This is a genomic window from Shewanella sp. 1CM18E (genome assembly GCF_023161665.1).
Lineage (GTDB): Bacteria > Pseudomonadota > Gammaproteobacteria > Enterobacterales > Shewanellaceae > Shewanella.
The window spans coordinates 1-115,343 of sequence record NZ_JALNTW010000015.1; the positions used below are offsets into that span (position 1 = coordinate 1).

Below are 115,343 nucleotides of genomic sequence, written 5' to 3' on the forward strand. Positions count from 1 at the left end.
GTTAACGCACGGTAGGAAAGCTCCCTTTTAGGGAGTTATATCAAAGCCACCTTCTTCAGAAGGTGGATCTTTTACTTGTAAGGGTGAAAAACCTGACTTTTAGGCGCTATTTAGTCCTCTATTGTGTTACATAGTGGCGACCACTAATTCTTTCGATGATTTGAGTGGCATTTAAGTCATGGATCACGTTGATTACTGTTGCAGGGGCATCGGTAACCGCGCCAATAATCACTAGAATAGGGATGACCTCTAGCGGTAAGCCTAAGGTGGTGACGATAAAGATCTCACCAAGAAAAGCGCCGCCGGGAACGCCGCCAATCACAAAGGCTGATAACACTGAAATCAATACCGTTAGCGTAAACACATCGGCAGTAAAATCTAAGCCCAAAATCGAATAGATAAACACAATCTTAAGCGCAGTCGTCATGGCGGCGCCTCCCTTATTAAGATTGACCAGCAAGGGGAGGCTAATATCGGCGATATCTTCACGTAGCCCCATTTTATTTGCGGCGCGAATATTGACCGGTAACGATGCTAATGAAGAACTGGTGCCTAAAGCGGTTGCTGAAGGTTCTACCGCGTTACGCCAAAACTGCTTAACGCCATTTATGCCGCCACCAAGCCAAGCATAAACAGTGCTGCCTAAAGTGTAATAGATGAATGCAGCGATAAGGAACAAGCCAATAGCGCGGGCAAAGGTACTTAATAATTCAGGATCTTGGCTCGCCATGGTTGAGGCAAAGTAAGCACCGAGACCAACTGGTGCGGCGACCATCAAAATCGACACGATTTTCATAATAACAGTATTCAAACTGTCGAGCATGGCTGAGACTTTTTCGCCGTCTTTACCTGATTGACCGATAGCGATACCGCTGATCACCGACATAATTATCAGCGCCAGAATATTAGATTTCGATAACAGGCCAACAAAGTCATTGGTGGTCAGTAAGCTCACAAAATCCATCTCACCAGAGCCAGTGCTGACTTGTTGCTGTAGGTCTAATGTCACGCCTTGGGCGGGGTCGTAAATTGATGCTAAGCCAATAATGCCGAGTGTAGGGATAATGGCCATGACTATTGAGACTGCAAAAATGGTGATAAGTATTGCACCTAGGCGTTTTAAATCTGTCATACGGGCAATGGACGAGGTTACGCTGATAGCCACTAATGGCACGATAATCATAAACAACAGGTTTAAAAATATCTGGCCTAATGGTTTTAGCTTTAGCGCAAAATCAGGGACTAAAATGCCAATTATTCCGCCTAGCATTAATGCTGAAAGTAAAATGATTGAGCTACGATAAGGCGCGAGTTTGTGCCACATGATTATGATTCCCTGAATGATGCCTGATGGTATTCAAGGCATGGGTTAAGCCATTTTTCTGCATGAATTAGGCCTGCTATGGCAGGCCTAATTCATGCGCATTTAAATGCAATGACAGTTAACGGCCGCGCCTTCCTTCACGCATTGCGCCATGCTGGCGGGCATTTCGGGCTCGGTTTAGGCCTTCACGATCAAAATTATGTTGCCGATTGATACTGTTACTGCGGTTTATTTGATTGTTGGGCCTTGTCACTTGAGGAGTAGACAGGGATTTGGGCTGGGATATTTCACGATTATTGATCCCAGTTTCAATTTTCTGCCGTGTTTCAGGTGCAGGTGTCCAGCTTCCTTTATCACGGCTTTGCCACTTGCCGTCTAAATCTCTAGCCACGTTGCCATTTTTATCAGCAAAAACATTGTTAGTGCGCGCCTTGTTATGATTGGCAGGTTTAAACTTATTATTTATCTTTGCCGGATCAGCATTGCGATTACGGGTTTCAGGGCGGTTATAAAGATTGTTTTTACCGACTCGATTACCAGTCAATTTATTGCCTGAAATACCAGTGTTTCTAGCCAGCTTATTAGAGATATTGGTGCGGTTGCCTATGCTGACACTGTTGCCAATATTGATATCACCTGTGTTGATCACCACAGGTCTGCGATAACCACCACCATAGTAGCCGCCACAGCAACGACCCGGATAATAATGATTGCCCCAACCGGCGCTCCAGCCTATGCCAGCGCTAAAGAATCCGTTACTCCAGCTAACGCCTACGTTCCAACCCGTCCAAGGGTTGTAGCCTACGTGTAAGCCCCAAGTTGGTGGGCGTGGATAGTAGTAGCGGCCCCAATAAGGTGGGTAATACCAACCAGTGCCGTATACAGGCACGCCAAAGTACGGATACGACCACATGTAACCTGGCGTATAACCCACATAAACGACTTCTGGAGTTGAGTCATAAATCTCAACATAGGTGGTGTTGTACACTGGCGAGCTGGGCGGGATTTTGGCGATTTCATCATTTGGAATATTGTCAGCGACTTGCCACGGGCCTTTAGCGTTAGAAGCGCTAAACCAAACACCATTATCAACGGCATAATATTGGTTGTTTATCTTTAATACTTGGGTGTTGGTATTTACTGCATAGGCGACTTTGGTGCCGGGGATAGCGTCAAACTTGGGCTCGCCATCATATTCTACGCTGAGTTTAGCTGCATCACGTTTAATCGCTGCAGTTTGCGGAATTTGTGCATCGAGTACTGCTTGGTCTGCTTCAGTGGTTCCTGCAACAGATACTCTGAGGCCGCCGATATCGGATTCGGGGGGGATTTCACTAAAACTTGTGGGTAATTTGTCTGGGCGAACAAAGCTCCACGGGCCAGCCTCTTTTTTAGATTTGAACCAACGGCCAGAAAGCAGTAGATACATATCTCCGCTGTATGTTTCGCGGATCCAAGCGGTTTCGGTATTGCTAACATACAGTAGTTTACCTTCAATTAAGCTTTGCCATTGTGGCTTGCCGTCAGTAGAGACTAGCTCTGTTGGCTTATCGACGGCGATGACAGCAGGAGCATCAGCGCTTTTAGCTGGTGTTTGGCTTGCTTCTGGCTGCATTTTTACGAGATCGGCTGGTGGATATTCGGTGACTTGCCATGGCCCTAAGGGATTATCGGCCGTATACCAATAAGTGCCATTGCTGAGATAGAGCTTTTGGGTTTGCTTGTTACGTGCCACGGCAAAAGGGGTATTGAGTGCGCGCTCATAGGGACTATTTTCAATATCTCTAAATTGCGGTGTGCCATCAAAGGTAAGCAGAACTGCTAGCTGCTGGCGAAATAGAATATCAGGTGCATCGCTTTTGATTTCCGCCAGACTTTGTTTTTCTTGTTCGGCGTTAGCCAGGCTTGCTGATAAACGCTCCATAGAGATCTCGAACTGACTATTCTCTAGCTCTTTTTCAACCACTTCGGTAAATCGTTGCTCATCGCTGGGCTGTGAGTCTGGCCAGCGTACTTGAGTGACCTCAACATTACGCACGGTTGCAACATCGTTGCTGGTATCGATGCGAGCGCTGAACCAAAAGGCCCCAAAAATAGGCTCGTCGCGGTCGATAAGCTCCAGCGACATTGCCGCGCGGCCCTGCAAGATATTGCCTTTTAACGATTCTGGTTGCGGCTGATACACCACAATCGTGCCCTCTTTGGCTGTGACATCTTGCGGCCATTCAATGGCGATTGCGGGCAAGCTGATTAGTGTTAATAGCAAGGTTACCCAAATAATCGCTTTGGCATAAATCGCTGTGAGTGTTGGCATAGTCGTTCCCTCGAAAGCAGTTGTATAAAGCATAGCTGCTTGATTTTGTGGGCGCTATTTTAGTTGTCTGGTTTTTAAACAACAAAAAAGCCCTAAACATAGCTGCTTAGGGCTTTAAGGCTAACCAAGTGCTTGGTTAGCGGCTCAACTCAAAGGATTACAAGCTGTAGTAAAGCTCGAATTCCACTGGGTGAGTTGTTTGGTTGATGCGCTCAACGTCTGCAGACTTAAGGGCGATGTAAGAATCGATAAAGTCGTTAGTGAATACGTCGCCACGAGTTAAGAACTCACGGTCAGCATCTAGGCACTCAAGTGCGTTTTCTAGTGAAGTTGCAACTGTTGGGATTTCAGCTGCTTCTTCAGCTGGAAGATCATATAGATCTTTATCCATTGCTTCACCTGGGTGGATCTTGTTTTGAATACCGTCAAGGCCCGCCATTAGCATTGCTGAGAACGCTAAGTATGGGTTAGCAACTGGGTCACCAAAACGAACTTCGATACGACGTGCTTTTGCACTTGGTACCACTGGGATACGGATAGAAGCAGAGCGGTTAGCTGCTGAGTAAGCTAGCATTACTGGCGCTTCAAAGTGTGGCACAAGACGCTTGTAAGAGTTAGTTGATGGGTTAGCAAATGCGTTGATTGCACGCGCATGCTTAATCACACCACCAATGTAGAATAGAGCTGTTTCGCTTAATCCGCCGTACTTGTCACCAGCAAATAGGTTAACGCCGTCTTTAGCTAGAGACTGATGCACGTGCATACCGCTACCATTGTCACCAACGATTGGTTTAGGCATAAATGTCGCAGTCTTGTTGTAAGCGTGAGCAACGTTATGAACAACATACTTAAGTACCTGAACTTCGTCAGCCTTAAGGGTTAGTGTGTTGAAACGTGTTGCGATTTCGTTTTGACCAGCTGTTGCTACTTCATGGTGATGCGCTTCAACAACTTGCCCCATCTCTTCTAGTACTAAACACATAGCACTACGGATGTCTTGTGAAGAATCAACTGGTGCTACTGGGAAGTAACCACCTTTAACGCCTGGACGGTGACCTTTGTTGCCATCTTCGTAGCTAGTGCCTGAGTTCCAAGCCGCTTCTTCAGCGTCAACTTTGTAGAAACAACCTGACATGTCAGCGCTGAACTTAACATCGTCAAATAGGAAGAACTCTGGCTCTGGACCAATTAGTACGGTGTCAGCGATACCTGTTGAGCGTAGGTAATCTTCAGCTTTCTTTGCAATAGAGCGTGGGTCACGGTTGTAACCTGTCATTGTGCCTGGGTTTAGAATGTCACAACGAATGTTAGCTGTGGTTTCAGCAGTGAAAGGGTCAAGTACGAAGCTGTCTGGATCTGGCATCAATACCATGTCTGATTCGTTAATGCCTTTCCAACCTTGGATTGAAGAACCATCGAACATTTTACCGTCTTCGAAGAAGTCAGCGTCAACTTGGTGAGTAGGAATTGAAACGTGTTGCTCTTTACCTATGGTATCGGTAAAACGCAAATCAACAAATTTAACTTCTAGTTCTTTTAGTTGTTGTAAAACTGATTCTGCAGACATTCTCAAATCTCCGAGTAGGGTAAAGGGTTGTCCCTTTGTTTTATCTTTAAATATTTAGCGCTTAACGCGAATCTGATATTCATATAGCGAGAGTCGTGCCAAACTTGTAACTTACTGAATAATAGCAGTTTGATGTTTTGTGGCTGCAATCGAGTAAAATATTTTGCACTATTTTGGTGCGTGGTGTGGATCTTTGTGGTGCGCCAATAAAGAGCCTAATGGTGCACGCGCCATAACAGTGCAGTTATTGATAAAGCGCAATTTTAGCCAGCTACATTTCTCTAAACTGCAGCGAGTACAATAACTAACAGATAGTGATTTTTATAGGGTGTAAATCAAGGAAATAGCATCTGTATTTAAATAAGTGTTATTGGCAATAAAGACAGTGTCGATTTAGCTAAAATTTAGCGTCTGATCTATAGGGAAATAGTCTGGATTTTGCTTAAAACTAGCTAAAAATGGAATTTAGCCAAGGGAGTGATAGTAATAGTGTCACACAGTGAAAGTATAAAAAAGTGTATAAAAAGCGGGCGTTAGAGCGAAAAAAATCAATGCGAAAGAGTTATTTTTAACGATTGGTTAAAAATAATCCTGTGAGATAGCGCCGAGCTAGAGTAGAATGTCACGCTTTTTATTGCAACTACTATACTAGATTGGTTTTAGTTGTTGTCAGTAACCCCCCTATATTTTATACCGATGGTAAGAGGTTTAGCCGTGTTAGAGAATTTACGTAACATCGCCATTATTGCACACGTTGACCATGGTAAGACTACCTTGGTTGATAAGATGCTGGCGCAGTCAGGAACCCTTGAGTCTCGAGGAGAAGCCACTGAGCGGGTGATGGATTCAAATGATCTTGAAAAGGAACGTGGTATCACGATTCTGGCCAAGAACACTGCCATCAAGTGGAACGATTACCGTATCAACATCGTTGACACCCCTGGCCACGCCGATTTCGGTGGTGAGGTTGAGCGTGTTCTATCTATGGTTGACTCAGTATTGCTACTAGTTGACGCAGTTGATGGTCCAATGCCACAAACTCGCTTCGTAACTAAGAAAGCTTTCGCTCAAGGCCTAAAGCCAATCGTTGTTATTAACAAGATTGACCGTCCAGGCGCGCGTCCAGATTGGGTTATTGACCAAGTATTTGACTTGTTCGACAACCTAGGCGCTACCGATGAGCAACTAGATTTCCCAATCGTTTATGCTTCTGCACTAAACGGTTTTGCTTCATTAGATCCAGACGAAGTTAGCGAAGATATGACTCCGCTATTCGAAACGATCGTTGAAAAAGTTTCTTCACCAGATGCTGATGCTGAAGGTGATTTCCAGATGCAGATTTCGCAGCTGGACTACAACTCATACGTTGGTGTTATTGGTGTTGGTCGTGTTAAGCGCGGTAGCGTTAAGACAAACCAGCAAGTAACTATCATCGATGCTGAAGGTAACAAGCGTAACGGTAAAGTAGGCCAAGTATTAGGTTACATGGGTCTAGAGCGTCACGAAGTTACTGAAGCTAACGCTGGTGACATCGTAGCTATTACTGGTCTTGGTCAGCTAAAGATTTCTGACACAGTTTGTGCAACTTCTACTGTTGAAGCGCTACCTCCATTGTCTGTTGATGAACCAACACTAACAATGACTTTCCAGGTAAACACTTCTCCATTCGCTGGTAAAGAAGGTAAGTACGTAACTTCACGTAACATCCTTGAGCGTCTAGAGCAGGAACTAGTACACAACGTAGCACTTCGCGTTGAAGAAACTGACAGCCCAGATCGTTTCCGCGTATCAGGCCGTGGTGAACTTCACCTATCTATCTTGATCGAAAACATGCGTCGTGAAGGTTACGAGCTAGCTGTTTCTCGTCCAGAAGTTATCATGAAAGAGATCGATGGCGAGATGTGTGAGCCGTTCGAAACTCTAACTGTTGACGTTCAAGAAGAACATCAAGGTGCAGTAATTGAGAAGCTTGGTACTCGTAAGGGTGACATGAAGGACATGCAGTTAGACGGTAAGGGTCGTGTACGTATCGACTTCGTTATCCCTAGCCGTGGTCTAATCGGTTTCCAAACTGAATTCATGACAGCGACTTCTGGTACTGGTCTAATTTACCATTCATTTGACCATTACGGTCCAGTGAAAGGCGGCGACATTGGTCAACGTGCACGTGGTGTATTGATCTCTAACGCAACGGGTAAGGCACTAACATTCGCACTATTCGGTCTGCAAGAGCGTGGTCGTCTGTTTATTACTCACGCTGCAGAAGTATACGAAGGTCAAGTAGTTGGTCTTCACGCACGTGCTAACGACCTTACAGTTAACTGTTTGAAAGGTAAGCAGCTAACTAACATGCGTGCATCTGGTACTGACGAAGCTCAAGTACTAACTCCGCATATCGAAATGACTCTAGAACAAGCTCTTGAGTTCATCGATGATGACGAATTAGTAGAAGTAACTCCGCTGAGCATTCGTGTTCGTAAGCGTTACTTGACTGAAAACGAGCGTAAGCGTCATAACCGTAAGTAATGACTGCGCTTAGCTTCAACCTGTAATCAGGTTAAGTATTTAAAAGCCCTTAACATGCAAATGTTGGGGGCTTTTTTGTGGCCTTAAAAAGCAGGAACTGATTAAAAATCCTATGCAATAGCTCACAGCTTGATTAAGTATGAGATTACTAATTTAGCCTAGTTGCTATAATCGTAAAGAGTCGCATTTAGCGGCATAAAGCACCCTCAATTAACATCGCTAATTAAAATTAAAGGTTATGATCATGAAGCGGATTTTATCCATTCAATCCCATGTGGTATTTGGCTGTGCCGGTAATAGCAGCGCAGTATTCCCTATGCGTCGTCTAGGAATGGAAGTTTGGCCAATTAATACTGTGCAGTTCTCAAACCATACGCAGTATGCACAAGGCTGGGCTGGAATGATCATGCCTGCGGGTCAAATCACTGAGTTGGTGCAAGGCTTAGATAATATCGGTGAGTTGCAACACTGCGATGCACTATTAAGTGGCTACTTAGGTAGTGCAGAGCAAGGCGCTGAAATTGCCGCAGCAGTGCAAAAAATGAAAGCGCTTAATCCGAATGCGATCTACTTTTGTGACCCTGTTATGGGCCATCCTGAAAAGGGCTGTATTGTGTCACCGGGTGTGCAAGAGTTTTTAAAGACTCAAGCTCTAGCGGTAGCAGACATTATTGCGCCAAATCTTTTAGAGTTAGAAACCCTAACAGACACTGAGCTACATAACCTAGATGAAGTGATTCAGGCTTGCCAAAGCTTACTCGCTAAAGGCTTAAAAATGGTTGTGGTTAAGCATCTTGCAAAAGCGGCTACCAATAAAGAGCAATTTGAAATGCTGTTAGTAATTGAAGGTGGTAGCTATTTAATCTCGCGTCCATTATACGAATTTGAAAAGCAGCCTGTGGGTGTGGGCGACTTAATCAGTGGCTTGATGTTAGCGAATCTGCAAGCAGGTTGTGAGCCTGTCGACGCCTTTGAGCGCACTAATGCGTCAGTTGATGCAGTATTGCTAGAAACTTTTAAGCAAGGCGCTTACGAGCTACAGCTTATTCGTGCTCAAGATGCGATTGCAACGCCTGTGATTAAAGAACGCGCTAAGCCAGTTGCTGCTATCTAAGTTAAGCTAAGTAGAGCAAAGTTTACTTAGCTTTAGATTGGTAACTGCATAGAAATTCTAACGCCAGCCGTTTTCATATGAATACGGTTGGCGTTTTATTTAGTGGCCAATTTTATCTAAGTGTTGAATCAAGTACATTCTTGCCTCTACAGGCGTTTCGCTGTGCCAGAAGCCTCCTAAGTAAGCGACCAGTGGCAATAAGAACATGATTGTTAGTAGCATAATGGTGAGCCCGCGAGCAGATAGCTTCCAGCCATTGCGAGTACTAAATTGCAGCGCTTCATTTTTAGGGCAGGCTGAGATACAGCGCATACATGCCTGACATTCATCTGAGCGGATATTGATCTGCTTATGCACTGAGATGCTGGCCGGGCAGGCGCGGGTGCATTTATCACAGCTCATTCCTTTAGCATCAATTAAGCAGTGCTGAGTATTACGGCGGATCTTAAACGGACTTAAAAAACTGAGTATCCCCAGTAGCGCACCATAAGGGCAGATGTAACGGCAAAAGCCTTGTCTACGCCATGCTGCTAAGCCAAGAATGATACTAAAGCAGATGATAGTCACGAGCCCAGGAGTTACGAAAAACAGCGCCATTTTTAGATCGGCAATCTTATGGTAGTTACTGTTTAAATAACCTGGAATGCTCATGGTTGGCATACCGATAATAATATAGAGCAATGCCAGCAGTAGCAGATACTTGAGCATACGCAGCGGCCAGTCTATCCACGCTGGTGGCAGTAATTCTTGCTTGATAAAGCGTCTGCGAAGTTTATAGAGGTACTCACCAGCAAGCCCAAGCGGGCAGGCCCAACCGCAAAATGCCCGCTTGCACAGTAAACCTGTCAGTAGCACGACTGTCAGCATCACAGCTGCCGCAGGATGGTTTTTATCCCATATGCCTAAGTTAATGATTGCCTTTAACTCAATGCCGCCTGCAATAGGTAAAAACGCATCACCGACATCGGGACGCATTAACCAAGGAGTGATCCCCGACTTTAGTAAGGCGGTGTTGACCGCAAACTGCACACCAACGATAAGCATCGACAAAGCAAGTAAGTGCTGTACGCCTTCACGCATATTGTTGGCTCGGCTCTCACCTTGGATCAGTTCAGGTTTGAACTTAGCTGCTAAGCCTGCGCCGATTGCTGCAATAGCTAATGCGACAATGAGTGGCCAATAGAGGCTCGATATTATGGCCGCAGAGACCGAGCCTGCCGAGACAAATGCTCCCCACTTTTTGCCGCTCCAATAGATCAGGCTTACGCTGTATGTCAGCGCGAGAACGAGAGTTAACGATTCAATAAAGCTCATAACAGTATCTGTTGGTAGTCGATTGATACTATTGTGAAACCTTTTCTAAGCAGAAGTTCTTAAATGCTGTTGAGGCTGTGCAGGAGATCAGAAAATTGACATTGTGATGGGTAAAATAGGGCGCTAGTTCACAAGTTTGGTTCCTAGGTGAAATGACCTAGGAACCACACTTTAGTAAGGACTTATTTGCCCTCTAATGAAGCAATAAACTTATTTGATTCATCAATAGATTTGTTCATCTCTTTAATCAGACCAGAGATATCCGTTTGTAAGCTAGCAAACTCACCTTTAATCGCGCCAATTGCTTGAGCATTAAGGTTATGCTTTAGATACAGCATATTGTCTTTCATTGCTGTTAGCACAGGCTCCATTTTACTTTCGGCGCGGCGCATGCTTTTAACTAGCTGAGTGTATGAACGACGAGTCTCTTTGAGTTTTGACTCACTGTTGCGACGTAGGCTTGCTTTGCTAATTTCACCAATTTCAGTTTGCCACTCGTCAAATAGTGCCTCGGCAACATCCTCAACTTTATCAATGCGATTAGTGACATCGTCAGCAGCATCTTGGGCTGACTCGTACTCATCTTTGGCTTTGTTGTAAGCGCTTTCAAGATCACCGCCGTCATGATTGAGCAGCGCCTGCATCTCTTCGAGCGCAGAGCTAAATTGCTCTTGGGCATCTTCTTGTGACTCTTTGGCGTCTTCAACGCGATCAACCATGATGTCGCGCTTGTGATAACCCACTTTTTCCATTGCACCGTAATAGGCACTTTGACAGCCGCCAAGTAGTAAGCTGGTGCCTAATACTGCGGTGGTGATCAATTTCTTCATCTTCTTTTATCCCTGAAAATTAGTGAGTTACTATGAGCGATACTTAGCGGCGTCGATAATGCTCCATAGGTGGGCAATACCGCCAATAATTGCTGGAACGATTAGCCACCAGAGTGCGTAACCAACCACAGCAATAATACAGAAAATGAGTGCGGCTAGAATACGCCCTTGAACTAATTGTCCAAGGCCTGGAAAGAAAAAGCTCGCAATAGCAGCAATAACATTGCCGGCAGATCCTTGTTGTGACATCAATTCAATCCTTATGCTTGTAAAGAGAAGGTTATAAGCTTTATTGTACCAAGATAGGCATTTATAAGACTAACTTTAACAGAATCAAGAGTAACAAGTGAAAAATAACATGGTGATAAATCAGCTTCGTTCTTTTTTGTTGAGCATTTGGGCATTTGCCTTACATCTACTCAGCCGCTTTAAAGAGGATCAAGTCAATATAAAGGCCGGGCATTTGGCATACGTGACCTTGTTGTCTTTGGTGCCTATTGTTGCCGTGATGTTTTCTATGCTGTCAGCTTTTCCGGTATTTTCTGGTATTCGCGAAAAGCTAGAAGCTTTTGTATATGACAACTTTCTACCTGCTGCAGGCGATACGGTACAGATTTACATTAATGAGTTTGTCGCTAATGCCTCCAAGGGCACCAGCGTAGGTATCGCTGCATTAATGGTGGTTGCATTAATGCTGATCTCGGCAATTGATAAAGCGCTCAATAGCATATGGCGCACTAAAGAAAAGCGCCAAGCCGCAGTGTCTTTTTCTATGTACTGGATGGTGTTAACCCTAGGGCCAGTATTAGTCGGTGCAAGCTTAGTGGCGACTTCATATCTTGTGTCGTTAAAGCTATTTAGTGATAGCGAGCTGTCAGGCGTAGTGCCGCTATTGATTGAACGTCTGCCAATGCTGTTTTCTGTGGCTGCTTTCTTACTGCTTTACATGGTTGTGCCAATTAAAAAGGTTAAGTTTTTACACGCCTTGCTTGGCGCTTTAGTGGCTGCAATGCTGTTTGAATTAGGCAAAAAAGGCTTTGCCTTTTATGTGACGCAGTTTCCGAGCTATGAAGCTATTTATGGCGCATTAGCCACTATCCCAATTTTATTTGTTTGGGTTTATGTGTCTTGGGTGATTGTATTAGTTGGCGCAGAAATTACTGCGGGCTTGCCAGAGTATTTGCATGAGTGTCAGTTAATGCGCGATAAACGCTTAGCCGCTGATGACGCCAATATTGATGTAGACGCAGTCACAGGAGCTGCTGAAAAATCTGAATCTGCCGCCGACCCCAAAGCAGAAGTAATAGAGCAAGCAGAAGCTGAAATAGAGGATGCACGTAAAGCAGAAACAAGCGAGGGTGCCAAAGGCTAGTGCCAGTTCATCAACGCAAAGCGATTCGCCGTACTTGGCTGAGTGTCGGGCAGGGACATCAAGTTTATGTCGCGCAATACGGTAACCCTGAGGGCATACCAATATTGTACTTACATGGTGGCCCAGGTGCGGGCTGCGCCGTTGAAGATTTAGCGTTATTTGATCTATCTGTCTATCAGGTTATTTTGTTAGATCAGCGTGGTGCTGGTAGATCGCGCCCACGTGGTGAGTTGCAACATAATACATTGCAGCATTTGCTAGGTGATATTGAGACGGTAAGAAATTGGCTCAATATTTCTCGTTGGATGCTTGCTGGAGGTTCATTTGGTGCAACGCTCGCCCTTATCTATGCAGCTTATTATCCTAGCCGAGTGATATCGCAAGTGCTGTGGGGCTTGTTTATTCCAAGTCCACAGGGCATTGCAGCCCTTTATGGCACTGCAGGTGCAGCGAGTGTTTTTAAAAAAGAGTACCAACAATTTGTTGCACGCTCTAAGCCTCAAGTTAGCTTAGCGGAATTGTTTGCAGATTATCGCACTGGGCTAACGCATCATAGCGAAGATGTAAGGCGAGATTTTACTATGCGTTGGCAAACCTGGGAGATGACGCTTGCCTACCCTAGCCAGATGCTGAATCGAGGAAATGTCCAGTTCAGTCAGTCTTTAGCAAGCATTGAGCTTTATTATGTAGCTAACAATTACTTTGGTGCATTTGAAAAGCTATCTCAGAAATTACCATTAATTCAATGCCAAACCTACATACTACAAGGTGAGTTTGATTGGGTTTGCCCTGCCGATGAGTTGCATCGTTTTTTACAAGGGCGGCAAAATCAGTTGCTAACAATGACTGAGATTAAAGGTGGGTATCATGCTTTAGCCGATGCTAAGATGGCAAAAGCAGTAATAAACGCCATACGGGAAATGGCCAAACAATAAACAAGGAAACATAGATTCTATGAAAAAACTTATTCTTGCTGGCTTAATAATGAGTCTAGGTGCTTGTGCTTCAACTGATAAAACTGAAACGACTGAAGCAGCTACGTTGGCACCCGATAGTGTTGATTTAGGTGGATTATCTAATGAAGATGCCACAAGTAAATTATTAGAGGCCCTTTTAAGTAAAAGCTATTTAGCCTCAAGGGCTGGCCCTAATGGCGTCGCGGTTAACTTTGATAACAATCAGTTTATCCTCCAGCCTAGTATCAATCCTGACGGTATAGATCGCATTATGATGAATCGTTTTTATGCGATTCACCCAAAGTATGTTGGCAGCAAAGAGATGTTGTTTATGATTGGCACGCTTAATCAAAAGCTGAACTTTGCCAAGTTTGTTATTCGTGACAATGGCGCGGTGATCCAAGTGCAAGGTGCTGCAACCTTTGTTGATACCATTACCATGGAAGAGCTACGCCGCTTTATTTTGTGGACAGACGAAGGTCTACGCCAAGTGGGGAAATCGTTACCTGAAGGCGCTGAAGATGTGATCAAGCCTATTCCTGTAATGCAGAATATTCAGTCTATTTAGTTTACTATTAGGCAAAAGCAGCGATAAAAAGCGAAGCGTTTAGCTTCGCTTTTTTTCATCTTTGCATGACATATTTTATCGGAGATAAGAGTACGTGATTGGCTTAATTCAGCGTGTGAGTGAGGCAAAGGTTGTTGTTGATGGCGAGACTATCGGCGAGATCGGCAAAGGCCTGTTAGTCCTGCTTGGTGTAGAGCAGGGTGATGATATCGAAAAAATGCAGAAGCTAGCGACTAAGGTGATGAGCTATCGAGTCTTTTCCGATGAGAATGGCAAGATGAACCTTAACCTTGAGCAAGCGGGTGGTAGTTTATTGGTGGTATCGCAATTTACTCTTGCAGCGGATACTAGCCGCGGTTTACGCCCAAGTTTTTCTGGTGCAGGTACACCAGATCAAGCGCGAGAATTGTATAACGCATTTGTCGATTTTTGTAAGTCAAAAGGCGTGAATACCCAAACAGGGCAGTTTGCTGCAGATATGAAAGTCTCTTTATTAAATGACGGCCCAGTAACCTTTAATCTACAGGTGTAGTGCGGGTTAATACCGTTGGTAGCGACATTAAAGCTGGTCACCAGTAAAAGGAAGTGAGCATGGCAGCATTGAATCAGCAAGACTTACTCGAGCAACTGCAACAGACATGGCATCAAACCATACCTGTTAGTGAGTTTATGCAGATCACGCCCTTGGCATTTGATGGTACGGAATTTAGCGTAACAGCGCCGCTTGCTCCTAACATCAATCTGCACCAGACCATGTTTGCCGGTAGCATCTATACGCTGATGACCTTAACTGGTTGGGGGATGCTTTGGCTACAGCAACAACTGGCAGACGTAGATGGTGACATAGTATTGGCCGATGCCAACGTGCGTTATCTTGCGCCTATTGATAGCAAGCCTGTAGCTAAGGTTTGCTGGCCGGAAACAGAGTTGGCTAAGCTAGCTCAAGGTCGTCGAGTGAAAGTAGGTTTAGAAGTAGAGCTTTATTGCCAAGATAAACTTTGTGCGAGCTTTTCTGGCTTGTATGTGAGTACGATAAATTCACATAGTTGAATGAAATGTTTACTTATCTGACTGACAATTCCGCTCTTAGACTTGTCTGTAGCGCTAGTCTAAAAATATAAGTGATATGATGGTTTATATATTTAGCACTAACAATAGTCGTTATTGATAGTGCTAAATAAAGCTTGTACTGTTTTAATTTAGCTACCCTTCTTTAGCATCTACTTTATTTAGTTATTTTTATATTTTATCTAGTAAGTATTATCTACAGCCCATTTAGCTGTATATATCAGGCCTGTATCGCAAAGTTGTTATGCGTGGTTTTGATTTAGTTAACAGTAAATTAGTCGTGAGGTGTGTAAGGTTAACGTCTTGTGATAATTGCTCGTTATTAAGCCTAAACTTTGGTGGTAATTTGATGGTAGATAAAATAGCTAAAGTTCCGATTATTGAATTTAGAGCACCACCTAGTCACAAAGAAGGCTTAGAGGTTTTAGACTTAGGCAATTTTTATAAGAAGTTGCCTCGCTGTAGCTTTGATCCAGGCAAACCACATCGAATAACATACTATTGCTTTATTTACATCACTGAAGGTGAAGGGCGTCATTTCATTGATTTTAAATATCACTCTTTTAAGAAAGGGAGTTTTATTTTTATCAATAAAAATCAGGTGCATGCATTTGATATTTCGAGTCAGGCAAAAGGGAAAATGATCAATGTGACTGATGAGTTTTTCGATATGATTTTGACTAATGTTCGATTGCCATTTTTTGCGCCTACTTACTTTTTAAATTCGTATACACCAGTGTTCGACTTATCGCCAGCACTGGCAGCTACTTGCAGTTCTCTCTTATATGAAATTGAAAAAACACAATTAAGGAAAAGTTGTGAGCCACTGTTTCCTCAACTAATTTTTTCATCTTTATTGGTGGCGCTTGGTGAGGAGCGTAAAAATAATATGGAACACTTAAGTGAAGCTCAAGTTGCCCGGTTTAATCATTTTCTTATATTGATTACTCAAGAATATAGGCAAACTCGACATGCCCAAGACTATGCTAACATGCTGGGGGTTACATATAAGTCTTTGAATCAATTGTGTAAGATTGCTTGTGATAAAACAGCTAAACAATTAATTGATAGCTACATTATTCTTGAGATTAAACGGCGTTTGGTGATAGATAGCTTGCAGGTTCAAGAGGTTGCATATCAACTTGGTTTTGATGACGTTACCTACTTTATGAGGTTTTTTAAACGGCATACAAAATTGACACCGTCGAAATTTAAAGCGTGTAGCTATTCTTAATGGTGCGCATTTAATTTTTTAGAAAAATACTAATCAACCTATCACTTATTTAACACTAAGCTGAATTTAAAGTAGATCTCATTATTGATAAAAGTGTGAATCTGTATTTGCAGTCAAGTTCACACTTTGTGTATCAGGTTCGAAAATGACCACTTTTAAATCCAATAAATCCATATTTATCCCTCCTTGCTTTGTTCTATTTTGGTTTCGTTAAATTCTAATTACTTAGTTGTTTTTTTAATAAGTTGAAAATTTGTGAATTAACGGCTTTGACAATAATTAGGTTTAACCGCGACACGCATGTTGTAGAAGATTTTGAACAGAGGAACAGCTTGATGCATCGGAATATGCTTACTGTTTGTTTCTTAAGTGCTTAAGCATGTGTAAGTCGAATAAGAAAAAACCAAATTATAATACTCCTAAAGGGGAAATGATGATGGATATTTTTGACATAAACCTTCCGTGCAAAAAGTTATTGCTTGCTAGCATGGTTTCTTTACTAGTTGCGTGTGGCAGTGATAATGATGAGTCTGTTCCGCCACCTAACGCAAATACTCCTCCGATTGCGAATCCTACAGAGGGAGCAACGACTCTAGGTAAAAGCGTTTTAATTGATGCGCTTGCAAATGACACTGATGCTGATGGTGATTCATTAGTTATCACTGAAGTGACAATTAAAGAGGGAACGGGTCAAGCGACAATTAGTGATAACCAAGTGCTATTTGAGCCCGTAGAAATAGGCACAACGATAATCGAGTATGCTATCGAAGATGGCAATGGCGGATCTGCTCAGTCAATTATCACCGTTATCGTGTCTGAAAATAAATTAGTTTATGTTGGGTCCAACACGTGTATTTCCTGTCATACCGATAAACAAAGTTTCTTTGAAACTGGGCATAATTTTAAGTTTACTAAAATTGAAAATGGTGAGGAGCCTATTTATCCCTTCACATCAATCTCTGGAATTTTAGACTTTATCGAGGGGGTTGATAACACTTTAGGTAAGCCAACGGGATGGGGAGATATCAGTTATGTGATTGGTGGCTATAAGAGTAGTGCCATGTTTGTTGATATGAATGGCTACATCTTTAGTGGGGATAAAGTTGGCGGAGCAGTCGTACCTAAAGGCCATCAAGTAACAGCCGAAATGATGTATGCGTATGCTCCTAATGATGCCCCTGATGCACACCCTTATGATTACTGTGGACGATGCCATACAACAGGTTGGAAAGATTACACTGAAGCGACCGGTGATTATCGTAACTTGAACAGGCAAGATGATATGCCAGGTATGGGCGGTACTTTCGCGTTAACTGGTGTGCAATGTGAGAGCTGTCATGGTGCAGGTGGTGAGCATATCCAACAACCGTCTGGGCAAAATATTGTTAAGCGCGCGACACCTCGTACTACTGCAGATTTTCTTCGTGACGATATGGGGTACGGCAAAGCTATAGCTTGTAGTGAATGCCATACTGTTGATGATTCTATAAAACGCTATCCTGACTATATTTCGCCTCAAAATGCAGTATTTGGTGGTGATACACAAGGAGGTCGTATTGATAAGAATGGCGGTGGCCTTAATGGCCGAGGCGGCAGACATGCAGCAACTACTATGATTGGTACTGATCCTGATTCAGGAGAAGCTATGGGCAAGAAGAAAGACTTTACTTGTTCAACTTGTCATAACCCGCATAAATCGGAACATTATCAAGATAAGCCAGGCCATGAGCAGGCGATTGTTAGAGAATGTACTGCTTGTCATGATAAGACTTTTAATCTTGGCAATGGAGGTGGTTTAGCGCATGTCTCGATTGAATGTATCGACTGTCATATGCCAAGTGAGTCGCACATGTTCAAAATTGATATTTCACGAGCATCAGACGATCCAAGTAATTTCTCTTTAGATGGTCAATATAATAAGCCTTGGTTACGGGCATCGGATAGCTGCAAGACCTGCCATGAGCAAGACTATGATCAAAGAGCGGCAGAGATCGGCAATATTCACTAATTTTAAGCACAAATGATAGGTGCTGATTATAAGTACTGATTATAAGTACTAGTCTAACGCCAAGGTTGCACTGCTTCCTTGGCGTTATTATTTAAGATACTGATTGGTATTAGCCCCTTAGAAAGGAGGGGGTTATTTCCATTTCTTGAAGATCAGCGAAGTATTAATGCCGCCAAAGGCGAAGTTATTACTCATCACGTAATCAGTTTCAAGCAGCCGAATATCATCTTTAATATAATCAAGCTCGCCACATTCGGAGTCAATTTCGCTCAGGTTCAGCGTTGGGGCAAACCAGCCTTCATTCATCATTTCTATGCTGACCCATGCCTCTAAAGCGCCGCAAGCACCTAAGGTGTGGCCAGTGTAGCTTTTCAATGAAGAGATAACTTGCTTGGCACCAAATACCGCATGAGTTGCATGAGTTTCTGCTATGTCACCGCGGTCGGTTGCTGTGCCGTGGGCATTCACATAACCAATTTTATCAGCATCTATGGCTGCATCTTTTAGGGCTAAACGAATCGCAGTTTCCATGGTTTCGCTGTTTGGCTGTGTCACATGCAGACCATCTGCATTAGTGCCAAAGCCAACGATTTCAGCATAGATTGTTGCGCCGCGAGCTTGAGCGTGTTCAAGCTCCTCAAGCACTAGTGTGCAAGCACCTTCACCTATTACGAGTCCGTCACGGTCTTTATCAAATGGGCGCGGCGTTTCACTCGGAGTCTCGTTTTTGGTGCTGGTGGCAAACAGGGTATCGAAAACTACAGCTTCGGTTGGGCAAAGCTCTTCGCCACCGCCAGCAAGCATCAAATCCTGTTGACCATATTTAATGGCTTCATAAGCATAGCCAATACCTTGGCTGCCCGAAGTACAAGCGCTGCTGGTGGTGTGTACGCGACCTTTAAGGCCAAAGAATACGCCAACATTAACTGCCGTTGTGTGCGCCATCATGCGGATATAGCTAGTGGCGGTTACGCCAGACATATCGCCGTCTTTGAGCATATCGCCAAAGGCGACAATCGGGTCGGTACTGCCAGTGGATGAGCCGTAAGCTATGCCCATTGCACCTGAAGTTACAACAGGATCATCAAGTAAATTTGCATCCATTAGTGCAAGCTCACTGGCACGTGTCGCCATAATTGATACTCGGCCCATGGAGCGAATTTTCTTACGCTTGTAGTGACTTGGAACCTCAAAGTCAGTCACTGGGGCTGCTAAACGAGTATGTAAGTCAGCAAATCTATCCCACTCATCCATGCGTACAACGCAGTTTTTCTTGGCTTTTAAATTGGCAGCAATAGTTGGCCAGTCATGGCCGAGGGCTGAAATGCCGCCAATACCAGTGATCACTACGCGGCGAGGGAAAGACGCCTGACTCATACCATGCCTCCGTTAACTGAGATCACTTGGCGAGTGATATAAGCTGCATCGTCAGACATTAAATAATTAGCCAAGCCAGCAATTTCAGCGGGCTTACCCATGCGACGCATAGGTACTAAGGTGTTGACCATATCTTTAGGTATATCGCTAACCATATCAGTTTCAATTAGCCCAGGAGCGATGCAGTTAACAGTGATCTTGCGTTTTGCCAGCTCTAAAGACAGCGCTTTAGTTGCGCCTATGATGCCAGCTTTTGAAGCGCTGTAGTTAACTTGTCCGCGGTTACCAGCAATGCCAGATACTGACGCAAGCGTAATAATACGGCCGCCTTGGCGAGACTGCACCATAGGCATTACCGTTGGGTGGATAACATTATAAAAGCCATCAAGATTGGTGTGTACTACGCTATCCCACTCAGTTTCTGTCATCGCTGGGAAAGCTGTGTCAGCATTAATACCTGCGTTTAATACCACGCCATAGTAAGCGCCATGTTGCTCGATATCTTGTTCGATGGCTTGTTTTACGGCAGCTCTATCGGCGATATCAAACTGTAAGCAGGTAACGTTAACCCCGAGTTGCTCTAGCTCTGCTCGAGTTGCGTTTGCAGCATCTTGGTTGCTATGAAAGTGCATGGCAATGTCATGGCCAGATGCGGCAAGCTTTAAAGCAATAGCCTTACCTATGCCGCGGCTTGAACCAGTAATTAATACTCTTTTAGTCATCTTGTTGCTCCCCGCGTAGTCGTTGGCTGCGGTTGTTATATTGGCCGGACTACGGTCGATATCTATATATTCAAATTATTGGTTTGCGCCAGCAATATAGGCTTGTGTGTCTTGCGGTTGAAACACGTTGACATTAGCTTCTGCAACAACGTCCTGATTATGCAGAATCTGGCAGTCAAATACCGCTAAGCCGCTGTCTTCTTGATATAAGCGTGTCACGCGAGTTTTATAACTTTGGCCTAAATCAAATTGTGAGATATGCATTTTAAGCTTGCGACTGCCGAGCAAAAAACCTACCCGAATAATGTCGTTACGCATGTGTGCTTCGACACCAGCTAATGCGGCAATACTTTGTGCCATATATTCAATGCCAACGTAATTAGGCACGCCATTTAGCTTGCTGTCGAAATAGGGGCTGCTGGCATTAATATCAGTTTGAGTAAGCAAGGTATCGGACTCATGGGCTAACAACTTACTGATTAAAATCATCGGATCGCGATGAGGGATAAAGTTAGCTACATCTTGCTCTGCAAGCTTTGTGGCATCAAACATCTTAAGCTCTCTCTTTTGAGTCACAATGGGCGGTTAACCGACTAAAGATCACGCTGGCATTACTGCCACCAAAGGCAAATGAATTGCTCATCACATGGTGAATTGCAGCCTGCATATTGGCGCTAACTAAGGGTAAGTCAGGATCATTCGGATCCGCTTGCTCGTCCCATACTTGTGGCGGCAAATATTGCGGCATATTGTAATCACTCAGTAGCAGATAGCAAAATGCTGCTTCAACGGCGCCCGCCGCGCCCAATGTGTGCCCGGTTAAAGGTTTGGTTGAGCTACAAGCGGGTAAGCTTGATTGAAAGACTTGTTGTACTGCACGACTTTCCATGGCGTCATTTTTTGGTGTCGCAGTGCCGTGCAAGTTTAGGTAATCAATTTGCTCTGGACGCAGTTTGGCCATGGCTAATGCCGCTTGCATGGCGGCTACAGCGCCTTGGCCCTCTGGGTGCGGAGCGGAAATATGATGGGCGTCGCTAGACTCGCCAATACCACTTAAAATGATATAGCTTGTTGGCTGTTGGGCTGGCTTATCTAGATTAACTTTCTCTAGTGTAAACAGTGCGCCACCTTCGCCAATATTAATACCGTCGCGATTAACGCTAAATGGTTGGCAGTGACCACTAGAAATCGATTCCAGAGAATAAAAGCCATTGAGAGTAAGCTTACATAGGGTATCAATGCCGCCAACAATGACCATGTCGCATACGCCTGCATCAATTAAGCGCTGACCACTGGCAAACACCTTAGCGCTAGATGAACATGCGGTTGATACGGTATAGCAAGGGCCATTTAAGCCAAAATAGGCTTGCAGAAATTGACTGGTATCGCCGAGTTCTTGCTTGGCGTAATCGTAATCTAGCGGGAACTGACCTTCAGTTTGTAACTGTGCCAGCGCACTTTCGCCAGTGGCGATCCCTGAGGTACTAGTGCCAAGAATAATACCAATGCGATGACTACCATATTGCGCTTTAGCGGCAATCACGGCTGACTCGATTTGTTTGGCTATTAACAAGGTTAATTGGTTATTGCGGGTATCAAAGCGTTTAAGCTCGCTCGCTATACTTGGCAATTTAGTATCGATTTGCCCTACAAGTACAGAGCGCTCAAATAGCAGGTCATCGCGCCATTTCATGCCGTCGATATTGCCTGCGATAAGGTTGTCGCGCACGGTTTGCGGTGTTTGCCCTAATGGGGTGCATAAACCAAGATGGGTTATTGCGATAGCTGTTGCTGGGTTCACTTTTAATACCACCAAATTAGGGTTAAAGAGGGCTAATATTTAGCTGGAAATCGGCTGCTGGGATCTTAAGCTCAACCTCAGCCTGCCACTGCGCTAAATTGCTATAGCGAATACTGATAAAAGGTTGCTGGCTAGTGGTTATTTCATTTAAGTCATTTTTAGCAAAAAATAACCCGCGGCACAAAGCAGCATCGCATGAGTAATTACTAATTGTAGCGCCCTCTAGATGCTGATTAATACTATTATCCGGCCAGTAAATTAATTGCATTATCGCAAGTAAGTACTCAGCTTTAAACTGCTCTCCGAGCAATTTACTCTGCTCGCTGATAAGGCTTTGGCCATCATAGCTAAGGGTGAACAAGGCTTGCCCAAGTGGTGCTAAGCCAACCAAGGTCAGTTGTTGCTGGCTAAGCTCTAGCTGACTGAGTAGCTCATGTTGGTTATTTTCAGTTTGAATGCTGGCCTTTTGCATCGCGCTAAGTGCTTGTTGACCATTACCTAATACTTGTTGGCTTATTGGCGCTAAACAATAGTTAACTTCAGCTGCAAGTGTGACACAGGTTTGACGCTCAAATGTTTGGCTGCAGCCTGATAACAGGGCTAGGAGCAAGACGGTCAGGTAACAGCTTAGCTTCGGCATAATTCTACAACCATATTCAAGCGGCGCTTGGACTCGCTAACAAAGGGATTATTCTCATCCCAAGCGTAACCGGCAAGGATAGAGCAAATCATCTGTTTTACTTTAGGGTCGGGATCGTCAAAGAAAATCGCATCTTGAAAGCGGCAGTCGTACCAAGCTTCAACGTAAGTTCTAAAAGTATCCACACCTTTCATGAGTGGCACTGAGTATTCTTTCTGCCAATCAATATGTTGACCATCTAGCTGTTTTACCAGTGCTTTAGTGGCCATAGAGGCTGACTGCATGGCAATGGTTACACCTGATGAAAATACAGGATCTAAAAATTCGCCGGCATTACCAAGCAGAGCAAATTTATTGGTGGCCAATGTTGTGACATTGGCAGAGTATCCTTTTAGTAAGCCTGACTCATTAATAAGCTCTGCGTTGGCTAAGAGTTTTTCCAATCCCGGTTCTTGATTAATCATGGTAGTAAGCACGTTATTTAGATCGCAGTTACCATCAGACGTTAAGCCTTGCAGTTGTTGCTCCTTACCAACAACGCCGACTGAGCAGCGACCGTCACTGAAAGGAATAAGCCAGTACCAGATATCTTGATTGTCTGGGTGTACGCTGATGAGGATCTTATCGCGATCGAAACTAGTATCTGAGATGTTATCTTTAATATGATTAAACACCGCACTGCGACTTGGTAGCGTTGAAGGTTTTTCCAGATCTAGCAATCTTGGCAGGACACGACCAAAGCCGCTGGCATCGAGAATAAATTTAGCGTTAACCTTCAGAGTTTGATTTTTTTCGTTAGTTACGGTTAAGCGTGGCTCAGCATCTAAATCGATAGATTCAACACTGTGACCGTAGCGAATATCTACACCTTGCTTTACCGCTTCATCGGCCAGTAGTTTATCAAATGTGGCGCGCTCAACCTGAAAGGTGGTGCCTGGGCCTGGAGTAAACTTATCGGTAAAGTCAAACTGGGTGTATTTGTCTTGATATTTAAACGCAGCGCCATTTTTAAATTGAAAACCCGCTTGTTCAACCGCGTTTTGCATATTGGCTTGTTCAATGACTGTCATGCAGCACGGTAATAAGCTTTCACCGATAGAAAAACGTGGAAAGTGTTGCTTTTCAAGTACCACTACCCGCTTACCTTGGGCATGTAATAAGCTAGCCGCAATGCTACCTGAAGGGCCCGCACCAATAATGGCAACGTCAACATTGAGGCTTGGGGCAGATTCGTACTGAACAGCATTATCAGTCGACATTAGCAGACTTCCTTGTAAAGTTTTGAATAAAAGGCGAAAGCAAAAAGGTAAAACTAATACCTAATAGCAAGGTTAAACCAAAGGCATTGATGGCGGGTGTTTGGCTAAACGCCAGCAAGCCAAAAGCTAATAGAGTAGAAATAGCTGACATAGATACCGCTAACATCACTCCACGAGTTTGCTGCTTAGATTCGGCAAAAAACAGACTGTAATCAACGCCAATTCCAAACACCAAAATTAGTGCTAATGCGTGGAACAAGGTTAATGGATTTTGCAATATGCCTAAACTCGCTAGGGTTAACAGTGCCGAAAGTGCAGGTACAGCAATGACTACCGCAGCGAGTTTGTTACCAAATCGCATCGTAAAAATAAGCCCCGCAACAATCAGTGCAATGGCAAGAAAGGCTAGCGTTAGCTGACGGTAATGGCCCATTACTTTAGAAATATCACCAACCTTATCAATCAGTTTGATATGCGCATTGCCATCAAAAAGAGCGGCAAAAGTATTGAGCTGCTTAATACCGCCAAGTAGCACGATTGCGCCATATTCTGTGTTTGCTTGAGCGCTTGAGTTATCAGTATTTATTGCTGGTAACCATAGCGGCTTAAAGCTTAAGCCAGCCTGATGGCTAAAAAAGCTTTCGGCGTTTATAAACTGCCTGTTACCAGCCTGATAATCGGCTACTAGCTTGGCCTTTATGCTGTCATCTAAGCCGAGTTGCGCCACAATCGAATCTAAGTGATGCAGGTAAATATCAGCTTGCAGATGATAGTTCATTTGCTGACTTGCTTGGCTTGGCAAGAAGCGAGTTAGGCTTAAATGATTACCTATTAGCTGGTCTTGCTCAGCTTGCTGCAGAACTGGCTCTAGTTTTTCCAATTGCTGCTTTACTTGCTCTTCAGTTGCGCCGCTGACCAATAGAAATTGGTTGTCAGTGCCGCCGCTTAATAAGCGTCGCAGTTGGTCTTCTTCTGTTTGAATCTCTATCGGAGTGTGCTGCAGCTGGCGAATATCATCATCGGCGCTAAGTAGCCATAATCCAGCTGCAATAAACAAGCTTGAACTTAGTGCGAGTAGCAATTTGGCCCGTAGGCTTGATGGGGTAAACCGTTTAAGCATAAAAGCTTGGTAATGCTGAGCAAGATTAAGTGCGCGGCTCGCATCTTTTAAAGGACTCGCAGCAATTACAGGGTAGGCAAGTAACAGGGTAAGGTACGCCCCGAGCAAGCCTGCGGCGCAAAATACAGCCACTTGCTGCATTCCAGGAAACGGTGCTAAACCTAGCGCGCTATAGGCGATAATGCTGGTTAATAACGCCAGACTTACTGCAGTGAAAATATGCTTAATGATGTTATCGCTGCTGTCTTGTGGGTTATTAAGCCGCTCACAATAATAGTGAAAACAATAGTCGATAGAGATCCCGATTAAACTCGTACCAAACACTAAGGTGAGTAAGTGCAACTCACCAAAAATAACACTTGTGGCAACTATGGCTAATAACATGCTGCTACTGACAGTGACTACCGCTATGGTCAGCGGCATTATCGAGCGAAACGCTAGCCACACTAAGCCAATGACACCAATTAGCGACAACAGGCCAATAGTCGACACCTCTTGTTTGGCGTTTTCGGTCGCAGCAGCGGCATGAAAGAGTGCACCAGCTTTAATTATTTCAATGCTGTTAGCTTGCGAACTCGTTGCAGTATGTTGGGAAGTCACTGCGGTAAAGGCGTTGTCGAGTACGGTTAATTGAGCATGTTGTGCATTAGGATTAAAGGCGCTGTCGCGACCTTTTGCCATAACGATTGCTGCATACTGTGGCTTTGGAGTCGCAGCAGATGGCGCAATATTGGCAATCAATATACCTTGTTTAACGTTCAGTTGCTGTGATGGCGCAAGGCTGAGTAATGAGTCAGGATACAGTAACAGAGGGTCGCGGCTAATTAGTTCGCTATTGGCATAGCTAAAGGCGTTATAGAGTTTCTCTAACGCAGATTGGGTGAGTTGCTGCCAATTACCTTGCTGTAATTGTTGGCGCTGCTCCTCAGTGAGAAGCTGAAATCTATGTTTAAAGTAATAACTATTTAGCGCATCAGCTTGAGCCATATCGGCGCTAGAGATGTCGATAAAAGGGCTAGAGTTAGATGCTGAGTCTGAGTCTGAGCATGAACTGGAATTGCTATTACCTTGTTGCAGCTTAGCCATAGCGAGTTTAGCTGCATCAATGGCCGCTTGCTCATTATCACTTATAAATCCAAGGTAAATACGGTTAGCGAGTTGCTGCTCAACCTGTGCCATAGCTCGTTGAGTTAGCGGGCTTTCGCTAACTTTGGGCAGCATCGCTAGAATGTCGCTTTGAATTCTTGCGCCGTTTTGCCATGAGAGCCAACCAGATAGGGCTGTCATCACCAGTAAGGCTAGCCAAATAGCAAACCTCAATTTGGCGGTTTTAGGACTTAACCAATAGCGCAAAGTGGGCAGCATGTGAGTTACTTGCCCTCAGGAGAGTAGCGAGCCTTATCTGCATCACTAAGTGGCGAATCATTAACTGCAGAAAATTCAATTTGGCTCCGATCGCCATTATCACTGAACAGCACTAAAGATTGGATCTGCTGTGCGCCTGTTAGCACTAATTTCGGCATAGCTTTTTGCACTATGGCATCAAGTGGCTTTAGCCCAAGTTGCCACTGGGTAGAAGCTGGCGACGAGCTAACGTTGTTAGTCTTGGCAGATGGCATAATAAGGCTAAGCTCAAAATGTTGCTTCAATGCGGTTATATCGCCGCTAAGCAAAGCATTCAGTAGCTTAGGCATGATATCACTCAACATATTAGCGCTAGTCTGCTCGGCGTGGTTAACGCTGATACGGCCTTGGCTGTCGACTTGAATGAGTTGTTTATCCTTAAGGATTAAGGTACTGGCAAAAGGCTTATTCTGCTGCCAAATAACCCCGATATTGTTAGCAAATACAAATTCACCATGACTGATTAATGGCTTTTTCAGTACTTTAAGATAGCGAGCCTGAGTGAAGTGTCCTTTTGCTTGCTCGCTTGGTGATAAGCTTTGGCTTAACTTAACCAACTCAGCGTTAGTTGCTGGCTTAGCAAATAGCGCTGAGTAGTCAGTAGCAGAAGTACTCATTGCAGCATCGCCGATGGCTGGCACCTGCGCTGCGTAGCTTTTATTTAGGCTACTATCTGTCAGCACTACAGCGGCGATAATGAAAAGACTGAATGCAGCCAGCTGCAAGAGCTTCATGCGAGTTACTCCATGCCTTGGGCGTTTTCTGGTAGCAGATGAGCTATTTTCTGTAAAAATACTTCAGGCGTAACAAAGCAGAGCTCTTGGGTTTGCATATCGACTGCGGCTTGAATTGTGTATCCTTTAGTTATGCGTTTACCTGTTTGAGCATCAAGTACTTGGTAGTTAATCTTTAGACGGTTTTCCCACTCAACTAACGCTGCCTTAACCAGCACCTTTTGTTCAAAGGTGCTTGATTGAACGTACTTTATCTGCACATCAACAATTGGCCAGCTAAAGCCAGAATCTTGCATAGCGCGGTAGCCATAGCCAATTTTATCCAGCAGTTTACAGCGGACTAACTCAAAATAGCGTAAGTAGTTACCATGCCAAGTGATGCCCATCGAATCGACATCGTGAAACGGAATTTCAACTTCCATCTCTGCGTGTAAAATGCCTTTCATTAGTAATGTCCTTATTATTTTCCGCACACTTCCCAATAACCGTGTTGGATCTTATCCACGGTTGAGCGTAGCGTTTGTTCTAGCGGTCTATCTTCAGTTAGCAGCTCAAAATCAGCTTCAACTTGCGCAAGGGTATTGGCTAAAGATGGCGTGATTGAGCTGGCAACTAGCTCTTGTTGGGCGATACGCAGACGAATACCTTGCGACATAGCTAATAGTGCCGCAGCTGCAACTTGCTCAGTAAGCTGTAATACGCGCATACAGTCTCGAGCAGAGATAGTGCCCATGCTGACTTTATCTTGGTTATGGCATTCGGTTGAGCGCGAGAACACGCTGGCCGGCATAGTGTTTTTTAATGCTTCTGCAGTCCAAGCTGAAACGCCAATTTGTACCGCTTTAAAGCCATGGTTAATTGCCTTGCGGTTGCCCGTTGCGCCAGATAGGTTTGCTGGTAAACCGTTATTGAATTTTTGATCCATTACCAACGCCATTTGGCGATCAATAAGATCGGCAATATTGGCTACTGCGTTTTTCATCGCGTCCATCGCAAAGGCAATATGGCCGCCATAGAAGTGGCCGCCATGCAGAATATGCTCGCCCTCACCATCAACAATTGGGTTGTCGTTAGCGCTGTTTAGTTCTGTTTCAATAAACTGGCGCATAAATGGTAGTGCATCTTGCAGCACGCCGATAACATGCGGCGCGCAGCGAATAGAATATCTGTCTTGCAGTCTGTCGGAGTTACGTGGATGGATATGATGATTTAAATCTTCACGGATCCACGCTGCAATTTGGTTTTGACCTGGATGAGGCTTAGCGGCAAATAGAATGTCGTCAAAATGGTTGGAGTTACCTTTTAAGGTTAGCGATGCCATAGCTGTTATACGGCTAGCAAGGCGCGCCATATATTGCGCTCTGTCATAGGCTAAGCAGGCTAGGGCGGTCATTACCGCGGTGCCGTTCATTAGGGCCAAACCTTCTTTTGGGCGCAGTTTAAGTGGCACGATATTAAGCTCTTTATACACATCACTCGTTGGGCGGCGCTCACCTTGATAAATCACATCGCGCTCGCCAACCAGTACTGCAGCTAGGTAAGACAGTGGCGTTAAGTCGCCGCTGGCACCAACTGAACCTTCTTCTGGGATCACCGGTGTGATATTTAGGTTTAGCAAGGTCTCAATACGCTGTAACAGCTCATAAGTCACCCCTGACTTGCCAATAGCTAAAGAGCTTAAACGGCATGCCATAACAGCACGGGCTTGCATTGGCGACAATATTTCGCCCATGCCACAGCCATGAAAACGGGTTAAATGCAGTGGTAATTCATGCACCAGATCTAGGCCAACAGTTACAGTACAAGAGTCGCCGTAACCAGTAGTAACGCCGTAGACCACACCTTCCTCTTTTAAGAGGCTATCAATAAACAGTGCGCCTTTTTGAATATAGGCGCGATACTCAGCTGTTTGATTGAGCTTAGCCTTTGCGCCTTTAGCAATGGCGACCACATCTTCAAGCGATAGGCTGTTATAGCCAAATTCTACCGACTGTGGCTGAGGTGTTGTGTCTTGGGTCATTTGCTTGCTTGTCCTTTACTATTGCAGTCATTACTGCAATCACTACTATTGGCGTGGGTTCGTTGTGCTTGCTCATCTTTACGCCAAAAATCATAAAAATTAAACCATTGCAGCGGTTCACTTAATGCATGACGCGCTAAGCGAGTACTAAATTCATCTACGGCTTGCTCGATACGTTCTGCACGGCCTGCTCTTGGGCCTTTTAAGGTGTCGGCAAAATGCTCTAAATGCACATGGTAGCGACCATTTTGGCGCAGGCAGAACATGGTATACACCGGGCAGTCTAGTAGGCCGGCTAAAATAAAAGGTCCTTGAGGAAACGGCGCTTGCTCGCCTAAAAAGTCTTGGTAAATTACCCGACCTGCTGTTTGCGATGAGGTGCGATCGCCGGCTATTACCACCAGTTCTCCATTCTCAATTTTTTGCTGCAGTAACATTGAGGTACTGGGCCCAAGTTCGGTCACTTGGATAAGGTTGAGTGCACTGTCTGGATTAAGTTGCTTTAGTACTCGGTTAAAGTTTTCAGCATTTTCAGTCAGCACCATCACGTTAACTTTTACTTTGCGCTGGTGGATTGAAATGGCGCGGCACAGCTCCAAATTACCTAAATGCGATACTAGCAACACTGCACCATTTCCTGCTGCAAGTTCATTGGCGAGCATCTCGCGATTAGGAAACTCCACCTGTTCGAGTTTGATACGGTCGCACCATGCGTCGATTCTATCGAGAGCGGCATTACCAAAGGCAAAAAAGTGTTTCAGGCTATCGCGCCAGCTAAGTGATTCACTCAATTGTGGATGATCAGGCTGCTGCTGTTTGACGTGCTCTAGAAACTGTTTTGATGCAGCTCTAGCAGTGCTGCCAGTAATAAAGAAATACACAATCACTGGGTACATGATCGCACGGCATAACCAATGACCACCAAAACGGTAGCTTTCGGCAATCAGTTTTATGCCCCAGTAGCTGCCGCGCTCGGTCATATTAGACCAATGCTTGTTTTTATTTGAGGCGGTGAATAGCTGCTTTATCGACTGTAAAAGCCGTTTAGGTTGACGCCACAACATGCCGAAAAATAACTTGCTGTGCATTAAAGAGATACGCACATTATCTTTAAGCCCTTGAAAATGACTGACACCATCTTCGGGGTAGATGACACGGGTGGGCAGGTGAATAATCAGCACCCCTTGCCAGTAAAGACGTACCAAGACTTCGATATCAAAATCCATGCGTTCGCCTAAGGCGTGGCTTAGAAATAGCTTTTCAGTGGCGGCAAGCGGATAAATGCGAAAGCCACACATGGAGTCTTTAATATCAAAGCTTAAGGTTTCTACCCACACCCAGAAATGGGTGATATAGCGGCCATATAAACGACCTTTAGGCACTGACTCATCGTATTGCGGTAAACCTGAAATCAAGGCTTCTGGCGCCGATTCTGCTCGCTCAATCATAGCCGGAATATCTGCTAAATCGTGTTGGCCGTCGGCGTCAACTTGCAGTGCATGGGTAAAACCATCGGCATAGGCAGTGCGCAGTCCTGTCATTACCGCAGCGCCTTTACCGCGATTGTATGGGTGATGCAGTAACGTCACCCAAGGGTATTTTTCTGTTAGCTCGATCAGTAAAAAGCGGGTTTCATCATCGCTACCATCGTTAATTAAGTAACAAGGTAAATCAAAGGCCGCAAGCGCCTCTAGCGTGCGCTCAATGGCGCCGCGATGATTATAGTTTGGTACGACTAAAGCTAAGCGCATTAGCTGCCTACCGCTACTGGAGAGTTAGTGGTATTGAGGGCGATGCGACCCGACGCAAAACGCTTTTCGCCATCACTATAAGCAAAGGTGAGTTTTTGTTTAGCGGCGCTATGGCTCACAATCAGATCAACCTGAGTGTTAGGTAGCATGAGTTGTTGAAACTTAAGCACTTCAAGTGTCGCTACATTAACGTTATAGCCAAAGTGAGCGCAGCCAAGCTTGATAGCCCAATCGAGTTGAGTAACCCCTGGCAACACGGGTTGCTCGGGAAAGTGACCATTGAAATAGTTAAGATTGGCAGCAATATCCAGTCGCCAAGTAGCGCTATCGGCTTCGCTGGTAAAGCTAATAATGGTGGGCAGATTTGATGTAATCATTTGCTTTTAAACTTATCAATATCAAATAGGGCTAACATATTTGTTTGCACCCGCTTACCTTGTTGGTCTAAAGGTAAAGCATCTGGGTAACGCCAACGTCTAGGTAATGTCACCCGTTCAAACTGGCTGAGCAAGTGACTTTTTAATTGATTATTCAGTGCGAGTTTACCGTTCGTTTCTAGCTGAGCAGCCCCCTCTTTAGAAAGCTCGATAGCTGCACCAAGCTGAACTCTTGGCTGTTCTAGCATGACTAATGCCGCTTTAGATACCCAAGGGTGGCTTTCTAATAAAGATTCCATTTGCACTAGTGACAGGCGTTTTTCTTCAACTTTAATAATGCGGTCTAAACGGCCTTGCAGGCTAAATTTTCCATCGCTGTGCAATTCAATTTTGTCATCACATTTAAGCCAAGCGTTATCTGGCAAATAAGGAGACTTGAGCATGAGTGCGCCATCGGATTCCGCTTGAGCGATCTCTATTGACGCAAAGGTTTGCCAGCTGGCATTGGCTTGGTGTTGGCGGCGATAGGCTATACCACCGGTTTCAGTGCTGCCAAAGACTTCGATAGGTGGTTGCCCGTAGCAATTGGCTACCGATTTTGAAGCGTCAAAGCTCAATGGGCCGCCAGAACTAAACACTAAACTTGGGGCTCGTAATTGCTTTTCGTTGTCCAGTGCATCCGGTAGTCGAGACAGCTGCGCCGGGCTACTGATCAGGCATAGATTTGGAAATAAATTAGCGTAATAACTTAAGGTTTCAGGGTATTCCACTAAGTCACTTAAAAACGGACGACTTGCCGCAAGTGGCCAAAGGATCTTAAACAATAGCCCATAGATGTGTTGGTGAGAGACGGTAGATATGACGCTGCAATGAGGTAAGTGTTGGGCAAAAGTATGCTCAAGCACGCTGACCTCTGCATCAAGCTGGTCAATGGTTTTGACTACACGCTTAGGCTTGCCGCTGCTACCTGAAGTAAACAACACTAACTTGCCGTAGCTTTGTACTTGTGGCCAGCTACCAGTAGGTGGGTTTTGGTCTTTATCGAGACGTAAAAAACTTTTGCCTTCGCAAATTGGCATATTGGCCATCACGCCATCGTACTCATGGGTGAGTTCGCTTAAAGTGCCAGCTTGAGTATTGGCAGGCAAGATCACCTCTTTACCCGCTAATAGACCGGCGCAAAGCCCTACAGCAAAGAGGTCACTGCTGTCACTGCTTAATAACCAGCGCTGCTCTTCAGATCCCATCAGCTGCTGATGCAACTGACTTACTTGTGAGCAAAAAACTGAGCCGGTAACAATATCGTGGTGATTAAAGCTAATCAGCTGCTGCGCAACAGGCCCTTGGCTTAACCAAGCTTTTAGTAAATTCGTCATGACTTTTTTAACCAAAATGTTCGATATAACCATTCGCCACCAAGTAGCGACCCAATGAGCAAGTAGGCGATTAAGCCGTTATAGAGTGTCCATGTTTCGATGCTGGTGTATAGAGCGGTATAAAGCGCCATTGCACCATTAAAAATGAACAGACCACACCATATTAATGTCACACGATTTAAGTAGCCTATAGCGGCGTCTGGTAGCTCTGGCTCTTTGAGTCGAGCTAATCTTTCTATCATGCTCGGCCCATGTTTGAGTGAATAGCCAAACAAGCTCAACATGGTCAGATTTATCACGACTGGGTAATACAATAGCCAGTCATTTTGTTTTGCGATAAAGCTGCCTGCAGTGAGGCCGATACCGACGATAATAGGCAATAATAATGCTTTTACCTGTTGCTGCTGCAGAAACAATCTAAGGATTAACACTGCACATAAGCCTAAGGCGATACTGCCTGCTGGCAAATAGTGCAGCCCAAAGTAGACCGCCAGTGGATAAGCGATAACGACTATGGATGTCACTATTTGCAAAAACAGTCGCATTAGTCTTGCACTAAACCTTCAATTGCGCTGACAACATCATTGACGGTTCTTACAGCTTTAAACTCTTCAGGCTTAATCTTTTTACCTGTCATTTGTTGCAGCTTAATCACTAAATCAACGGCATCAATGCTGTCTAAATCAAGCTCTTCATATAGAGAGGCTTCAAGGGTGATATCGTCTGCATCAATCTCAAACTCATCCACAAGGATTTGGGTTAGCATGTCTAGGATTTGTTCACGAGTTTGCATCATTCCTCCTAGGCTCGCTGTGACTCAATAAAGCTTACTAAGCTAGCCACACTATAAAAGTGCTGTTTTGTCGCTTCAGAGTTAGCTTCAATTTTGACATCAAACTGCTTTTTAATGGCTAAGCCTAGCTCGAGTGCGTCAATTGAGTCGAGGCCAAGACCGTCACCAAATAGTGGGGCTTCAGAGTCGATATCATCGATACTGACGTCTTCAAGGTCAAGGCAGTCGATGATCAGTTGTTTAATTTCGTTATCTAAGCTCATAAGTATCTATCTAATTGTTGTTTATAATAGTTTTCTAGGTCGCGGGTCATCTGTCTTGCCATTTTTGCATCGCCACCTGCCGCAGCATCATAGCGCAAATATGGCAATGTTTCGCCAATTTCAATATCAATTCCAATCGTGCGTCTTGGTAGCTGATACCACTTTTGCTGTTTACTAAAGCCAACCGTATTGGTTTTCAAAAATACCGGCAAAAGATCACTGCTAGTACGCAGGGTGATATTGGCTGCGCCACGGGCAAATGGATTAATTTTCTCACCAATAATGGTACGAGTCCCTTCAGGGAAAATAATCAGGTTAGTACCGCGCTCTAATACCGACTTACAGTCCTCGAGTAACAGTTCTGCGCCGCGATTAGGTATGTAACCAGCACAAGAAACGACGCCACGTAGAAACGGGTTACGCCATAGCCCTTGTTTGACAATACAGCCTGCATTAGGCATCAAACTTATCAGCACCACCACATCAATTAAGGTTGGGTGATTTGCGGTAACTATCATGCCTTTTGCATTACTTAGGCGGCTAATATCTTGGTATTTGACGCTGATTAGCCCAACCCAACTCATCATGCGGACAAAGCCTTTAAACATGATGTGTACCGCGCGTTGCACACGCTCAATACGTTGCTGGCGCGTGCCAGGCCAAAATCTTAAAATAGGCAATATGGTGAGCGAGCTTAGCAGGCCGCCTAAGCCAAATGACATATAGCAAAGAGTGCCGCCAACCCAGCGCGGAATATAGGCGATTCCGGTTAACTTTGGCGCTCGAGGTTGTCTGTATTCAGTGGCTTTTTCAACTGCAGCTTTAGTCACAATCAAGCTCCCAGTGCCAGCCTGAAAGTAGACCCGTCAGTCGTTTTTTAGCTGCAAGATTTGCCAGTAATTCACCATAGTTAAGCTGCTCTGCATTGTTATCAGCAAGCGCTGCGGGTGTTAGCTTGATCGTTGCTAAGGCATCTTGTTGATGATCCGCTGGCGCTAGCACAAACGCGATAGCAATTGGCCACTCAGGTTGTGAGGCAAATTGACTATAAACTTGTGGTACTGGTTCATCTGCATACACCAGTAACAAAGGTTCAGGATTGGCGTGAAGTTGAGCAAACGCTTCGATAAAGGCTTGAGAAAAAGTATTGCTGCCAGCAGCAATCGAAGTCGAGGCTGCACGGTTATGGCTGAAAATGCTAAAGATGCCACTCGCAGTATTGTGGACTGATTGGCTAAATCCAGTAGGGGATAGCGGTGCGCCATCAACAATGTCATTTAACAGGCTGATAGTGCGGTTAATCTCACCATGTTGCGAGGCAAAAATGCTACGACATTGCTCGCTAGGTGCGCATTGATGTACGGCTTCAAGAATGATCTTGGTGAGCTTGCTAAGGCGCCTGCGCTGCATTGCTGGTATATGAGCAAGTTTAGGCACAGCAGGCTTTAATGCTGCATCGTCAGAGGCTCTGTCTGGCCAATTTAGCCATTCAGAGGCTTGTTGGTAATGTGGCGACCAAGCGCCCCATGAAAGAATGCTGAACTTCAAATGCACTGCCCCAGATACGAATGTCCTTTCGTATTGCCCCTACTAGTAGAAAATTATTTGGCTTTGAAACGGCTTGTAGCTTGGCGTATCTAGGCACAATAACGTTAACAGTGACTATTCTACATCATATAGGCTGAGTGTAATAAGACCTTTTGCGATACGTTTGATACTCAGAAGTAGGGATTAGGTTAAATGCTGTTGATTTAACCTAGGCGCTTTAGATTAAGCGCCTAGGTTATTGGAGAAGGTTGAGCTTGGCTTTAGTTAAGCTGCTTTTGCAGGCGACGAAGCGCTGACTTAACTTTACGAGCGTTCTCTGGGCCCATGCGAACCATTAGCTTTTGCGCGTTTGGCAGTGCTTCAAGCTTTGGGTCCACAAATTGGTAGTTAACGCTAACACCATCTAGTTCGATTGGTTGCTCGATAATTGGTGCATCTAGCATCACTTCAATAGCTTGTTGCATGCGCTCGTCAAATGAAGTTCGGTTGTAACCTAGCTCGGCAAACGCCTCGTTTAGCAGTGGCGTGACTTTTTTGTATGTTTTCGCTAGTTCTTCATCGTTAAGGCTAGCTAAAAAGTCGGCATAAAGGTCGTATCTGTGGTAGCTATCTGGGTTGATATAAGTCTTATTAGCAATATCAGATGCGGTAAAACTGGTGCTTGGTGATTTTAGCGGGCTCACTTTACGTGCGAGTTCACCTTGAGCTAAGTTATCAACAAATACCACAAATTGACGAATAACATTGTCTTCAATTAAAAGTGGCTCAATGGCCATGCCGTCGGCAACGGCAGTCACTTGTTGCTGCACATAAGCGTCACTGTCGCCGAGTGCAGGTAGTGGTTCAGGCTCTGGCGTTGGCTCGACTTCTGGAAGCTGCACCGGCTCAGGAATAACTTCAACCACCTCAGGCTCTGGTACTGCTTCTGTTTCAAGCGGCTCTGCTGGAAGTGGATCAGGGATAACCACAGGTGCAATAATTTGTGGTTCTTCAGCTTTTTCATTGCCGCTGAGATAGTAGTAGCCGCCTGCCGATAGCGCCACAACCGCAATGATAGCGATAATCGCTAATCCATTGGTGCCTGAACTTTTCTCTTGTGGGGAAATTCTATCTTCTTGACTGAGTTGCATGTTAACTCCTCTGCGCCAGCGCAGTGATACGACTAATAATAAAAATACAGTTTCAATCCATTTTGCAAAAATCGAACAGATTGTCTATAGGCAGAAGCTGTATTAAGTATATTTAATTTCAAAAGCTTACAAAATTAGCACTTTACGCTTGTACAAATTGTTCTCTATCACCAAGCCAACGCTCAATAATAGCATCGGCACATTCAGGCGCTTGCTGCATAACGTGGGCTGCGAGTTTTTGCACATGCGGTATAAGTGCTTGATCGCGCATCAAGTCGGCAATTTTCATATCGGCAATACCGGTTTGTTTAGTACCTAGCACTTCACCTGGGCCGCGGATCTCTAAATCTTGCTGAGCGATAACAAAGCCATCATTACTTTGTCTGAGCACCCCAAGGCGTTTAGTGGCTGTTGCTGATAGCGGCGCTTTATAAAGTAGTACACAATGGCTGGCTACCGCCCCGCGGCCAACACGACCACGTAGCTGATGTAGCTGAGCTAGGCCGAGACGCTCAGGGTTTTCGATAATCATTAAGCTGGCATTTGGTACATCCACACCCACTTCAATTACAGTAGTGGCAACCAGTAAATTGAGTTCGCCGGCTTTAAAGTCAGCCATGATCTGCTGCTTTTCAGCTGGTTTCATCCGGCCATGCACTAAGCCAATCTTTAACTCAGGTAGTGCGCGTTTTAGCTCTTCAGCGGTATCTTCAGCTGCTTGGCATTCGAGTACTTCAGACTCTTCAATGAGCGTACATACCCAGTAAGTTTGGCGCTTGTCGTTAATGGCAGCTTGCCTAACGCGCTCAATCACATCATCACGGCGTTGATCCGCTATTGCCACCGTTGTTACTGGCGTTCTGCCGGGTGGCAGCTCATCGATAATCGAAGTGTCTAAGTCGGCATAAGCTGTCATTGCTAAGGTTCGCGGAATAGGCGTAGCCGTCATAATCAATTGATGCGGATGAAAGCCTTGGCTAATACCTTTTTCACGCAAGCCTAAACGCTGATGTACACCAAATCTATGTTGCTCATCGATAATGATCAAAGCGAGTTTATTGAATACCACCTGCTCTTGGAAAATGGCATGGGTGCCAATCACAATATGCGCGTCACCAGATTCAATATCAGCCAGTGATTGCGCTCTGGCTTTGCCTTTTAGTTTACCCGCAAGCCAACCGACTTTTAGCCCCAGTGGTTCAAACCATGCAGCGAAGTTAATAGCATGCTGTTCGGCAAGTAATTCAGTTGGCGCCATCATTGCCACTTGATAGCCGCTTTCAATGGCTTGCAGTGCAGCTAATGCGGCGACTAAGGTTTTACCTGAACCGACATCACCTTGAACTAGGCGCATCATTGGCTCGGCTTTTTCTAGGTCGCGGCCAATATCGGCAACCACTCGTTGCTGCGCGCCAGTAGGCTTAAATGGCAGCGATGCGAGAAACGGATTAAGCAATTGACCGGTGGCATTCATGCTCACTGCATGGTCGCGATTGCTACGCTGACGTAGGCGCAGCATACTTAGGTTATGTGCAAGCAGTTCTTCTTGAATTAATCGCTGCTGAGCAGGATGGGTGCCTTGCTCTAACTCAAATAGCGATACTTGATTATTAGGGCGATGCAAAATGTGCAAGGCTTGCTTTAAATCTAAATTGTTTGGTTGCAGATTAGGCGGTAATAACTCAGGTAAGCCACCATCATCTAACATTGCCAATGCTTGATCGGTGAGTTTTATCCAGCTGGCTTGCTTTAGGCCTTCAGTGGTTGGATAGACAGGCGTGAGTGTATCGCTTAACTGTAGATCTTCACCCGCAGCAATCAGTTTATATTCAGGGTGAATGATTTCAACGCCGTGATTACTGCGACGGATCTCACCATAGGCACGAATGGTCATACCTATCTCTAAGCCGTTACGCTGGGCAACAGAGAAATTAAAGAATCTTAGAGTCAGGCTGCCGCTATCATCGCGCACAGTGCAAGTGAGCATGCGCTTGCGGCCTTGAATAATTTGGCTTGATTGAATAACGGCTTCGATGGTGCCGTAACTGCCAGGGTAAAGCGAGGCAATAGGGTAGACTTGAGTGCGGTCCTCATAGCGCAGCGGCAGATGGAACAACAGATCTTGCACAGTTGTTATACTCAGCTTTGCTAATCTCTCGGCCATCTTTTTAGCGACGCCTTTGAGAGCTGTAATAGGGACAAGATCGAGTCTTTGCAAAAGGTTAGCACTCAAACACTGTAATTTTATACATATATTATCAGAGTTATTGGTTTACGCAAATTAGATGGCTAACGCTGATCATAACCAGCCTTTCTGTTTGGCGATTCTAGCGGCATCAATACGGTTCGTTGCATGTAATTTGCTCATCGCCTCACTAAGATAATTTCTTACTGTGCCTTCGGCAATAAAAAGTGTTGTAGCGATCTCCGCTGTTGCTTTTCCTTCTGCGGCTAGCCTGAGTGCGCGACGTTCCTTATCGTTAAGTGGATCTTGCTCACCAATTGCCATAATGGCAAGTTCCGGGTCGATAACGCGTTTGCCCGCCATGACCTGATTAATGGCTTCAATTAAGGTATCAGAGGGGGCGTCTTTTAATAAAAATCCACCGACACCAGACTCTATCGCCCGCTTAATGTAACCAGCACGGCCAAAGGTGGTGACGATGACTATCTTTAATTCAGGTTTATGGCTTTGGCACCAAGTGGCGAGTTCTAGCCCGGTTAACCCGGGCATTTCTATATCGCTAAGGAGTAAATCAAACTCTTGCTGTTGCAGTAACTTTAAAGCCACATCACCATCGGCAGCTTGCACCACTTCAAACTCACCACTCAAACTGAGTAATGCGCTAAGCGCTCCGCGTACCATGGCTTGATCTTCGGCTAAGAGAATTTTCATCGTTGTGGCATTCCTGACTGTGGCAGCGTAATGGTAAATTGGCATTGCTGGCTTAAATCCCATGACAGCGTGCCCTGAAACTGTTGCAAACGTTCGCGGATCCCTTTGAGACCGTTACCTTGCTCTAAATTGTCTAGCTGACCATTATCAGTGATCTGAATAATAATCTGTTGCTCATTCTGGCTAAAGCTTAAGCTGCACTCCTGTGCCTGGCTATGGCGAATAACGTTATTGCACAGCTCAGTTAAACAGAGAATTAAATGGGTCTCGAGATCGCTACTTAGATTAGGGATATCTCCCTCTAGTTGCACACTTAAGCCTTTATCACGCAAGGTTTGGCATAAGTTAGTTACGCTGGCGGCAAGACCTTTATGCTTATAACCCGATACGGTTTGGCGGATCTGGCTTAGGCTGTCTCGGGCAATACTATTGAGTTCGCTTAGTTGTTGCTGTGCTTGCTCAATATCGTCTTTAGCAAGGAGCTTTTCGGCAAGCTCGGCTTTGAGTGAAATGGACGACAAGCTGTGGCCCATAATATCGTGTAGATCGCGGGCAATCCGCTCACGCTCCAGCATAGTGGCTAACTGATGGATCTCTTGTTGGCTTTTTTGCTGCTTACATAAATTTTCAATACGTCTGCGCTCAATAACACCAAATAGGCCAACGCCGGCAATTAACCCTGCACCATAAATGACCCAATAATAATGATCAAAGTTAAGGCTTAGATTGAGTAATGCCAGCACGCCTATGAGGCTAATTAAAGCCAGCGCTGCTTTTTGAAGTGGGTAGAAAAAACCGATAAAAAAGGCGGCAAAGGTAAATAGCGATAACGAGCCGGTATTAATTGGGGTGACAGCTATCGCAATGGCGATCATCGCTAGTATGGGCAGGTGTGCACGGCTGCTGTTACTTCGATAAGCCCAGAAGTAGCAATAAATAAACGGCGCTAATGCAGCCAAACTAAGCAGAATTTGCCACTGCGGCATATCGATAATGAAATAGGGGATAAAGTAAAAAACTAAATTGATCAGATAGACCCATGCATACTTGTCTTCTGTCTTGCTTGCTGGGTTTGGTATGTCTTGCGTCATGGTTAATTCCTTTTAGTTGGAGAGAGCTTTAAGTGCAGCGCTCTCCATTTTCGAACTGTTTTTCTTTTTGACTCAACTGCATAGCTAGCTTTTGCTGTTTTGTTGACTGTTCTGTTGTAAAAGAAACTGCGCCCAAGCGTAGTCAGACTCTACTGTTAATGCTTGCTGCCAATCAGCAACTGCCCCCTCTAAATCCCCTAAGCTTTGCTTGGCTAGTCCTCGCCAAGTATAGGCTTCAGCGTATCCCCAACAGATGTTATCGCAAGGATTGGCGTAAAGTTCAATGGCTTGAGTCGCTAAGTCTGCTGCGCGCTGCATACTACCACCGTACATAGCGGGTGTATTAAATGCGCTAATGGCCTGTACTAGCGCGACTCTTGGGTTATCAGCCTCAAGTTGCTTGGCTTGTTGTATTGCCTTGCCAGCTTTCGGGCCATAAGTAACGGCTTTGCTGTTATCAAGGGCGATAAGCATGCCGTAGACAGATGATAGCAGTGCAAGGTTGTCGGCATTACTGCTTGCACTGGTTAGGGTTTCGAGCGTTTCTTTGGCATTTTCTAGTGCGCTAACGGCAAGTTGTGGTTGGCCTAAAATATTAGCACTGATTGCTAGACGATAATTAGCATAAGCTTGGTTATAGTCATTACCCTGTTGGCCGTAACCTGTCAGAGTTTTTACATCCATATGGTTAGCTGCAGCATCAATATTTTCAATGCTTTCCGCATTGGCGATTTGGCTACCTAAAGCAGATGAAATACCAAGTGATGTAACGAATAATAAAGTTTTCATATCAATCTCCATTTGAGTGTTATACCTACCTTTATTGCGGTAGGTATTGTTGGGTACGGCTCTAGTATTGGAGATTGTTGAGGATAAATGCAGACACAAACGTCACCAGTTTAGGGTGACATTTGTCATTTTGACGATTTACAGGATAAAAAAATGGCCTAAGGTGCGTTGCACATTAGGCCATTTCTATTTAACTGCTAGCCAGTGGCTTATTAATTAAACTTGAGCAACCAAGTAGCCGATGTAAGCAACATAGCCTAGTACTAGTAGCGCGGCTTCACGGCGACCAATGCGTAGACCTGTGTAAGCAAACGGCAGCAAGATAACAGCAAAGGCAATCATCGCGCTCCAGTCAAGGTTGCTAATTTCACTACCAATAATTGGGTGAATAAGTGCAGTCACACCTAAAATACCCAAAATATTAAATAGGTTTGAGCCGACAACGTTGCCAATTGCGATGTCGCTCTGGCCTTTTAGTGCGGCAACAATTGAAGTCACCAGCTCTGGCATACTGGTACCGATAGCAACGATGGTTAGGCCAATAATCACTTCGCTGATGCCAAATGACTGCGCCATAGCAACTGCGCCATCAACAAACAAAATACCGCCACCAACTAACATGCTGATACCGATAACGATAAATAGCACTGAAAGAATTGGGTTTTGCTTAGTATCTTCAACATCATCGTCAGTTTGTTTTTCTGCAGTGAAGTAGCTGAATGTTAAGTAAGCCACAAGTAGTGCAGACAGAATCGCACCATCCCAGAAGCTTAAACCACCATCAAGCAGCAGACTCCAAAATAGTAACGATGCACCAATCATGATTGGAATGTCACGACGCACCATTTGCGATTCAATTTTGATCGGACGGATAAGCGCGGTGATACCTAAAATTAGGCCGATGTTGGCAATGTTAGAGCCAATCACGTTACCTAAAGCGATACCGCTATTACCGGCAATCGCAGATTTTACGCTTACTGCAAGTTCTGGCGCACTGGTACCAAAGGCTACAATGGTTAAACCAATAATAAGTGGTGTAAGCCCTAATCTTAGGGCTATTTGGCTTGCTCCTCTTACTAAGGCTTCTGCGCCAACAGTAAGAATTAGAAAGCCGCCGAGTATCGACAATAAAATAAACATGGTTGACTCTATAAATTGGGTTTCTTTGAAAGGATGGCAAGAATAGTTTCTTTGCAAAATTGCGCAATAAAAAACTGCGTGTTACTCATTAAATTTAGTTAATTGGTGATTATTTGTCACAAAAACAAACGGCACACTTTGAAGTGTGCCGTAATAACAGTTTGGCTTTGATAGGCAAAGTCTAGATTTCGTCTTCCCAGCAAACTTTGCCGCCACGAGTGCCATCCACTTTTTCGCTAAACTTTTTCTCAAGCACATGGCGTTTAATTTTAAGCGTTGGCGTGAGGACATCGTTTTCAACGTCCCAAGGCTCACTGACAATAACAATCGCATCGACAGTTTCGTGTGACTCAAGATGTGGATTCACCGCATCAACAGTGTCTTTTAGTGAGGCTCGTACTTCTTCTCTTGGTTGCAGAGCCGCACCTTCTGACAGCTGTACTAACGCGATAGGGTGGGGTAAGCCAGAACCGATTACACAAATCATCTCTACATGGGGATCTTGTGCCAGCTTACGCTCAATTGGCACTGGCGCTACATACTTACCTTTGGCTGTTTTGAAATTGTCTTTAACGCGGCCAGTAATGCTGACATTACCCTCATCATCAATAGAGCAAAGATCGCCTGTATGGAAGAAGCCTTCTGCATCAAAGCACTTAGCGCTTTCTTCTTCCTGTTTGTAATAGCCTTGCATTAAGCCAGGGCTCTTAACCAGTAATTCACCTACGTCAGACTGCTTAGCCTCACAACCTTCAACCGCGCGGCCAACAGAACCAACTTTATTGGCGTCAAACGGATGGTTAATAATCGAGTAAGCGCAGTTTTCTGTCATGCCCCAGGCTTCTGAGATGTTTAAACCAATCTTGTGATACCACTCAACCAATGATGGCGGGATTGGTGCTGAGCCTGAACCCAGCAGATGACAATGCTCTAAACCTAGCCCTTGATGGATTTTACGCTTAACAATACCACTAACAATGGGTACTTTAAGCAGGAAGTTAAGCTTGCTGTAGCCAATTTTGTCGATAATATTTTTCTGGAATAGGCTCCACAGGCGCGGTACAGAGAAGAATACTGTTGGTCTGGCGCGCTGCACATCAGCGACAAAGCTATCTAGGCTTTCAACAAAAGCAACGCTACTGCCTGAATAGAATGATGAGCCTTGAATCGCCACACGTTCGGTAATATGTGCTAGTGGTAAGTATGAAAGTAATCTGTCTTCTACATCCGTTTTTAAATCGCGCACTACCGCAGTACAGGTCCATGCGTAGCTAGCGAAATTTTGAATTGCACCTTTTGGCTTACCAGTCGATCCAGAGGTGTAGATAATGGTCATGATCTGCTCGGCCGTTGGCAGCGGTGCATCAATTAAAGGCTGGCCCATATTGAGCATTTTATCCCAGTGATACTGTGACGGCATGGTGTCATACGGCATAGCAAGACGCAGAATATCACCACCGACACCAGCTTCTTGGTCGGCCCAGTAATCGAGTTTACCGATAAAAATGGCTTTAGCTTCGCTGTGCTCTAAGGTGTAGCGAATGGTGTCAGCGTTAGCCGTTGGGTAGATAGGTACACTAATATAGCCGCCATGCATTAGGGCTAAGTCGGTAATAAACCATTCGGCACAGTTTTTAGAAAGAACAGCAACTTTGTCGCCAGGGTTGAGGCCAAGGTGTCTTAATGCGCCAGCAATCTGCTGCATTTTTGTTTGCACATCGCGCCAAGTAAAAGTCTTATACTGACCATCAATTGGCTGCTTTAGATAAACTTGATCGCCTTGTTTTTCAACCCAATGTTCAAGCATCTCAATTGGTGTTTTCATAGAAGATTCCATCGCATTTCCATATTGATTTTGTTGATTCCAATTCAGCTTATATCTATATAGTTGTTTTAATCGTTCGTTTAATAAGCTGGTTTCATCTTGAGTATGGCGAAAAATGTGATCTAAGACAAACTTTTTCAAACGGGTGTTACAATTTTGTTTATATGGAAAAAGCAGATGTTTGAGCAGAGGGAGTGTTGGATATAAGTCGGTACGCTTGAAAATATTGAGAGCCCAGCGCTGCAGGAGCGAGTGCTGGGCGCAGAAGGAGTTATTCTTCTTCGTCTGATGGGGCGCGCATTTTTTGCCACCAGTCATCATCGGCAACAATTTGTCCGCTTTCATCAACGGCTGGGTAAGGTAGCTTTTTACGGCGACAAGCTTTGGCATAAATTGGATGGCCTTGCTCGAAGAGCTTGGTTTGGCAGTAAGCATCATCGAGCTTACGAGTACCATACATACCTGCCTCTGTGCGCTGACGCTGAGCTTCATACATGATTAGCGCGGATGCTACTGATACGTTTAGCGATTGCACCATGCCTATCATAGGGATAATGATGTGCTGGTCTGCTGCGGCGATGCCTTCAGGGCTCACGCCATCGCGCTCGTTACCCATAATAATCACTGTGGGCTTGGTGTAATCAATCTCTCTGAAATCGACCGCAGTATCTGAAAACGTCGTTGCTAGAATTTGCATGTCTTTAGCGCGAAACTCTTCAACGGCCTCAGCCATAGTGTGGTGCACACGGGTTTTAACCCATTGCTGGCTGCCAGACGCGGTGTTGCCCGACACGCGCATTTCAAGATCTGACCATACTGCGTGCACTTCATGAATGCCTGCGGCATCAGCTGTACGCAATACCGCAGCAATATTGTTGCCTTTGTGCACTGTGTCTAAGCAAACGGTAAGGTCGGGTTGGCGATTATCAAGCATCTGATTGATGCGGGCAAAACGTTCAGGACTCATGCTAGGCTTCTAAATTAGTGTGGTATTAAATAATGGGTTTAAAACAAAATGGGCGCCTAAGCGCCCAATTGATAAAGTGATGATAGATTAGATCTCCATCACTCCATCCATTTCAACAAGTGAGTCTTTCGGTAATTGTTTTACACCGATTGCTGCACGTGCAGGATAAGGCTGTTCAAAATAACGACCCATAATCTCGTTTACTGTAGCGAAGTTACTAAGGTCCGTCATAAAGATATTCAGTTTGACTATATCGCTTAGTGAACCACCTGCAGCTTCACATACCGCTGTTAGGTTTTCAAATACCTGTACAACTTGGGCTTCAAACTCATTGCTAACGATTTCCATTGTTTCTGGAACAAGGGGGATCTGACCTGATAAATAAACTGTGCTACCCACTTTAACTGCTTGAGAGTATGTGCCAATTGCTTGTGGCGCTTTAGCGGTCGCGATGATGATTTTTTCTGCCATGATCTGTCCTTGTTTTAACTGAGTACAATAGTGAGTTAGCGATTCCTAGATGTACGTAATACTTCAGGTAATACCCTAATACGGCGCATTACGTTAGCCAAATGGATACGGTCACGCACAGAAATTCGCAGATTGATGAGGAATACTCGTCCGTCGCGTTCTTCTGTGGTCAAGTTATGAATATTTGAGCCTTCTGCAGCGACAATCGAAGTGATTTTCGCAAGTGCGCCTTGGTGGTTAACAATCTCCACTCGCAGATTGGCTTGGTATTCAACGCCTTCAGCGCTGTCCCATTGCACAGGAATATACTTATCAGGCTCGCCTTGGTAACCACGTATATTGGCACAGCTTTCCATGTGTACCACTAGGCCTTTACCTGGGCTTACATGGGCAATAACTGCATCACCAGGAATTGGGCGACAACAATTAGCAAAGGTTACCAACATACCTTCAGCGCCACGAATTGGCATAGTATGGGTTTCTTTGTGCTCTTCAGTGTCAACTTGGTCGCCGCGCAGGCGCTGGGCAATCACAATACTCATAGCGTTGCCTAAACCAATATCGGCTAGCAGTGCATCAAGAGTTTCATGCTTGGTATCTTTGACTACTTTTTCAATCTGTTCTGGTGATAAGCTATCTAACTTAGTTTCACCTAAAGCATGATTAAGTAAACGCTTACCTAATAAAATGGCATCGTCTTCTTTCAGGCTCTTCAGTAACTGACGGATTTTAGCGCGAGCTTTACCTGTTACCACAAAGTTTAGCCATGCTGCATTTGGACGGGCGCCGTTTGCGGTAATAATCTCTACGGTTTGGCCGGAGATAAGAGGCTGACTTAATGGATAAGCTTGGCGATTTACTTTAGCACCAACACAGGTATTACCTACGTCTGTATGCACTTCGTAAGCAAAATCGACAGGCGTTGCACCTACTGGTAGCTCTAAAATACGGCCTTCAGGGGTGAACACATAAATCTCTTCAGGAAAGAGTTCAGTCTTAAAGTTTTCAACGAACTCAAAAGAGGTGCTAGCGCTTTGCTGAAGTTCGAGCAAGCTTTGCATCCACTTACGGGCACGCACTTGAGTTGTGGTGCCTTGCTCTGCTGAGCTGCCTTTTTTATACAGCCAGTGAGCCGCGACCCCTTTATCTGCCATTTGGTCCATATCTTCGGTACGGATTTGGATCTCAACCGGCACACCGTGAGGACCAAAAAGCGAAGTATGTAATGACTGATAGCCGTTGGCTTTAGGGATCGCGATATAATCTTTAAAGCGGCCTGGATGCGGCTTATAAAGGCCATGCATGGCACCCATTACGCGATAGCAAGTATCGATAGAGTCAACGATGACTCTGAAGGCATAGATATCCATGACTTCTTGGAATTGCAGCTCTTTATTGCGCATCTTGTTGTAGATGGAATAAAGGTTTTTCTCACGACCTTTGACAGCACCTTGTAGGCCAGTGTCTTCGAGGCGAGTTTCAATTGCAGCTTCGATACTTTGAATCAGTTCTTTGCGATTACCACGAGCGGCCTTAACTACTTCTTTAAGAACACGATATCGCATTGGATAATAGGCATGGAAACCTAAATCTTCTAACTCACTCTTAATATTATGAATACCAAGACGGTTGGCGATAGGGGCGTAGATCTCGAGCGTTTCTCGGGCAATACGGCGGCGTTTGTCAGGGCGCAAGGCACCTAATGTACGCATATTGTGGGTTCTATCGGCAAGCTTGATTAAGATGACGCGAATATCTTGGGTCATCGCCATCATCATTTTACGAAAGTTTTCAGCCTGAGCTTCTTTCTTGTCGCGAAATTTAAGCTTATCTAGCTTAGATACACCTTCTACCAACTCAGCAATAGACTCGCCAAATAGCTCAGCTAATTCTTCTTTGGTAACAGGGGTGTCTTCGATAGTGTCGTGCAAGAGTGCGGCCATAAGCGTCTCATGATCGAGACGCATATCGGCCAGGATGCGGGCAACCGCAACCGGATGGGTAATATAAGGTTCGCCACTCGTGCGCATCTGACCTTCATGGGCATCACGCGCCACCTGATAGGCCTGCTTGAGTAATTCTACCTGTTCAGATTCTAAATAACCTGAAGCAGACTCCTTGAGACCTTCAAACAGATACAAGTGACTACACTCCTTATATAGCGTTGCGGCCTTCAGCGATGGCAGCAACAGCAGCGATTTCAGCTGCTTCACGTTCACGAACTGTTTGGCGCTCATCGGCATCCAAAGTATCAGCTGTGACTAAACCTAATTCGATTTCGCGAAGAGCGATAACCGTTGGCTTGTCGTTCTCTTCTTCAACCATAGGGTCTTTACCCTGAACAGCGATTTGGCGAGCACGACGCGCTGCAACCAGAATCATATCAAAACGGTTGCCGATTTGGTTTACGGCATCTTCTACAGTTACGCGAGCCATGTTTGGAAACTCCAGTGTTTTATCGATTGAAAAAATGACGCAAAATTGTACATGAAGACAGTTAGCCTGCCAACAGATCTTTAATCATACCATTCTGCGTATGAATTTGGCTAGCAGAGGTTAATCTTTGGCTGCGAATGATCGCTAATAAATCAGCCAATGCTTTGTCGAAATCATCATTGACGATAACGAAATCATATTCATTGTAGTGTGACATCTCTGAAACTGCTTGTGCCATGCGGCCTGCAATCACTTCAGCGCTGTCTTGTCCGCGGCCAGTTAGGCGGCGTTCTAATTCTGTTTTTGATGGCGGTAAAATGAAAACGCCAATAGATTCAGGCATTAGCTCTTTAACTTGCTGCGCACCTTGCCAGTCGATATCTAAAAATACGTCGATACCTTTTGCTAGCGTTTGCTCAATCGTGACACGTGAAGTGCCATAATAGTTACCGAATACTTCAGCCCATTCAAAAAATGCGTTATCGGCGATTAAGCTCTTGAACTCATCTTGAGAAACGAAATGGTAATGTTGACCGTTTTCTTCACCCGGACGTGGTTGTCTTGTGGTGTGCGAAACTGAAACTTGCATATCTACAGGTTGATCCCTTAATAGGGCTGAAATAAGCGATGATTTACCTGCGCCACTTGGCGCCGAGACGATAAATAGGTTTCCGCGAGCGGTCATTAGCTGCTGTATCCGATGTGTGCACAATTTTAAGTACTGTGAACTTAAAATTGTGCGGGTAAAAGATTAAGCGAGCCATTATACAGCCTAGGGTGATATTTGTGCTAGTCACAGATGAATTTATTACAAAGCTTAGTTTGGTGTACCTGAGCCATAGCGGGGTTTCGCTTATTGAGCATCTTTGAGCTTTATTGCCCGAAAACACTGACATTAAGCGCTAAATTCGGTAGGCTAACCCATTCGATTTTGTGCTTTCGCCTGAGCATAAAAAGGCTGCGTTACCACTTATGGAGTTGTAGTGCAGATTTATTATAGGAATTTTTAGGGTGGTAGTTGTATGCAAATAAAGTCGCTTTTTTGTGTTGTAGGTTTAGATAATAGCAAGCGTTTCTCTGCAATCAGTAGTTTGATTTATTTAGCTTTATTTATCTCAGTGGCGCTGTTAGGTCCAAGTGGTTTGTTATATGTTCCGGCGTTGCTCCTTGCTCCTATTCTGGCGTTAACTAGCTTACGCCGATTGCGAGATAGCGGTAAACCTGCACTGTTTACTTTAGTGACTTTATTACCTTTTATTTTAGTCATCATCACCTTAGTGCACATCCAAAGCATGATGCTGTTATTAACCTTTTTATTATTAGCTGTGCTAACCATAGGTTATTTGGCAATTCAGCCAGCTGTAAGCAATGCTGATTATATACAAGGTTATTCAGGCCCTGTTGAGATGAATGAAGCAGCTCGCCCTATGCGTAAAGACAATCACCGCAGCCGAGTTGAGCCAACATTAGGTGGCGGGGAACCAAGTTTCTCTGCAGATATTGACGGCAGGGGGGAAAACGCTGATGTCGTTGATTATTCTGCAGACCTTCAGAAAAGTAGAGCTGATAACGCAGCAGCTAGCGCTGAAGTAGAGAACAAAGCTCAGTTTGATACACAGCCTCGCTCGAATGTTGAGCCAACAAATAATACTTATCAGCAGGATAGGCTTGCTCAGCACCGCCGTCACCGTAACAGCAGACAAGCACAACCAGCTTTAGACCAATTGCAGCTGTTTATTGAAGCAAACAAGAAAGGCGTATTAATCGGCGCAGGCGCCATTGTCGGCAGTATGCTGTTGATTAGTCTTTGGACATTAATACCAAGTTCAGAGCAAGAAGATGTCAATGTCGGCGTAGCTAATGAAGAAGTGATAACCGAGCCAAAAGTTGTGCGAGTATCAACTGCTATGCCTGATGATTTTAGTTTAGCACTGGAAGATGATGTACTGATCATGCGCTGGCTAGGGGATAGCGGTGCACCAGCAAACCTATGGTCATTAGCTACAGCTAAAGGTGATAGAACCTGTTCGCGTTTGCGCTTTAACAATGGCACAGAATATCGACCAATAGTTGTTGATTTACTTGCAGACACAGGCACTGAAGCACGCTTTTCTCCGCTAGATACCGAAGCGATTGTTATTGATATGGCGCGCAGAGGCAATGTCAGTCTGTGCGGTTATAACTTTAGCCTTAAAGGCAGCCAAGCAGCATTAGCTAAAGTTGCTGCCTTTAGAGATTATCTATAAGAAAAAGCGATAGAACAAAAGGTTCGTTTAGCCAATAAGGCTGGATATTGCGAAATAGAGTCTTTAAACTTCTTCGCCTTATTGTGATGCTGCTTAGCATCTGTTAGAGAGACAATTAATTTGATGAGTAACAGCGAACAATCATTAACCTTAGTGATTTTAGCGGCGGGGTTAGGAAGCCGATTTGGCGGTGATAAGCAGCTTGCAGAGCTTGGTCCTAATGGTGAGACCATGTTGGAGCTTTCATTAAAAAGTGCTTATAAGGCTGGTTTTTCCAAAGCGGTATTGATAATTCGCCCAGAGCTAGCGCCGATGTTAGACCAAGCGTTAATGGGCAAGTTCGCTGATAACTTTAGCGTTGAATACTGTGTGCAGTCGATGGACGACTTACCGACAGCTGTTGAAGATTTTGTTGATTTATCCCAGCGTCAAAAGCCTTGGGGTACAGCCCATGCACTTTGGAGTGCAAGAGATCATGTGCATGGGCCAATGGCTGTTATCAACGCTGATGATTTCTACGGTGACAGTGCTTTTAGTTTGTTAGCTGAAGGTTTGTCTACGGCGAATGATGACTGGATGATGGTTGGCTATCCAATCAATCTAACCTTATCTGAAAACGGTGGGGTTAACCGAGGTTTATGCAAAGTTGTCGACGGTAAACTTGTTGATGTGGCTGAGTGGCTTGAGATCCGTCAAGACGCATCTGGTTTAACTGGTATGCTTAGTGAAGAACGACAAGTTATTGCTGACAATGCTGTGGTCTCTATGACTTGCTGGGGCTTTAAGCCCGATATCTTTGCGGTTATTGAGCAAGAGTTAAGTGAGTTTATTAAGATCCATGGTAAGCAGCCTAAAACAGAGTGTTATTTACCGAGTGTTGTACAAGCCCACATAGATAATAACTCCCATGCGACATCTAAATGGGGGGTAAAGGTTAGTGTGGCGCAAGAGTCTTGGTACGGGGTGACTTACCCTGAAGATGCAGAGTGGGTTAAAGTAAAGTTACAACAAACTCTCACGACTAAATAGTCTTTAACGTAGCTAAACTAAAGATAAATAAACTTTTAATTAAACCTTTGCAGGGAAATTCTAGAGCGACTCTAGATAGCAAAAGTGATACAAAAATAACTGGAGTGTTGGGTGATTGATTTTATAAGACAACATGTTTTGTCTCATTTTGGTGTTGATGCTAATGACGCCAAAGTAACCCCTTTGGGGAATGGCCATATTAACTATACCTTTTTAGTTCGTGGATTGAACCGCGATTTTGTGCTGCAAAAAATAAATACCGATGTTTTTAAAACACCTACAGCGTTGGTGAATAATGCGCATAAAATTAGCCAGCATTTGCATAAAAAGGTCGCAGCCGCAGGCTATGGTTTACAAGTCGTCTCGCCAGAGGTTTTGGCAAATGGTGACTTGTATATTGATCTAGGCGAACTTGGCTTTTGGCGTGGTATGAATTACCTACCTTATAGTCACAGTATCGATGTTGTGGGTTGCGAAGCTGATGCTGAAATGGCTGCCAAAGCTTTTGGTCATTTCTCAAGTGCACTTACAGAGCTTGATGCTGAGCAGATTGAAGATGTAATCCCTAATTTTCATCATCTGCCAGGGCGGATTGAGCTGCTTCAGCAGGCTATCAGCGCAGATAGTCAAAATCGAGTTGCGCAATGCCGTGACTGGATTGATTTTGTGTTGTCTCAACAAGGTTTATTGCAGGAACTCGCACAAGTTGAAACTAAGCTCCCGCACCGCATTTGCCATAACGACACCAAGATCAACAACATGCTTTTTGATAAGCGTGATATGTCTAGCTTAGCTATTATTGATTTAGATACCTGTATGAAAGGTTATCTAATGTATGACTTTGGCGACATGGTACGTACTTTCTGTAGCCCTGAAGAGGAAGACTCTACCGCGCTAGATAAAGTGCAGGTACGCGAGTCTATTTTTGGCGCTATCTGTAAAGGCTACTTAAGTGAGTTGGGTGATGTGCTTTCTGATGAAGAGCGCAAGAGCTTGTGGCTAGGCGCCAGAGTGATGTGTTTGATGATAGGTGTGAGGTTCTTAACTGATCACTTAAATGGCGATGTGTACTTCCAAATTCACCATGAAGGTCATAATTTAGAGCGTGCCGCCAATCAGTTCACTATGTACCAAAGTCTGCTGAATCAGCAAGACACGTTAAGCGCTTACCTAAACTAAGCGTTTTATTTAATAAGACCTAGACAAGACCGTTGTTAGGAATTAGACAAGATCGTCGTTAGGATAATAGTCGTTAGGAATAAGCCGAGCAGTTTGACCAATAGGTTGATACTGGCTCGGCTTATTTATTTGCTGCACCGTAAAGTCATGCCTCAGCGCTGGTTTGAGCAAATCTCCAAATATCTCCACTTGCTGATTAGCTGGGTTTAACCAAGCATCAAGCACTTCACTATTTTGTGGCAGAATCAACGGGCTGGCTTTACTGTGATATGGCATTAAGTCAGGATGTGGTGGATTAGTGATGATAGAGCAAGATGTGATTGTTTCACCGGTTTTTGGGTGTTGCCAGTCTCGAAATAATCCGCCAAAAGCTATCGCTGAGTTCTCGGCGATAAAGTCGTGGTAATAGCTATCTTTGCCTTGCTTTTCTGTTTCGCCAAAGCCACTGGCTAGCACTAAGCAACGGCTCTCTCTAAATGGCTGAAAGCCAGCGCTATTGGGCGTATTTAGTTTATCAAATCGGCTATTAAATGAAGTGTAACGGCTGGGTTTAAAGCCTTCGTAAGCTGTTTCAAGCAGTAACCACCAGGTGGCGGTCTGTAAGCGGCGCTCGCCATCAATCTCGCGCACAATACTGATGTCATTAGTCGGCATTTTAAAGCGGCCAAACAGCATCTCTTGCTGGTTTTTAATCCGCAAGTCTTCCATCAATGCTTGTACAAACATGTCATCAATAATGTTGAGTCGACCGCACATGGAAATGTCTCTAATTACCTAAGGTGTTGCTAAGAGTATGGCTGTGGTTGAAGCTAAACACTAGTAAGATAAGGCTTCTTGCTGAGCAGCTGAAGCTCGAATTGCAGACGTAAAAAATGCCAGTAAGCAAGCTTACTGGCATTTTCTATTTAGTCACTCAATTAAACCAGCACTGGGCGAATCGTTCACTCGATGCTGATTTTCTCAGTGCTAGGTTACGCGATGCTAGTTCACACGGTACTTGGCAATCAACTCTTCGTCTAGCTCGATACCTAAACCTGGCTTGTCGCATACGGCTACATAGCCGTTGTCGAACTGTAGCTGGTTTTTCACTAAGCTAGTGAACAGTGGGCTGCTGCTCTGTGAGAACTCCATTAGCGTGCCTTGTTCGCAAGCCGCTAAGAAATGCACTGAAGCATGCAACAAAATACCTGTGCTGAAACCATGAGGGATCAGCTGAGTACCGTTCATTTGCGCGATATCGTAAATCTTCTTCATTTCAGTGATACCACCACAACGGGTGATGTCTGGCTGAACGATATCGGCATTAGACTTAGTGATGAACTCTTGGAACTCGTAACGCGTAGTCAAAGACTCACCGCCAGCAATCTTTTGCGACACTTGGCGTGATAGCTTTTCATAACTGATCAAGCTGTCAGCTAATACCGGCTCTTCAATCCAGTTGAGGTTAAACTCTTCTAGACGCTTTGCCATCATGGCTGAATGACCACAAGTGTGCCACTTAGACGCTAAGTCGATCTGCACTTCCATCTCAGGACCTGCCGCTTCACGTACCGCTTTAACAATGGCGTAGTCAGTGTCTGGGTCATCGCCCATCACGCCGCCGCCAAACTTAATGCTGGTAAAGCCTTGGTCTTTCAAGCCTTGTACAACGGCTACGTTGTCTTCTGGCTTGTCAGCTGGAATGAAAGTACCGTAACAACGGATTTTTTCACGGTACTTACCGCCTAGTAACGTATGTACTGGCACACCGTAGAACTGACCGGCGATATCCCACAGGGCGATGTCTATAGCGCTAATGGCGTGAATGCCTGCACCGCGACGACCCATGTAGTTAGAACCCCAGTACATCTTGTTCCACAGACGCTCGATTTCTAGCGCGTTTTCACCAATCAACAGACGCTTAAGACCGTTGCAGTAGAAGTTAGTTTGTGGCGCCTCGATACAAGCTTGAACCACTAGCGGGCTAGAGTCAGCTTCGCCAACACCCACGATACCTTTATCAGTGTGCACCTTAACGATGACGGCGTCTTCACCCCATTCACAATCGGCATCCATTGCTGGAACGCGTAGGTGGATAACTTCAATATCGGTAATTTTCAACATGATTTATTTCTCTGCAACGTCATCAAACTTGTGGTTTGATAGGAATTTCTTTAGACCGAACATACATAGCATTAGTACGATTACAAATGGTGCCGCAGTTAGGGTTACCGCTGTTTTCAAGGTGTCTAGGGATGCATTGATATATAGCATTGCTAGCGGTAATAGACTTAGCATCACACACCAGAACACGCGTAGCTCACGGCTTGGATCTTGACCTTGCTTTAGGTTCTTAGTGCTTACCGCCGCTACAGTAAACGCAGTCGCATCTAAGTGAGAAGCTAGGAACAACATCATTAGTACGAAGTAGAATACTGACAAGATGGTACCAAATGGCAGGTTAGCAATTAGCTGAGCCACTGCGATGTCGCCACTTGCACTGTTTAGTAGTGCCGGTGCATTCACCACACCGTCAACCATAGCGTCAACAGAGTAACCTGTTAGGGCGCCGAAGAAGAACCAACAACCCGCACAGCCACCGGCAATCAGACCTAATACTACCTGACGGATAGTACGACCCTTAGAAATACGGGTAACGAAGATTGCTACTGCTGGAGTGTAAGTGAACCAGTACAACCAGTAGAACACAGTCCAGTCTTTGTTGAAGGTGCCGCCATTTGTTGCGTCAGTAAACAGGCTCATCTCAACGAAGTTAGTCAGAGTCAGACCTAGTGAGTTAACAAAGAAGTCAACGATGAAGCCGGTGTCACCTAGAACCAATACAACCACAGCGAACACAAAACACATACCACATGCAGCGTGAGCGATTTTTTGTAGACCTTCAGCAATACCGATGTAAGAGCTTAGGGTAAAGGTTAGAGTAATAAGTGCTAATAGAATCGTCTTCATCGCGAAGGTGTTTTCCATGCCAAACAGCTCAGCAAAACCAGTTGATACTGTGTTTACCGTAACTGTAGTGGTTAGGATAAGACCACCAAACGTCGCGAATAGGAAGATAAGATCCAGCGTGCGACCCATAACACGGCTAGCCGTGCTGTCTTCTTTCATGCCAAGGATAGAAACCATTAACGATGATAGGTTAAGACCTTTAGCGCGGTTTACGTGGAAGTGGTACGCCATTGCGATAGACGCAAGACCGTAGATAGCCCAAGGGGTAATACCCCAGTGGAACATCACGTAAGACAAACTAGTACGCAGCGCTTCGTTGCTCTGGCCTTCAATGTTTAGACCAATACCATTGTAGTAGTAAGCCCATTCCATAAACGCCCAGTACATAGTAGCCGAACCTAAACCAGCACAGATAAACATGAACAACCAGCTCATGTTGCTGTATTCAGGCGCGCCATCGCCAAGCTTAATGGTGCCGTAACGGCTGGTTGCGATGTACAACATGGTACAAACAGATGCAAAGGCAAACAGCTGAATGAAAGAACCAAAAGTATTGGTTAATGCTGCGAACGCAGTTTTACCGGCTGCTTGCACTTGATCTGGGTTAAATACCAGCATCATTACAACTGCAAATACCACGGCCAAGCTTACTGAGATCAGCAGCTTGTCGTTTTGCACTTTATCGTTTTGAACTGGGGAAGCAGTTTGTTCTGCTGCCGGTGTCGCTGTTGTATCAGTCACGACTACATCCTTACAAAAGGTAGAAGTGCGGCTTACGTATATTAGGTAAACCGCACAGGGAATTTTAATCGGGCGGATTTTGAGCGAGTTTGGCGCAGAGTGACAACAATAAAAGCTTATTTAGCTATTATCAAATGTAATAGTAAGAGCTAGGTCACGTAGGCGGTTTTACCATTGTGATGGCTTAAACAATAAACTTTCTGTAGTGATTTATCAGTCGAGGTAGAGTCTGTGTGGTAGCTGTTAATAGCTTGTGTTGCTAACTTGGCAATTGTGTAGTCTACATCGCCTTTTTCAAGCCGCAAAAGCTGATTGACAGAAATACGGCACCACAAACAAAGTCGCCAAGCTGGTTGCATTAGCTGCTGTTATTAGCAAAAGAGATAGCACTCAAAATGGATGCTGCATCACATTTCATATAAACCAAGCCTATTTGAGGGCGCAAGATGGCAATTTGTGGATTGAAAAATAGCAAAAAACAATTAAATTGTAGGATTGTCTGACAATTTTCGCTAGTAGAATGAAAAAAGCCATCCAGCTCGACCCTAACGACAACGTAGCCACGCTACTTGTTGATGCCGTTAAAGGCGATGAGATAGAAATTATCTCCGCCAACAATCAAGTCATTGATCTAGTGACCTGCCTTCAAGCCATTACTTTTGGTAATAAAGTGGCGTTAACTGATATTGCCGACCAGCAACTAATTACTAAAGCGGGTTACCCAGTAGGTGTGGCGATTATGACTATCCCTCGCGGTGAATTAGCCCATGTACAAAATGTGCGTAGCCAACGATTAGATATTCCTGACAACATCATTGAAGAAATTATTAAACAGATGGGCATTGAGCAAGCATGATGAACACATTTATGGGTTTTGGCCGCGCCGACGGCACAGTAGGTATTCGTAATCATGTATTGATTATGGCGGTAGATGAATGTTGCGACGGCATCGCTCGCGCCATCGCCGACAGTATCGATAACGGTATCGTCGTCACCAACTACAACACCTGTATGTATGGTGGTAACGAAGAGATGATCAACACCATGGTGCATACGGGCAATAACCCCAATGTCGCCGGTGTACTGGTGCTGGCGATGGGCTGCGGCAGTATTGATCCTGAAATCGTTGCCGCGCCTATCCGCGCAACAGGGCGCGAAGCGTTTTCGTTAGTGTGTATCAAGCAGCAAGGCACGCGCGCCACCATCAATCAAGGTAAAGCATTCGCACAAGAGTTACAGCAAGCCGCTAATGCCGCGCCGCGAATAGAAACGCCGATTTCTAAGTTAGTGATTGGGGTAAAATGTGGCGGTTCAGATACCAGCTCTGGCATTGCTTCTAACCCGAGTGTTGGCCGCGCGGTTGATACCTTAGTGGATTTAGGCGCAACCGCGATTGCCGGTGAGTTAATTGAGCTTGTGGGCTGTGAAACCATTTTGCGTCAGCGCGCGGTGTCGCCTGAGGTAGCTGACAAACTAGAGCGCTTAATTCATGAAGAAGAAGCGCGCTGGCACGTAGACGGTGCTGAAGTCGAGACAATGAGCATTGGTAACAGTGTTGGTGGCCTTACTACACTGGAAGAGAAGTCTTTTGGCGCGCTGAGTAAAACCGGTACTCGTCCAATTCAAGGCGTGTTGCAGATAAACCATCTGGTGCATGAAAAGCCGACTACCGCAGGTTTTTACCTATCAGAAGCCACACATCTGTGCGGTAGTGCAGGCATGCACTTTGCGGCACTGGGCGCACAGCTAATCTTATGGACAACCGGCGGCGCAGGCTTTAATAACCCCATCGTGCCAGTGATCCGTGTGAGCGGTAACCAATATTTGCTAAATGAAGATATAGATATTGACGCTTCTGGTATCATGCGCGCCGAAGAAGGTGTAGAAAGTGTTGCTGAGCGCATTGTCGCCAAAGTTGCCTGTGTAGCCCAAGGCCAGCAGACCAATATTGAAGAGATTGGTTACAGCTATTGCAGCTTGTACCAAAAAGACCAACGCTTAGAAACGGTATTACGTTTTAAGCCAGGCTGCTAATCAGTTTTAACGTATTAGCAGTTAATAATTGTTAGCTGTTAATCGTTAATAGTGCAATGCCCTTATCCTACAACGTTGCGGTAGGGGCTTACCATCGCAGGATGTTATGAATACAACTCAAGTTAGTTCAGCAAGTGCCCGCTTACCGCAGTTATCTTGGTTTATGGCATTTAAAGCGGTGGCAGATAAGCAAAGCTTTACCGAGGCTAGCCGCGAACTGTGTCTGACCCAGTCAGCCATTAGCCAACAAGTGGCTAAACTTGAGGCCGTGCTGCGGACAAAGTTGTTTTATCGTGGTGGCAGACAAATTCAATTAACCGAAGATGGTAAGCGATTACTGTTACAGATCAATCAGCCGATCCAAGAGTTAATGGGCGTGGTTGACGGTTTCCATAATGATGCCGAGCACTACACGCTGCACATTGAGATGGAGCCTGTGTTTAGCCGCCAAGTGATCAGTAAATTACTGCCTAAGTTCTTGGCTCAGTACCCTAAGTTATTAGTCGGGCAGATGCTGACCACCAATCACTTTGACTTTTTACCGCAAACCGAACTCGCCATTAAGTGGGGCGACGGTGAATGGGAAGGGTTTGATTCGCAGTTTTTGTGTAGTCTAGATTATGTGCCGGTGTGCTCGCCAGAGTACCTCAAGCGCAAACCGCTCACCAAGCCAGCAGACTTAGCCGATGCCAGTATTATTCATGACCGAGACAACTTCGACTGGCGCTATTGGCTAAATTATTATCCAGTGGCCAAGCTAGAGCTGCAAAAGTGCCATTACGCCAGTGAAAGCCAAGTGGTGATGTCGCTGGCCATGAGTGGCTTAGGTGTGGCAGTGTGTGCCCATCAGCAGATCCAAGAAGAGCTTGCCGATGGTCGTTTGGTGATGCCGTTTCCTGAGTTAAAAGTGCGCCATCAGCGGGCATATTATATTTTGACTCGTAAAAATAAGCCGTTATCGCCACAAGCCCATAGCTTTATTCAGTTTGTTCACCAAGCCATGCTGGAGTAGCTCCGACATTAGTCGAGTTTATTTCACTTGTTTGGTTACTTAACATGATACCTACGCACTATTTGAGCCATCAGTAAACGATATGAAAATCATTAAAGAAAGTTTGGAGTCGCAGGCCATTCGTTATCTGCGCACGCATATATTGGAAGGCCATATCAAACTCGGCGAAAAGCTGGTGGAGAGTGCGTTAGCCAAGCAGCTAGAGCTGTCGCGCAGCACGGTGCGTATGGCGCTAAACTCGCTAGTCAATGAGGGGCTAGTGATTCAAAAGCCCTATTCGGGCTGGCAAGTGGTTGAGATAAATGAGCAAGATTTATGGGAGCTGTATCATTTACGTGTTGCGCTAGAAAGTGAAGCCGCCGCGATGGCTGCTAAGTGGGCCAGCAGCGATGATAAGCGCCGCTTAGCGGACTTCTTTCAAGAGTATCAACTGTTGTGTTTACAGCATGGTGATGACACCCGCCGCATCAGTGAAATGGACTGGCAATTACATCAGCTGATCATTGAGATCTGCGGCAGTGAACGCATGCTCAATCAATATAAGCAGATCTTATATCCACTGCAGGCTTACATTGCCATTACTCACCAAGATTACGACTTGTCTGACAGCGCCTCAAGCCATCAGGCCTTAGTGCAAGCTATCTGTGCAGGCAACCCTGAAACCGCCGCCGAGCAAGCAAGAGCTAACATCACCCCGATGTTCCGTACTGATTTAGCGAAAAGTGATTTAGTGAAGACGGATTAATTACTCTCGTTTTTTAACGTCATGAACGTTACACGCTATAGCGTGTAAAACAAAACAGGCCCATATGACGTTACGCCATATGGGCCTGTTTGCTAACTAGCCGCTAAAAATGGGCTACTTAAACAAGGCTCATAAACAAACCGGCAATGGTTGCTGCCATTAGGTTCGACAAGATACCAGCGAATAATGCTTTTAAACCTAGTGATGCAATTTCAGAGCGGCGCTCTGGCACTAAACCACCAATACCAGCAATCGCAATCGCTACCGTACCTAAGTTAGCAAAGCCACACAGTGCGAATGATAAAATCACTTGAGTGCGCTCAGACATCGGCAAGCCTGTAGATTCAACAATCATGTCGCCGCTTAGATAAGGTGCTAGGTTGATATAAGCAAAGAACTCGTTGATGACAATCTTCTGGCCGATGAACGAACCCGCAAGTAGCGCTTCATCCCACGCCACACCCATCAACCATGCAACAGGGGCGAACAGATAGCCAAGGATTAACTGTAAGCTTAGGCCATCAAAACCAAACCAATTACCAATGCCACCTAACATGCCGTTCATTAGCGCCACTAAGCTGACAAAGGCAAATAGCATGGCGCCTACAGCCATGGCGAGTGATAAACCGTTCATGGTACCGGTTGTTGCCGCATCAATAATGTTAGCTGGTGGATTTTCTTCAACTACCGCTAAGCTCTCATCCTCTACTTTTTCAGTTTGTGGGATCAACAACTTAGCAAACAGTAGACCACCTGGCGCCGCCATAAACGAGGCTGCTAACAGGTACTCCATCTTAATGCCGAGCTGAGCGTAACCCGCTAGCATAGTGCCGGCAATCGATGCCAAGCCACCACACATTACCGCAAACAATTCAGCACGAGTCATTTTCGGCATATAAGGCTTAATTAGTAGTGGCGCTTCAGTCACACCTAAGAAGATGTTAGCACTGGCAGACATAGATTCTGCTTTGCTGGTATTCAGGATTTTTTGCAGTGCGCCACCCACAATGCGAACCACCCACTGCATGATGCCTAGGTAGTACAGCACCGCCGAAATTGCTGAGAAAAACACAATAATTGGTAGCACTTTAAAGGCAAGCACAAAGCCGCCAGCGCCAAATAGCTCATACATTTTGTCGCTAACTAGGCCGCCGAACATGAACGACATACCTTGGTTGCTATAACCAATCACGGTTGAAACCGCTTCAGCCATATTAAAGATAACGGCTTGGCCAAACGATGAATAGATGACAAACGCACCCATAATTAACTGCAGTAAAAACGCCAAACCAACCGTGCGGTAGTTAATGGCTTTACGGTTTTCTGAAGCTAGAAAAGCCACTGCAAGTAGGGTGATGATGCCAACAATACTGATTAAAATTTGCATTTGTTTTGTCTATTACTATCTAAGTTGATGTAAAGGGGAGGCTAATGTTCTCCCCGATGTTTAGGGCAATGTTTAAAGCATTCTTTAAAGCATTTTTTATAACAATGAAGCGTTAAATTAGCGTTTTTAAAGCGAGCGAAAGCGGGCGGGAATACGCTAGTTTTTCCCGTCGCAGATTCGTTTTAACTGGCTTTAAAAGGTCTTAATTAATGCCTTGATGACATCAAGCACATAAACCTGACAATCAATCGCCGTTTGCGGCTCAAAGTCTTGCTTATGTTGGTCGGTATTAGACAGTACGCGAATGCTCACAAAAGGTAGTTTGTAAGCTTCGGCAACTTGCGCAGCCGCTGAGGTTTCCATCTCTTCAACTGAAGTGCCCATGGTTTCGTGGAACCAGTTAATGCGGTCAACTTCGCGGTTCCATTCGTCACAGCTACCAATTCGACCCACAACCACTTTGCCGTGGTTGTAGCTGCTTGCTTGCGATAGGGCGACTTCAACAAGTTTTGGGTCAGCTTTAAAGTGATTGTGTTCAACTACAACACCGTTTTCGCGCAGGTACATTGGCATATCGAAGTTTTGCCAAGTAGTAGGGTGTATACCTTGGCCTTTTTCCACGAACTCAATCTTGTAAGCGCCCATGTTAAAGCTGGTTTCACCAATCACGATATCTGAGCGGTAAAGCTTAGGATCGTGGCCACCAGAAGTGCCCTGATTGATGATAGCTCTTGGCTGGAAGTGCGCAATACCAAGGGTGGTAGATGCGGCGGCGTTAGCCAAACCAATCTCGGTACGCGACACCACAACTGGGTAGCCATCTAATAGGCCTTGCCAGAACGTCCACGAACCAAATGTTTGTTGTTGTACATCATTAAGGGCGGCAACAAGCGTTTCAACTTCAACGTCCATCGCGCCTTGAACTAAGATAGGATTTAGCATTTTTGAGGGTAACTTTTCATTGTGTGACTGTTCAGAGTTTACGTGTTCAGGGTCTAACTTTTCAGCTGTTGGCTACTCGCAAGTTGGCATGACAAATAACTTCAAATGGAAAGTGCGCGGATGGTAGCAACGAGATTTAGGCTAAACAACGAAATGAAAAGTAAAATACTTGTTGCGGTTTCGGTGGCCTATAAAACGCACAATTACTGGCTTGAGTAGTTGATTTTTTGCTGTTGTAACCACTTATTTTGTAAGGGAATTTCAAAAGGTGTTCATTTGTTGAGCTCACGATGTCGGGCAATGATTTTAAATTAGAAAACAGTGTTTAAAAAAACAGGTTAGTTAGTGGGGCGAATTAAAGCTGAGTAGGACAGAGTTGACTGTGGAAAGTGAGGAATCCGCGGCTTGAAGGGGCTCTGAAATTGTCAAAAAAGGAGGCTTTTCGCTTGCTAAGATGAGCGAGTGGCGCACTTCTACTTTGAGAAAGGGCCACTCATTTTATCATTGGGAATAGGCTGGTGGTGTGTTTAGCAAAGCTACCTATCAGCCAACAGCTAGTTTAGCGGTGTCATGCCACATATATGCAGGCATAGCTTGTTTTAGCTTCCATGTAATATTCATTGGTTGAGAGCCTTCATACTTAACAAAGTCTACTGGACCAAAATTGACAAATCCCATGGTTTTCCCATATTCATCTTTAGCTTGTTCTCTAACAAATAAGATGAACGTCTTGTTGTTTTCTTGCTGCGTTATATAACCTAACCCTCTACCAGAGGTTGGCTTGGCACTATTCTGGGTTTGCCAATGAAATAGCGTGGGACTGATCGCGTAGTCATGGTACATGGTTGTTGCTGAAAACTGCTTTTCGCATTTATCTAAGGTAACAAACAGCAGTTCAGTATTGGCACCTGCAATATTAAGTACACCTTCTCTACTGGATGATTTCTTATCAAATGTACTATCACCAAACGCCACCAATATATGTTCCTTAGGGTAACGTACATGCATCTTTAACGGAGAGCCATCCACCACAATATTACCTACGGCAGGCATCTTAAATTCTTGTGTGGCTAAGCGTTCAATAAGCAGTGAAATAACGTCATTAAGCTCGTCTTGTAGTTTGTTATGTTTTAGCGCAAGTAAACTTTGCTCAATGGTATCAAATCCGGCTTGCTTACCCGTTTTATCCCAAAAATCATAATGACACATGGTCGAAAAAACTGGACGGTGTTGTTCTGCATCAGACCCAATAAAAGCTTGAGTTGGCAATGAGAAGTTACTGCCACATAATGCTTTGATGAACAGCAAATAAGAGATAGAAGTGCAGCTTAATAAGCGATTGTTGATTGCACGATAGTAAGCGGCATAAATGTCTAACTGGTTCTGCTGTATTTCTTTACTGCGGCTTGTTTCTACAAGTGCTCGCCAACCACCAAACTTACCTACTTTTACTTTATAGATATCCTCTAATGACAAGTCAGGATAGATATGCAGAAAGTTTGCTAGCGTAAGAGGTAAATCTGTCACGTTAGAGTAATTTGAAATTAAGCCCAGCAGTCTGTTTTTGTTTAAGGTTGCTAGCGATATGTTCCTTAAAATCATTTGTTGCGTTTTTTCTTGCAGCTCTATTCGGCAGCCCAAAGGTAAATGTGGAAACCCTTGTTTGATCTCCTTTGAAATAGATTGGTTGGTTTTGCCGATAAGCGCTCTAAACTTATGCGAAAAGTCATACTCAGGACGAGAGTTACCAACGAAATCAATGACGGTACAGCACTCTTTATCTTTAGTCAGTCGTAAACCGCGACCTAATTGTTGAAGAAAGATAGTCAGACTTTCTGTTGGTCTTAAAAACAGTAATGTGTCTAGCTCCGGAATATCGACACCTTCGTTGAATATATCAACCACAAACAGCACGTTAATTTCTTTTGATTTCAAACGTTGCAGCTGAATGTCTCGTTCTTTTGAATTGTCACTGGTGAGTACGCCGCAAGGGATATTGCTTAAAGTGAACTTTTGCGCCATGAATTTAGCGTGATCTTTACTTACGCAAAACGCCAATGCGCGCATCTGCGATATGTCTGTAATGATCTCTTCTAAGCTTTGCAGTATTCGCAAGACTCTTTGGTCATTGTGTGTGTAGAGTTTAGTTAGTTCGGCGACATCATAACGGCCTTTTGCCCATGAAACCTTTTTGAGATCGGTGTCATCATCAATTGCGAAGTATTGGAACGGTGATAAATGACGTTGATTAATAGCTTCTGGTAACCTGATTTCAGCTGCAATGACATTACAAAAGTCTTTAAGAATATCAGCGCCATCATGGCGTTCTGGTGTGGCTGTTAAACCGAGTAAAACTTGTGGCGTAAAGTGTTTTAGAATAGCTCGATAACTGTTTGCTGCAACGTGATGGACTTCATCGATAACAATGTAATCAAAGTACCCTTCGGTTAATTGAATGGTCGCTAGCTGATTGTTTAAGCTTTGGATAGATGCAAACAACTGATTAAACCTTTGTGGTTTATTTTGTCCTACGAGCAATTCGCCAAATTGGTTGTTTTTTAACACACCGCGATATGCACTTCTCGCTTGTTTTAAGATTTCCTCTCTATGCGCTAAAAATAAAAACTTAGCCTCAGGATTCTCTGCATAAAATTCAGCGAAATCAAATGCTGAGATAATCGTTTTGCCTGTACCTGTCGCTGCAACGACAAGGTTTCGATACCTACCGTGTAGCTCACGTTCTACTTTTAGTTTTTCTAAAATAGCTCGCTGATGTGAGTGAGGTTTTATATCAAAATAAAAGCTTTGTGCGGATGTATCGTAAGTGCCTCTGGCTTCTTGCAAGGCGTTAACTAAGCGCTCTTTGCTTTGGGTTTTACCATCAAAATATTCAAAATCTGGTGACTCCCAGTAGGTTTCAAATGTACTGAGAGACTTTTCAATAATATGCGGGATCTCTTGCGATGTGATCTTTAAGTTCCACTCTAGCCCACTAGTTAAGGCAGAATGTGACAGGTTAGATGAACCGATATAACCAGTATGAAAGCTCGAGTTACGCATAAATAAATAGGATTTTGCGTGTAAGCGTTCTCTATTGGTGTTGTAGCTCAGCTTCACTTGCGTATTTGGCAAAGCTGCCAAAAACTCAACAGCTTTAGCATCTGTCGCGCCCATATAGGAGGTGGTGATAATCTTTAGCTGTTTACCGCTGCGAGTAAATTCTTCAAGTTCTTTTTTAAAGATCCTGATCCCAGCCCATTTGATAAATGAGACTAGCCAATAGATCTTATCAGATGACTGGATTTCACGTTTAATCTCAGTTTCAAGAGATACGCCTGCATTACTTCCACAAAATAACTCGCTCTGAGTGAGTCCTGTTAGCGGCATAACGCCTTCAATATACTTTGGCAAATCTGAGGATATTGGGTTTTGCTTGTCGAGCAATGCAGTCAGGATCTTGCCTTGGCTATCAATCAGATTTTCGGTGATGAGCTCACTATCACCAATGTTAGCACTAAGCCATTCAATGACTTTATTGGCTAAACTTATTTGCTCAAAAACGCGATCATTACCATTAGGAACAGAGTCTATCGCTATTTCGATTATTCTTGTCAAAAAGCGAGAAAGCCAAGAGGCGGCTTCACCATTTTCCAATGAACGTTCGCCAACATAGAAAGCTTTTCGATCTAATTTCTGTTCGACTAACTGAGTTATCAGTTGCTCGTATATGCCGGTTTGATTCATTAAAAGTGCTTTGATTATTTGAAGTTAGCTAAGAATAACTGAATTGATTAATAGAAATAAGTAGTGACGTTAAAACTAATCACCTGAACTTAAAATACTGAATCACAGCCAACAAAAAGCCCAGCATTTAGCTGGGCTTCCTTATATTTTGCTGCTTGTCTTTTACAGCGACTTCTATAAACGCAAAAAGCTACTCTACGTTCTGAATTTGCTCACGCATTTGCTCAATCAATACTTTTAGTTCTACCGCTGCAGCAGTGACTTCGGCGCTGATTGACTTAGACGCTAGGGTGTTTGACTCACGGTTAAACTCTTGCATCATAAAGTCTAGACGGCGACCTTGTGCGCCACCTTTCTTAAGAATGCGGCGGGTTTCAGCTACGTGGGCGTCAAGACGATCCATCTCTTCGGCAACGTCCATCTTCTGCGCTAGCAACACCATCTCTTGCTCCATACGAGCAGGGTCAAGTTCACCGGTAATTTCGGCTAAACGGTTGGTTAGCTTGTCACGCTGCCACTGCATCACTTGTGGCATGTGCTCACGCACGATAGCCACTTGCTCAACGATTTGGTCCAGAGTGTGAAAATTAGAACCACTCATTGCTGTCCCCTAAGTTGTTTTCGCTATTAGGAGTATCGACGGTCAGCTTTATACCAAGGCCACTGAGGATTTTGATGATAGTTGAAAAGTATACATCTTCACCTTTTTCGACTCTGATCAAGGTCTTCTTGGTAACACCACAGAATGATGCGGCGACTTCCTGAGTCATGTTAGCGGCCTTTCGGCGGTCTTTGATTAGTTTGCCTAAGGTGCTTGGATCGAGTTGAGTGACCATGGTACCGCCATTAAAAGTGTACTTATGGTTACTTTAGTGCTTTGTATGTCATGAATCAAGGTGAAAGTGTAACAACCTACACTATTGGCGCGGGTGGCAGCTGTTTTACCTAAAAGTGCATGATCGTACACATTTAGCGAAAGTGTACGGTTACGCTCTTTAAAAGGGTAGCAAGGTGCACTTTTTGAAAAGCAGAATTTGAAAAATTAAGCATCTAATAAATATATGGTTTTACTAGCTTGTCACTTATTGGAGAGTTACTTTGTATTATGAAGATCCATTTTAGTTTTATCCACCGATACCGTCCCCACTAGGTTTATCTGTGAAGGATCACTTGCTTCATTTCATAATTGACCTAGTCAAAGTTTATGAGCTCTGACTATCGATCCTTTAAGCCCGTTTACAACTATTAAGTTGTATTTTCGGCTTGATACATCAGATAAGTTGTTTATAGCTGGTTTTACAACTAATATGTTGTTTATAGGTTTGTGTACAACTTTTCTATTGTTTGAGGTTGGGTGTGATGACGATTGAGCAAATTTCCAAACTACTTTCATCTCGACGTAAACAGCTCCAGATGGAACAAAAAGATATGTATATGCGTATCGGTATGAAGCAGCAGCAATATCAGCGTATCGAAGCAGGTAGCGATATGAAGTTGTCTACTCTATTACGTGTTCTAGATGGCTTAAATATGGAATTATCTATTACCTCTAAGGGAAGCAATATTGATCAACCTAGCTTAGAAGTCGCTTCAAGTGATGCCTGTGTTGAATCGCTAGAAGATGATTCGGATGATTTAGGGTTTTGGTTTGGATCAGAGGATCAGAAATGAGCAAACAAATAGAGCAAGTAGAAGGATTGAATATTCAGCTACACGGTATCGATATTGGCGTTGTTGCTCATTATGCTGGCGGGAAGAACATACTTAGTTTTAACCCTGAATATATTGCAATGCCCAAGCATGAAAGACCTGTGCTTACACTTAGACAGCTTCAAGATCCTAGTTATTTCTCTAAGCCTCAAATCCGCAGTGACAAAATACCCCCTGTATTATCTAATTTATTACCAGAAGGGATCTTAAGGGATATTGTGGCGAAAGCGCTTCAATGTCACGTAAATAACGAGTTCTCAATTTTGGCCTATTTGGGGACTAATTTGCCTGGTGCATTGGTGGCGACGCCTATCAGAGCAGGTAATATGCCAGTTTGGGCGTTAGAACAACGTTTAGTGACCGAACCACAGCAGATTAACGTTAAACATGCAGATACTAAATTTTCGCTTGCTGGTGTACAGATGAAATTCTCATCTTCTCATGTAGATGGTCGCTATCACATTGATCAGGAAATTTCTGAAGATATGTGGATTATTAAAACGCCTTCAACAGTGCATAAAGGTGTGTCTGTCAATGAATATACCTGTATGAAGTTGGCCGAAGCGGCAGGCGCAAAAATCCCAGATATACGCTTAATCAAACTCAATGAGTTGGAGGGATTACCAAATATCAGACTCCCCGATGAAACCTATGCTTATGGTATAAAACGTTTTGATCGTACTCATGAAGGCCGAGTGCATACTGAAGACTTTGCTCAAATCTTTGGCCTATATCCTACAGATAAATATCAGAAAGTTAACTATGAACAATTAGGGCAGGTACTATTCCGTACAAGTTATGATCGCTTGGGTGATGTACAGCAAATGGCGAGAAGATTACTGATTAATATACTGTTAGGTAATGGTGATGCTCACCTTAAGAATTGGACCATCATCTACCAAGATCAGCGCACTCCTCGTTTGTCACCGCTTTATGATGTGGTGTTCACTGCTCCTTACATACAAGATGACAGCCTTGCTTTGAATATGGCCAAGTCTAAACAGTGGTATGAAATAACGTTGCAGCATTTTGAGAAGTGGTCAAATACGGTAGGTGTTCCATGGGTGGCAATTAAACCACATCTTCTCGATACGATAGTGAAGGCTCGCTCTATGTGGCCAGAGATGCTCGAAGCACTGCCTATGCTAGATGAGCATAAAGAAGCTTTGCAAAGTCATTGGCAAACGTTATCACCAGAGTTTCAGGTTCGTTAGCTTTATGTCGATAAAATCAGGTTTTATCGACATAAACTACGAGTGCTGAGTGCATATGTAAATAGTATCGACATATGTTGAGCTTACATCCATAACGACATACTAAAGGCAAACAAAAGCCCAGCGATAAACTGGGCTTAAAACACTAATTCAAATCGATAGAGACTTACTCCACGTTCTGGATCTGTTCACGCATCTGCTCAATCAATACTTTTAGTTCAACCGCTGCAGCGGTAACTTCTGCGCTGATTGACTTAGACGCTAGGGTGTTTGACTCACGGTTAAACTCTTGCATCATAAAGTCTAGACGGCGACCTTGTGCGCCACCTTTCTTAAGAATACGGCGCGTTTCTGCTACGTGGGCGTCAAGACGGTCCATCTCTTCGGCAACGTCCATCTTTTGCGCTAGCAATACCATCTCTTGCTCCATGCGAGCAGGGTCAAGTTCACCGGTTATTTCAGCTAAACGGTTAGTTAGCTTGTCACGCTGCCATTGCATAACGGTTGGCATGTGGCCACGTACAACCGCGACTTGCTCAACGATTTGGTCTAAGCGAGTTTGTAGCATGGTATTGATTGCATCACCTTCACGGCCACGGGCTTCGATAAACTGATCGATTGCCGCATCAAAAGCCACTAACAACTCTTTGCCTAGTGCGTCCATGTCTTGCTCTGAGCCTGACATCACACCTGGCCAGCGCAGTACGTCAACTACGTTTAGCTCGCCTTGGCCTGCTTCGTTCTTCACCCAGTTAGCGGCATTGATAATTTGCTTAGCTAGATCTTGGTTTAACTGTAACTCGCTGTCGCTCTTCTCGTTTAGGTCATAGCGAAGGTTTACTTCAACTTTACCGCGGTTTAAGCGTTTACGTAGACGATCTCTAAGAACAGGCTCCAAGCTGCGGAAATGTTCTGGTAGGCGCAGGTAAGTTTCTAGGTAGCGCTGGTTAACTGAACGGATTTCCCAAGAGGCTGTGCCCCAATCTGCTTTGTGCTCAATGCGAGCGTAGGCTGTCATGCTTTGGATCATTGATGATTTCCAGTGTGATTCGTCTAAGTGAATTGTGATTATATACCCAAACAAATTTAAGGTGCAGGCTTTAGTGCTAATTTTGCTCATGCAGGCGTGATGACAAGGCGCTGTTGTAGGCTTTTATTCATCGATTGCGGTTATTGCGAGCTTATGCGCAAAATCAGAAGGCAGTTTTCTGCTGAGTTTACGGATTCAGATAGCATAGTGGCGCACATATCCCTATAATATGCAGCCAAATTACCCCATGCCCTTAATTACAGGAATTCATCATGCGCCCAAGCAACAGAACTCCAGCACAGTCTCGCCCTGTGACTATTACTCGCCAGTTTACTGCTCATGCCGAAGGTTCGGTTTTAGTAGAATTTGGTGACACCAAAGTACTGTGTACCGCTAGTTTTGAAGAAGGCGTACCGCGTTTCCTTAAAGGCCAAGGCCAAGGTTGGGTAACTGCTGAATATGGCATGCTGCCACGTTCTACTCATAGCCGTATGCAGCGTGAAGCCGCTCGCGGTAAGCAGTCTGGTCGTACGCAAGAGATTCAGCGTCTAATCGGCCGTTCACTACGCGCTGCTGTAGACATGAAGCTACTAGGCGAAAACACTATCGTTATCGACTGTGACGTGATTCAAGCTGACGGTGGCACCCGTACTGCTGCGATTACTGGCGCCTGTGTTGCGTTAGTTGACGCGCTAAACTGGGCTCGTGGTAAAGGTATTTTAAAGACTAACCCACTTAAGTTCCTGATTGCTGCGGTAAGTGTTGGTATTTATAAAGGCGAGCCTATCTGCGATTTAGAATATATCGAAGATAGCGCTGCAGAAACTGACATGAACGTGGTAATGACTGAGACCGGTAAGATCATCGAAATCCAAGGTACTGCAGAAGGTGAGCCATTTAGCCATGAAGAGCTATTGAGCCTACTTGATTTGGCTAAGCACGGTATTCGCGAAATCGTTGATACGCAGAAAGCTGCTTTAAGCTAATTATTGTTTTTGTTATTAGGGCCCTACGGGGTCCTTTTTGTAAGTAAAGAAAACCTAATAGTACTAAATAATACACAAAGTATTACCCCTACATTTTTAAGGAGAGATTGTGAAAGCCTATCAACGTGAGTTTATTGAATTTGCCCTAGAACGTCAGGTACTTCGATTTGGCGAATTTACGTTAAAGTCAGGCCGCACTAGCCCTTATTTCTTTAACGCTGGCCTGTTTAATACTGGCCGTGATTTAGCGCGTCTAGGTCGTTTTTATGCTGCGGCGCTGGTTGACTCTGGTATTGAGTATGACTTGCTATTTGGCCCTGCATACAAGGGTATTCCAATCGCAACCACTACTGCGGTAGCACTGTGCGATCACCACGATATCGATATGCCTTACTGCTTTAACCGTAAAGAGAAGAAAGATCACGGAGAAGGTGGCAGCCTAGTGGGTAGCGAGCTGCAAGGCCGCGTAATGCTAGTTGATGACGTGATCACCGCAGGTACTGCGATTCGTGAGTCAATGGAGATCATTGAAGCACATAAAGCAGCTTTGGCTGGTGTATTGATTGCATTGGACCGCCAAGAGAAGGGCAAGGGCGAGCTTTCTGCGATTCAAGAAGTTGAACGCGATTTTGGCTGTGACATCGTGTCTATCATCAAGCTTGAAGACTTGATTAACTACTTGTCTGAAAAGTCAGGTATGGAAGCAGAGCTTGCAACGGTAAGCGCTTACCGCGACCAATACGGGATTTAAGGTTTTTAGGATGACGGAACGCTACGCTCACGGATAACGGAACGCTGCGCTCACGGAAAACGGAGCGCTATGCTTTCGGATAGCGGAAAAGATAAATGCCGCGATTACAGTTAAATGTAATCGCGGCATTTTTTATGATTTTTACCGTAAGGCCTAAGGCCGTTCCGTTATCAGTGAACGAGCCTGCGAGTGTTCCGTTTTCGGTTTTTTACCTTAGTTACTTAACTTTTAGTTACTGAGGAATTCAGCTCTGGTCGCTGGGTTCGACTTAAAGATGCCGCCCAGTGCTGTGGTGGTGGTTGAACTGGTTGAGTCCATCACGCCACGTGATTTTACGCAGTAATGTACAGCGTCCATCTTAACTGCAACATCTTTAGTGCCTAATAACGCTTGCAGCGCGACTAGCACTTGCTGAGTCAAGCGCTCTTGCACCTGTGGGCGCTGGGCAAAAAAACGCACAATACGGTTAATCTTGGATAGGCCAATAATGTTTTTACGTGGCAGGTAAGCCACGGTAGCTACACCATCGATAGTCACTAAGTGATGCTCACAGGTACTGGTTAAGCTAATATCGTTAACCTTAACCATTTCATCAAAGCCCATCTTGTTCTCGATAACGGTGATCTTGGGAAAGTTAGCGTAGTCTAGGCCTGAGAATATTTCATCGACATACATTTTGGCGATACGGCGTGGAGTATCCGCTAGGCTGTCGTCGCTTAAGTCTAGTGACATTAAGGTCAAGATTTCACGCATATGGTGTTCAATCTTGTCTTTACGCACTTCTGGGCTTAGCTCATTAGGTAGCATTGGCGTTTCAAGGCCGCGCTCGATAAGTGCAGACTTTACGATTTGAGCAGATTCACTGAGGATTGCTTCTTTTGATGTCATAAGTTCCTCCTTCACCATAAAGAATGAGTGGTGATATTCGTATCCTGTGTACTAGGGCCGTCAGTCTCATTGGGAGACTCAGTAATCTCGTAAATATAAAAAGTTAGATTGGTAACTATTAGCATTGTATTTAGAGAGGACGGGAGGATACCGCTATTTGCTGTAAATATACACCGAAAAGCGCATTGAAGATAAGAAAAACCGACTAAACTAGTCGGTTTTTCTGTTTTTGGGATTACAGCTTAAGGTTGGTTTCTAGGAAACTGAGCATTTCATTGTAGTACTTAGCTCTATGGGCATCGTCGTAAAAGCCGTGACCTTCATCGTCCATTACCAGCTTTTTAAACGGGTACTTATGCTTTTCTAGTGCTTCTTCAAGTGCTTCAAATTGTTCGATAGGGGCACGTTCATCCTCTCCACCATGAACCAACATAATGTTTGCTTTGAGCTTGTCGATATTATGAGTTGGCGACATGGCTTTAAGTACAGCTTCATCTTCTCCTAGTACTTCTTGAAGATAGCGTTTACCTGCTCTACGGCCTTGTACATCGCCCTCATCAAACATGAGTTTCAGGTCGTAAACGCCAGCAAAGCCCAGGGCACATTTAAACAAATCAGGCTCGATTGTGGCGCTTTGAATTGCAGAGTAGCCACCAAAGCTACCGCCTACAATGCATATGCGGTCTTTGTCAGCAATGCCTTGGTCGATAACGTATTTAGTGGCATCAATAATGTCGTACTGGATTTCAGTGCCCCATTTTTGGTGCCCTGCGTTTTCAAATGCAGTGCCATAGCCGCCAGATCCTCTAAAGTTAACTTGCAGCACGGCAGCGCCTTGGCTAGCAATCATCTGATTTTGTGGATCAAACCCCCACCAATCTCTCGGACCATGTGGGCCTCCATGTGGGTTAACCACTAAAGGTAAGTCTTTTGCTTCTTTACCATGGGGTAGGGTTAAATAGCCATGGATCTCCAGCCCGTCTCGGCTGGTAAAGCTAATGGGCTTAATCTCAGCCATCTTATTTGAGTCGATCCAGCTCTTTTGAGATACAAGAAACTCTAGGTTTAATTTTTCTGTATCGAAAAGGTAATACTTGCCAGGAGTTCTATCGTTAAAGGCCTTAATGATCATTTTGTTGGCATCGACTGTTTGGCTTACCAAGTGAATTTGGTACCCGGGCAGTGCGCCTAATAACTGTTTTACATATATTGCGGATGGATCTTTAGGCGCCACGAACTCATATTCTGGGTAACCATTTTCATATTCAACGGCATAAAGCTTTTTGGTGGTTTGGTTAATCCAAACATTGCTTGGATTAACAACTTTATCTTGGCTTACAAGTTTTTTATCGCCAGTTTTGATGTTGATTAGATAAACACCTGACGGCTTACCAGACTCGTTAGCGGTGACGTAAACACTGTTTTTATCGTCACTAAATGCTATTGGGGTCATTGCATTTAGATTGAGGTTTAGTTTGTCAGTATTTACCCATTCGCGGTCTTCTCGGTAGAAAAGCTCAGTATTTACGTAGTCACGGGTACCACTTACAAAGCGCACATTACCATCATGGTCAGTGAGAAAGTTGGCGTAAGGGATAGGCGCGCCAGCAACTTTTCTACGTTTACCTTTATAAACATCAACGCGATAAACTTTTTGGGTGTTTTCTGCCATGTTACTTCCGCCATTACCCCATGGTAGTGCTTGTACTAGCATAAAACGATCGTTTTCAGGCATAGGATCTAAAATATAGGCGGTTGCTCTAATTGCGGTGTTTCTTTTGATACTTGAGCCTACTTGTTGCCCACCTTGATAACCAAATAGGTATGTTTCTTTAGAGCCATCAGCGTTTACCGCCATCAGTTCTCCATAGTAAAGCGGGTGGTCGCTCCAGCCTTTTAGGTATTCTTTTTGTAGCACGACTCGTTCGTCATTGACCCATTCATAGTGGCCCACTTGGGCATTGCCATCGAAAAAAACCACATGAACAGCTTTTTTAGTGGCAGCATCTAAAATTAGCAGCATGTTTTTGCCATCTTTACTGGTGATTGCGCTTAAATAGTCACCTGCAGGAGATATTTTTACTTGGGAGAATTCCGCGGAGCGGCTGAATAGATGTGCAGCGCTATCTGTTGTTGCAGATGCAGTGCTGCTTAGCCAAGCAAGCAATACTAGGCCAATAGCTTTGATGAGTTTCATACAACTTCCTTGTGGAAACAATTGTTAGAGTATTGTGACGCTAGGAATGTAAGTTAAAAGTTGCAGTGAGGCAATAGCAGAAGAGCAAAATGGCAGCATGTTTAATTTGCTGCCATTTTTAAAGAGGTTTTAGCTTTGTAGCAGTTGTTGCTGGATGAAAGTCCATTGCTCGTTAAAGTGCTTAGTCGGCTTTAGCTTAAATTCGCTACGGACAAACTGGGCGATTCGACCTTCTGCAACAGCTAGTAGTAGGTTGGCTAATACCGCTTCATCGAGATTGAACGCTTTACCTTCACGTAGGCTTTTTTCGCGTAAAATTTGCTTTAGATGAGTTTCAATCTTGGCAAATAACTGACTAATGCGGCTGCGTAGGCGCTCGTTTTCACCCAGCAGTGCATCACCGTTTAGTACGCGTGAAATCCCTGGATTACGCTCGGCAAATACTAACAATAATTGCAGTAATTGCTGGCAGCGCTTCATGGTGTCTTTTTCTTCGTCCATGATTAAATTGATACGCGATAATAGCGACTCTTCGATAAACTCGATAAGCCCTTCAAACATTCGTGCTTTGCTCGGAAAGTGGCGATAAAGCGCCGCTTCTGATACGCCGACTTCAGCGGCAAGTTTGGCGGTGGTGATCCTTTGTCCTGGACTGGTTTCTAGCATTGTCGCTAAGCATTGAAGAATGTGCTCACGACGATTTATTTTTGGGCTTGCAGCCATTTATCTGTCCTTCACTCGATTACTACTGAGCGAGACGGCAAGGAAACGTTGCTCCGTGCTATCCATTTAAAATGATTACGCGATAGTCGCTAAAATCGGTTATTTGGTTCCTGAGTGGCCAAATCCACCTTGACCGCGATCTGACTGGTTAAACTCATCGACTAGTTTAAATTCAGCTTGAACCACAGGCACAAAAACCAGTTGTGCGAGTCTGTCACCAATTTCGATTGTAAAAGGCTCTGTACCACGGTTCCAGCAAGATACCATCAGTGGTCCTTGATAGTCAGAATCGATTAGACCAACGAGGTTACCCAGTACAATACCGTGCTTATGACCAAGGCCTGAACGCGGTAAAATAACAGCAGCCAAACTTGGGTCGGCAACGTGAATAGCAATCCCTGTTGGGATCAGTACTGTTTCGCCTGGTTGAATCGTTAGCTGAGTATCGGTAATGGCGCGCAAGTCCATACCTGCACTACCTGTTGTTGCATAAGCAGGTAGCGGAAATTCAGTACCGATCCGTGAATCGAGGATTTTTAGTTCGATTGGTGTTTTCATCAGTTTTTTATTTTATTCGCGATTAAAGTAAGCAATTGCTTAGCTAATGTGTCTTTATCAACAGCGGGTAAGTCGGTGCTACCATCGCTCCAAAACACGCTTAATGCATTTGTGTCGCTGTTAAAGCCAATATCGGTATTTGATACGTCGTTAGCGGCGATCATATCGAGCTTTTTACGGCTCAACTTACCGCGAGCATATTGCTCTACGTCATTGGTTTCAGCTGCAAATCCGACGGTAAATGGTCGGTGCGCATGGCTGGCAACGCTGGCTAAGATATCAGGATTTCGAACCAGCGCAAGTTGCATCTGCTCGGCTGATTTTTTAATTTTGCTTTCTGCGACTTCGGCAATGCGATAATCGGCCACGGCGGCGCAGCCAATAAAAATTTGGTGTTGCTCAACTTGCGGCATTACTGCATCAAGCATTTGCTGAGCTGACTCAACGTTGATGCGGGTAACACCATTTGGGGTTGCTAGGTTTACAGGCCCGGCAACCAGAGTCACTTCGGCGCCCATTTCTGCTGCGGCTTTGGCCAAGGCAAAGCCCATTTTGCCTGAACTGTGGTTCGAGATATAACGCACTGGGTCAATTGCTTCACGAGTTGGCCCTGCGGTTAACAACACCGACATACCTTGCAGCAGTTTAGGGCCAAAAAACTCAACCGCTTTTTCTGCAATAGCGACAGGCTCAAGCATTCTACCTGGGCCTACTTCACCACAAGCCTGTGAGCCTAAATCTGGACCCCAAATATGTAGGCCGCGCTCGCTAACTTGCTTTAAGTTGGCTTGAGTCGCTGCATTACGGTACATCTGTTGGTTCATTGCAGGGCAGAGTACTACAGGTGCTTCAGTGGCTAAGCAGGTAGTCGTAATGAGTTCATCTGCCATGCCAGCGTTGACGCGAGCAATAAGATTAGCGGTAGCTGGAGCGATAATGACTAAATCGGCCCAGCGAGCAAGCTCGATATGCCCCATCGACGCTTCGGCCGTTGGATCAAGTAGGTCTGTGGCAACTGGGTAGCCAGATAGTGCTTGCAGAGTGAGTGGCGTAATAAATTCTTGCGCACTTTGACTCATTACAACGCGCACATCAGCGCCGCGCTCTTTTAATTTACGCACTAAATCAGCAGATTTATAAGCGGCAATGCCGCCACCAATTCCCAAAAGTACTTTTTTGTTAGTGAGACCCATACTTAAACTCTATGTTGATAATCACGTTGCTAGCAAACCATAGGTCGCACAGCAGAAGTTGGCCTAAGATATCACAAACCATTTAATGGTGATGAACAACTTCAGAAAATCTAGACCATACTCAAAACAACAAGGAGGTTGTGATGGCAATTAAGGATTGGCCCGAAGGCGAAGCGCCGCGAGAAAAATTATTGAGTCAGGGCGTAAAACAATTATCTGACGCAGAATTATTGGCTGTGTTACTTAGAGTGGGTTTAAAAGGCTTAAGTGCTGTTGAGCTGGCAAAGGTTATGATTAATGAATTTGGTGGCCTTAGAAGCTTGCTTAGCGCGTCTCAAAGGCAAGTTTGTCGGTTGGATGGCATTGGTCCGGTAAAATTTGCGCAAATGCAGGCTGCAGTGGAGTTAGGGGCAAGAATTTCGAGAGAAAACCTACAAAGAGGAAAAATTTTATCTGATCCTGATTTAACTCGGGACTATTTAATGAGACAATTGTCTGATCGTGCCTATGAAGTGTTCGCTATTTTACTTTTAGATAGTCAACACAGAGTGATTCAATTCGTTGAATTATTTAGAGGTACTATAAATTCAGCGTCAGTTTATCCACGTGAAGTGGTGAGTCTGGTGCTTGAAAAAAAGGCTGCGGCTGTGATCGTGTGTCACAATCATCCATCTGGAATTGCAGAACCAAGTTCAGCCGATAGACGAATTACTGAGCGATTGAAACAAGCCCTACAAACTATTGATGTTTCCTTACTGGATCACATGGTTGTGGGCGATCGAGAGATAGTTTCTTTCGCTGAAAGGGGATGGATTGATTAATCTATTCCTTGATCTTTGATTTTAGATCCTGTATAAAATGCGCCCTCTGTTGTGTGCCTCAGGCGACGGCCGTGTTCGAGGTGCATTAATGCTCGAGCGTTAAATATTGTTTTGGAGAGATTGACATGTCAAGAGTATGCCAAGTAACTGGCAAGCGACCAATGGTTGGTAACAACCGTTCGCACGCGAAGAATGCTACGCGTCGTCGTTTTTTACCTAACCTACAGAACCACCGTTTCTGGTTAGAAGACGAGAAGCGTTTCGTACAGCTACGTGTATCTACTAAAGGTATGCGTATCATCGATAAGAAAGGTATTGAAGTTGTTATTGCTGAACTTCGTGCCCGCGGCGAGAAGGTGTAATAAACCATGGCTAAAGCTAAAGGTAATCGTGAGAAGATCAAGCTAGTTTCTAGCGCTAACACTGGTCACTTCTACACGACTGAAAAAAACAAACGTAACATGCCTGAAAAAATGGAAATCAAGAAATTTGATCCAGTAGTACGTCAGCACGTTATGTACAAAGAAGCTAAAATCAAGTAATTACTTGTTTAAGCATCTTGGAAAAAGCCTCTATTTATAGAGGCTTTTTTTTGCCTGTTTTTTAGCAAAACCGCTAATTCCCCTTTCAACTTAACTATTTAATTAAGCCCCTTACTTTAATACCGCTAAGTACTCGTCGAGCAGCCACTACCTATTTTGATCATATATTTTAAGTTTATTTGCATATCTACCAGTGCGAGGTTACTTTTTATTTGTTGATGAATTTAATTGTTGTTAGCTATAAACGACATTTTTATTCTGATTTTAAATGGTTTTCCTTTAGGTTTATGCTGAATGTTATGCAGTGTAAAATAAAACGCTAAAATGACAATTAATGCTTTTTAAATGAATTTAAATTCAGTAGTATTTGGGGCTTACAGGATCGTTAGATCAAAATGAGTCTCTAACTATTGTTAAGGTGATTTTAGCGTGCGCACAACTGAACTTGTTGATGGATTTCGTCATTCGGCCTCCTATGTTAATGCCCACCGGGGCAAAACCTTTGTCGTTATGTTGGGCGGTGAAGCACTCGCGCAGCAACAGTTTCGCGCCATCATCAACGACATCGCACTGCTGCATAGCCTTGGGATTAAAATCGTTCTCGTACACGGCGCTAGGCCGCAAATTGATGAAGCCTTAACTCAACACAGTCTGCCTGCCGAATATTACAATGGTGTGAGGATCACTGAAGAAGATGCTTTGAAAGTGATTAAGCAAGTGGTGGGCGCCTTGCAGTTAGATATTACTGCACGTTTATCGATGAGCCTCAGCAATACGCCCATGCAAGGCACCCAAATCAATGTAATAAGCGGTAACTTTGTGATTGCTCAGCCATTGGGAGTCGAAGACGGTGTTGATTTCTGTTTAAGTGGCAAAGTTCGCCGAGTCGATAGCCAAGGACTCAAGCGTCAGTTAGATAGCGGCGGTATAGTGTTATTAGGACCTGTTGCTGCTTCTGTGACAGGCGAGAGTTTTAACTTAACTGCTGAAGAAGTCGCGACTCAAATTGCCGTTAAACTTAAAGCCGACAAGATGATTGGCTTTAGCTCGCAAAAAGGTATTTTGGATGAGACTGGTCAGGTGATTGCTGAGTTGATGCCTACTGATGCGCAAAAGATCCTTAATGCACTTCCAGAAGACACCCCTGTTTGTGTTGGCACTAAAGCATTTTTGCAGGCAAGTATTGATGCCTGCCGCAATGGAGTGAGTCGTTGTCACTTTGTCAGCTATCTGGATGACGGTGCCTTGCTGCAAGAGCTGTTCTCTCGTGATGGTATTGGTACTCAAATCGTAACTGAAAGCGCAGAGCGTTTGCGCCGTGCATCCATTCGCGATATCGGCGGCATTTTAGATTTGATCCGTCCATTAGAGCAAAAAGGGATTTTGGTCAGACGTTCTCGCGAGCAGCTTGAGATGGAGATTGAGCAGTTTATGCTGATTGAACGTGACACCCTAGTGATTGGTTGCGCCGCTTTTTACCCATTTGAAGAAGATAACGCCGGCGAGTTTGCTTGTTTGGTGGTGCATCCTGAATACCGTGATGCAGACAGAGGTAGCTTGCTACTGCAAAACATTATTGGTCAGGCACGCGTGCGCGGTTATACCCGTTTATTTGCCTTAACAACTCGCAGCATTCATTGGTTCCTTGAGCATGGTTTCAACATGGTTGAGGTGGATGAGTTACCGGAAAAGAAAAAGCAGCTGTACAACTACCAACGTAAATCTAAGATTTTAGCTTTAGATCTATAGAGATAGTTTTAAAGGCGCTTATTGACACATTATGTCGTCATGCAACAATAGCCGTTAATTTCCAGCATTAAAGGCGCTGCTATGACTCAGGTTTATCAGCTTGCTCCACTGAGCTCTACAGGGCATTGGAGCTTTATCGTTTTACTCGTAATTCTTATTGGCTTAGGTGTTTTCATTTATTTAAAGAACATGCCCAAAGTGAGTAAAGCGGTGGCAATAGGTGTGTTGTTGCCTATGGTGCTGGCGTTTAGCTGGATGTTTTATAAGGTGAATGACGCCGAACTGATTATCAGCGGCGACACTGTAACCTTAGACGTGCCATTTTATGGTTTTAGTTTGCCACGAACTGAGGTGGAGTTGGCTAAGGTTGAGCGAGTGGATTGGAGTCAGACTCCTGAGCTAAAACCCGATCTAAGAGTCAATGGGGTGGGTATGCCAGGGTTTCAGTTAGGTTGGTTTCGACTCGCCAATGAGCAAAAGGCCTTTGTGGCAACCACAAGTAATGACAACTTAGTATTGCTGCCAACCACGCGTAATTATCCGTTGATTTTGAGTTTAGAAAATCCTGAAACATTAATAAAAATTGCACCTTAATCATAAACAAAAAAAGCGAACCCTCTGGTTCGCTTTTTAGTTATATCAACCCACTACTTTTTAGCTTTGCGCTTATAAAGCATATCTAAAGTAAAAAGCACCAGCGCCGCCCAAATAAACGCAAAGGTGATTCCTTTTTCTGCGTCAAATGGTTCGTTAAATAAGGCGACAGCCAAGATAAACATGATACTTGGGCCAATATATTGGAAGAAACCTAGCATCGAAAACGGAATGCGTACCGCGGCAGATGCAAAGCACAATAGCGGCACAGTAGTAATGATACCGGCAGCCACCAAGAGTAAGTTATGGTGCAGATCATTAGCCAATAAGTGAGTTAGTGAGTCACCTGTGTTGCTAAACAGGTAAACCAACGCAACTGGCAATAAAATAGCGGTTTCAACTAATAGGCCTGTTTTGGCGTCAACATTGACCTTTTTACGCAGTAAACCGTAAAAAGCAAAAGAACAAGCGAGTCCTAGCGACACTAATGGGATTGAGCCAAATGAGATCAGCTGGATCATCACGCCAGTAGCTGCCAGCGCTACCGCCGCCCATTGCAGCTTACGTAGGCGCTCGCCTAGAAATATCATTGCTAAACTTACATTCACCAAAGGGTTAATAAAATAACCTAAGCTAGCATCTAGCATGTGATCGTTATTCACCGCCCAAATAAATAGTAACCAGTTACCTGCAATAAGTACTGAAGTCAGGCATAAAACGGCAAGTTGCTTTGGCTGTTTCAGTAAGTGGCGTAGGCGCGCAAAGCCACCAAATAGGGCGATCAGTATAGTGACAAACACGAATGACCAAATTACTCGGTGTAGCAAGATCTCTGCTGCGGGTACATTTTCTAGCAGTTTGAAATAAAGCGGGGCAAATCCCCAAAGGGTATAGGCGCAAACGGCATAGACTATGCCTTTACGGTATTCAGTTTCTTGCATCGGAATTGTGCTAAATAGGAAAGTAGGCGCAGATTGTAGTCGTGCAGCGAGTGAGACTCAAGCCGGACCAGAGCATTAGTTAGCGCCGTGGCTGTTATTTGAAAGTGACACTAAGGCAACTTTTACTGCCACTATCTTGGTGAAAAATAGCGTAGTCGTTGGCTTATCTAGCCAACCATATAAGTGCCTGTACCAAAAGCAATATGATCACCTTTTTCGTTATGTAGCTCCATGCGCGACACAGATACTCGGTTGCCGGCTCGGATCACGGTTCCTGTGCCTGTAAATATTTCGCCACGCCCTGGCCTTAAATAATCGATTCTGAGATCGATTGTGCCTAAGGTTTTTATTCGCTGCTCTAGTTCCTCTAAAGTCCAGTCGTCACGGCTGGCAACAAGACCTGAAAACGCAGTGAGACCACCGACAACATCAAGTACCGTAGCCGTTACGCCGCCATGGAGAATTTGTTGATGGATATTACCTATAAGCTCAGGTTTCATCTTTACTTCTATCTCAACGCCTTGCATATCGTAACGCTTGATATCCATACCAAGTAGATTGTGAAACGGAATATATTGGTCAAAAATCTCTGCCACTCTGCGCAGTGTTTGTTGTTGAATGTGCTGACTCATTTGGCGTCCCTATGTCGGTTAGCATCTTATTAGAGTATTTAATCTATCGCTAATAGATAGAAGCATGCAAGCTTAAAATTTGGCCAACAGCAATAATCGATAGCGACAACAGCGTCAGCCTCAATTAGAATAGTCGGCCTTATTTTTAACACAGGTTCACTATGGATCAGGCGGCGCTCGAGACTCCAGTCGATCAGTTATCTTCTACCCTGCAGTCGGTATTTGGTTACCGTACCTTTAGAGAAGGGCAGCGTGAGGTTATTGAGCAGATCTGCGCGGGACAAGATTGCTTAGTTATCATGCCAACTGGCGGTGGTAAGAGCCTGTGTTATCAATTACCAGCCTTAGTATTGCCCGGTCTTACTGTGGTTGTATCGCCTTTGATCTCTTTGATGAAAGATCAAGTTGATAGTCTTATTCAAACCGGTGTGTCAGCCGCATACTTAAACTCGTCGCAACCGCGGGAAGAAAGCCTGCAAGTGCTGCAAAAGATGCGCTATGGCGAGCTTAAACTATTGTATGTATCGCCTGAGCGTTTGTTGCAAGCAAGCTTTATCGACCGTTTGCATGAGCTTAATGTTTCGTTATTTGCCATTGATGAAGCTCACTGCATCTCACAGTGGGGTCACGATTTTAGACCTGAATATGCGGCGCTAGGGCGATTACGCCAACAGTTCCCTTATGTGCCGATTATGGCGTTAACCGCAACGGCTGACAAAGCCACTCGTGCTGATATTTGCGAGCGTTTAACCATCACGCCGCATTCATTACTTACCAGTTTTGATAGGCCGAATATTCGTTATACTGTAGCTGAAAAGCTTAATGCAGCTAATCAGTTACGACAGTTTATTACTGCTCAAAACGGCGCTAGTGGTATTGTGTATTGCAGTAGTCGCCGCCGCGTGGATGAAGTTGCTGAGCGTCTTCGTTTGCAAGGGCATCAGGCGGAAGCTTATCATGCGGGTAAAACCCAAGAAGAACGAGCAGATGTTCAAGACAGGTTCCTAAAAGATCAGCTTGATATCGTTGTTGCCACTGTGGCGTTTGGTATGGGGATTAATAAGTCAAACGTACGTTATGTGGTGCACTACGATATTCCAAAGAGTGTTGAAGCTTATTATCAGGAGACGGGCCGTGCTGGACGTGATGGTTTAGACTCTGAAGCATTAATGCTATTTGATCCGGCTGATATTGGTCGAGTTCGCCATCTTATCGAGCAGTCTGAGCCAGGCCCACAACAACAGGTTGAGTTTCATAAGCTTAATACCATGGCGGCCTTTGCCGAGGCGCAAACTTGCCGCCGCCAAGTATTGCTACATTATTTTGATGAACCAGCCCATCAAGCATGTGGTAACTGTGATATTTGCTTAGATCCACCAAAGAAATATAACGGTATCCAAGACGCGCAAAAGGTACTGTCTTGCATCTACCGTATTGGTCAGCGTTTTGGTATCAATCATTTGATTGAAGTGCTGCGTGGCTCAAAGTCAGCCAGCGTTATTGAGCGTGGCCATGACAAGTTATCTACTTGGGGTATTGGTAAAGAGAAAAGCCATGAGCATTGGTTAAGTGTTATCCGCCAATTAATCCATTTAGGCCTAGCGAATCAAGATATCACTCGCGGATCGTCAGTAACACTTAATCCATCAGCACGAGCTGTGCTCAAGGGAGAGGTGGAGCTGTTATTGGCAGAACCTAGAATTGTCATTCAAACCACCAAACGCCGCAATACTAACTCTCGTGCGCCACTTAATTACGACCGTAAGTTGTTTGCGCAGCTTAAATTACTGCGTCGCACCTTAGCAGAAGAACTAGATGTACCACCATATTTGGTATTTAACGATGCCACGCTTGCTGAAATGGCGGCGATACTGCCCACAAGCCCAGGTGAAATGCTGGCGGTGAATGGTGTTGGTGAGCGCAAGCTTGAGCGCTTTGGCGGTGAATTCTTAGATGAGATCTCAGATTATCTAGCTAAGGGCTAACTGTTGCTTTCATGGCTTGAGCTAGTAGGTTTAGCTTTTCTTAGCTGACTGACATTTGCACGCTTTATCATTGACTGCAAATTATCAAATTGCTGCATACAAGCAAGGCCAATATTGACCTTGCTGTCGTTTTGCCACAAGGCAACGGTTTCCGACAACTGTTTGATAACGTTGACAGCTCCCGACTCAGAGGTATGTGGCAACATAATTAATAGCTGTTGCTCAGACTGTAAAAATAATAAATCTTGTTCTCTCAACTTAGTTTTTAATTGCTCAAGCATAATGGGCATATCGCTAGCTTGGATCTCACTAGGGTTGAGCACTAACAGCGACAGTTGATAATTGGCATGCTTACTCATTGCCAGCATATCTTCCAATCTTTGCTTGCCTGTGGCGTTGGGCTTGATAGGAGCAGGCTCTTTGCTCACAGCGTGTTTGTTGGGTGTTTGTCTGTGATACCAGGCGATAAAAATAATTAAGCTAAATAAGATAAACAAGATTGGAATAAACGGGCTTGGGATCAACTGGCTCGGCATGATAGCGGCATTACTGGTCAGCTGCTCAGTTGAAACTTGTTGTTGTCTACTTAAATCCGACTTCAAGTGAGACAGCCAAATGTTTTGCACAAATGATGTGTTGTTCTCCGCAGCTTGAAATTGCTTTAGTTGGTACTTATAGGCAAGTTCAAAGTCTTTTTTACCTGCAAAGTATTCCGCCAGTATTGCATAGCTTAGCTTTAAGTCAGTGTAACGCTTTTGCTCCTTTGCTATAGCAATCGCTTGCTCTAACTTTTCAAGTCCTAATTCCTGTTGTCCTTGCGCCAGTTTTACTTGGCCAAGTAAGCGCAATGCGCTCATCATCTCTCGCGTATTTGATTGCTTCGTAAAAGTGTTCAAGCTTAAGTGTAATAGCTGCTCTGCACTGCTGTATTTGCCGCTGGCAAAGTCAATAAAGGCTATCTCTTTATAAGCTATTGCCAACTCGGCAGGGGTCCCTAGTTCGGCTAACTTACTTCTCGCTTGCTGAATATACTCATCTCTTAACTTCGGCTGTTGGTTTAACTGTGCCAAATTGGCAGCATCGATTAATAAGCTTAATGCCACTTTACCTGCGGTATCCGGGTGATTTAGTGCTTTGTTTAGGTATATAAATGCTTCTTGTTGCTCACCTTCCTCAAGCAACAGTTTAGCCATCGAGATTTTTAGGTAAGCGCTAGGTGTTAATAGCCATTGTCTTGCCTGACTACCAGCTAAAGGATAAAGGTCAAGTGCCAGTCGAAGATCTTCAATTGCGGTGTTGTTACGCAGCACATTTGCATCGAGCTGACTTCTTAACCATAAACCATTAATCAATGCTTGAGGTTGCTCTAATGAACGCGATAACGAAATTGATGAATGTATTAGCGGTAAAGCGCGTTGGTAGTTACCAAAATTCACATAGGCTTGAGCCATACAATTAATGAAGTAAGGTCTGGCTTCATCTACTTGTAACTGTTTGGCTTTAGCCTCGTTTAATCTGGCTAAGTTGATTGCTGCGGCATTTTCACCAAGTTGTAAATAGGTTTCACACTTTAGGGCGTTTAGCCGCAGTTGCAGCATTCTTGGATTGGCATGGCCTTTGATATTTTTTTCGATAAGGTGAATGTTATTAAGCGCTTTGCTGGGGTATTGGAAAGTAGCGCTGTTTAATTGATCAAATTGTTCTAGCGTTAACGAATGGGCAGGCGAAAGCCACAGTAAAAAACTGGCGACTATAAGACGAAAATCCATTTTAAAACGCTCCAGAGGAGGATCCTTATCCGCTATCTTTAAAACTAAAGCCGCATTATAGCGAATATAAATAAAATATGCATAAAAAAGCTAGGGGCGCGAGAATATTGCGGTAGGTTAATGATTTGTACGAGTTGAAACAATGTTAACTCGTTAATGATTTAATTTACGCCATAAAATATCTCTATTTCGGTTTTTATGAGCGATAATCCACCTGAAAATAACTGAAGCAAGCGAATTCATGGTTGACACTGATGCCTTGGCAAGTTAAAAATTAACCGTCCTCACAGTGTTGTGTGGAATAATTATTTACTTGAGTTGAATAAAAAGTGATGAAATATAGCTATGCATTATTAAGACTCCTTATTCTCATTCTCGCAGAACCTGCGCGGAGGACTTAGTGCTATACGCTTTTAAACAGCCAGCATAAATAGACCCCGCAACCAACGCGGGGTTTTTTGTATCTAAATTGCCAATAGCAACGTGAACGCATAACTGAACAATGATGTTCGATGGAGAAAATAGATGTCTAACCGAGTGATTATATTTGACACCACCCTACGTGATGGTGAGCAAGCATTAGCAGCAAGTTTAACGGTTAAAGAAAAACTTCAAATTGCACTCGCGCTAGAGCGTTTAGGTGTTGATGTAATGGAAGTGGGTTTTCCTGTGTCGTCTCCAGGAGACTTTGAGTCAGTACAAACTATTGCTCGTACGATCAAAAACAGCAGGGTATGTGCTTTATCGCGCGCACTTGAAAAAGATATTGATGCTGCAGCCCAAGCTATGTCAGTAGCGGATCAGTTCCGTATCCATACTTTTATTTCGACATCGACAATTCACGTTGAAAGTAAGCTAAAACGCTCGTTTGACCAAGTATTGGAAATGGCTGTTGGCGCGGTGAAATACGCTCGCAGGTTTACCGATGATGTGGAGTTCTCTTGTGAAGATGCGGGTCGTACACCGATTGATAATCTTTGCCGCATGGTGGAAGAGGCGATCAAAGCGGGCGCTCGAACTATTAATATTCCTGATACTGTGGGCTACACAGTGCCAAGTGAATTTGGCGGCATTATTCAAACCTTGTTTAACCGTGTGCCGAATATCGACCAAGCGGTGATCTCCGTCCATTGTCATGACGACTTGGGCTTATCGGTCGCTAACTCAATTACTGCAGTACAACATGGTGCACGACAAATTGAGTGTACCGTTAACGGTATTGGTGAGCGTGCGGGTAACTGCTCGTTAGAAGAAATTGCCATGATCTTATCGACACGCAAAGGCGAGTTAGGCTTAGAAACAGGCATTAACGCTAAAGAGATCCACCGAACCTCTAGTTTGGTGAGCCAGCTTTGCAATATGCCAGTGCAAGCTAACAAGGCGATTGTCGGTGCCAACGCCTTTACTCACTCCTCGGGCATTCATCAAGACGGCATGTTAAAGGCGCAAAATACATACGAAATTATGACGCCAGAGAGTATTGGCCTTAACCGCAACAACCTGAATATGACTTCTCGTTCTGGCCGCCACGTGATTAAGCACCGCATGACAGAGTTAGGGTATGGCGAGCATGATTACGATATGGATATCTTGTACGAAGAGTTTTTGGCGTTAGCAGACAAAAAAGGTCAAGTGTTCGATTATGACCTAGAAGCGCTTGCCTTTATGGAGGCGCAAGCTGAAGCCGATGATCACTATAAATTGCAGCAACTAGTTGTGCACTCAGACTCCACTGAAGGTAGCGCGACTGCCACAGTCAAAGTCGTGGTTAATGGCGATATCGTTACTGAAGCTGCAACGGGCAACGGCCCTGTGGATGCTGCTTATAAAGCGGTTGCGCGGGCAACAGGTTGTGAAATCAATATCACTAGTTATCAGTTGAGCGCTAAAGGTGAAGGGCAAAATGCATTAGGCCAAGTGGATATTACCGCTAAATACCGCGAGCAGAACTTCCATGGTTTGGGGTTAGCTACCGATGTTGTAGAAGCCTCGGCTAAGGCACTTATTCATGTGATGAATTTGACTTGGCGTGCTGACATGGTTGCCGATTGCAAAGAGCGCATTCAACAAACTAAGCAAGCACTTGGCAGTGTGTAAATTCATCGATAAAGACAAAATTTAAGTTTAAAAAATACAGGAGTTAGCTGAAGTATGAGTTATCAGATTGCAGTACTGGCTGGAGATGGTATTGGGCCGGAAGTGATGGCTGAAGCGCGCAAAGTGCTTAAAGCAACCGAAGAGCGATTCGCATTGTCGATTGAGTATAGCGAATATGACGTGGGTGGCGCGGCGATTGATAATCATGGCTGCCCGTTACCAGAAGTAACACTGAAAGGTTGTGAAGCATCAGACGCGATTTTGTTTGGTTCTGTAGGTGGGCCCAAATGGGAGCATTTAGCGCCAAACGATCAGCCTGAGCGCGGTGCACTACTGCCGCTTAGAGGTCATTTCGAGCTGTTCTGTAATATGCGTCCGGCAAAATTACATGCTGGACTTGAGCATATGTCGCCACTGCGCAGCGATATCTCATCTCGCGGTTTTGATGTGCTTTGTGTGCGTGAGCTAACCAGTGGTATTTACTTTGGTAAGCCAAAGGGTCGTCAAGGTGAGGGCGAAAATGAAGAAGCTTTCGATACCATGCGCTATAGCCGTAAAGAGATCCGCCGTATTGCCAAAATAGCTTTTGAAACCGCGCAAGGTCGTCGTAAAAAGGTTACCTCAGTTGATAAAGCAAATGTATTAGCTTGTTCTGTGCTTTGGCGTGAAGTGGTTGAAGACGTCGCCAAAGACTTCCCTGATGTTGAGCTTGAACATATCTATATCGATAACGCTACTATGCAGTTGCTACGCCGCCCTGATGAATTTGACGTCATGCTGTGCTCTAACTTATTTGGTGACATTATTTCAGATGAAATTGCCATGCTAACGGGCTCAATGGGTTTATTGTCTTCGATTAGTATGAATAGCTCAGGCTTTGGTTTATACGAGCCTGCAGGCGGCAGTGCGCCAGATATTGCTGGCCAAGGTATTGCTAACCCAGTGGCGCAAATCTTGTCGGCAGCACTTTTATTACGCCATAGCCTAAAGCAGGAAGAAGCGGCAACTGCCATTGAGGCGGCTGTGGGTAAAGCTTTGAGTGATGGTTACCTAACTGGCGAATTACTTGCGAGTGAGCAGCGCCATAACGCTAAATCAACCAGTGAAATGGGTGATTACATTGCGCAACTAATCCGCGAGGGGGCTTAAGTCATGGCTAAGACATTGTATGAAAAAGTCTGGGACAGCCATGTAGTAGTGGCACCAGAAGGCGAAGCACCAATCATTTATGTAGACAGACATTTAGTGCATGAGGTGACTTCACCGCAAGCTTTTAGTGGTTTAGAAGTTGCTGGGCGCAGATTGCGCGCGGCAGGAAAGACCTTTGCCACCATGGACCATAATACTTCAACTACCAGTGCGAGCTTAGAGGCACTTAGCCCTATGGCACGCACTCAGGTAGAAACCCTTGAGCGTAACTGTAAAGAGTTTGGTGTGCGACTTTATGATATTCATCATAAAAACCAAGGGATTGTACACGTTATGGGCCCAGAGCTTGGTATCACTTTACCGGGCACGGTTATTGTTTGTGGTGACTCACACACTGCGACACATGGTGCATTTGGCGCTTTAGCGTTTGGTATTGGCACTTCTGAGGTTGAGCATGTCATGGCGACGCAGACTTTGCGTCAGTTAAAAGCTAAAACCATGAAAATTGAGGTACGTGGTCATGTCGCTAGCGGAATAACGGCTAAAGATATTGTGCTAGCCATTATCGGTAAGATTGGTATGGATGGCGGCACTGGTTATGTTGTTGAGTTTTGTGGCGAGGCGATTGAGGCGCTGACGATGGAAGGCCGTATGACAGTCTGTAATATGGCTATCGAAATGGGCGCAAAAGCGGGCATGATTGCCCCAGACTCTACCACAGCTGCATATTTAAAAGGCCGCGAGTTTGCGCCCAAAGGTGCCAACTGGGAGCAAGCGTTAGCTGCTTGGCAGGAGCTTAAAACAGATGCTGATGCTGTATTTGATGCATCTGTGGTGTTGGATGCTAAAGATATTGCACCGCAACTAACATGGGGAACTAATCCCGGCCAAGTGGTTGCGATTGACCAATTGGTGCCTAATCCCGCTGATGAAACTAACTCTACAGTTAAAACCAGTATTGAAAGTGCGCTGCAATATGTTGACCTTACAGCTGGCACCTTGATGACTGACGTTAGCATTAATAAGGTGTTTATTGGTTCTTGTACTAATTCACGTATTGAAGATCTGCGCGCTGCAGCGGTACACGCGAAAGGGCGTAAAGTTGCTGCTGGCGTTAAGGCGATTGTAGTACCGGGCTCTGGCTTAGTTAAAGAGCAAGCAGAAGCTGAAGGGTTAGATAAAATCTTTTTGGAGGCGGGTTTTGAGTGGCGCTTACCCGGCTGCTCAATGTGTTTAGCGATGAATGATGACAAGCTAGAAGCTGGCGATCGTTGTGCATCGACAAGTAACCGTAACTTTGAAGGTCGACAAGGACGCGGTAGTCGCACTCACTTAGTCAGTCCTGCTATGGCGGCTGCCGCTGCGGTTGCTGGCCACTTTGTTGATATTCGTAAGCCTTATTAGGAGTCATTAGATGCAACCATTTACTAAACATACCGGGCTTGCGGTTATTTTAGATAGTGCCAATGTCGATACCGATCAAATTATCCCTAAACAGTTTCTATCTAAAGTGACACGCGATGGTTTTGGCGTGCACCTTTTCCATGATTGGCGTTACTTAGATGATGCAGGTGAGCAGCCTAATCCAAGCTTTAACCTGAATAAGCCACGCTATCAAGGTGCTTCGATTTTAGTGTCTCAAGAAAATTTCGGATGTGGATCTAGTCGAGAGCATGCTCCTTGGGCGCTGGCAGACTTTGGGTTTAAGGTCATCATTGCGCCAAGCTTTGCAGATATCTTTTACGGTAACTCAATTAATAATGGCTTATTACCGGTTAAGCTTGCCGATGCTGAAGTTAAACAGCTTATGTTAGAAGTTGATACTAATGAGGGAGCGGAGATTCAAGTGGATCTGGAGTCGTTAACTGTGACCTCACCTTCTGGTGCAGTGTTTAACTTTGAAATTGCTGGTTCAGCAAGGCATAACCTGTTGAATGGCCTAGATGCTATCGGGTTAACATTGTCACATGCCGATACAATTGCTAAATATGAGGCTCAAATCCCTGGGTGGAGAGCATGATTTAGGCTTAATTAGGTCTAAAATATAGCGTACACCTGTACCAATGCAGGGTTTTTGATAAGCCGCTTAGAATTTCTCTAAGCGGTTTTTTGTTTTTATGGTGTTTTTGAGGTTGTTAACTTGCTGTATTTTATGGGTTTTAATTTGTTGCCCTGTAAGGGGGAACAGTCTTGTTAAAATGGCTAGTGATTAATGCTGTAATTAATCAAATTAAAAGAGGTACAAGTGTTTTTTGCTTTTAGTTGGTGTAAGTTTTTGTATTTAAGTTGCTTTTCCTGTTTGCTCTTGTGTTTTCTTAATGGTTTCAGCGACGAAAGCTTTGAGTTTGTACCTCGTATTTCTGTAGGTAAATGTGATCTCGTCCTGTTTTGAGCTGCTTTTAATTAATTTGACTAGTGTTTTATGCTGTTTTTAATAAAGTACTTGAAAAGATATTCTGCAATTGTAAAATCGCCGCCATTAAAAACTGGAGTTATTACTCTACTCCTCGTTAACATAATTGAGATTACAGATGAATAAGCGTTTAATTACTCTTGCTGTGAGTACAGCAATGTTGGGAGCTGCTACACAAGTTCAAGCAGCAGGTTTTCAATTAGCTGAATACTCGGCAACGGGTTTAGGCCGTGCCTACGCTGGTGAAGCGGCTATTGCCGATAATGCAGCGGTGCAGTTCCGTAATCCAGCTATGCTAACTTATCTTCAAGGCACTCAGATGACCACCGGTGGTATTCTTGTTATGCCAAACATCGATGTAGAAGGTGAACGTACTATCGTCATTCCTACTGAGGATGGCTCACTTTTCCCGATTCCTGGCTCAACGACTCCTACGGAAGCAAATGATATTGCTGGTATTGCATTCGTACCTAATTTTTATGTTTCGCACCAAATTAATGACCAAGTGTTTTTGGGTTTAGCGCTAGGAACGAATTTCGGTATGGCCACTGAGCTAGACGATAGCTTCCTTGGAACTCAGTTTGGTAATGAAGCTGCGATTACGACAATGGAAATTAACCCTAATATTGCCTACCGCATTAATGATGCGTTCAGTATTGGTGCCGGTGTGCGTTTCGTTTTAGGAGAAGGTAGTTTTGGTGCAACTAGTGCCGAGGGGAGTTTAATTCAAGTACCAGCAGGTACAACTCTTAAGTACATGGAAGGTGATGATACTGCATGGGGTTGGCAGTTAGGCGGTGCTTGGCAGATCAATGCTGATAACCGTATTGGTGTGAACTATCGCTCTGAAGTTGATTTAGATCTACAAGGTGAAGCTAATGGTTTAGGTTTTGACGATACTAACCCGAATAAGGTTTATGATGGTTCTATGGCATTGGCATTACCTGCAACAGCTGAAATCGCCTCATTCCACCAATTAAATGATCAATGGGCTATTCACACTAGCTTTAATTGGACAGATTGGAGTTCATTTGAAAAGCTAGAAGCAATGATCCCAGAGATCTCTGCTAACCCAATCTTAGTTAAGCAAGAAAACTGGAAAGACAACTACCGTTTAGCAGTCGGTACCACTTACCAATTAAATGAGAAGTCTACACTGCGCGCTGGTATTGCCTATGATACTGCCGCAGTTGATGATGAATACCGTACAGCCACTATTCCTGAAGTCGATCGTCTGTGGTTGAGCGCTGGCTATGGTTATCAGTTTACTGAAAACTTTGATATGGATTTCGGTGTGACTTACATTTTTGCTGATGAATCGCCTTTACATGAAGATGAGATGCCGTCAGCAGCATTGGGCGGTACTTTTGAAGGCCAAGTAAGCGGTAACATCATCCTAGTGGGTGTGCAAGCGACGTACCGTTTCTAATCTGTCTGTGCTACTGGGTAGTTAAATACCCGATTGATTTTAAAGCCTCGCATTGCGGGGCTTTTTTGTACAGGAAGTACTTATCCTCGAATGCCATGGATGGCATAGGAGAGGATTTGTACAGGAAGTACTTATCCTCGAATGCCATGGATGGCATAGGAGAGGATTTGTACAGGAAGTACTTATCTATAAATCTTCGAATGCTATGGATGGCATAGGAGAGGGTTTGTACAGGAAGTCACTCTCTATTTATGAATCCTCGAATGCCAAGGATGGCAGTAGGAAAGGATTTGTACAGGAAGTATCTATCTATGAATCCTCGAATGCCATGGATGGCATAGGAGAGGATTTGTTGCTGTTAATAATTAGGTGATTACGATTAGTCTGTTTTCATGGTAAAAAAGGTAACGCTAGCCACAATGTGTGTTGGCTTGAGCGTGTAGAATATTAATGGTTGTAAATAGCAGAATATAAAAGAGGTTCACCATGAAACCCCAAATTTGGTTATTTGCGCTTAGCGCAGCGTGTTTTAGCTTTACAACATTGGCAAACAGCAGTGCTGAGTCTGCAGTGGCGACTAAGCCTGTGGCAGCCAATGAGCCTGAACCTGTAAAGGTGGTGAGGCAGTTTATTCAAGCTTTTAATAATCATAGTGTTGAGCAGTTACTTAAGCACACAACGCCAAACATACATTGGTCTAATGTCTCTACGATGAAGATGGATATTCAAACCTCCAGTCAAAATGAGCTAGGTGCGGCAATGACTGATTACTTTGCTAGCCTTAATAATGCTAAAGCGACATTAAGACGCGTTACGGTTACTGGGAATTACGTTAGCACTGTAGAAGAAGTGCAATGGAGCCATGAGGGTGAGCAAAGCAGCCAGTGTAGCCTAGGCGTTTATCAGCTAAATGGCGATAAGATTAATGCGGTATGGTATTACCCAGCTCACGCCTGTGGTGAGCAAGTATGGCAAGATGTTGCTAAGCCAGAGATTGTTCAGCCAGAAATCGGCCTGCTAAAAGAAACGCGCCAATAAGGAAAATTTCAGTGTCAAAGAAGTACATCATCGCATTAGATCAAGGGACAACCAGTTCACGCGCAATCGTATTTGATCAAAATACCAATATGGTAGCGAGCTCTCAGCGCGAATTTAGTCAGATGTATCCAAAACCAGGTTGGGTTGAGCATGATGCGATGGAGATCTGGGCGTCTCAAAGTTCAACGCTAATCGAGGTGCTTGCCCGTGCTGATATTCATAGTGAAGATGTAGCGGCAATCGGGATCACTAACCAACGTGAAACAACGGTCATTTGGGATAAAGTCACTGGCAAGCCGGTTTACAACGCGATTGTTTGGCAGTGCCGCCGTAGCACGGATATTTGTGAACAGCTAAAAGCACAAGGCCTTGAAGACTATGTAAAGCAAGCTACGGGATTATTACTCGACCCATACTTCTCTGGCACTAAAATTAAATGGGTTTTAGACAATGTTGAAGGGGTAAGGGAGCGAGCTGAAAAAGGTGAGCTGCTATTTGGCACTATTGATACTTGGCTAGTCTGGAAGCTCACTGAAGGTAAGGTGCATGTTACAGATCCTACTAATGCTTCTCGTACCTTGTTGTTTAATATCCACAGCCAGAAATGGGATGAAACATTACTTAAAGCATTAAATATCCCTGCATCACTGCTGCCAGAAGTTAAACCATCATCTGCTGTATATGGCCATACACGAATAGCCGGGGAAGGGAGCAATATTGCGATTGCTGGTATGGCGGGTGATCAACAAGCTGCGCTGTTTGGCCAACTGTGTATTGAACCGGGAATGGCGAAGAACACCTATGGTACAGGGTGTTTTTTATTGATGAATACGGGCTTAGAGGCGGTGCAATCAAAGCATGGCTTATTAACAACCATTGCCATTGGCGCCAATGGTGAAGTCAACTATGCACTTGAAGGCTCGGTGTTTATGGGCGGTGCGACCGTGCAGTGGCTTAGGGACGAATTGGGGCTGATTCGCGATGCGCAAGATACTGAGTATTTTGCCTCCAAAGTAGCCGACACCAATGGAGTATATTTAATCCCAGCATTTGTTGGCTTAGGCGCACCATATTGGGACCCTGATGCACGCGGTGCATTAGTTGGCTTAACCCGTGGTGCTAATCGTAATCATATTATTCGTGCCGCATTAGAAGCTATTGCTTATCAAAGCCGCGATCTATTAGATGCGATGGCTAAAGACAGTGATGTAGAGCTTAAACAGATTAAAGTTGATGGTGGCGCCGTTGCCAATGACTTTTTGATGCAATTTCAAGCCGATATCACCAACGTTGAAGTACAGCGTCCAGAGCTAACAGAAACCACTGCAATGGGCGCGGCGTTTTTAGCGGGCTTAGCTGTAGGGTTTTGGCAATCAACCGATGAGTTAAAGCTTAAAGCTGGGGTAGAACGCAGTTTTATGCCGCAAATTAGTGCTGAAAAACGTGACAGCCTATACCGTGGTTGGCAGCAAGCGGTAATGCGCACTCGATAGTTGTAACTATGTGATAATTAGCTACTAGCAGCGCTCTTTTCCACTCACACATTGATATCAATCTTAGTGTGAGTGGATTCTAATTGCTCTGACTCAGTTTTATCCTCATTTTCTTGTAAAGCTCCTGCTTGGCGTCTGTCGGTTGTCGGTCCTTTTCTTCTCTCAAGGCTGGGATCGAGTGGGTAAGCTAAATCTTGCTGTTTACGCCGATCTTCTTTATTGGCTCGTCGTTCTAAATGCTCAGGCAATTGAGGTTGTTGTGGCGCGTGATTATCGGCCGTGATTTCTGCGCTTGCTGTAAGTTGTTTTACCTTGCGTTTCGCCTTCACCTTTGCAATTACCGGTTTAGCGAGCATGGCGTATATGCTATCGAGACTCATAGTTCAGCCCTTTTATTAAAGAGGTTACTTATATTATCGGCTGCTGGTGGTTAATATTTAGCCTTGCTTGAGTGTCTGCAAATAATTTGCTGCATAGTCATATGAGCTTTGGGTTAATTATGATTAATTTTTTGAGTAAGAAAATGGCTATTTGGCAGAGACAAGCTGCTAATTAAATCGCCTTTGGCTGGTATTTGCTGGCTGTAAATTGGGTGCAATATCCACATTAAAACCCCAGAGGTGGAGTTTTGCGCCCGTTTTGTGACTGTTTTTACTGCTTTTTAGTCGAGAATTGCTTGGCAATCCCCACATAAATCCACGTTAACCTCTTTCATTAAAATTTACCCCTAATTAGCTGCTAACCCGCTTGGTTGCTGGATTTTAAATAAGCGCCTTTCCTTGACAAGTCTTGCATTCTATCCCTAAACTTAGCTGTTGTGGGGAAATGTGGATATTTGTGGATAATTTATAGAACGGCAGGGACGACAATACGGTGTTTTCTGGGGCAAGCGCTATTAATCTTGATACCAAAGGACGGATCGCCATACCAAAGCGATACCGTGAGCTGCTGAGCGCCTGCCATAATAGTCAACTTGTTGTTACTGTTGATATCCAATCTGCTTGTTTACTCCTGTATCCCATTCAGGAATGGCAGCAGATAGCCGCTAAACTAGCATTACTTTCCGATACACAACCTACCGAACGAGCAATAAAACGCTTATTGCTTGGTTATGCCCATGAATGCGAATTAGATGGCAATGGCCGTATGCTGTTGCCACCGCCATTACGTCAATATGCCGACTTAGACAAACGAGTCATGTTAGTTGGACAGCTCAACAAGTTTGAGTTGTGGGACGAAGCGGCATGGCAACAACAGATTGAGCAGAGTCGAACAGCGATTCTTAATGAAGATTTGGCTGCTAACGAACGCTTGGCAGATTTTTCACTGTAGCCAGTGATACTTAAAAATAGAAGACAACCATGACACAAGAATTTGAACATCTATCAGTACTGCTAACAGAAACGGTAGCTGGCTTAAAGATTAAACCAGATGGTATCTACATTGATGGCACATTTGGTCGTGGTGGTCACTCTCGAAAAGTGCTTGAGCAGCTGGGCCCTAATGGCCGACTCATCGCCATTGATCGTGATCCACAAGCTATTGCTGCTGCTGAGCAGTTTAAAGATGATAGCCGTTTCCAAATTGTCCATGGCGGTTTTGGTCAGTTAGCTGATTACGTTGAAGATCTCGGTCTTAAAGGTCAAATCGATGGCGTGTTATTAGATTTTGGTGTGTCATCGCCACAATTAGACGATGCTGAGCGTGGCTTTAGCTTTTTACGTGACGGCCCATTAGATATGCGTATGGACAACTCGCAAGGTCAAACTGCAGCGCAGTGGATTGCTCGCGCAGAAATCGAAGATATGGCATGGGTATTTAAAACCTACGGCGAAGAGAAAAACGCACGCCACATTGCCCGTTGTATTGCAGCGGATCGTGAAAAAACACCTTTCTTGCGCACTACAGAACTTGCTGAGCTGATAGCCCGCATAACCAAGAACAAAGAGCGTAATAAGCATCCTGCAACGCGAGTTTTTCAGGCTATCCGAATTTACATCAATAGCGAGCTTGAGCAAATTGACCAAGCACTAGAAGGTGCACTAACGGTATTAGCACCAGAAGGTCGTTTATCGGTTATTAGTTTCCACTCGCTTGAAGACCGTATGGTTAAGCGCTTTATTCGCCGTAATAGCCAAGGTGAAAGCGTGCCACACGGTTTACCAATTACTGAAGCTGAGATTAATAAGTCGCGCAAATTAAAAGGTGTGGGCAAAGCAATTAAGCCTTCAGCAGAAGAGATTGAACGCAATGCTAGAGCACGTAGCTCAGTACTGCGTGTTGCAGAGCGTTTACCTTACGACGCCGAAGCGATTTAGAGGTCTACGTGAGTAAGTCGCAATTGAATCTAACTCGCATTGTGCTGCAAGACCTTTGGCAGAACAAGTGGGTGATGATCCTCGCGTTGTTAGTGATGCTAAACGCAATTGCGGTGGTATATACCAGCCATGAAGGGCGCAAATATACCAGTCAGTGGGATCAGTTATTACAAGAAAGAGATCGGCTTGATATTGAATGGCGCAACTTGTTACTTGAAGAGCAATCCCGTTCAGAACATAGCCGAATAACCCGGATAGCGACGAAAGAGCTCAATATGAACCGTCCGCTACCGAAAAATGAGATTGTTGTAAGGGTGCCATGAGTAAACAGGCCAAGCGTAAACAAAAACCACAGCTGATCCAATGGCGTTTATACGTTGTTGTGGGATTTGTTTGCCTAATGTTTACCAGTTTGATTGGCCGCGCAGCTTATATTCAAATTATTGAGCCTGAAAAGCTACGCCACGAAAGTGATATGCGCACATTGCGTACCACGAGCCGTGAGGTGCAGCGTGGCTTGATCACCGACCGTAACGGTGAAATGCTTGCTGTGAGTGTGCCGGTTAAGGCGGTGTATGCCGATCCTAAAGTTGTGCACGATAAAAATGGCTTTGCAGATATGCGCCGCTGGCAAGCGTTAGCAGATGTATTGCACGAGCCTAAAGAAGATATTCTTAAGCGGGTACAATCTAACCCTCGTAAACGTTTTACCTACCTTAAGCGCCAAGTTACGCCAGCCGTTGCTGATTATATTAAACAGCTTAAATTGCCTGGTGTTTACTTAAAACCTGAATCGCGTCGTTATTATCCAACAGGTGAGATCTCAGCTCAGTTAGTCGGTATCACCAATATCGATGACAAAGGTATTGAAGGGATTGAAAACACCTACAATGATTGGCTAACCGGCACGCCAAGTAAGCAAAAAGTACGTAAGTCGCGCGACGGGCACGTAGTTGAGCGTCTTGATATGGTGCAAGAAGGCGAAAGCCCGAATGACCTAGTGCTAAGTATCGACCAACGTATTCAGCAGTTAGCTTATCGTGAGCTTAAAAAAGCCACCGAGGTGAATCAGGCCACATCAGGCTCAATTGTGGTGCTTGATGTGCATACTGGCGAAGTGTTAGCTATGGCTAATACGCCATCTTACAACCCTAATTCACGCGAAAATTTGCAAAGTTACCGCATGCGTAACCGAGCGCTGACTGACTCTTATGAGCCAGGCTCAACCATTAAGCCATTTGTAGTGGCTGCAGCCCTTGAGGCTGGCACCATTAAAGTCGACGACATTATTAAGACCAACCCAGGGCGTATGCGCATTGGCGGCAAGATTGTTCGCGATGGTCGTAACTATGGCGATTTATCCCTAAGTGGCATTTTGGTGCACTCAAGTAACGTAGGTATGACCAAAATAGCGCTGTCGATGCCAGTGCAAGAGTTATTGGGTGCCTATCAAACTATGGGCTTAGGTAATTATTCAGGAATTAATTTAGAAGGTGAAAGTGCGGGTCTTATTCATGATCGTCGTCGTTGGTCTGAGTTTGAACGTGCCACCTTATCTTTTGGTTACGGTTTAATGGCAACGCCATTACAACTAGCCAGAATGTATTCAATTTTAGGCAATAAAGGCGTTCTTTATCCGGTTTCGATTTTAAAGCTTAAGCAAGAGCCTGAAGGCACTCAGGTATTATCGCCAGAAGTCGCCCAAAGCGTCATGGAGATGCTAGTCGGTGTCACCGAAAAAGGCGGCACAGCCCTAAAAGCCCACATTGAAGGCTATCCAGTTGCAGGTAAAACAGGTACAGCGCGTAAAGCGGTAGCGGGTGGCTATGGTGAAGACTACGTTGCGCTATTTGCCGGCGTGGCTCCTGTACATAATCCAAAGCTTGCTATTGCCGTGGTTGTTAACGAGCCGAAAGGTGATCGCTATTATGGTGGTGATATTGCCGCACCAGTATTTGCTGCTGTTATGTCGGGTGCCTTGCAAATGCTTAACGTAGAGCCGATTTCAAATCGCGAAAAAGTACGCCTAGCTGCAAATTCTAGGAGTGTTGAATGATGCTAATACGAGATTTATTGGCGCCATGGTTTCATTATTCGGGAGTCGAGAGCTTCCAAAATTTAACGCTTGATAGTCGAGCTGTTGAGAAGGGCGATATTTTTGTTGCTATTCCGGGCTACCAAGTTGACGGCCGTAAATTCTTAGCCGCAGCATTTGAGCGCGGTGCTGTAGCAGCCTTGGTGCATACCGACTCTCCAGATGAACACGGAAAAATCGTCACTAATGCTGGCTTGCAGATTATGTTTTTCCAGCTAAATAGGCAGATCTCAGCACTTGCTGCACAGGCTTATCCATTATCTGCCGCTCGACCACAAATTGTTGGTGTTACAGGCACTAACGGTAAAACATCTATTACTCAGTTAGTGGCGCAATTACAGTTATTGCAAGGTAAGCAAACCGCGGTGATGGGCACCCTAGGTAATGGTCTTTGGGGACAACTTGTAGATAGTGGCAACACTACCGCAGATCCCGTAACCCTAATTAAACAGTTACAACAGTTTGAACAGGCAGGCGCAGATACATGCGCGATGGAAGTGTCTAGTCATGGCTTAGTACAAGGCCGGGTTGAAGCTGTGCCATTTGATGTTGCTGTATTTACTAATTTGAGCCGCGACCACCTTGATTACCACCATACGATGGACGCTTATGCTGCGGCTAAAAAGCGCCTTTTCCAATTCGCGAGCTTACGCGCAGGTTTAATTAATTGTGACGATGCAGTTGGTCGTGAATGGTTGGCAGAGCTTCAGTCTGACAAGTTTTTGGGCTACAGCGTTAAAGGTAATTCAAGCGCGGATATTTATGCCAAAGATTGTTATTTCCACGATGGCGGTGTGCGTTGCACTTTAGTGTGGCCACAAGGTGAAGCTAAGCTAGATTCGCCGCTATTAGGTGACTTTAATCTAGCCAACCTAATTGCAGCATTGGGCGCACTTTATCTGCTTGGCGAAGATATGCAGCAGTTAGTAACGCTAGCCGCCAAGCTCGAGCCTGTGGCTGGGCGTATGGAACGCTTTACTGCAAAAAATGACGTTACATTGGTGGTCGATTATGCCCACACACCTGATGCTATTGAGCAAGCGTTAAAGGCTCTAAGAGTCCATTGTCGTGGTGAGCTTTGGTGTTTATTTGGTTGTGGTGGTGACAGAGACACAGGTAAGCGCCCTATGATGGCCGCCAGTGCTGAGCAGTTTGCTGATAAAGTCATGGTGACCAGCGACAATTGTCGCAGTGAAGATCCGCAGGTCATTATTAATGACATTCTCGCCGGGCTAACGCGTCCTGAAGCTGCTTTGACTCAAGTTGATCGCAAGCTTGCGATTCAAACGATTGTTGCTCAAGCGAAGTCTGGCGATATGGTGTTACTCGCGGGTAAAGGGCATGAAACCTATCAAGAAGTTAACGGTATTAAATTGGATTACGATGAAAGAGCCTTCACCAAAGCGATTGCAGAAGGTGGCTTATGATTAACGTTTCTTTAGCTCAATTAGCAGCGCGCCTAAACGGCAAGTTAATTGGTAACGACCTACAAATCGACAGTGTGTCAACGGATAGTCGAGCGGTAGATAATCAAACCTTGTTTGTTGCTTTAAAAGGCGAAAACTTCGATGGTCATAACTTTGCTCAAGCGGCTGTTGATGCAGGGGCTAATGCCTTGTTAGTAGAGCGAGAGTTGCCAGTTAAGGCGAGCCAAATCCTTGTTGAGAATAGCCAAAAAGCAATGGGCGAAATTGGCGCTTATGTGCGTGAGCAAATTGCACCTATTTGTATCGCATTAACTGGTTCTAACGGCAAAACCAGCGTTAAAGAGATGATTGCAACTATCTTATCGCAGCATCATCAAGTGCTTTACACTGCGGGCAATTTTAATAACGAAATAGGTGTGCCGCTAACGTTACTCAGACTACAACACGGTGATGAGTTTGGTGTGTTTGAACTTGGCGCTAATCACGCAGGGGAAATTGATTACACCTCAAGCCTAGTTAAGCCTAGCGTGGCCATGGTCAACAACGTTGCCTCTGCACACCTTGAAGGGTTTGGCTCTTTAGAAGGTGTGGCCAAAGCAAAGTCTGAGATTTTTAATCATATTAGCGCTGATGGCACGGCGGTAATTAACGCAGACGATAGCTTTGCTGATGTGATGCTTAACGCTTCTAGCCACCTCAAACAGCTCTGCTTCGGGGTTAAAACTAACGATTCAAATCATCTAGATGTATTTGCGACAGACTTAGTTGCTGATGCATACGGGCGGTATGGCTTTAACCTTTGTACTGCAACCGAATCTTTGCAAGTTAATTTACCACTTGCAGGGCGTCATCAAGTGTCTAATGCGCTGGCTGCAACTAGCATGTGTTTAGCGTTAGGCCTGTCACTGGCCGATATCGGTCAAGGACTTAGTCTACTGCAGCCGGTAAAAGGGCGTATGTTACCGAGCCAGCTGGGGCGAGTGACAGTGATTGATGATAGTTACAATGCTAATCCTGCTTCTGTAGGAGCTGCAATTGACTGGCTTCAAGAAATTAAAGGAAATCGCTGTTTAGTACTGGGCGATTTAGGTGAATTAGGCGACAATGCCGCCCTTTTGCATTGTCAGCTTGGCGAATTAGCTAAAACAAAAGGTGTAAATGCGCTGTTTTGTCTAGGTACGTTGAGTGAAGGTGCTAGTCACGCTTTTGGCTCCAAACATTACCATGATATCGACGAGTTAGTTGCAGGACTGATTCAATATATTAATGGTTTACCTGCAGAGGTTACTGTGTTGGTAAAAGGTTCTCGCAGCGCGAGAATGGAACGAGTTGTTGAAGCTTTAACAATGGCCTATGGTCGCGGGGAGTTTGTTTAATGCTGGTTTACCTGGCTGAGTATTTAACCCAATTTTACAGCGGGTTTAACGTATTTTCGTATGTGACGTTTCGAGCGATTTTAGGCTTGATGACGGCAATGGTATTAAGTCTTTGGCTAGGTCCAAAGATGATTGAGCGTTTGCAGCTAATGCAAATTGGCCAAGTTGTGCGTAATGACGGTCCTGAATCACATTTTAGTAAGCGTGGTACGCCTACTATGGGCGGCATACTGATCCTTGCTGGTGTATTTATCAGTGTGTTGCTTTGGGGCGATCTTGGTAGCCGTTACGTTTGGGTCGTGCTGTTTGTGCTAGGTAGTTTCGGCTTAATTGGCTTCATTGATGATTACCGTAAAGTGGTGCGTAAAGATACTAAAGGTCTGATCGCTCGCTGGAAGTATTTTTGGCAATCAGCTGCCGCATTAGCAATCGCAGTATATCTGTATGCGTCGGCGCAAAGCCCTGGTGAAACGCAATTAGTAGTGCCGTTCTTTAAAGATATTATGCCGCAGTTAGGTGGCTTCTTTATCGTGTTGGTGTACTTCACGATTGTTGGTTCAAGTAATGCGGTTAACTTAACCGACGGCCTTGATGGTTTAGCGATTATGCCAACAGTGATGGTTGCAGCAGCATTTGCGTTAATTGCTTACCTTTCAGGTCACGTGCAGTTTGCTAACTATTTGCACTTACCTTATTTGCCGGGCGCGGGTGAGTTAGTCATTGTGTGTACGGCGATTGTCGGGGCGGGCCTTGGTTTCTTGTGGTTTAACACTTATCCAGCGCAAGTCTTTATGGGCGATGTTGGCTCACTAGCACTTGGCGCTGCATTAGGCGCAATTGCGGTATTGGTTCGTCAAGAGATTTTGCTAGTGATTATGGGCGGTGTTTTTGTAATGGAAACCGTGTCGGTGATCTTGCAAGTAGGCTCTTACAAGTTACGTGGTCAACGTATTTTCCGTATGGCACCGATTCATCATCATTACGAGTTGAAAGGCTGGCCTGAACCTCGAGTGATTGTGCGTTTTTGGATTATTTCATTGTTCCTAGTTCTGCTTGGGCTAGCGACTCTGAAGCTTAGATAATACGTCTAATTAATTACAGCAAACAGATATTAACTGAATTGAAATAGGTCTGATATGGCGCAGCAGTATTCACACATTGTATTAGGTTTAGGCGCAACGGGGTTGTCTGTTGTGCGTTACCTGTGTGGGCAAGGTATCACCCCGTTGGTGATGGATAGCCGAGCTGTGCCTCCAGGCGCAGACGTATTGGCGGCTGAGTTTCCTCAAGTTGAGTTAATTGCTGGTGGTTTTGATTGCCGTTATTTGGTGCAAGCGGAGCAAATCGTTATCAGCCCGGGCATCGCCTGCGAAACCCCAGAAGTCAGAGTTGCCTTTGATATGGGGATTGAGGTGATTGGTGATGTTGAGCTGTTTGCCAGAGAAGTGAGTAAGACTGACGCTAAGGTGATTGGTATTACTGGTTCAAATGGTAAGACTACTGTAACCACTTTAGTCGGTGAGATCGCCAAGGCGAGTGGTTGTAGTTATGCGGTTGGCGGTAACATAGGTGTGCCAGCATTAGACCTATTGCTTGAGCCGAAAGATTTATACATCCTTGAGCTTTCAAGTTTTCAATTAGAAACCACCCATAGCCTAAATTGTGCTATCGCAACGTGCTTGAATATCAGTGAAGATCATATGGATCGTTACAGCGATATTGAGTCATATCGTCAAGCTAAGTTGAAGCTTTATGATCAGACCAAGATGGTGTTATTCAACCGTGAAGATCCATTAACAACGCCTAATCACCCGGCGAATCAAAACAGTTTTGGCTTAGATGTGCCAAGTGATGACGCTTGGGGAATTACCGGTGGCATGTTGGTGCTTGGTAGTAGCCCTATTATGTCAGTGAATGATGTGGCGCTAGTAGGCAGCCATAACCATGCCAACGTATTGGCTGCTATGGCGTTAACCTCAGCGGTTGGTATAAAGCGTGATTATCAAATTGCAGTTGCTAAAGAGTTCAATGGGTTAGAGCATCGTTGTGAGACGGTAGCTGAAGTAGCTGGTGTTACTTATATCAATGATTCCAAAGCGACCAATGTAGGCGCAACCGTTGCGGCTATTGATGGGCTGAGTGATCACTTAGGTGAGCTCATTCTTATTGCGGGTGGAGATAGTAAAGGCGCTGATTTATCCAGCCTTGAGCCGGTGATTGCAAAAGTGAGTAAGTTAATCACTCTAGGCAGAGATGGCGATAAAATTGCCGCATTAAAACCTGATTCAATAAAAGTAGCAACTTTAGCCGAGGCCGTTGCTGTAGGGCGTGAGTTAGCGACCCCAGGCGATATTGTTATCTTGTCGCCAGCCTGTGCCAGTTTAGATATGTACCCAAACTATATGGTGCGTGGAGAAGAGTTTCGTAGCTTGGTAGCAGCCTTTGATGGCGAGTAAGGAAAAGCTGTTGAACTTTTTTGGCGAGCGCTTTAAATGGCCAATGCCAAACCTGTTTAACGACAGCATTACGCCAAGCAAGCATTTGTACGATAGGTCATTGTTGTTTGCTGTGCTGGCACTGATTAGCTTCGGTTTTGTGATGGTGATGTCAGCTTCTATGCCAGAGGCACAAACCTTAACCGGTAATCCGTTTCACTTTGTTTGGCGTCACGGTGCTTATCTCGTTGGCTGTGTGCTGATTGCAGGTGTGGTGCTGCAGATTGAAATGCGACATTGGCAGCGGTTTAGTCCTTTGTTGTTGCTGGTTGTTGGCTTGATGCTGTTTGCTGTACTGCTGGTCGGAACCACTGTAAATGGTGCTACGCGTTGGTTATCAATCGGACCTATTCGTATTCAGGTTGCTGAGATCGCCAAGTTTGCATTTGCGATCTATATGGCGGGTTACTTAGTACGTCGTCATCAAGAGATAAGAGAAAACGCCAAAGGCTTTTATAAGCCAATTGCAGTATTTGCAGTTTATGCGGTGTTAATTTTGGCTCAACCTGACTTAGGTACAGTGGTTGTGCTGTTTGTTGGTACCGTGGGCTTACTGTTTTTAGCTGGTGCGCGTTTATTTGATTTCTTTGCTTTGATCTTGGCAGGAATTTTAGCGTTCGTTGCCTTGGTACTATTCGAACCTTACCGGATGCGCCGAGTGACGTCGTTCCTAGACCCATGGCAAGATCCGTTTGGTAGTGGTTATCAGCTAACTCAATCATTAATGGCTTATGGCCGAGGTGACTGGTTTGGACAAGGGTTAGGTAACAGTATTCAGAAGTTGGAGTATTTGCCAGAGGCGCATACCGACTTTATCTTTGCCGTGATTGGTGAAGAACTAGGGTTTATAGGCATTATCGCTGTACTTGCCGTGCTGTTATTTGTGGCATTAAGAGCAATCAAACTCGGTAATATGTGTTTAGTGTTAGATCGAGCGTTTGAAGGCTACTTAGCTTACGGCATAGGTATTTGGATTTGCTTTCAAACCGTGGTTAATGTTGGCGCCAGTATTGGTATGTTGCCAACGAAAGGACTAACACTGCCATTTATTAGTTATGGTGGTAGTAGTTTATGGGTTATGACGGCGGCAGTGATGTTGCTGATCCGTATCGACTATGAACGACGATTAAGTGTCACCCAGGCCGTAGATGGCCGTGCAGGTAAATAATGAGTGAAACAATGACTAACCAAACTGAAGAAAAACGCATATTAATCATGGCCGGTGGTACTGGTGGTCATGTATTCCCTGCGTTAGCAGTTGCCAAATATTTAAGCCAGCAAGGCTGGAAGGTTCGTTGGTTAGGGACCGCTGAGCGAATGGAAGCGAGGCTTGTGCCACAACATGGCTTTGATATCGACTTTATTGATATCAAAGGGGTACGCGGTAATGGGCTGATGCGCAAGTTAGCCGCGCCTTTTAAAATTTTACGCTCAGTCATGCAAGCGCGCGCTGTGATTAAAAGTTTCAAGCCAGATGTGGTGATGGGAATGGGCGGCTTTGCAAGTGGCCCAGGTGGTGTAGCTGCTAAGTTATGCGGCATTCCTTTGGTATTGCATGAACAAAACGCCATCCCAGGCATGACCAATAAGCTATTGTCGCGCATTGCATCGCAAGTATTGTGCGCCTTTGAAGGTACCTTTACTGATGTTCAAGCTGAAACAGTAGGTAACCCAATTCGTAAAGAGCTGATTGCGTTGGGTGAAAAGCGTGACCAAGCCTGTGATGACGACTCGCTAAAAGTTTTGGTTGTTGGTGGTAGTTTAGGCGCGAAAATCTTTAACGATGTGATGCCTAGCGTATTAGAAGGGGTGAGTAAGACTCACTCGATGACAGTGTGGCACCAAGTTGGTCGCGATAATTTGGCAACAGTAAAAGCTGAGTATCAGCGTTTAGGCCAAGATGGCAGTGTTAGTGTTGCCGAATTTATTGATGATATGGAAGCGGCTTACCGCTGGGCAGATGTTGTGGTGTGTCGCTCGGGGGCATTAACAGTATCAGAGCTTGCTGCAGTTGGTCTGCCAAGTCTACTCGTACCATATCCACACGCAGTGGACGATCATCAGACTAAAAACGCCAAAGTGTTAGTTAATGCTGGGGCAGCGTTTTTATTGCCACAGCCAATAGTGGATACCAGCAAGTTAATGACAAAACTGTCGATGTTGGCATCTGATAAACAAGAATTATGTAATATGGGCCAACGAGCTCGAGACGTAGCAATATTAGACGCAACGCAAAGAGTTGCTAACGTCTGTATTCGATTAGCTGAGAAGGGTTGAAATGAGTAATAAAGCAGAAAAGCATTCACAGCTAAGGTCAATGATCCCTGAAATGCGCAGAGTAAAGCATATCTACTTCGTCGGGATCGGCGGTGCAGGTATGGGCGGCATTGCAGAAGTATTAGTAAACGAAGGCTACAAATTAAGTGGCTCAGATATCGCTGAAAGCGCGGTAACTGAAAGATTGGCACAACTTGGTGCAACGATTTACATAGGTCACGATGCCAGCCAAGTAAAAGACGTAGACGTAGTTGTGGTTTCAACTGCAATTAGTGCTGATAACCCAGAACTTGTTGCGGCAAAAGAGTTACGCATTCCTGTGGTTCGTCGTGCAGAAATGCTTGCAGAGCTAATGCGCTACCGCCATGGAGTTGCCGTTGCTGGCACCCACGGTAAAACCACGACAACAAGTTTGATCGCCAGTGTTTATGGTCAAGCTGAGCGTGACCCAACATTTGTTATCGGTGGTCTGCTAAACAGTGCCGGAACGAACGCAAGATTAGGGCATAGTCGCTACCTGATCGCCGAAGCTGATGAGAGTGATGCGAGTTTCTTGCACTTACAACCTATGGTGAGTGTAGTCACAAATATCGAAGCTGATCATATGGACACCTATGAAGGTGATTTAGAAAAGCTAAAAACCACCTTCGTTGATTTTTTACATAACCTGCCATTCTATGGTGTGGCAGTTGTTTGTATTGATGATCCAATTGTACGTGAGCTATTGCCACGTATTGGTCGCCGTGTGGTGACTTACGGGTTTAGTGAAGATGCTGATGTGCGAGCGGTAAGCTTTAAGCAAACAGGTTATAGCTGTGAATTTACAGTGCGCCGTGCAGGTGTTGATGACTTACAGTTGTCAGTTAACTTGCCCGGTGAGCATAACGTATTAAACGCACTCGCAGCGATTGCGGTTGCGACAGAAGATGAAATTGCTGATGAAGCGATTATCAAGGCCTTAGCTGAGTTCCAAGGTATTGGTCGCCGTTTTCAACAAATTGGCGAATTTAGCACTGCTAAAGGTGACATTAAATTAGTTGATGATTACGGTCACCATCCAAGTGAAGTGGCTGCGACCATAAAGGCTGCAAGACTAGGATGGCCAGAGCGTCGTTTAGTCATGATCTATCAGCCACATCGCTATAGCCGTACCCGTGATTTATACGAAGACTTTGTTGAAGTGTTATCTCAAGTTGATTGTCTGCTGATGCTAGATGTTTATTCGGCTGGTGAGGCTGCGATTCCGGGAGCTGATAGCCGAGCACTTTGTCGCTCTATTCGTGTGCGCGGCCAAGTTGAGCCTGTATTTGTGGCAAGCAGTGAGCAACTTGAAACCTTGTTACCTGAGATTTTGCAAGATGGCGATCTTTTGTTAACTCAAGGCGCGGGCAATATTGGCATGATCTCGCGAAGCTTAGCTGAGTCAAATCTTGGCTTTGATGATACAAAAAATGTGTAATTTAGAGTTATATAGCTTAATTTACTCATCAAATTTTGACGCTTGGAATAAGGGCTATATAATGGCCGATTTTCTGAGTTTGCGGTTGCAAAAGGAAGCCTAAAGGTGTCTTGGCGCGAGAAAGGTCAGCGTGTTCGAGTTTTGCTTTTGCAAGCCGATTGGTATTTGTGCTTTGGTGTAGTGTTTTTGCTGTGTGTTTTAGCTGGATTCGCTATGGTGGCGATGAAGCTGGATACCGTACTAAATGATGCTGATGCCTTGCCAATTGAAGCCGTTGCGGTCAAAGGCGAGCGGCTATATACCGAAGACAGTGAAATCCAAGTCGCGCTGCAAGACTTGATGGAAAGAAGCTTTTTTTCAGCGGACGTCAATCAAGTGCAAGATGCTTTAGAAGCTTTACCTTGGGTTTACCAAGCTTCAGTGCGGCGTGAGTGGCCAGCCAAATTAAAGATATATTTGGTTGAACAAAAACCAGTTGCACATTGGAATGGTGATGCTTGGCTCAATATTTATGGCGAAGTATTTGATGCGCCAATAAAAGAAGGTATACCTAATTTACCTTTTTTGACCGGGCCTGAAGAGCAGGGTAAGTCGGTACTAACTACTTACCAACAGCTTGGTGAATTATTAAGAATTAATGGCTTTAACTTACAAAGTTTAAGCTTAAGCCCGCGACATGCTTGGCATGCAGAGCTCAATAATGGCATAAGGCTAGAGCTTGGCAGAGAAGACAAGATGGCAAGGGTACAAAGATTTATCCACGTCTACCCAAAACTTGCGCAGCAAGATAAACAGGTAGCGACCGTGGATTTGCGCTACGACACAGGTTTGGCCGTAGGTTGGGATGATGCACAAAAGAGAGCCGTTAATTAATGACCAAGAATCTAGATAGAAATCTGATCGTGGGATTGGACATAGGGACATCAAAAGTCGCTGTGATCATTGGTGAAGTGTTGCCGGACGGTGAGATCAGTATTGTTGGCCTTGGTAACCATCCTTCAAGAGGCATGGATAAGGGCGGCGTTAATGACCTCGACTCTATCGTGCGCAGTGTGCAGCGAGCGCTAGATCAAGCAGAGCTAATGGCAGACTGCCAAGTATCTTCGGTTTACTTGAGTATTTCTGGTAAACATATCGAATGCCAAAATGAAAATGGCATGGTGTCGATTAACGATGAAGAAGTAACACAGGAAGATGTTGATAACGTTATCCATACGGCACGTTCGGTAAAGATCCCAACAGAGCGTCGTATTTTGCATGTGTTACCTCAAGAATATGCAATTGATGTCCAAGACGGTATTAAGAGCCCTATTGGTATGTCTGGTATGCGTATGGAAGCGAAAGTCCATATCGTGACTTGTGCCAATGATATGGCCAAGAACATCACCAAAAGTGTTGAGCGCTGTGGCTTAAAGGTTGATGGTTTGGTGTTCTCTGCTATTGCTTCAGCTGATTCTGTATTGACTCATGACGAAAAAGATTTAGGTGTTTGTTTAGTTGATATTGGCGGTGGCACTACTGATATCGCGGTATACACTAATGGCGCGTTACGTCACTGTGCAGTTGTACCGGTTGCGGGTAACCAAGTGACTAACGATATCGCTAAAATTTTCCGCACACCTTTGTCTCATGCAGAGCAAATTAAAGTGCAGCACGCAAGTGCACGTAGCTCAATGGTTAGTCGTGAAGAGAGTATTGAAGTGCCATCTGTAGGTGGTCGCCCATCACGTAGTATGTCACGCCATACGCTGGCCGAGGTTGTTGAGCCAAGATACCAAGAATTGTTTGAACTGATCTTAAAGCAGCTACAAGAGAGCGGCTTAGAAGATCAAATAGCGGCAGGCATAGTCATTACCGGCGGTACAGCATCTATTGAAGGTGCTGTTGATATCGCTGAGGCAACATTTGGTATGCCAGTTAGAATGGCACAGCCGCTGCCAGTTAAAGGATTACACGAATATGTGGATCAGCCTATTTACTCTACAGGAGTCGGGCTGCTTCACTTTGGTGCGCGCATGGTGATTGAACGTGAGTTCGAACGTCCTGAGCGACAAGGGGTCACCAGTGTTTGGAATCGGGTCCAAAGCTGGTTTAAAGGCGAGTTTTAGTTAATAACGCAGGCATAACGGAGAGAAGACCATGTTTGAGATCATGGATAGTCATACAGACGAAGCGGTGATTAAGGTCATCGGTGTCGGTGGCGGCGGTGGTAATGCCGTTGAGCATATGGTTAAACACAACATCGAAGGTGTTGAGTTTGTGGCAACAAATACTGACGCACAAGCGCTGCGTAAGTCTGCTGCATCAACCACAATTCAATTAGGTCGCGATGTGACCAAAGGTTTGGGCGCTGGCGCAAACCCTGAAATCGGTCGTTTAGCGGCAGAAGAAGACAAAGAAAGCATTCGTAATGCGATTAAAGGATCTGACATGATCTTTATCGCAGCGGGTATGGGCGGTGGTACAGGTACTGGTGCTGCACCAGTTGTTGCTGAGATCGCACGTGAAGAAGGCATTTTGACAGTTGCTGTTGTAACTAAGCCTTTCCCATTCGAAGGCAAAAAGCGTATGACCTACGCAGATCAAGGTATTGAGCAACTTGCTAAGCATGTTGACTCATTGATCACGATTCCAAACGAAAAATTACTTAAAGTGCTAGGTCGTGGTACATCGTTACTTGATGCATTTGCTGCAGCAAACAACGTACTACTTGGTGCTGTACAGGGTATTGCTGAGCTAATTACTCGCCCAGGCTTAATCAACGTCGATTTCGCCGACGTGAAAACAGTTATGTCTGAAATGGGTAATGCCATGATGGGTACCGGTGTTGCCAGTGGTGAAGACCGTGCAGAAGAAGCGGCAGAAGCTGCTGTTGCAAGTCCACTATTAGAAGACATCGATCTTGCTGGTGCTCGTGGTGTACTGGTCAATATTACCGCTGGTATGGATATGAGTATCGAAGAGTTCGAGACAGTGGGTAACCACGTTAAGGCTTACGCTTCTGACAATGCAACAGTTGTTGTGGGTGCGGTAATCGATCCTGAAATGTCTGATGAGTTACGTGTAACGGTAGTTGCTACTGGTATTGGCGCTGAAAAGAAGCCTGACATCCAGTTAGTATCTAAGCCTGCTCCACGTCCAGAGCCAATCGTTCCTGCTGAGCCTCGTCAAGAGAGCTTTGCTGCTGAAGATGCTATCACGCCAACTATGTCGCATGGTAATACGGCACCAGCCGTACAACCACAAGTTGCTACACCGGTTAGCGAGAAGAAGAACGAACTCGACTATTTAGATATTCCAGCATTTTTGCGTAAGCAAGCTGATTAAGTTTAGTGTTACTAAATAGTTAACAGCTATAAGGCAATACTAATGTGTTGTCTAAAGGCTGAGTGAATTTTGGTTAATTTGCAAAGATATGCTAAGATATCCGACCAGCATCGGCCACGCACGCTTAAAAAGTGAGTAGAAGCTGCTTTTTTGTTGAGATAATTAACGGGTAAATACATGATTTTTCAAAGAACTGTCAAAGAAATGGTTAAGACTACTGGTGTTGGATTGCATTCCGGCAACAAGGTGACTTTGATCATTAAGCCCGCGCCAGTTAACACAGGTATTAAGCTAGTGCGTACCGACTTGACCCCAGCAGTTGAGATCCCAGCTGTTGCCGATCAAGTGCGTGAAACGACTATGTGTACTGCACTGGTTAACGATGATGGTGTTCGTATTTCAACGATTGAGCACTTGTTTGCAGCGTTAGCTGGTCTAGGTATTGATAACGCAGTTATCGAAGTCGATGCGCCTGAAATTCCAATTATGGATGGCAGTGCTAGTCCGTTTGTGTTCCTACTGCAATCAGTAGGTATCCAAGAGCAAAGCGCAGCTAAGAAATATATCAAAATCACTAAGCCAATTCGTGTTGAAGACGGCGACAAGTGGGCTGAGTTGAAACCGTTTAAAGGTTTCAGAGTTGATTTCGCAATTGACTTTAATCACCCAGAGATCGCACGTAGTCAGCAACATATGGTTATGGATTTTTCATCGTCAGCTTTTGTTAAAGATATCAGCCGCGCAAGAACCTTTGGTTTTATGCGAGATATCGAGTACCTAAGAGCCAATAACCTTGCACTAGGCGGCAGCATGGAAAATGCTGTTGTACTTGACGAATATCGCGTCCTCAACCCCGATGGCCTGCGTTATGAGGACGAGTTCGTTAAGCATAAGATCCTTGATGCTTTTGGTGATTTGTATGTAGCGGGTCACGCTATTGTTGGTGAGTTCTGTGCATACAAAACTGGGCATGCACTTAACAATCAGTTGGTGCGTGCCATGCTTGCTCAACAAGACGCTTGGGAAATTGTGAGCTTTGAAAAAGAAGCCGACGCTCCAGTCAGCTTCTCAGTACCAGCTGGTGCTGTATTCGCTTAATCGCGAATTAAGATTGCCTTGAACGGCTGGCTAATGCAGCCAGCCGTTTTAGTTTTAGCGCTAATGTCCCCTCTGTATGTTCCGCTAATGCTTCTATGTGAGCGGCGGCATTTTCACTAATCAGGTTGTGAGCGGCTTTGGGTTTTGTTTGATACATTAACAAGCTTGGGTTGACTTTAACCTCGATTGCGGTAAGCATGGGTAGCGTTTCGGCTTGTAGCATTTGTAATATTTTGGGTTTTTGGAAGTTAATTCTTGCCGCCCAAGCAGCCGTTGTAGTTTCAATAACCAAGATCCCTTGACGCAAATTGGCAACTTTTAGTTGCTCAGTCACTGGACCAGTTAGCACTTGTTTCACGTAATGATCTAAGTGTAATAACAGTTCTGCTTTTTCAGCTAAATTGGGCATAGTCCCATGCTGATGCAGTAATTGACTGAGATCCTGAGGGGGCTTTTTCATATGATAATAAAATGGCTTAATTAGGCTATGAGTGTAACAGTTTTTATTCAAGGTCGAAATGGTGCCACCCGCTGGCAACCAGGAAAGCGTTGGCTGCTTTTACCTATCCTGCTTATAGCAGCAGGTACAAGTCTTTATCAGCACAATGCTAAGCAAATTACAGAGCAACAAGCTAATATCGATAACGAGCGCATGGCTCGTGAAGCACAAAAGGATGAGTTAATTGCACTTAAAGGTGCGACTGAAACTCAGCTTTCGATGTTAGTTGCCCACGTTGCGCGTATGCAAGCTAAACTCACGCGCTTAGAAGCACTGGGTCAGCAAGTTGCAGTAAATAATCAATTAGAAGATCAATTTGATTTCTCTTCAGAAGTCGGTGTGGGCGGTATCAGTGAATTAGGTACTAACATCGAACTCGATCAGCTTATTGCCGATATGGATGAGCTGGTATCTCGAATAGATAATAATAATGTTCAGCTTTCACTACTTGAAACAGTAGCATCTAACCTCCATATAGATGAAGAACGTTATATATCTGGGCGACCAATTAAAAAAGGTTGGTTATCCTCGCCCTACGGTTTACGTAATGATCCTTTTAATGGCAAGCGCACGATGCATAAAGGCATCGACTTTGCCGGTAAAGAGGGCGTCGATGTAATCGCGACAGCAGGTGGCGTAGTTACATGGGCGGACAAGATGTTTGGCTATGGTAATTTAGTAGAAATTGATCATGGAAATGGTCTAAGTACACGCTATGGTCATAATAAAGCTTTGTCAGTAAATGTGGGCGATGTGGTCGCTAAAGGCGATAAAATCGCTGTTATGGGGAGTACTGGGCGCTCGACTGGGCCTCATGTACACTATGAAGTGTTGCGCGGTGGACAACAGATAGATCCGCAAAAATATGTCTACCGCAAGGCAGGGTAATCGTAAAATCGGCTTTCAGGCTCTAAAAGGGACTTGGCCAATAACATAG

The 115,343-nt window shown here is 44.7% G+C and carries 102 protein-coding genes and 2 pseudogenes; 49 read left to right on the plus strand and 55 right to left on the minus strand.

Features of this window, described 5'->3' with window-relative positions; all coding sequences use genetic code 11:
- Positions 1-118: 118 nt before the first annotated feature.
- From MSG37_RS16705 to glnA, 3 genes are all read right to left on the minus strand, one after another.
- Entirely contained in the window at positions 119-1,324 is a 1,206-nt protein-coding gene (locus MSG37_RS16705) for a dicarboxylate/amino acid:cation symporter (protein WP_248471793.1), read from the minus strand.
- Between the two features lie 118 nt (positions 1,325-1,442).
- A complete protein-coding gene (locus tag MSG37_RS16710; RefSeq protein WP_248471794.1) occupies positions 1,443-3,638 on the minus strand; it encodes a carbohydrate-binding family V/XII in 2,196 nt (731 codons plus the stop codon).
- Positions 3,639-3,795: 157 nt separating this feature from the next.
- Positions 3,796-5,205 (minus strand): glutamate--ammonia ligase, encoded by a 1,410-nt coding sequence (gene glnA, locus MSG37_RS16715; protein WP_248471795.1) that lies wholly within the window; start codon positions 5,203-5,205, stop codon positions 3,796-3,798.
- Between the two features lie 714 nt (positions 5,206-5,919).
- Here glnA and typA point away from each other — a divergent pair.
- A complete protein-coding gene (gene typA, locus MSG37_RS16720; protein WP_248471796.1) occupies positions 5,920-7,731 on the plus strand; it encodes a translational GTPase TypA in 1,812 nt (603 codons plus the stop codon).
- A 244-nt stretch (positions 7,732-7,975) separates the two neighbouring features.
- The gene (pdxY, locus tag MSG37_RS16725) at positions 7,976-8,845 is read left to right on the plus strand and encodes a pyridoxal kinase PdxY (RefSeq protein WP_248471797.1); all 870 of its coding nucleotides are present in this window, start codon (positions 7,976-7,978) and stop codon (positions 8,843-8,845) included.
- A gap of 99 nt (positions 8,846-8,944) precedes the next feature.
- Here the strand turns inward: pdxY and MSG37_RS16730 are convergent, their stop codons facing one another.
- From MSG37_RS16730 to MSG37_RS16740, 3 genes are all read right to left on the minus strand, one after another.
- A complete protein-coding gene (locus tag MSG37_RS16730) occupies positions 8,945-10,159 on the minus strand; it encodes a 4Fe-4S binding protein (RefSeq protein ID WP_248471798.1) in 1,215 nt (404 codons plus the stop codon).
- A gap of 182 nt (positions 10,160-10,341) precedes the next feature.
- Positions 10,342-10,989, minus strand: coding sequence for a DUF2959 domain-containing protein (locus tag MSG37_RS16735; RefSeq protein ID WP_248471799.1), 648 nt, complete (start codon positions 10,987-10,989; stop codon positions 10,342-10,344).
- Between the two features lie 30 nt (positions 10,990-11,019).
- Positions 11,020-11,238: a hypothetical protein gene (locus MSG37_RS16740; RefSeq protein WP_248471800.1), complete on the minus strand. Its 219-nt coding sequence runs from the start codon at positions 11,236-11,238 to the stop codon at positions 11,020-11,022.
- 97 nt (positions 11,239-11,335) lie between these two features.
- On the opposite strand from MSG37_RS16740, the pseudogene MSG37_RS16745 reads away from it, so the two are divergent.
- The 7 genes and pseudogenes from MSG37_RS16745 to MSG37_RS16775 form a co-directional block, all read left to right on the plus strand.
- A pseudogene (locus MSG37_RS16745) lies at positions 11,336-12,196 on the plus strand (virulence factor BrkB family protein); the annotation flags it as partial.
- A 164-nt stretch (positions 12,197-12,360) separates the two neighbouring features.
- Positions 12,361-13,296: an alpha/beta fold hydrolase gene (locus MSG37_RS16750; protein WP_248471802.1), complete on the plus strand. Its 936-nt coding sequence runs from the start codon at positions 12,361-12,363 to the stop codon at positions 13,294-13,296.
- 19 nt (positions 13,297-13,315) lie between these two features.
- Positions 13,316-13,885 carry a hypothetical protein gene (locus MSG37_RS16755; RefSeq protein WP_248471803.1) on the plus strand — a complete coding sequence of 190 codons (570 nt, stop codon included), beginning with the start codon at positions 13,316-13,318 and terminating at the stop codon, positions 13,883-13,885.
- A gap of 94 nt (positions 13,886-13,979) precedes the next feature.
- Positions 13,980-14,417 (plus strand): D-aminoacyl-tRNA deacylase, encoded by a 438-nt coding sequence (gene dtd, locus MSG37_RS16760; RefSeq protein WP_220780483.1) that lies wholly within the window; start codon positions 13,980-13,982, stop codon positions 14,415-14,417.
- Positions 14,418-14,476: 59 nt separating this feature from the next.
- Complete coding sequence (locus MSG37_RS16765; RefSeq protein WP_248471804.1) at positions 14,477-14,935, plus strand: thioesterase domain-containing protein; 459 nt, start codon at positions 14,477-14,479, stop codon at positions 14,933-14,935.
- A 367-nt stretch (positions 14,936-15,302) separates the two neighbouring features.
- Positions 15,303-16,187: a helix-turn-helix transcriptional regulator gene (locus tag MSG37_RS16770; protein ID WP_248471805.1), complete on the plus strand. Its 885-nt coding sequence runs from the start codon at positions 15,303-15,305 to the stop codon at positions 16,185-16,187.
- 433 nt (positions 16,188-16,620) lie between these two features.
- A complete protein-coding gene (locus tag MSG37_RS16775) occupies positions 16,621-18,195 on the plus strand; it encodes a cadherin-like domain-containing protein (RefSeq protein ID WP_248471806.1) in 1,575 nt (524 codons plus the stop codon).
- 132 nt (positions 18,196-18,327) lie between these two features.
- On the opposite strand, the gene MSG37_RS16780 is transcribed toward MSG37_RS16775, so the two are convergent.
- The 30 genes from MSG37_RS16780 to gmk all read right to left on the minus strand — a co-directional run bounded on the left by MSG37_RS16780 (position 18,328) and on the right by gmk (position 48,810).
- On the minus strand, positions 18,328-19,572 hold the full coding sequence (locus MSG37_RS16780; protein WP_248471807.1) for a beta-ketoacyl-ACP synthase: 1,245 nt from the start codon (positions 19,570-19,572) through the stop codon (positions 18,328-18,330).
- Positions 19,569-20,294 (minus strand): 3-ketoacyl-ACP reductase FabG2, encoded by a 726-nt coding sequence (locus MSG37_RS16785; RefSeq protein ID WP_248471808.1) that lies wholly within the window; start codon positions 20,292-20,294, stop codon positions 19,569-19,571. Before MSG37_RS16785 ends, MSG37_RS16780 begins: the two co-directional genes overlap by 4 nt.
- Before the next feature lie 75 nt (positions 20,295-20,369).
- Complete coding sequence (locus MSG37_RS16790) at positions 20,370-20,846, minus strand: hotdog family protein (RefSeq protein ID WP_248471809.1); 477 nt, start codon at positions 20,844-20,846, stop codon at positions 20,370-20,372.
- A gap of 1 nt (position 20,847) precedes the next feature.
- Positions 20,848-22,095, minus strand: coding sequence for a beta-ketoacyl-[acyl-carrier-protein] synthase family protein (locus tag MSG37_RS16795; RefSeq protein ID WP_248471810.1), 1,248 nt, complete (start codon positions 22,093-22,095; stop codon positions 20,848-20,850).
- Positions 22,096-22,117: 22 nt separating this feature from the next.
- The gene (locus tag MSG37_RS16800; protein WP_248471811.1) at positions 22,118-22,735 is read right to left on the minus strand and encodes a DUF3261 domain-containing protein; all 618 of its coding nucleotides are present in this window, start codon (positions 22,733-22,735) and stop codon (positions 22,118-22,120) included.
- On the minus strand, positions 22,723-23,994 hold the full coding sequence (locus tag MSG37_RS16805; RefSeq protein WP_248471812.1) for an NAD(P)/FAD-dependent oxidoreductase: 1,272 nt from the start codon (positions 23,992-23,994) through the stop codon (positions 22,723-22,725). The genes MSG37_RS16800 and MSG37_RS16805 overlap by 13 nt, the downstream gene beginning before the upstream one ends.
- Positions 23,984-26,479, minus strand: coding sequence for an MMPL family transporter (locus tag MSG37_RS16810; protein ID WP_248471813.1), 2,496 nt, complete (start codon positions 26,477-26,479; stop codon positions 23,984-23,986). Before MSG37_RS16810 ends, MSG37_RS16805 begins: the two co-directional genes overlap by 11 nt.
- 5 nt (positions 26,480-26,484) lie before the next feature.
- On the minus strand, positions 26,485-27,252 hold the full coding sequence (locus MSG37_RS16815) for an outer membrane lipoprotein carrier protein LolA (protein WP_248471814.1): 768 nt from the start codon (positions 27,250-27,252) through the stop codon (positions 26,485-26,487).
- 5 nt (positions 27,253-27,257) lie between these two features.
- Complete coding sequence (locus tag MSG37_RS16820; protein ID WP_248471815.1) at positions 27,258-27,698, minus strand: acyl-CoA thioesterase; 441 nt, start codon at positions 27,696-27,698, stop codon at positions 27,258-27,260.
- A gap of 14 nt (positions 27,699-27,712) precedes the next feature.
- Entirely contained in the window at positions 27,713-29,272 is a 1,560-nt protein-coding gene (locus MSG37_RS16825; protein ID WP_248471816.1) for an aromatic amino acid ammonia-lyase, read from the minus strand.
- Positions 29,269-31,023 carry a glycosyltransferase family 2 protein gene (locus MSG37_RS16830; RefSeq protein WP_248471817.1) on the minus strand — a complete coding sequence of 585 codons (1,755 nt, stop codon included), beginning with the start codon at positions 31,021-31,023 and terminating at the stop codon, positions 29,269-29,271. Before MSG37_RS16830 ends, MSG37_RS16825 begins: the two co-directional genes overlap by 4 nt.
- Positions 31,023-31,400, minus strand: coding sequence for a thioester dehydrase (locus MSG37_RS16835; protein ID WP_248471818.1), 378 nt, complete (start codon positions 31,398-31,400; stop codon positions 31,023-31,025). The genes MSG37_RS16830 and MSG37_RS16835 overlap by 1 nt, the downstream gene beginning before the upstream one ends.
- Positions 31,397-32,776, minus strand: a complete 1,380-nt coding sequence (locus MSG37_RS16840; protein WP_248471819.1) for an AMP-binding protein — start codon at positions 32,774-32,776, stop codon at positions 31,397-31,399. Before MSG37_RS16840 ends, MSG37_RS16835 begins: the two co-directional genes overlap by 4 nt.
- Positions 32,773-33,321 carry a hypothetical protein gene (locus tag MSG37_RS16845; protein WP_248471820.1) on the minus strand — a complete coding sequence of 183 codons (549 nt, stop codon included), beginning with the start codon at positions 33,319-33,321 and terminating at the stop codon, positions 32,773-32,775. The genes MSG37_RS16840 and MSG37_RS16845 overlap by 4 nt, the downstream gene beginning before the upstream one ends.
- Entirely contained in the window at positions 33,321-33,569 is a 249-nt protein-coding gene (locus MSG37_RS16850; protein ID WP_248471821.1) for an acyl carrier protein, read from the minus strand. The genes MSG37_RS16845 and MSG37_RS16850 overlap by 1 nt, the downstream gene beginning before the upstream one ends.
- A gap of 8 nt (positions 33,570-33,577) precedes the next feature.
- Positions 33,578-33,832: a phosphopantetheine-binding protein gene (locus MSG37_RS16855; RefSeq protein ID WP_248471822.1), complete on the minus strand. Its 255-nt coding sequence runs from the start codon at positions 33,830-33,832 to the stop codon at positions 33,578-33,580.
- Positions 33,829-34,596, minus strand: a complete 768-nt coding sequence (locus MSG37_RS16860; protein ID WP_248471909.1) for a lysophospholipid acyltransferase family protein — start codon at positions 34,594-34,596, stop codon at positions 33,829-33,831. Before MSG37_RS16860 ends, MSG37_RS16855 begins: the two co-directional genes overlap by 4 nt.
- Positions 34,597-34,654: 58 nt before the next feature.
- Complete coding sequence (locus tag MSG37_RS16865) at positions 34,655-35,386, minus strand: beta-ketoacyl synthase chain length factor (RefSeq protein ID WP_248471824.1); 732 nt, start codon at positions 35,384-35,386, stop codon at positions 34,655-34,657.
- A 254-nt stretch (positions 35,387-35,640) separates the two neighbouring features.
- Positions 35,641-36,510 carry a DUF3014 domain-containing protein gene (locus MSG37_RS16870; RefSeq protein WP_248471825.1) on the minus strand — a complete coding sequence of 290 codons (870 nt, stop codon included), beginning with the start codon at positions 36,508-36,510 and terminating at the stop codon, positions 35,641-35,643.
- Positions 36,511-36,652: 142 nt separating this feature from the next.
- Positions 36,653-38,728: an ATP-dependent DNA helicase RecG gene (gene recG / locus MSG37_RS16875; RefSeq protein ID WP_248471827.1), complete on the minus strand. Its 2,076-nt coding sequence runs from the start codon at positions 38,726-38,728 to the stop codon at positions 36,653-36,655.
- Positions 38,729-38,809: 81 nt separating this feature from the next.
- Positions 38,810-39,406, minus strand: a complete 597-nt coding sequence (locus MSG37_RS16880) for a response regulator transcription factor (RefSeq protein WP_248471828.1) — start codon at positions 39,404-39,406, stop codon at positions 38,810-38,812.
- Positions 39,403-40,497 carry a sensor histidine kinase gene (locus tag MSG37_RS16885; protein ID WP_248471829.1) on the minus strand — a complete coding sequence of 365 codons (1,095 nt, stop codon included), beginning with the start codon at positions 40,495-40,497 and terminating at the stop codon, positions 39,403-39,405. Before MSG37_RS16885 ends, MSG37_RS16880 begins: the two co-directional genes overlap by 4 nt.
- 84 nt (positions 40,498-40,581) lie before the next feature.
- Entirely contained in the window at positions 40,582-41,286 is a 705-nt protein-coding gene (locus MSG37_RS16890) for a hypothetical protein (RefSeq protein WP_248471830.1), read from the minus strand.
- Positions 41,287-41,502: 216 nt separating this feature from the next.
- On the minus strand, positions 41,503-42,426 hold the full coding sequence (locus MSG37_RS16895) for a calcium/sodium antiporter (protein ID WP_248471832.1): 924 nt from the start codon (positions 42,424-42,426) through the stop codon (positions 41,503-41,505).
- Positions 42,427-42,607: 181 nt separating this feature from the next.
- A complete protein-coding gene (locus tag MSG37_RS16900) occupies positions 42,608-44,263 on the minus strand; it encodes an AMP-binding protein (protein ID WP_248471834.1) in 1,656 nt (551 codons plus the stop codon).
- A 259-nt stretch (positions 44,264-44,522) separates the two neighbouring features.
- Positions 44,523-45,218 (minus strand): tRNA (guanosine(18)-2'-O)-methyltransferase TrmH, encoded by a 696-nt coding sequence (gene trmH / locus MSG37_RS16905; RefSeq protein ID WP_248471835.1) that lies wholly within the window; start codon positions 45,216-45,218, stop codon positions 44,523-44,525.
- Between the two features lie 87 nt (positions 45,219-45,305).
- Positions 45,306-45,689, minus strand: a complete 384-nt coding sequence (locus MSG37_RS16910; RefSeq protein ID WP_248471836.1) for a RidA family protein — start codon at positions 45,687-45,689, stop codon at positions 45,306-45,308.
- Positions 45,690-45,724: 35 nt separating this feature from the next.
- Positions 45,725-47,830 carry a bifunctional GTP diphosphokinase/guanosine-3',5'-bis pyrophosphate 3'-pyrophosphohydrolase gene (spoT, locus tag MSG37_RS16915; protein ID WP_248471838.1) on the minus strand — a complete coding sequence of 702 codons (2,106 nt, stop codon included), beginning with the start codon at positions 47,828-47,830 and terminating at the stop codon, positions 45,725-45,727.
- Positions 47,831-47,843: 13 nt separating this feature from the next.
- Complete coding sequence (gene rpoZ / locus MSG37_RS16920; protein ID WP_012275521.1) at positions 47,844-48,125, minus strand: DNA-directed RNA polymerase subunit omega; 282 nt, start codon at positions 48,123-48,125, stop codon at positions 47,844-47,846.
- A gap of 61 nt (positions 48,126-48,186) precedes the next feature.
- Positions 48,187-48,810: a guanylate kinase gene (gene gmk, locus MSG37_RS16925; RefSeq protein ID WP_248471839.1), complete on the minus strand. Its 624-nt coding sequence runs from the start codon at positions 48,808-48,810 to the stop codon at positions 48,187-48,189.
- A gap of 337 nt (positions 48,811-49,147) precedes the next feature.
- Between gmk and MSG37_RS16930 the strand changes: the two genes are divergently transcribed.
- From MSG37_RS16930 to MSG37_RS16940, 3 genes are all read left to right on the plus strand, one after another.
- Positions 49,148-50,371, plus strand: a complete 1,224-nt coding sequence (locus MSG37_RS16930; protein ID WP_248471840.1) for a DUF805 domain-containing protein — start codon at positions 49,148-49,150, stop codon at positions 50,369-50,371.
- Positions 50,372-50,494: 123 nt separating this feature from the next.
- Positions 50,495-51,400 (plus strand): NTP transferase domain-containing protein, encoded by a 906-nt coding sequence (locus MSG37_RS16935; protein ID WP_248471841.1) that lies wholly within the window; start codon positions 50,495-50,497, stop codon positions 51,398-51,400.
- A gap of 111 nt (positions 51,401-51,511) precedes the next feature.
- Positions 51,512-52,579, plus strand: a complete 1,068-nt coding sequence (locus MSG37_RS16940; protein WP_248471843.1) for an aminoglycoside phosphotransferase family protein — start codon at positions 51,512-51,514, stop codon at positions 52,577-52,579.
- Positions 52,580-52,621: 42 nt separating this feature from the next.
- Here the strand turns inward: MSG37_RS16940 and MSG37_RS16945 are convergent, their stop codons facing one another.
- From MSG37_RS16945 to MSG37_RS16955, 3 genes are all read right to left on the minus strand, one after another.
- Positions 52,622-53,335, minus strand: a complete 714-nt coding sequence (locus MSG37_RS16945) for an SOS response-associated peptidase family protein (protein ID WP_248471844.1) — start codon at positions 53,333-53,335, stop codon at positions 52,622-52,624.
- 225 nt (positions 53,336-53,560) lie between these two features.
- The gene (locus MSG37_RS16950; RefSeq protein WP_248471846.1) at positions 53,561-54,682 is read right to left on the minus strand and encodes a mandelate racemase/muconate lactonizing enzyme family protein; all 1,122 of its coding nucleotides are present in this window, start codon (positions 54,680-54,682) and stop codon (positions 53,561-53,563) included.
- 3 nt (positions 54,683-54,685) lie between these two features.
- The gene (locus MSG37_RS16955) at positions 54,686-56,269 is read right to left on the minus strand and encodes a BCCT family transporter (RefSeq protein WP_248471848.1); all 1,584 of its coding nucleotides are present in this window, start codon (positions 56,267-56,269) and stop codon (positions 54,686-54,688) included.
- A 520-nt stretch (positions 56,270-56,789) separates the two neighbouring features.
- Here MSG37_RS16955 and MSG37_RS16960 point away from each other — a divergent pair.
- From MSG37_RS16960 to MSG37_RS16975, 4 genes are all read left to right on the plus strand, one after another.
- On the plus strand, positions 56,790-57,125 hold the full coding sequence (locus tag MSG37_RS16960; RefSeq protein WP_248471849.1) for an SAF domain-containing protein: 336 nt from the start codon (positions 56,790-56,792) through the stop codon (positions 57,123-57,125).
- The gene (locus MSG37_RS16965; RefSeq protein ID WP_248471850.1) at positions 57,122-58,303 is read left to right on the plus strand and encodes a UxaA family hydrolase; all 1,182 of its coding nucleotides are present in this window, start codon (positions 57,122-57,124) and stop codon (positions 58,301-58,303) included. Before MSG37_RS16960 ends, MSG37_RS16965 begins: the two co-directional genes overlap by 4 nt.
- Before the next feature lie 106 nt (positions 58,304-58,409).
- Positions 58,410-59,315, plus strand: a complete 906-nt coding sequence (locus tag MSG37_RS16970) for a LysR substrate-binding domain-containing protein (protein WP_220780436.1) — start codon at positions 58,410-58,412, stop codon at positions 59,313-59,315.
- 82 nt (positions 59,316-59,397) lie between these two features.
- Positions 59,398-60,060 (plus strand): GntR family transcriptional regulator, encoded by a 663-nt coding sequence (locus MSG37_RS16975; protein ID WP_248471851.1) that lies wholly within the window; start codon positions 59,398-59,400, stop codon positions 60,058-60,060.
- Positions 60,061-60,178: 118 nt separating this feature from the next.
- Here the strand turns inward: MSG37_RS16975 and MSG37_RS16980 are convergent, their stop codons facing one another.
- The 5 genes and pseudogenes from MSG37_RS16980 to MSG37_RS17000 form a co-directional block, all read right to left on the minus strand.
- Positions 60,179-61,447, minus strand: coding sequence for a NupC/NupG family nucleoside CNT transporter (locus MSG37_RS16980; protein ID WP_248471852.1), 1,269 nt, complete (start codon positions 61,445-61,447; stop codon positions 60,179-60,181).
- A gap of 192 nt (positions 61,448-61,639) precedes the next feature.
- Positions 61,640-62,389, minus strand: coding sequence for a 5'-methylthioadenosine/S-adenosylhomocysteine nucleosidase (locus tag MSG37_RS16985; protein WP_248471853.1), 750 nt, complete (start codon positions 62,387-62,389; stop codon positions 61,640-61,642).
- Positions 62,390-62,932: 543 nt separating this feature from the next.
- Entirely contained in the window at positions 62,933-66,133 is a 3,201-nt protein-coding gene (locus MSG37_RS16990; protein ID WP_248471855.1) for a DEAD/DEAH box helicase, read from the minus strand.
- 190 nt (positions 66,134-66,323) lie between these two features.
- Positions 66,324-66,710: pseudogene (locus MSG37_RS16995) on the minus strand (YicC/YloC family endoribonuclease); the annotation flags it as partial.
- A gap of 10 nt (positions 66,711-66,720) precedes the next feature.
- A complete protein-coding gene (locus MSG37_RS17000; protein ID WP_028769284.1) occupies positions 66,721-66,969 on the minus strand; it encodes a helix-turn-helix transcriptional regulator in 249 nt (82 codons plus the stop codon).
- A gap of 523 nt (positions 66,970-67,492) precedes the next feature.
- Between MSG37_RS17000 and MSG37_RS17005 the strand changes: the two genes are divergently transcribed.
- Positions 67,493-67,804: a helix-turn-helix transcriptional regulator gene (locus tag MSG37_RS17005; protein WP_248471856.1), complete on the plus strand. Its 312-nt coding sequence runs from the start codon at positions 67,493-67,495 to the stop codon at positions 67,802-67,804.
- Positions 67,801-69,057, plus strand: coding sequence for a type II toxin-antitoxin system HipA family toxin (locus MSG37_RS17010; RefSeq protein WP_248471857.1), 1,257 nt, complete (start codon positions 67,801-67,803; stop codon positions 69,055-69,057). Before MSG37_RS17005 ends, MSG37_RS17010 begins: the two co-directional genes overlap by 4 nt.
- 166 nt (positions 69,058-69,223) lie before the next feature.
- Here the strand turns inward: MSG37_RS17010 and MSG37_RS17015 are convergent, their stop codons facing one another.
- Entirely contained in the window at positions 69,224-70,087 is an 864-nt protein-coding gene (locus tag MSG37_RS17015) for a YicC/YloC family endoribonuclease (RefSeq protein WP_248471859.1), read from the minus strand.
- Between the two features lie 272 nt (positions 70,088-70,359).
- On the opposite strand from MSG37_RS17015, the gene rph reads away from it, so the two are divergent.
- Together rph and pyrE are read left to right on the plus strand one after the other, a co-directional pair.
- Positions 70,360-71,073 carry a ribonuclease PH gene (gene rph / locus MSG37_RS17020; RefSeq protein WP_248471861.1) on the plus strand — a complete coding sequence of 238 codons (714 nt, stop codon included), beginning with the start codon at positions 70,360-70,362 and terminating at the stop codon, positions 71,071-71,073.
- Between the two features lie 109 nt (positions 71,074-71,182).
- Positions 71,183-71,824, plus strand: coding sequence for an orotate phosphoribosyltransferase (gene pyrE, locus MSG37_RS17025; RefSeq protein WP_220760937.1), 642 nt, complete (start codon positions 71,183-71,185; stop codon positions 71,822-71,824).
- Positions 71,825-72,052: 228 nt separating this feature from the next.
- On the opposite strand, the gene folE is transcribed toward pyrE, so the two are convergent.
- The 5 genes from folE to coaBC form a co-directional block, all read right to left on the minus strand.
- Complete coding sequence (gene folE, locus MSG37_RS17030) at positions 72,053-72,712, minus strand: GTP cyclohydrolase I FolE (RefSeq protein WP_248471862.1); 660 nt, start codon at positions 72,710-72,712, stop codon at positions 72,053-72,055.
- 235 nt (positions 72,713-72,947) lie between these two features.
- Positions 72,948-74,909 (minus strand): S9 family peptidase, encoded by a 1,962-nt coding sequence (locus tag MSG37_RS17035; protein WP_248471863.1) that lies wholly within the window; start codon positions 74,907-74,909, stop codon positions 72,948-72,950.
- Between the two features lie 129 nt (positions 74,910-75,038).
- Entirely contained in the window at positions 75,039-75,632 is a 594-nt protein-coding gene (gene slmA, locus MSG37_RS17040) for a nucleoid occlusion factor SlmA (RefSeq protein ID WP_028769278.1), read from the minus strand.
- A gap of 99 nt (positions 75,633-75,731) precedes the next feature.
- Positions 75,732-76,190, minus strand: a complete 459-nt coding sequence (gene dut, locus MSG37_RS17045; RefSeq protein WP_248471864.1) for a dUTP diphosphatase — start codon at positions 76,188-76,190, stop codon at positions 75,732-75,734.
- On the minus strand, positions 76,190-77,383 hold the full coding sequence (coaBC, locus tag MSG37_RS17050) for a bifunctional phosphopantothenoylcysteine decarboxylase/phosphopantothenate--cysteine ligase CoaBC (RefSeq protein WP_248471866.1): 1,194 nt from the start codon (positions 77,381-77,383) through the stop codon (positions 76,190-76,192). The genes dut and coaBC overlap by 1 nt, the downstream gene beginning before the upstream one ends.
- Before the next feature lie 143 nt (positions 77,384-77,526).
- On the opposite strand from coaBC, the gene radC reads away from it, so the two are divergent.
- From radC to MSG37_RS17075, 5 genes are all read left to right on the plus strand, one after another.
- Entirely contained in the window at positions 77,527-78,204 is a 678-nt protein-coding gene (gene radC / locus MSG37_RS17055; protein WP_248471867.1) for a DNA repair protein RadC, read from the plus strand.
- Between the two features lie 125 nt (positions 78,205-78,329).
- Positions 78,330-78,566 (plus strand): 50S ribosomal protein L28, encoded by a 237-nt coding sequence (gene rpmB, locus MSG37_RS17060; RefSeq protein ID WP_028773491.1) that lies wholly within the window; start codon positions 78,330-78,332, stop codon positions 78,564-78,566.
- Between the two features lie 6 nt (positions 78,567-78,572).
- Positions 78,573-78,746 (plus strand): 50S ribosomal protein L33, encoded by a 174-nt coding sequence (rpmG, locus tag MSG37_RS17065; RefSeq protein ID WP_012275560.1) that lies wholly within the window; start codon positions 78,573-78,575, stop codon positions 78,744-78,746.
- A 429-nt stretch (positions 78,747-79,175) separates the two neighbouring features.
- Positions 79,176-80,495 (plus strand): amino-acid N-acetyltransferase, encoded by a 1,320-nt coding sequence (gene argA, locus MSG37_RS17070; RefSeq protein WP_248471869.1) that lies wholly within the window; start codon positions 79,176-79,178, stop codon positions 80,493-80,495.
- An 81-nt stretch (positions 80,496-80,576) separates the two neighbouring features.
- On the plus strand, positions 80,577-81,089 hold the full coding sequence (locus MSG37_RS17075; RefSeq protein ID WP_248471871.1) for a PH domain-containing protein: 513 nt from the start codon (positions 80,577-80,579) through the stop codon (positions 81,087-81,089).
- 53 nt (positions 81,090-81,142) lie between these two features.
- Here the strand turns inward: MSG37_RS17075 and rarD are convergent, their stop codons facing one another.
- Together rarD and MSG37_RS17085 are read right to left on the minus strand one after the other, a co-directional pair.
- Entirely contained in the window at positions 81,143-82,030 is an 888-nt protein-coding gene (gene rarD, locus MSG37_RS17080) for an EamA family transporter RarD (protein WP_248471872.1), read from the minus strand.
- 167 nt (positions 82,031-82,197) lie between these two features.
- Complete coding sequence (locus tag MSG37_RS17085; RefSeq protein ID WP_248471873.1) at positions 82,198-82,662, minus strand: thioesterase family protein; 465 nt, start codon at positions 82,660-82,662, stop codon at positions 82,198-82,200.
- 161 nt (positions 82,663-82,823) lie between these two features.
- Here MSG37_RS17085 and recQ point away from each other — a divergent pair, with 161 nt between their 5' ends.
- Positions 82,824-84,647, plus strand: a complete 1,824-nt coding sequence (gene recQ, locus MSG37_RS17090; protein WP_248471874.1) for a DNA helicase RecQ — start codon at positions 82,824-82,826, stop codon at positions 84,645-84,647.
- Here recQ and MSG37_RS17095 read toward each other — a convergent pair.
- Positions 84,644-86,416, minus strand: a complete 1,773-nt coding sequence (locus tag MSG37_RS17095; protein WP_248471875.1) for a tetratricopeptide repeat protein — start codon at positions 86,414-86,416, stop codon at positions 84,644-84,646. The genes recQ and MSG37_RS17095 overlap by 4 nt on opposite strands.
- A gap of 525 nt (positions 86,417-86,941) precedes the next feature.
- Here MSG37_RS17095 and leuA point away from each other — a divergent pair.
- From leuA to glpK, 7 genes are all read left to right on the plus strand, one after another.
- Entirely contained in the window at positions 86,942-88,513 is a 1,572-nt protein-coding gene (leuA, locus tag MSG37_RS17100) for a 2-isopropylmalate synthase (protein ID WP_248471877.1), read from the plus strand.
- Between the two features lie 54 nt (positions 88,514-88,567).
- On the plus strand, positions 88,568-89,662 hold the full coding sequence (leuB, locus tag MSG37_RS17105) for a 3-isopropylmalate dehydrogenase (protein WP_248471878.1): 1,095 nt from the start codon (positions 88,568-88,570) through the stop codon (positions 89,660-89,662).
- Between the two features lie 3 nt (positions 89,663-89,665).
- Positions 89,666-91,066 (plus strand): 3-isopropylmalate dehydratase large subunit, encoded by a 1,401-nt coding sequence (gene leuC / locus MSG37_RS17110; RefSeq protein ID WP_248471880.1) that lies wholly within the window; start codon positions 89,666-89,668, stop codon positions 91,064-91,066.
- A 10-nt stretch (positions 91,067-91,076) separates the two neighbouring features.
- Positions 91,077-91,682, plus strand: a complete 606-nt coding sequence (leuD, locus tag MSG37_RS17115) for a 3-isopropylmalate dehydratase small subunit (RefSeq protein ID WP_248471881.1) — start codon at positions 91,077-91,079, stop codon at positions 91,680-91,682.
- 511 nt (positions 91,683-92,193) lie between these two features.
- Positions 92,194-93,504: an outer membrane protein transport protein gene (locus MSG37_RS17120; RefSeq protein WP_248471883.1), complete on the plus strand. Its 1,311-nt coding sequence runs from the start codon at positions 92,194-92,196 to the stop codon at positions 93,502-93,504.
- Between the two features lie 486 nt (positions 93,505-93,990).
- Positions 93,991-94,542 carry a nuclear transport factor 2 family protein gene (locus tag MSG37_RS17125; RefSeq protein ID WP_248471885.1) on the plus strand — a complete coding sequence of 184 codons (552 nt, stop codon included), beginning with the start codon at positions 93,991-93,993 and terminating at the stop codon, positions 94,540-94,542.
- Positions 94,543-94,553: 11 nt separating this feature from the next.
- Entirely contained in the window at positions 94,554-96,035 is a 1,482-nt protein-coding gene (gene glpK, locus MSG37_RS17130; protein WP_248471886.1) for a glycerol kinase GlpK, read from the plus strand.
- Positions 96,036-96,079: 44 nt separating this feature from the next.
- On the opposite strand, the gene MSG37_RS17135 is transcribed toward glpK, so the two are convergent.
- Complete coding sequence (locus tag MSG37_RS17135; protein ID WP_248471888.1) at positions 96,080-96,415, minus strand: hypothetical protein; 336 nt, start codon at positions 96,413-96,415, stop codon at positions 96,080-96,082.
- Positions 96,416-96,908: 493 nt separating this feature from the next.
- On the opposite strand from MSG37_RS17135, the gene mraZ reads away from it, so the two are divergent.
- The 15 genes from mraZ (at position 96,909) to lpxC (ending at position 113,907) form a co-directional block, all read left to right on the plus strand.
- Complete coding sequence (gene mraZ, locus MSG37_RS17140) at positions 96,909-97,367, plus strand: division/cell wall cluster transcriptional repressor MraZ (RefSeq protein WP_248471889.1); 459 nt, start codon at positions 96,909-96,911, stop codon at positions 97,365-97,367.
- Between the two features lie 29 nt (positions 97,368-97,396).
- Positions 97,397-98,353 (plus strand): 16S rRNA (cytosine(1402)-N(4))-methyltransferase RsmH, encoded by a 957-nt coding sequence (rsmH, locus tag MSG37_RS17145; RefSeq protein ID WP_248471891.1) that lies wholly within the window; start codon positions 97,397-97,399, stop codon positions 98,351-98,353.
- Between the two features lie 8 nt (positions 98,354-98,361).
- A complete protein-coding gene (ftsL, locus tag MSG37_RS17150; protein ID WP_248471892.1) occupies positions 98,362-98,676 on the plus strand; it encodes a cell division protein FtsL in 315 nt (104 codons plus the stop codon).
- Positions 98,673-100,409: a penicillin-binding transpeptidase domain-containing protein gene (locus MSG37_RS17155; protein ID WP_248471894.1), complete on the plus strand. Its 1,737-nt coding sequence runs from the start codon at positions 98,673-98,675 to the stop codon at positions 100,407-100,409. The genes ftsL and MSG37_RS17155 overlap by 4 nt, the downstream gene beginning before the upstream one ends.
- Positions 100,406-101,875 (plus strand): UDP-N-acetylmuramoyl-L-alanyl-D-glutamate--2,6-diaminopimelate ligase, encoded by a 1,470-nt coding sequence (gene murE, locus MSG37_RS17160; protein WP_248471895.1) that lies wholly within the window; start codon positions 100,406-100,408, stop codon positions 101,873-101,875. The genes MSG37_RS17155 and murE overlap by 4 nt, the downstream gene beginning before the upstream one ends.
- On the plus strand, positions 101,872-103,251 hold the full coding sequence (gene murF / locus MSG37_RS17165; RefSeq protein WP_248471897.1) for a UDP-N-acetylmuramoyl-tripeptide--D-alanyl-D-alanine ligase: 1,380 nt from the start codon (positions 101,872-101,874) through the stop codon (positions 103,249-103,251). The genes murE and murF overlap by 4 nt, the downstream gene beginning before the upstream one ends.
- Positions 103,251-104,333 (plus strand): phospho-N-acetylmuramoyl-pentapeptide-transferase, encoded by a 1,083-nt coding sequence (mraY, locus tag MSG37_RS17170; RefSeq protein WP_248471898.1) that lies wholly within the window; start codon positions 103,251-103,253, stop codon positions 104,331-104,333. The genes murF and mraY overlap by 1 nt, the downstream gene beginning before the upstream one ends.
- A 54-nt stretch (positions 104,334-104,387) precedes the next feature.
- Positions 104,388-105,707 (plus strand): UDP-N-acetylmuramoyl-L-alanine--D-glutamate ligase, encoded by a 1,320-nt coding sequence (murD, locus tag MSG37_RS17175; RefSeq protein WP_248471899.1) that lies wholly within the window; start codon positions 104,388-104,390, stop codon positions 105,705-105,707.
- Complete coding sequence (gene ftsW, locus MSG37_RS17180) at positions 105,697-106,914, plus strand: cell division protein FtsW (protein ID WP_248471900.1); 1,218 nt, start codon at positions 105,697-105,699, stop codon at positions 106,912-106,914. Before murD ends, ftsW begins: the two co-directional genes overlap by 11 nt.
- Before the next feature lie 11 nt (positions 106,915-106,925).
- Entirely contained in the window at positions 106,926-108,023 is a 1,098-nt protein-coding gene (gene murG / locus MSG37_RS17185; RefSeq protein WP_248471901.1) for an undecaprenyldiphospho-muramoylpentapeptide beta-N-acetylglucosaminyltransferase, read from the plus strand.
- Between the two features lies 1 nt (position 108,024).
- A complete protein-coding gene (gene murC / locus MSG37_RS17190; protein WP_248471902.1) occupies positions 108,025-109,482 on the plus strand; it encodes a UDP-N-acetylmuramate--L-alanine ligase in 1,458 nt (485 codons plus the stop codon).
- A 105-nt stretch (positions 109,483-109,587) separates the two neighbouring features.
- Positions 109,588-110,355, plus strand: coding sequence for a cell division protein FtsQ/DivIB (locus MSG37_RS17195; protein WP_248471903.1), 768 nt, complete (start codon positions 109,588-109,590; stop codon positions 110,353-110,355).
- Positions 110,355-111,590 carry a cell division protein FtsA gene (gene ftsA, locus MSG37_RS17200; protein WP_248471904.1) on the plus strand — a complete coding sequence of 412 codons (1,236 nt, stop codon included), beginning with the start codon at positions 110,355-110,357 and terminating at the stop codon, positions 111,588-111,590. Before MSG37_RS17195 ends, ftsA begins: the two co-directional genes overlap by 1 nt.
- Positions 111,591-111,621: 31 nt before the next feature.
- Complete coding sequence (ftsZ, locus tag MSG37_RS17205; protein ID WP_248471905.1) at positions 111,622-112,809, plus strand: cell division protein FtsZ; 1,188 nt, start codon at positions 111,622-111,624, stop codon at positions 112,807-112,809.
- Positions 112,810-112,986: 177 nt separating this feature from the next.
- Positions 112,987-113,907, plus strand: a complete 921-nt coding sequence (gene lpxC / locus MSG37_RS17210) for a UDP-3-O-acyl-N-acetylglucosamine deacetylase (protein WP_220769534.1) — start codon at positions 112,987-112,989, stop codon at positions 113,905-113,907.
- Between the two features lie 7 nt (positions 113,908-113,914).
- Here lpxC and MSG37_RS17215 read toward each other — a convergent pair whose 3' ends face one another.
- Positions 113,915-114,367, minus strand: a complete 453-nt coding sequence (locus tag MSG37_RS17215; RefSeq protein ID WP_248471906.1) for a DciA family protein — start codon at positions 114,365-114,367, stop codon at positions 113,915-113,917.
- Positions 114,368-114,394: 27 nt separating this feature from the next.
- Here MSG37_RS17215 and MSG37_RS17220 point away from each other — a divergent pair, with 27 nt between their 5' ends.
- Positions 114,395-115,294 carry a M23 family metallopeptidase gene (locus MSG37_RS17220; RefSeq protein ID WP_248471907.1) on the plus strand — a complete coding sequence of 300 codons (900 nt, stop codon included), beginning with the start codon at positions 114,395-114,397 and terminating at the stop codon, positions 115,292-115,294.
- Positions 115,295-115,343: the final 49 nt, after the last annotated feature.

Coding starts and splice junctions, on each gene's coding strand:
- radC (WP_248471867.1), top strand. CDS start 77,527: ATGGCAATTAAGGATTGGCCCGAAGGCGAAGCGCCGCGAGAAAAATTA.
- MSG37_RS17120 (WP_248471883.1), top strand. CDS start 92,194: ATGAATAAGCGTTTAATTACTCTTGCTGTGAGTACAGCAATGTTGGGA.
- recQ (WP_248471874.1), top strand. CDS start 82,824: ATGGATCAGGCGGCGCTCGAGACTCCAGTCGATCAGTTATCTTCTACC.
- MSG37_RS16740 (WP_248471800.1), bottom strand. CDS start 11,238: ATGTCACAACAAGGATCTGCCGGCAATGTTATTGCTGCTATTGCGAGC.
- MSG37_RS16765 (WP_248471804.1), top strand. CDS start 14,477: ATGGCAGCATTGAATCAGCAAGACTTACTCGAGCAACTGCAACAGACA.
- MSG37_RS16735 (WP_248471799.1), bottom strand. CDS start 10,989: ATGAAGAAATTGATCACCACCGCAGTATTAGGCACCAGCTTACTACTT.
- MSG37_RS16815 (WP_248471814.1), bottom strand. CDS start 27,252: ATGAAGCTCTTGCAGCTGGCTGCATTCAGTCTTTTCATTATCGCCGCT.
- rpmB (WP_028773491.1), top strand. CDS start 78,330: ATGTCAAGAGTATGCCAAGTAACTGGCAAGCGACCAATGGTTGGTAAC.
- MSG37_RS16965 (WP_248471850.1), top strand. CDS start 57,122: ATGATGAACACATTTATGGGTTTTGGCCGCGCCGACGGCACAGTAGGT.
- rph (WP_248471861.1), top strand. CDS start 70,360: ATGCGCCCAAGCAACAGAACTCCAGCACAGTCTCGCCCTGTGACTATT.
- MSG37_RS16835 (WP_248471818.1), bottom strand. CDS start 31,400: ATGATTACATCAAATCTGCCCACCATTATTAGCTTTACCAGCGAAGCC.
- MSG37_RS16830 (WP_248471817.1), bottom strand. CDS start 31,023: ATGCGCTTAGCTTTAGTCGTACCAAACTATAATCATCGCGGCGCCATT.
- MSG37_RS16960 (WP_248471849.1), top strand. CDS start 56,790: ATGAAAAAAGCCATCCAGCTCGACCCTAACGACAACGTAGCCACGCTA.
- ftsZ (WP_248471905.1), top strand. CDS start 111,622: ATGTTTGAGATCATGGATAGTCATACAGACGAAGCGGTGATTAAGGTC.
- ftsA (WP_248471904.1), top strand. CDS start 110,355: ATGACCAAGAATCTAGATAGAAATCTGATCGTGGGATTGGACATAGGG.
- leuA (WP_248471877.1), top strand. CDS start 86,942: ATGTCTAACCGAGTGATTATATTTGACACCACCCTACGTGATGGTGAG.
- MSG37_RS17155 (WP_248471894.1), top strand. CDS start 98,673: ATGAGTAAACAGGCCAAGCGTAAACAAAAACCACAGCTGATCCAATGG.
- MSG37_RS16840 (WP_248471819.1), bottom strand. CDS start 32,776: ATGACGAATTTACTAAAAGCTTGGTTAAGCCAAGGGCCTGTTGCGCAG.
- mraY (WP_248471898.1), top strand. CDS start 103,251: ATGCTGGTTTACCTGGCTGAGTATTTAACCCAATTTTACAGCGGGTTT.
- MSG37_RS16855 (WP_248471822.1), bottom strand. CDS start 33,832: ATGAGCTTAGATAACGAAATTAAACAACTGATCATCGACTGCCTTGAC.
- MSG37_RS16805 (WP_248471812.1), bottom strand. CDS start 23,994: ATGTCGACTGATAATGCTGTTCAGTACGAATCTGCCCCAAGCCTCAAT.
- MSG37_RS17125 (WP_248471885.1), top strand. CDS start 93,991: ATGAAACCCCAAATTTGGTTATTTGCGCTTAGCGCAGCGTGTTTTAGC.
- MSG37_RS16950 (WP_248471846.1), bottom strand. CDS start 54,682: ATGTTGAAAATTACCGATATTGAAGTTATCCACCTACGCGTTCCAGCA.
- MSG37_RS16980 (WP_248471852.1), bottom strand. CDS start 61,447: ATGCAAATTTTAATCAGTATTGTTGGCATCATCACCCTACTTGCAGTG.
- MSG37_RS16800 (WP_248471811.1), bottom strand. CDS start 22,735: ATGCCGAAGCTAAGCTGTTACCTGACCGTCTTGCTCCTAGCCCTGTTA.
- MSG37_RS16945 (WP_248471844.1), bottom strand. CDS start 53,335: ATGTGCGGTCGACTCAACATTATTGATGACATGTTTGTACAAGCATTG.
- MSG37_RS16935 (WP_248471841.1), top strand. CDS start 50,495: ATGAGTAACAGCGAACAATCATTAACCTTAGTGATTTTAGCGGCGGGG.
- trmH (WP_248471835.1), bottom strand. CDS start 45,218: ATGAGTCCTGAACGTTTTGCCCGCATCAATCAGATGCTTGATAATCGC.
- MSG37_RS17095 (WP_248471875.1), bottom strand. CDS start 86,416: ATGGATTTTCGTCTTATAGTCGCCAGTTTTTTACTGTGGCTTTCGCCT.
- MSG37_RS16895 (WP_248471832.1), bottom strand. CDS start 42,426: ATGTTTATTTTATTGTCGATACTCGGCGGCTTTCTAATTCTTACTGTT.
- rsmH (WP_248471891.1), top strand. CDS start 97,397: ATGACACAAGAATTTGAACATCTATCAGTACTGCTAACAGAAACGGTA.
- MSG37_RS16930 (WP_248471840.1), top strand. CDS start 49,148: ATGCAAATAAAGTCGCTTTTTTGTGTTGTAGGTTTAGATAATAGCAAG.
- slmA (WP_028769278.1), bottom strand. CDS start 75,632: ATGGCTGCAAGCCCAAAAATAAATCGTCGTGAGCACATTCTTCAATGC.
- glnA (WP_248471795.1), bottom strand. CDS start 5,205: ATGTCTGCAGAATCAGTTTTACAACAACTAAAAGAACTAGAAGTTAAA.
- MSG37_RS16820 (WP_248471815.1), bottom strand. CDS start 27,698: ATGAAAGGCATTTTACACGCAGAGATGGAAGTTGAAATTCCGTTTCAC.
- MSG37_RS17010 (WP_248471857.1), top strand. CDS start 67,801: ATGAGCAAACAAATAGAGCAAGTAGAAGGATTGAATATTCAGCTACAC.
- MSG37_RS16845 (WP_248471820.1), bottom strand. CDS start 33,321: ATGCGACTGTTTTTGCAAATAGTGACATCCATAGTCGTTATCGCTTAT.
- MSG37_RS16850 (WP_248471821.1), bottom strand. CDS start 33,569: ATGCAAACTCGTGAACAAATCCTAGACATGCTAACCCAAATCCTTGTG.
- MSG37_RS16990 (WP_248471855.1), bottom strand. CDS start 66,133: ATGAATCAAACCGGCATATACGAGCAACTGATAACTCAGTTAGTCGAA.
- leuC (WP_248471880.1), top strand. CDS start 89,666: ATGGCTAAGACATTGTATGAAAAAGTCTGGGACAGCCATGTAGTAGTG.
- MSG37_RS17085 (WP_248471873.1), bottom strand. CDS start 82,662: ATGAGTCAGCACATTCAACAACAAACACTGCGCAGAGTGGCAGAGATT.
- leuB (WP_248471878.1), top strand. CDS start 88,568: ATGAGTTATCAGATTGCAGTACTGGCTGGAGATGGTATTGGGCCGGAA.
- MSG37_RS17075 (WP_248471871.1), top strand. CDS start 80,577: ATGACTCAGGTTTATCAGCTTGCTCCACTGAGCTCTACAGGGCATTGG.
- dut (WP_248471864.1), bottom strand. CDS start 76,190: ATGAAAACACCAATCGAACTAAAAATCCTCGATTCACGGATCGGTACT.
- MSG37_RS16975 (WP_248471851.1), top strand. CDS start 59,398: ATGAAAATCATTAAAGAAAGTTTGGAGTCGCAGGCCATTCGTTATCTG.
- murG (WP_248471901.1), top strand. CDS start 106,926: ATGACTAACCAAACTGAAGAAAAACGCATATTAATCATGGCCGGTGGT.
- MSG37_RS16705 (WP_248471793.1), bottom strand. CDS start 1,324: ATGTGGCACAAACTCGCGCCTTATCGTAGCTCAATCATTTTACTTTCA.
- MSG37_RS16885 (WP_248471829.1), bottom strand. CDS start 40,497: ATGACGCAAGACATACCAAACCCAGCAAGCAAGACAGAAGACAAGTAT.
- MSG37_RS17005 (WP_248471856.1), top strand. CDS start 67,493: ATGACGATTGAGCAAATTTCCAAACTACTTTCATCTCGACGTAAACAG.
- MSG37_RS16825 (WP_248471816.1), bottom strand. CDS start 29,272: ATGACCCAAGACACAACACCTCAGCCACAGTCGGTAGAATTTGGCTAT.
- pdxY (WP_248471797.1), top strand. CDS start 7,976: ATGAAGCGGATTTTATCCATTCAATCCCATGTGGTATTTGGCTGTGCC.
- MSG37_RS16790 (WP_248471809.1), bottom strand. CDS start 20,846: ATGTTTGATGCCACAAAGCTTGCAGAGCAAGATGTAGCTAACTTTATC.
- MSG37_RS16775 (WP_248471806.1), top strand. CDS start 16,621: ATGATGGATATTTTTGACATAAACCTTCCGTGCAAAAAGTTATTGCTT.
- MSG37_RS16785 (WP_248471808.1), bottom strand. CDS start 20,294: ATGACTAAAAGAGTATTAATTACTGGTTCAAGCCGCGGCATAGGTAAG.
- rpoZ (WP_012275521.1), bottom strand. CDS start 48,125: ATGGCTCGCGTAACTGTAGAAGATGCCGTAAACCAAATCGGCAACCGT.
- MSG37_RS16770 (WP_248471805.1), top strand. CDS start 15,303: ATGGTAGATAAAATAGCTAAAGTTCCGATTATTGAATTTAGAGCACCA.
- murF (WP_248471897.1), top strand. CDS start 101,872: ATGATTAACGTTTCTTTAGCTCAATTAGCAGCGCGCCTAAACGGCAAG.
- MSG37_RS17215 (WP_248471906.1), bottom strand. CDS start 114,367: ATGAAAAAGCCCCCTCAGGATCTCAGTCAATTACTGCATCAGCATGGG.
- murC (WP_248471902.1), top strand. CDS start 108,025: ATGAGTAATAAAGCAGAAAAGCATTCACAGCTAAGGTCAATGATCCCT.
- MSG37_RS16810 (WP_248471813.1), bottom strand. CDS start 26,479: ATGCTGCCCACTTTGCGCTATTGGTTAAGTCCTAAAACCGCCAAATTG.
- lpxC (WP_220769534.1), top strand. CDS start 112,987: ATGATTTTTCAAAGAACTGTCAAAGAAATGGTTAAGACTACTGGTGTT.
- rpmG (WP_012275560.1), top strand. CDS start 78,573: ATGGCTAAAGCTAAAGGTAATCGTGAGAAGATCAAGCTAGTTTCTAGC.
- ftsW (WP_248471900.1), top strand. CDS start 105,697: ATGGCGAGTAAGGAAAAGCTGTTGAACTTTTTTGGCGAGCGCTTTAAA.
- rarD (WP_248471872.1), bottom strand. CDS start 82,030: ATGCAAGAAACTGAATACCGTAAAGGCATAGTCTATGCCGTTTGCGCC.
- MSG37_RS17000 (WP_028769284.1), bottom strand. CDS start 66,969: ATGGTCACTCAACTCGATCCAAGCACCTTAGGCAAACTAATCAAAGAC.
- MSG37_RS17220 (WP_248471907.1), top strand. CDS start 114,395: ATGAGTGTAACAGTTTTTATTCAAGGTCGAAATGGTGCCACCCGCTGG.
- MSG37_RS16890 (WP_248471830.1), bottom strand. CDS start 41,286: ATGAAAACTTTATTATTCGTTACATCACTTGGTATTTCATCTGCTTTA.
- MSG37_RS16755 (WP_248471803.1), top strand. CDS start 13,316: ATGAAAAAACTTATTCTTGCTGGCTTAATAATGAGTCTAGGTGCTTGT.
- MSG37_RS16900 (WP_248471834.1), bottom strand. CDS start 44,263: ATGGAATCTTCTATGAAAACACCAATTGAGATGCTTGAACATTGGGTT.
- MSG37_RS17015 (WP_248471859.1), bottom strand. CDS start 70,087: ATGATCCAAAGCATGACAGCCTACGCTCGCATTGAGCACAAAGCAGAT.
- murD (WP_248471899.1), top strand. CDS start 104,388: ATGGCGCAGCAGTATTCACACATTGTATTAGGTTTAGGCGCAACGGGG.
- MSG37_RS16870 (WP_248471825.1), bottom strand. CDS start 36,510: ATGCAACTCAGTCAAGAAGATAGAATTTCCCCACAAGAGAAAAGTTCA.
- MSG37_RS16880 (WP_248471828.1), bottom strand. CDS start 39,406: ATGAAAATTCTCTTAGCCGAAGATCAAGCCATGGTACGCGGAGCGCTT.
- MSG37_RS16970 (WP_220780436.1), top strand. CDS start 58,410: ATGAATACAACTCAAGTTAGTTCAGCAAGTGCCCGCTTACCGCAGTTA.
- folE (WP_248471862.1), bottom strand. CDS start 72,712: ATGACATCAAAAGAAGCAATCCTCAGTGAATCTGCTCAAATCGTAAAG.
- coaBC (WP_248471866.1), bottom strand. CDS start 77,383: ATGGGTCTCACTAACAAAAAAGTACTTTTGGGAATTGGTGGCGGCATT.
- gmk (WP_248471839.1), bottom strand. CDS start 48,810: ATGACCGCTCGCGGAAACCTATTTATCGTCTCGGCGCCAAGTGGCGCA.
- MSG37_RS16910 (WP_248471836.1), bottom strand. CDS start 45,689: ATGGCAGAAAAAATCATCATCGCGACCGCTAAAGCGCCACAAGCAATT.
- murE (WP_248471895.1), top strand. CDS start 100,406: ATGATGCTAATACGAGATTTATTGGCGCCATGGTTTCATTATTCGGGA.
- leuD (WP_248471881.1), top strand. CDS start 91,077: ATGCAACCATTTACTAAACATACCGGGCTTGCGGTTATTTTAGATAGT.
- MSG37_RS16730 (WP_248471798.1), bottom strand. CDS start 10,159: ATGAGCTTTATTGAATCGTTAACTCTCGTTCTCGCGCTGACATACAGC.
- MSG37_RS17035 (WP_248471863.1), bottom strand. CDS start 74,909: ATGAAACTCATCAAAGCTATTGGCCTAGTATTGCTTGCTTGGCTAAGC.
- MSG37_RS17135 (WP_248471888.1), bottom strand. CDS start 96,415: ATGAGTCTCGATAGCATATACGCCATGCTCGCTAAACCGGTAATTGCA.
- MSG37_RS16985 (WP_248471853.1), bottom strand. CDS start 62,389: ATGCTAAATCCTATCTTAGTTCAAGGCGCGATGGACGTTGAAGTTGAA.
- MSG37_RS16780 (WP_248471807.1), bottom strand. CDS start 19,572: ATGAGTCAGGCGTCTTTCCCTCGCCGCGTAGTGATCACTGGTATTGGC.
- MSG37_RS16710 (WP_248471794.1), bottom strand. CDS start 3,638: ATGCCAACACTCACAGCGATTTATGCCAAAGCGATTATTTGGGTAACC.